At 60.4% G+C, this 108,315-nt stretch carries 122 protein-coding genes, 2 tRNA genes and 6 pseudogenes; 62 read left to right on the top strand and 68 right to left on the bottom strand.

Annotated features, from left to right (window positions below; translation table 11 throughout):
- From HX898_RS20780 to HX898_RS20790, 3 genes are all read right to left on the bottom strand, one after another.
- Positions 1 to 1,299 (bottom strand): saccharopine dehydrogenase NADP-binding domain-containing protein (locus HX898_RS20780; RefSeq protein ID WP_180195599.1); only part of this gene is annotated, 1,299 nt, incomplete at its 3' end.
- Positions 1,296 to 1,754 carry a DCC1-like thiol-disulfide oxidoreductase family protein gene (locus HX898_RS20785; protein WP_180195600.1) on the bottom strand — a complete coding sequence of 153 codons (459 nt, stop codon included), beginning with the start codon at positions 1,752 to 1,754 and terminating at the stop codon, positions 1,296 to 1,298. The genes HX898_RS20785 and HX898_RS20780, both read right to left, overlap by 4 nt.
- Before the next feature lie 31 nt (positions 1,755 to 1,785).
- Positions 1,786 to 2,697 carry an MBL fold metallo-hydrolase gene (locus HX898_RS20790; protein ID WP_180195601.1) on the bottom strand — a complete coding sequence of 304 codons (912 nt, stop codon included), beginning with the start codon at positions 2,695 to 2,697 and terminating at the stop codon, positions 1,786 to 1,788.
- 163 nt (positions 2,698 to 2,860) lie between these two features.
- On the opposite strand from HX898_RS20790, the gene HX898_RS20795 reads away from it, so the two are divergent.
- A tRNA-Gln gene (locus tag HX898_RS20795) sits at positions 2,861 to 2,934 on the top strand.
- Positions 2,935 to 3,095: 161 nt separating this feature from the next.
- Here HX898_RS20795 and HX898_RS20800 read toward each other — a convergent pair.
- Together HX898_RS20800 and HX898_RS20805 are read right to left on the bottom strand one after the other, a co-directional pair.
- Positions 3,096 to 4,139 (bottom strand): macro domain-containing protein, encoded by a 1,044-nt coding sequence (locus HX898_RS20800; protein ID WP_180195602.1) that lies wholly within the window; start codon positions 4,137 to 4,139, stop codon positions 3,096 to 3,098.
- Between the two features lie 10 nt (positions 4,140 to 4,149).
- Entirely contained in the window at positions 4,150 to 4,893 is a 744-nt protein-coding gene (locus HX898_RS20805; RefSeq protein ID WP_246697964.1) for a DUF4433 domain-containing protein, read from the bottom strand.
- Here HX898_RS20805 and HX898_RS20810 point away from each other — a divergent pair.
- From HX898_RS20810 to HX898_RS20825, 4 genes are all read left to right on the top strand, one after another.
- On the top strand, positions 4,892 to 7,432 hold the full coding sequence (locus HX898_RS20810) for an N-6 DNA methylase (RefSeq protein WP_180195603.1): 2,541 nt from the start codon (positions 4,892 to 4,894) through the stop codon (positions 7,430 to 7,432). The genes HX898_RS20805 and HX898_RS20810 overlap by 2 nt on opposite strands.
- Positions 7,429 to 10,359 carry an HsdR family type I site-specific deoxyribonuclease gene (locus tag HX898_RS20815; RefSeq protein ID WP_180195604.1) on the top strand — a complete coding sequence of 977 codons (2,931 nt, stop codon included), beginning with the start codon at positions 7,429 to 7,431 and terminating at the stop codon, positions 10,357 to 10,359. Before HX898_RS20810 ends, HX898_RS20815 begins: the two co-directional genes overlap by 4 nt.
- Before the next feature lie 9 nt (positions 10,360 to 10,368).
- On the top strand, positions 10,369 to 10,698 hold the full coding sequence (locus HX898_RS20820; protein ID WP_180195605.1) for a M48 family metallopeptidase: 330 nt from the start codon (positions 10,369 to 10,371) through the stop codon (positions 10,696 to 10,698).
- Between the two features lie 258 nt (positions 10,699 to 10,956).
- Positions 10,957 to 12,096 (top strand): DUF4263 domain-containing protein, encoded by a 1,140-nt coding sequence (locus tag HX898_RS20825; protein ID WP_246697950.1) that lies wholly within the window; start codon positions 10,957 to 10,959, stop codon positions 12,094 to 12,096.
- Positions 12,097 to 12,159: 63 nt separating this feature from the next.
- Here the strand turns inward: HX898_RS20825 and HX898_RS20830 are convergent, their stop codons facing one another.
- Both HX898_RS20830 and HX898_RS20835 read right to left on the bottom strand, forming a co-directional pair.
- Positions 12,160 to 12,939 carry an SDR family NAD(P)-dependent oxidoreductase gene (locus HX898_RS20830; RefSeq protein ID WP_180195606.1) on the bottom strand — a complete coding sequence of 260 codons (780 nt, stop codon included), beginning with the start codon at positions 12,937 to 12,939 and terminating at the stop codon, positions 12,160 to 12,162.
- A 218-nt stretch (positions 12,940 to 13,157) separates the two neighbouring features.
- Entirely contained in the window at positions 13,158 to 13,775 is a 618-nt protein-coding gene (locus HX898_RS20835; protein ID WP_180195607.1) for a TetR/AcrR family transcriptional regulator, read from the bottom strand.
- A gap of 111 nt (positions 13,776 to 13,886) precedes the next feature.
- On the opposite strand from HX898_RS20835, the gene HX898_RS20840 reads away from it, so the two are divergent.
- From HX898_RS20840 to HX898_RS20850, 3 genes are all read left to right on the top strand, one after another.
- Positions 13,887 to 14,573, top strand: coding sequence for a PspA/IM30 family protein (locus tag HX898_RS20840; RefSeq protein WP_180195608.1), 687 nt, complete (start codon positions 13,887 to 13,889; stop codon positions 14,571 to 14,573).
- Between the two features lie 49 nt (positions 14,574 to 14,622).
- Positions 14,623 to 14,904 (top strand): YiaA/YiaB family inner membrane protein, encoded by a 282-nt coding sequence (locus HX898_RS20845; protein WP_003546080.1) that lies wholly within the window; start codon positions 14,623 to 14,625, stop codon positions 14,902 to 14,904.
- A 92-nt stretch (positions 14,905 to 14,996) separates the two neighbouring features.
- Positions 14,997 to 18,392, top strand: coding sequence for an acyl-[ACP]--phospholipid O-acyltransferase (locus tag HX898_RS20850; protein WP_180195609.1), 3,396 nt, complete (start codon positions 14,997 to 14,999; stop codon positions 18,390 to 18,392).
- A gap of 411 nt (positions 18,393 to 18,803) precedes the next feature.
- Here HX898_RS20850 and HX898_RS20855 read toward each other — a convergent pair whose 3' ends face one another.
- The gene (locus HX898_RS20855) at positions 18,804 to 19,211 is read right to left on the bottom strand and encodes a hypothetical protein (protein WP_018495286.1); all 408 of its coding nucleotides are present in this window, start codon (positions 19,209 to 19,211) and stop codon (positions 18,804 to 18,806) included.
- Positions 19,212 to 19,472: 261 nt separating this feature from the next.
- On the opposite strand from HX898_RS20855, the gene HX898_RS20860 reads away from it, so the two are divergent.
- Positions 19,473 to 19,549: transfer RNA gene (locus HX898_RS20860), tRNA-Pro, on the top strand.
- Between the two features lie 246 nt (positions 19,550 to 19,795).
- Here HX898_RS20860 and HX898_RS20865 read toward each other — a convergent pair.
- The 3 genes from HX898_RS20865 to HX898_RS20875 form a co-directional block, all read right to left on the bottom strand.
- Positions 19,796 to 20,395, bottom strand: a complete 600-nt coding sequence (locus HX898_RS20865; RefSeq protein WP_180195610.1) for a c-type cytochrome — start codon at positions 20,393 to 20,395, stop codon at positions 19,796 to 19,798.
- A gap of 977 nt (positions 20,396 to 21,372) precedes the next feature.
- Positions 21,373 to 21,822, bottom strand: a complete 450-nt coding sequence (locus HX898_RS20870) for a type II toxin-antitoxin system VapC family toxin (RefSeq protein WP_180195611.1) — start codon at positions 21,820 to 21,822, stop codon at positions 21,373 to 21,375.
- The gene (locus tag HX898_RS20875; protein ID WP_180195612.1) at positions 21,819 to 22,070 is read right to left on the bottom strand and encodes a type II toxin-antitoxin system Phd/YefM family antitoxin; all 252 of its coding nucleotides are present in this window, start codon (positions 22,068 to 22,070) and stop codon (positions 21,819 to 21,821) included. The genes HX898_RS20870 and HX898_RS20875 overlap by 4 nt, the downstream gene beginning before the upstream one ends.
- Before the next feature lie 291 nt (positions 22,071 to 22,361).
- Between HX898_RS20875 and HX898_RS20880 the strand changes: the two genes are divergently transcribed.
- On the top strand, positions 22,362 to 22,601 hold the full coding sequence (locus HX898_RS20880) for a DUF982 domain-containing protein (RefSeq protein WP_012756410.1): 240 nt from the start codon (positions 22,362 to 22,364) through the stop codon (positions 22,599 to 22,601).
- Between the two features lie 26 nt (positions 22,602 to 22,627).
- On the opposite strand, the gene HX898_RS20885 is transcribed toward HX898_RS20880, so the two are convergent.
- From HX898_RS20885 to HX898_RS20905, 5 genes are all read right to left on the bottom strand, one after another.
- Positions 22,628 to 22,852, bottom strand: coding sequence for a hypothetical protein (locus HX898_RS20885; RefSeq protein ID WP_138387909.1), 225 nt, complete (start codon positions 22,850 to 22,852; stop codon positions 22,628 to 22,630).
- On the bottom strand, positions 22,849 to 23,085 hold the full coding sequence (locus HX898_RS20890; RefSeq protein WP_180195613.1) for a hypothetical protein: 237 nt from the start codon (positions 23,083 to 23,085) through the stop codon (positions 22,849 to 22,851). Before HX898_RS20890 ends, HX898_RS20885 begins: the two co-directional genes overlap by 4 nt.
- Before the next feature lie 11 nt (positions 23,086 to 23,096).
- Positions 23,097 to 23,360 (bottom strand): hypothetical protein, encoded by a 264-nt coding sequence (locus tag HX898_RS20895; RefSeq protein WP_138387907.1) that lies wholly within the window; start codon positions 23,358 to 23,360, stop codon positions 23,097 to 23,099.
- A 706-nt stretch (positions 23,361 to 24,066) separates the two neighbouring features.
- Positions 24,067 to 24,534, bottom strand: coding sequence for a hypothetical protein (locus HX898_RS20900; protein ID WP_138328746.1), 468 nt, complete (start codon positions 24,532 to 24,534; stop codon positions 24,067 to 24,069).
- A gap of 116 nt (positions 24,535 to 24,650) precedes the next feature.
- On the bottom strand, positions 24,651 to 25,298 hold the full coding sequence (locus HX898_RS20905) for a S24 family peptidase (protein WP_011650846.1): 648 nt from the start codon (positions 25,296 to 25,298) through the stop codon (positions 24,651 to 24,653).
- A 142-nt stretch (positions 25,299 to 25,440) separates the two neighbouring features.
- Here HX898_RS20905 and HX898_RS20910 point away from each other — a divergent pair, with 142 nt between their 5' ends.
- The 10 genes from HX898_RS20910 (at position 25,441) to HX898_RS20955 (ending at position 30,793) form a co-directional block, all read left to right on the top strand.
- Positions 25,441 to 25,632, top strand: coding sequence for a hypothetical protein (locus HX898_RS20910; protein WP_180195614.1), 192 nt, complete (start codon positions 25,441 to 25,443; stop codon positions 25,630 to 25,632).
- Entirely contained in the window at positions 25,629 to 25,823 is a 195-nt protein-coding gene (locus HX898_RS20915) for a hypothetical protein (RefSeq protein WP_138328744.1), read from the top strand. The genes HX898_RS20910 and HX898_RS20915 overlap by 4 nt, the downstream gene beginning before the upstream one ends.
- A gap of 249 nt (positions 25,824 to 26,072) precedes the next feature.
- The gene (locus HX898_RS20920; RefSeq protein WP_180195615.1) at positions 26,073 to 26,351 is read left to right on the top strand and encodes a sigma-70 family RNA polymerase sigma factor; all 279 of its coding nucleotides are present in this window, start codon (positions 26,073 to 26,075) and stop codon (positions 26,349 to 26,351) included.
- Positions 26,352 to 26,382: 31 nt separating this feature from the next.
- Positions 26,383 to 26,748 carry a hypothetical protein gene (locus HX898_RS20925; protein ID WP_180195616.1) on the top strand — a complete coding sequence of 122 codons (366 nt, stop codon included), beginning with the start codon at positions 26,383 to 26,385 and terminating at the stop codon, positions 26,746 to 26,748.
- Positions 26,714 to 27,109, top strand: coding sequence for a hypothetical protein (locus HX898_RS20930; protein ID WP_180195798.1), 396 nt, complete (start codon positions 26,714 to 26,716; stop codon positions 27,107 to 27,109). Before HX898_RS20925 ends, HX898_RS20930 begins: the two co-directional genes overlap by 35 nt.
- Positions 27,106 to 27,405 (top strand): GcrA family cell cycle regulator, encoded by a 300-nt coding sequence (locus HX898_RS20935; protein ID WP_180195617.1) that lies wholly within the window; start codon positions 27,106 to 27,108, stop codon positions 27,403 to 27,405. The genes HX898_RS20930 and HX898_RS20935 overlap by 4 nt, the downstream gene beginning before the upstream one ends.
- On the top strand, positions 27,402 to 27,599 hold the full coding sequence (locus HX898_RS20940; RefSeq protein WP_029872773.1) for a helix-turn-helix transcriptional regulator: 198 nt from the start codon (positions 27,402 to 27,404) through the stop codon (positions 27,597 to 27,599). The genes HX898_RS20935 and HX898_RS20940 overlap by 4 nt, the downstream gene beginning before the upstream one ends.
- A 13-nt stretch (positions 27,600 to 27,612) precedes the next feature.
- Positions 27,613 to 28,206, top strand: coding sequence for a hypothetical protein (locus tag HX898_RS20945; RefSeq protein WP_180195618.1), 594 nt, complete (start codon positions 27,613 to 27,615; stop codon positions 28,204 to 28,206).
- Positions 28,207 to 28,428: 222 nt separating this feature from the next.
- Positions 28,429 to 28,755: an NIPSNAP family protein gene (locus tag HX898_RS20950; RefSeq protein WP_027685646.1), complete on the top strand. Its 327-nt coding sequence runs from the start codon at positions 28,429 to 28,431 to the stop codon at positions 28,753 to 28,755.
- A 463-nt stretch (positions 28,756 to 29,218) separates the two neighbouring features.
- Positions 29,219 to 30,793, top strand: a complete 1,575-nt coding sequence (locus tag HX898_RS20955) for a carboxylesterase family protein (RefSeq protein WP_180195619.1) — start codon at positions 29,219 to 29,221, stop codon at positions 30,791 to 30,793.
- Positions 30,794 to 31,070: 277 nt separating this feature from the next.
- Here the strand turns inward: HX898_RS20955 and HX898_RS20960 are convergent, their stop codons facing one another.
- From HX898_RS20960 to HX898_RS20980, 6 genes are all read right to left on the bottom strand, one after another.
- Positions 31,071 to 31,307, bottom strand: coding sequence for a hypothetical protein (locus tag HX898_RS20960; RefSeq protein ID WP_026158563.1), 237 nt, complete (start codon positions 31,305 to 31,307; stop codon positions 31,071 to 31,073).
- Positions 31,308 to 31,548: 241 nt separating this feature from the next.
- Complete coding sequence (locus tag HX898_RS20965; protein ID WP_348649476.1) at positions 31,549 to 32,067, bottom strand: AAA family ATPase; 519 nt, start codon at positions 32,065 to 32,067, stop codon at positions 31,549 to 31,551.
- A gap of 255 nt (positions 32,068 to 32,322) precedes the next feature.
- A complete protein-coding gene (locus tag HX898_RS33270) occupies positions 32,323 to 32,667 on the bottom strand; it encodes a hypothetical protein (RefSeq protein WP_246697951.1) in 345 nt (114 codons plus the stop codon).
- A gap of 336 nt (positions 32,668 to 33,003) precedes the next feature.
- A complete protein-coding gene (locus HX898_RS20970; RefSeq protein ID WP_180195621.1) occupies positions 33,004 to 34,530 on the bottom strand; it encodes a winged helix-turn-helix domain-containing protein in 1,527 nt (508 codons plus the stop codon).
- 433 nt (positions 34,531 to 34,963) lie between these two features.
- Complete coding sequence (locus HX898_RS20975; RefSeq protein ID WP_180195622.1) at positions 34,964 to 35,659, bottom strand: class I SAM-dependent methyltransferase; 696 nt, start codon at positions 35,657 to 35,659, stop codon at positions 34,964 to 34,966.
- A 233-nt stretch (positions 35,660 to 35,892) separates the two neighbouring features.
- Complete coding sequence (locus HX898_RS20980; protein WP_138328735.1) at positions 35,893 to 36,183, bottom strand: hypothetical protein; 291 nt, start codon at positions 36,181 to 36,183, stop codon at positions 35,893 to 35,895.
- Positions 36,184 to 36,447: 264 nt separating this feature from the next.
- Between HX898_RS20980 and HX898_RS20985 the strand changes: the two genes are divergently transcribed.
- Positions 36,448 to 36,831 carry a hypothetical protein gene (locus tag HX898_RS20985; protein WP_180195623.1) on the top strand — a complete coding sequence of 128 codons (384 nt, stop codon included), beginning with the start codon at positions 36,448 to 36,450 and terminating at the stop codon, positions 36,829 to 36,831.
- 861 nt (positions 36,832 to 37,692) lie between these two features.
- On the opposite strand, the gene HX898_RS20990 is transcribed toward HX898_RS20985, so the two are convergent.
- Both HX898_RS20990 and HX898_RS20995 read right to left on the bottom strand, forming a co-directional pair.
- Positions 37,693 to 38,457 (bottom strand): slipin family protein, encoded by a 765-nt coding sequence (locus HX898_RS20990; RefSeq protein ID WP_003550345.1) that lies wholly within the window; start codon positions 38,455 to 38,457, stop codon positions 37,693 to 37,695.
- A gap of 27 nt (positions 38,458 to 38,484) precedes the next feature.
- Positions 38,485 to 39,834 carry a nodulation protein NfeD gene (locus HX898_RS20995; protein ID WP_180195624.1) on the bottom strand — a complete coding sequence of 450 codons (1,350 nt, stop codon included), beginning with the start codon at positions 39,832 to 39,834 and terminating at the stop codon, positions 38,485 to 38,487.
- Positions 39,835 to 40,093: 259 nt separating this feature from the next.
- Between HX898_RS20995 and HX898_RS21000 the strand changes: the two genes are divergently transcribed.
- The gene (locus tag HX898_RS21000) at positions 40,094 to 40,897 is read left to right on the top strand and encodes a glycosyltransferase family 25 protein (RefSeq protein ID WP_180195625.1); all 804 of its coding nucleotides are present in this window, start codon (positions 40,094 to 40,096) and stop codon (positions 40,895 to 40,897) included.
- Here HX898_RS21000 and HX898_RS21005 read toward each other — a convergent pair.
- A complete protein-coding gene (locus HX898_RS21005) occupies positions 40,863 to 42,260 on the bottom strand; it encodes a HAMP domain-containing sensor histidine kinase (RefSeq protein WP_180195626.1) in 1,398 nt (465 codons plus the stop codon). The genes HX898_RS21000 and HX898_RS21005 overlap by 35 nt on opposite strands.
- Positions 42,247 to 42,924: a winged helix-turn-helix domain-containing protein gene (locus HX898_RS21010; RefSeq protein ID WP_180195627.1), complete on the bottom strand. Its 678-nt coding sequence runs from the start codon at positions 42,922 to 42,924 to the stop codon at positions 42,247 to 42,249. Before HX898_RS21010 ends, HX898_RS21005 begins: the two co-directional genes overlap by 14 nt.
- 199 nt (positions 42,925 to 43,123) lie before the next feature.
- On the opposite strand from HX898_RS21010, the gene HX898_RS21015 reads away from it, so the two are divergent.
- Together HX898_RS21015 and HX898_RS21020 are read left to right on the top strand one after the other, a co-directional pair.
- Positions 43,124 to 43,576 carry a hypothetical protein gene (locus HX898_RS21015; RefSeq protein ID WP_180195628.1) on the top strand — a complete coding sequence of 151 codons (453 nt, stop codon included), beginning with the start codon at positions 43,124 to 43,126 and terminating at the stop codon, positions 43,574 to 43,576.
- A gap of 232 nt (positions 43,577 to 43,808) precedes the next feature.
- Positions 43,809 to 44,159 carry an AraC family ligand binding domain-containing protein gene (locus tag HX898_RS21020; protein ID WP_138328730.1) on the top strand — a complete coding sequence of 117 codons (351 nt, stop codon included), beginning with the start codon at positions 43,809 to 43,811 and terminating at the stop codon, positions 44,157 to 44,159.
- Positions 44,160 to 44,174: 15 nt separating this feature from the next.
- On the opposite strand, the gene HX898_RS21025 is transcribed toward HX898_RS21020, so the two are convergent.
- The 4 genes and pseudogenes from HX898_RS21025 to HX898_RS21040 all read right to left on the bottom strand — a co-directional run.
- Positions 44,175 to 44,966: an aldolase gene (locus HX898_RS21025; RefSeq protein ID WP_180195629.1), complete on the bottom strand. Its 792-nt coding sequence runs from the start codon at positions 44,964 to 44,966 to the stop codon at positions 44,175 to 44,177.
- Between the two features lie 268 nt (positions 44,967 to 45,234).
- Complete coding sequence (locus HX898_RS21030) at positions 45,235 to 45,627, bottom strand: response regulator (protein WP_180195630.1); 393 nt, start codon at positions 45,625 to 45,627, stop codon at positions 45,235 to 45,237.
- A gap of 74 nt (positions 45,628 to 45,701) precedes the next feature.
- Positions 45,702 to 46,751, bottom strand: coding sequence for a PAS domain-containing sensor histidine kinase (locus tag HX898_RS21035; protein ID WP_138328727.1), 1,050 nt, complete (start codon positions 46,749 to 46,751; stop codon positions 45,702 to 45,704).
- 171 nt (positions 46,752 to 46,922) lie between these two features.
- Positions 46,923 to 47,028: pseudogene (locus HX898_RS21040) on the bottom strand (TetR family transcriptional regulator); the annotation flags it as partial.
- Between the two features lie 366 nt (positions 47,029 to 47,394).
- On the opposite strand from HX898_RS21040, the gene HX898_RS21045 reads away from it, so the two are divergent.
- Positions 47,395 to 48,117 (top strand): RNA polymerase sigma factor, encoded by a 723-nt coding sequence (locus HX898_RS21045; RefSeq protein WP_138387890.1) that lies wholly within the window; start codon positions 47,395 to 47,397, stop codon positions 48,115 to 48,117.
- 530 nt (positions 48,118 to 48,647) lie between these two features.
- Positions 48,648 to 49,409 carry a ferritin-like domain-containing protein gene (locus HX898_RS21050; RefSeq protein WP_138328995.1) on the top strand — a complete coding sequence of 254 codons (762 nt, stop codon included), beginning with the start codon at positions 48,648 to 48,650 and terminating at the stop codon, positions 49,407 to 49,409.
- A gap of 123 nt (positions 49,410 to 49,532) precedes the next feature.
- On the opposite strand, the gene HX898_RS21055 is transcribed toward HX898_RS21050, so the two are convergent.
- From HX898_RS21055 to HX898_RS21065, 3 genes are all read right to left on the bottom strand, one after another.
- Entirely contained in the window at positions 49,533 to 50,129 is a 597-nt protein-coding gene (locus HX898_RS21055; RefSeq protein ID WP_138328725.1) for a general stress protein, read from the bottom strand.
- A gap of 17 nt (positions 50,130 to 50,146) precedes the next feature.
- Positions 50,147 to 50,464 carry a PepSY domain-containing protein gene (locus HX898_RS21060; RefSeq protein ID WP_180195631.1) on the bottom strand — a complete coding sequence of 106 codons (318 nt, stop codon included), beginning with the start codon at positions 50,462 to 50,464 and terminating at the stop codon, positions 50,147 to 50,149.
- Positions 50,465 to 50,809: 345 nt separating this feature from the next.
- A complete protein-coding gene (locus HX898_RS21065) occupies positions 50,810 to 51,199 on the bottom strand; it encodes a RidA family protein (protein WP_180195632.1) in 390 nt (129 codons plus the stop codon).
- A gap of 137 nt (positions 51,200 to 51,336) precedes the next feature.
- On the opposite strand from HX898_RS21065, the gene HX898_RS21070 reads away from it, so the two are divergent.
- From HX898_RS21070 to HX898_RS21095, 6 genes are all read left to right on the top strand, one after another.
- Complete coding sequence (locus HX898_RS21070) at positions 51,337 to 51,948, top strand: TetR/AcrR family transcriptional regulator (RefSeq protein ID WP_180195633.1); 612 nt, start codon at positions 51,337 to 51,339, stop codon at positions 51,946 to 51,948.
- 128 nt (positions 51,949 to 52,076) lie between these two features.
- Entirely contained in the window at positions 52,077 to 52,391 is a 315-nt protein-coding gene (locus HX898_RS21075; protein ID WP_003557361.1) for a metalloregulator ArsR/SmtB family transcription factor, read from the top strand.
- Complete coding sequence (locus tag HX898_RS21080; RefSeq protein ID WP_180195634.1) at positions 52,388 to 52,747, top strand: hypothetical protein; 360 nt, start codon at positions 52,388 to 52,390, stop codon at positions 52,745 to 52,747. Before HX898_RS21075 ends, HX898_RS21080 begins: the two co-directional genes overlap by 4 nt.
- 46 nt (positions 52,748 to 52,793) lie before the next feature.
- The gene (locus tag HX898_RS21085) at positions 52,794 to 53,405 is read left to right on the top strand and encodes an ATP-dependent Clp protease proteolytic subunit (RefSeq protein ID WP_138328721.1); all 612 of its coding nucleotides are present in this window, start codon (positions 52,794 to 52,796) and stop codon (positions 53,403 to 53,405) included.
- A 342-nt stretch (positions 53,406 to 53,747) separates the two neighbouring features.
- Positions 53,748 to 53,966: a hypothetical protein gene (locus tag HX898_RS21090; RefSeq protein ID WP_138388037.1), complete on the top strand. Its 219-nt coding sequence runs from the start codon at positions 53,748 to 53,750 to the stop codon at positions 53,964 to 53,966.
- A gap of 161 nt (positions 53,967 to 54,127) precedes the next feature.
- Entirely contained in the window at positions 54,128 to 54,385 is a 258-nt protein-coding gene (locus HX898_RS21095; protein ID WP_138328718.1) for a GlsB/YeaQ/YmgE family stress response membrane protein, read from the top strand.
- A gap of 37 nt (positions 54,386 to 54,422) precedes the next feature.
- Here the strand turns inward: HX898_RS21095 and HX898_RS33275 are convergent.
- Positions 54,423 to 54,720, bottom strand: a pseudogene (locus tag HX898_RS33275) (hypothetical protein); the annotation flags it as partial.
- Positions 54,721 to 54,774: 54 nt separating this feature from the next.
- A pseudogene (locus HX898_RS21100) lies at positions 54,775 to 55,043 on the bottom strand (BON domain-containing protein).
- A gap of 490 nt (positions 55,044 to 55,533) precedes the next feature.
- Between HX898_RS21100 and HX898_RS21105 the strand changes: the two are divergent.
- Entirely contained in the window at positions 55,534 to 56,184 is a 651-nt protein-coding gene (locus HX898_RS21105; protein WP_180195635.1) for a pyridoxamine 5'-phosphate oxidase family protein, read from the top strand.
- Between the two features lie 97 nt (positions 56,185 to 56,281).
- Here HX898_RS21105 and HX898_RS21110 read toward each other — a convergent pair whose 3' ends face one another.
- Positions 56,282 to 56,851, bottom strand: a complete 570-nt coding sequence (locus tag HX898_RS21110; RefSeq protein WP_180195636.1) for a pyridoxamine 5'-phosphate oxidase family protein — start codon at positions 56,849 to 56,851, stop codon at positions 56,282 to 56,284.
- 88 nt (positions 56,852 to 56,939) lie between these two features.
- Positions 56,940 to 57,644, bottom strand: a complete 705-nt coding sequence (locus tag HX898_RS21115; RefSeq protein WP_180195637.1) for an SDR family oxidoreductase — start codon at positions 57,642 to 57,644, stop codon at positions 56,940 to 56,942.
- A gap of 116 nt (positions 57,645 to 57,760) precedes the next feature.
- Here HX898_RS21115 and HX898_RS21120 point away from each other — a divergent pair, with 116 nt between their 5' ends.
- The 3 genes from HX898_RS21120 to HX898_RS21130 all read left to right on the top strand — a co-directional run bounded on the left by HX898_RS21120 (position 57,761) and on the right by HX898_RS21130 (position 62,213).
- Complete coding sequence (locus tag HX898_RS21120; protein WP_180195638.1) at positions 57,761 to 58,648, top strand: LysR substrate-binding domain-containing protein; 888 nt, start codon at positions 57,761 to 57,763, stop codon at positions 58,646 to 58,648.
- Between the two features lie 240 nt (positions 58,649 to 58,888).
- Positions 58,889 to 60,778, top strand: a complete 1,890-nt coding sequence (locus tag HX898_RS21125) for an adenylate/guanylate cyclase domain-containing protein (RefSeq protein ID WP_138387879.1) — start codon at positions 58,889 to 58,891, stop codon at positions 60,776 to 60,778.
- Between the two features lie 325 nt (positions 60,779 to 61,103).
- Positions 61,104 to 62,213, top strand: a complete 1,110-nt coding sequence (locus HX898_RS21130) for a sulfite oxidase (RefSeq protein ID WP_210273195.1) — start codon at positions 61,104 to 61,106, stop codon at positions 62,211 to 62,213.
- Positions 62,214 to 62,470: 257 nt separating this feature from the next.
- Here HX898_RS21130 and HX898_RS21135 read toward each other — a convergent pair whose 3' ends face one another.
- Together HX898_RS21135 and HX898_RS21140 are read right to left on the bottom strand one after the other, a co-directional pair.
- Positions 62,471 to 63,277: a class I SAM-dependent methyltransferase gene (locus HX898_RS21135; RefSeq protein WP_138328710.1), complete on the bottom strand. Its 807-nt coding sequence runs from the start codon at positions 63,275 to 63,277 to the stop codon at positions 62,471 to 62,473.
- 266 nt (positions 63,278 to 63,543) lie between these two features.
- Entirely contained in the window at positions 63,544 to 64,527 is a 984-nt protein-coding gene (locus HX898_RS21140; RefSeq protein ID WP_180195640.1) for a phosphotransferase, read from the bottom strand.
- 151 nt (positions 64,528 to 64,678) lie between these two features.
- On the opposite strand from HX898_RS21140, the gene HX898_RS21145 reads away from it, so the two are divergent.
- From HX898_RS21145 to HX898_RS21165, 5 genes and pseudogenes are all read left to right on the top strand, one after another.
- Complete coding sequence (locus tag HX898_RS21145; protein ID WP_246697966.1) at positions 64,679 to 65,116, top strand: hypothetical protein; 438 nt, start codon at positions 64,679 to 64,681, stop codon at positions 65,114 to 65,116.
- A gap of 376 nt (positions 65,117 to 65,492) precedes the next feature.
- A complete protein-coding gene (locus HX898_RS21150; RefSeq protein ID WP_180195641.1) occupies positions 65,493 to 65,978 on the top strand; it encodes a YbjQ family protein in 486 nt (161 codons plus the stop codon).
- Positions 65,979 to 66,163: 185 nt separating this feature from the next.
- Positions 66,164 to 66,478, top strand: coding sequence for a hypothetical protein (locus tag HX898_RS21155; protein WP_180195642.1), 315 nt, complete (start codon positions 66,164 to 66,166; stop codon positions 66,476 to 66,478).
- Position 66,479: 1 nt separating this feature from the next.
- Positions 66,480 to 66,656, top strand: a pseudogene (locus tag HX898_RS21160) (transposase domain-containing protein); the annotation flags it as partial.
- Positions 66,657 to 66,735: 79 nt separating this feature from the next.
- Positions 66,736 to 67,200 (top strand): Imm26 family immunity protein, encoded by a 465-nt coding sequence (locus HX898_RS21165; protein WP_180195643.1) that lies wholly within the window; start codon positions 66,736 to 66,738, stop codon positions 67,198 to 67,200.
- 359 nt (positions 67,201 to 67,559) lie between these two features.
- Here HX898_RS21165 and HX898_RS21170 read toward each other — a convergent pair whose 3' ends face one another.
- On the bottom strand, positions 67,560 to 68,429 hold the full coding sequence (locus tag HX898_RS21170; protein WP_180195800.1) for a LysR family transcriptional regulator: 870 nt from the start codon (positions 68,427 to 68,429) through the stop codon (positions 67,560 to 67,562).
- Between the two features lie 250 nt (positions 68,430 to 68,679).
- Here HX898_RS21170 and HX898_RS21175 point away from each other — a divergent pair, with 250 nt between their 5' ends.
- Positions 68,680 to 70,485, top strand: a complete 1,806-nt coding sequence (locus tag HX898_RS21175) for an amidohydrolase (protein ID WP_180195644.1) — start codon at positions 68,680 to 68,682, stop codon at positions 70,483 to 70,485.
- Between the two features lie 135 nt (positions 70,486 to 70,620).
- Here the strand turns inward: HX898_RS21175 and HX898_RS21180 are convergent, their stop codons facing one another.
- Positions 70,621 to 70,965, bottom strand: a complete 345-nt coding sequence (locus tag HX898_RS21180; protein ID WP_180195645.1) for a helix-turn-helix domain-containing protein — start codon at positions 70,963 to 70,965, stop codon at positions 70,621 to 70,623.
- A 107-nt stretch (positions 70,966 to 71,072) separates the two neighbouring features.
- Between HX898_RS21180 and HX898_RS21185 the strand changes: the two genes are divergently transcribed.
- Both HX898_RS21185 and HX898_RS21190 read left to right on the top strand, forming a co-directional pair.
- Positions 71,073 to 71,819, top strand: coding sequence for a glucose 1-dehydrogenase (locus HX898_RS21185; protein ID WP_246697952.1), 747 nt, complete (start codon positions 71,073 to 71,075; stop codon positions 71,817 to 71,819).
- A gap of 174 nt (positions 71,820 to 71,993) precedes the next feature.
- Complete coding sequence (locus HX898_RS21190; RefSeq protein WP_246697953.1) at positions 71,994 to 72,521, top strand: glutathione S-transferase family protein; 528 nt, start codon at positions 71,994 to 71,996, stop codon at positions 72,519 to 72,521.
- Here HX898_RS21190 and HX898_RS33280 read toward each other — a convergent pair.
- Together HX898_RS33280 and HX898_RS21195 are read right to left on the bottom strand one after the other, a co-directional pair.
- Positions 72,478 to 72,765: an AraC family transcriptional regulator gene (locus HX898_RS33280; protein ID WP_246697954.1), complete on the bottom strand. Its 288-nt coding sequence runs from the start codon at positions 72,763 to 72,765 to the stop codon at positions 72,478 to 72,480. The two genes, HX898_RS21190 and HX898_RS33280, sit on opposite strands and share 44 nt — an antisense overlap.
- Positions 72,762 to 73,394, bottom strand: coding sequence for an AraC family transcriptional regulator (locus tag HX898_RS21195; protein WP_246697955.1), 633 nt, complete (start codon positions 73,392 to 73,394; stop codon positions 72,762 to 72,764). Before HX898_RS21195 ends, HX898_RS33280 begins: the two co-directional genes overlap by 4 nt.
- Positions 73,395 to 73,553: 159 nt before the next feature.
- Here HX898_RS21195 and HX898_RS21200 point away from each other — a divergent pair, with 159 nt between their 5' ends.
- A complete protein-coding gene (locus HX898_RS21200) occupies positions 73,554 to 73,940 on the top strand; it encodes a limonene-1,2-epoxide hydrolase (RefSeq protein ID WP_138387874.1) in 387 nt (128 codons plus the stop codon).
- Positions 73,941 to 74,050: 110 nt separating this feature from the next.
- On the opposite strand, the pseudogene HX898_RS21205 reads toward HX898_RS21200, so the two are convergent.
- The 8 genes and pseudogenes from HX898_RS21205 to HX898_RS21240 all read right to left on the bottom strand — a co-directional run.
- Positions 74,051 to 74,350, bottom strand: a pseudogene (locus HX898_RS21205) (transposase); the annotation flags it as partial.
- Between the two features lie 59 nt (positions 74,351 to 74,409).
- Entirely contained in the window at positions 74,410 to 74,964 is a 555-nt protein-coding gene (locus HX898_RS21210) for a BA14K family protein (RefSeq protein WP_180195647.1), read from the bottom strand.
- Between the two features lie 354 nt (positions 74,965 to 75,318).
- Positions 75,319 to 75,996: a DUF4405 domain-containing protein gene (locus HX898_RS21215; RefSeq protein WP_180195648.1), complete on the bottom strand. Its 678-nt coding sequence runs from the start codon at positions 75,994 to 75,996 to the stop codon at positions 75,319 to 75,321.
- On the bottom strand, positions 75,996 to 76,463 hold the full coding sequence (locus tag HX898_RS21220; protein WP_171599235.1) for a cytochrome P460 family protein: 468 nt from the start codon (positions 76,461 to 76,463) through the stop codon (positions 75,996 to 75,998). The genes HX898_RS21215 and HX898_RS21220 overlap by 1 nt, the downstream gene beginning before the upstream one ends.
- Before the next feature lie 89 nt (positions 76,464 to 76,552).
- Positions 76,553 to 77,539 carry an aldo/keto reductase gene (locus tag HX898_RS21225; RefSeq protein ID WP_210273207.1) on the bottom strand — a complete coding sequence of 329 codons (987 nt, stop codon included), beginning with the start codon at positions 77,537 to 77,539 and terminating at the stop codon, positions 76,553 to 76,555.
- Between the two features lie 840 nt (positions 77,540 to 78,379).
- A complete protein-coding gene (locus tag HX898_RS21230) occupies positions 78,380 to 79,099 on the bottom strand; it encodes an SDR family oxidoreductase (protein ID WP_180195650.1) in 720 nt (239 codons plus the stop codon).
- 124 nt (positions 79,100 to 79,223) lie between these two features.
- Positions 79,224 to 79,652, bottom strand: a complete 429-nt coding sequence (locus tag HX898_RS21235; protein ID WP_180195651.1) for a putative quinol monooxygenase — start codon at positions 79,650 to 79,652, stop codon at positions 79,224 to 79,226.
- 92 nt (positions 79,653 to 79,744) lie between these two features.
- On the bottom strand, positions 79,745 to 80,596 hold the full coding sequence (locus tag HX898_RS21240; protein WP_180195652.1) for a VOC family protein: 852 nt from the start codon (positions 80,594 to 80,596) through the stop codon (positions 79,745 to 79,747).
- 247 nt (positions 80,597 to 80,843) lie between these two features.
- Here HX898_RS21240 and HX898_RS21245 point away from each other — a divergent pair, with 247 nt between their 5' ends.
- Positions 80,844 to 81,986 carry an MFS transporter gene (locus HX898_RS21245; protein ID WP_138328697.1) on the top strand — a complete coding sequence of 381 codons (1,143 nt, stop codon included), beginning with the start codon at positions 80,844 to 80,846 and terminating at the stop codon, positions 81,984 to 81,986.
- Here the strand turns inward: HX898_RS21245 and HX898_RS21250 are convergent.
- Both HX898_RS21250 and HX898_RS21255 read right to left on the bottom strand, forming a co-directional pair.
- Positions 81,983 to 84,889: a winged helix-turn-helix domain-containing protein gene (locus tag HX898_RS21250; RefSeq protein WP_180195653.1), complete on the bottom strand. Its 2,907-nt coding sequence runs from the start codon at positions 84,887 to 84,889 to the stop codon at positions 81,983 to 81,985. The two genes, HX898_RS21245 and HX898_RS21250, sit on opposite strands and share 4 nt — an antisense overlap.
- 469 nt (positions 84,890 to 85,358) lie before the next feature.
- A complete protein-coding gene (locus HX898_RS21255) occupies positions 85,359 to 86,255 on the bottom strand; it encodes a LysR family transcriptional regulator (RefSeq protein ID WP_281411954.1) in 897 nt (298 codons plus the stop codon).
- Between the two features lie 139 nt (positions 86,256 to 86,394).
- On the opposite strand from HX898_RS21255, the gene HX898_RS21260 reads away from it, so the two are divergent.
- Together HX898_RS21260 and HX898_RS21265 are read left to right on the top strand one after the other, a co-directional pair.
- On the top strand, positions 86,395 to 87,387 hold the full coding sequence (locus tag HX898_RS21260) for an MBL fold metallo-hydrolase (RefSeq protein WP_180195655.1): 993 nt from the start codon (positions 86,395 to 86,397) through the stop codon (positions 87,385 to 87,387).
- 142 nt (positions 87,388 to 87,529) lie between these two features.
- The gene (locus HX898_RS21265) at positions 87,530 to 88,015 is read left to right on the top strand and encodes a pyridoxamine 5'-phosphate oxidase family protein (RefSeq protein WP_348649474.1); all 486 of its coding nucleotides are present in this window, start codon (positions 87,530 to 87,532) and stop codon (positions 88,013 to 88,015) included.
- 189 nt (positions 88,016 to 88,204) lie between these two features.
- On the opposite strand, the gene HX898_RS21270 is transcribed toward HX898_RS21265, so the two are convergent.
- Positions 88,205 to 89,095 carry a LysR family transcriptional regulator gene (locus HX898_RS21270; RefSeq protein WP_180195656.1) on the bottom strand — a complete coding sequence of 297 codons (891 nt, stop codon included), beginning with the start codon at positions 89,093 to 89,095 and terminating at the stop codon, positions 88,205 to 88,207.
- 104 nt (positions 89,096 to 89,199) lie between these two features.
- Between HX898_RS21270 and HX898_RS21275 the strand changes: the two genes are divergently transcribed.
- Positions 89,200 to 90,069: an NmrA/HSCARG family protein gene (locus HX898_RS21275; RefSeq protein WP_180195657.1), complete on the top strand. Its 870-nt coding sequence runs from the start codon at positions 89,200 to 89,202 to the stop codon at positions 90,067 to 90,069.
- A 33-nt stretch (positions 90,070 to 90,102) separates the two neighbouring features.
- On the top strand, positions 90,103 to 90,576 hold the full coding sequence (locus tag HX898_RS21280; protein ID WP_180195658.1) for an AtaL-like protein: 474 nt from the start codon (positions 90,103 to 90,105) through the stop codon (positions 90,574 to 90,576).
- Positions 90,577 to 90,641: 65 nt separating this feature from the next.
- On the opposite strand, the gene HX898_RS21285 is transcribed toward HX898_RS21280, so the two are convergent.
- The gene (locus tag HX898_RS21285; protein ID WP_180195659.1) at positions 90,642 to 91,334 is read right to left on the bottom strand and encodes a type 1 glutamine amidotransferase domain-containing protein; all 693 of its coding nucleotides are present in this window, start codon (positions 91,332 to 91,334) and stop codon (positions 90,642 to 90,644) included.
- A gap of 121 nt (positions 91,335 to 91,455) precedes the next feature.
- Here HX898_RS21285 and HX898_RS21290 point away from each other — a divergent pair, with 121 nt between their 5' ends.
- Together HX898_RS21290 and HX898_RS21295 are read left to right on the top strand one after the other, a co-directional pair.
- Entirely contained in the window at positions 91,456 to 92,388 is a 933-nt protein-coding gene (locus tag HX898_RS21290; RefSeq protein WP_180195660.1) for a LysR family transcriptional regulator, read from the top strand.
- 77 nt (positions 92,389 to 92,465) lie between these two features.
- Complete coding sequence (locus HX898_RS21295; RefSeq protein WP_180195661.1) at positions 92,466 to 92,825, top strand: VOC family protein; 360 nt, start codon at positions 92,466 to 92,468, stop codon at positions 92,823 to 92,825.
- A gap of 157 nt (positions 92,826 to 92,982) precedes the next feature.
- On the opposite strand, the gene HX898_RS21300 is transcribed toward HX898_RS21295, so the two are convergent.
- From HX898_RS21300 to HX898_RS21320, 5 genes and pseudogenes are all read right to left on the bottom strand, one after another.
- Positions 92,983 to 93,357, bottom strand: a complete 375-nt coding sequence (locus HX898_RS21300; RefSeq protein WP_130701419.1) for a VOC family protein — start codon at positions 93,355 to 93,357, stop codon at positions 92,983 to 92,985.
- Positions 93,358 to 93,467: 110 nt separating this feature from the next.
- The gene (locus HX898_RS21305) at positions 93,468 to 94,088 is read right to left on the bottom strand and encodes a glutathione S-transferase family protein (RefSeq protein WP_173883552.1); all 621 of its coding nucleotides are present in this window, start codon (positions 94,086 to 94,088) and stop codon (positions 93,468 to 93,470) included.
- On the bottom strand, positions 94,081 to 94,566 hold the full coding sequence (locus tag HX898_RS21310) for an SRPBCC domain-containing protein (RefSeq protein WP_180195662.1): 486 nt from the start codon (positions 94,564 to 94,566) through the stop codon (positions 94,081 to 94,083). Before HX898_RS21310 ends, HX898_RS21305 begins: the two co-directional genes overlap by 8 nt.
- Entirely contained in the window at positions 94,559 to 94,891 is a 333-nt protein-coding gene (locus HX898_RS21315) for a metalloregulator ArsR/SmtB family transcription factor (RefSeq protein ID WP_138387861.1), read from the bottom strand. Before HX898_RS21315 ends, HX898_RS21310 begins: the two co-directional genes overlap by 8 nt.
- Before the next feature lie 95 nt (positions 94,892 to 94,986).
- Positions 94,987 to 95,146, bottom strand: a pseudogene (locus HX898_RS21320) (SRPBCC domain-containing protein); the annotation flags it as partial.
- Between the two features lie 144 nt (positions 95,147 to 95,290).
- Here HX898_RS21320 and HX898_RS21325 point away from each other — a divergent pair.
- Both HX898_RS21325 and HX898_RS21330 read left to right on the top strand, forming a co-directional pair.
- Positions 95,291 to 95,653, top strand: coding sequence for a metalloregulator ArsR/SmtB family transcription factor (locus HX898_RS21325; RefSeq protein WP_138328684.1), 363 nt, complete (start codon positions 95,291 to 95,293; stop codon positions 95,651 to 95,653).
- Positions 95,634 to 96,128, top strand: a complete 495-nt coding sequence (locus HX898_RS21330; protein WP_180195663.1) for an SRPBCC family protein — start codon at positions 95,634 to 95,636, stop codon at positions 96,126 to 96,128. The genes HX898_RS21325 and HX898_RS21330 overlap by 20 nt, the downstream gene beginning before the upstream one ends.
- A 149-nt stretch (positions 96,129 to 96,277) precedes the next feature.
- Here the strand turns inward: HX898_RS21330 and HX898_RS21335 are convergent, their stop codons facing one another.
- From HX898_RS21335 to HX898_RS21345, 3 genes are all read right to left on the bottom strand, one after another.
- The gene (locus HX898_RS21335) at positions 96,278 to 97,012 is read right to left on the bottom strand and encodes a phosphotransferase (protein WP_180195664.1); all 735 of its coding nucleotides are present in this window, start codon (positions 97,010 to 97,012) and stop codon (positions 96,278 to 96,280) included.
- 119 nt (positions 97,013 to 97,131) lie between these two features.
- Entirely contained in the window at positions 97,132 to 99,066 is a 1,935-nt protein-coding gene (locus tag HX898_RS21340) for an adenylate/guanylate cyclase domain-containing protein (RefSeq protein WP_180195665.1), read from the bottom strand.
- Positions 99,067 to 99,404: 338 nt separating this feature from the next.
- Entirely contained in the window at positions 99,405 to 99,944 is a 540-nt protein-coding gene (locus HX898_RS21345) for a hypothetical protein (protein ID WP_348649120.1), read from the bottom strand.
- 261 nt (positions 99,945 to 100,205) lie between these two features.
- Here HX898_RS21345 and HX898_RS21350 point away from each other — a divergent pair, with 261 nt between their 5' ends.
- Entirely contained in the window at positions 100,206 to 100,676 is a 471-nt protein-coding gene (locus HX898_RS21350) for a hypothetical protein (protein WP_246697956.1), read from the top strand.
- Positions 100,677 to 100,711: 35 nt separating this feature from the next.
- Here the strand turns inward: HX898_RS21350 and HX898_RS21355 are convergent, their stop codons facing one another.
- The 3 genes from HX898_RS21355 to HX898_RS21365 form a co-directional block, all read right to left on the bottom strand.
- Entirely contained in the window at positions 100,712 to 101,290 is a 579-nt protein-coding gene (locus HX898_RS21355) for a DUF308 domain-containing protein (RefSeq protein WP_180195802.1), read from the bottom strand.
- 229 nt (positions 101,291 to 101,519) lie between these two features.
- Complete coding sequence (locus HX898_RS21360; RefSeq protein WP_180195666.1) at positions 101,520 to 102,149, bottom strand: hypothetical protein; 630 nt, start codon at positions 102,147 to 102,149, stop codon at positions 101,520 to 101,522.
- A 69-nt stretch (positions 102,150 to 102,218) separates the two neighbouring features.
- The gene (locus HX898_RS21365) at positions 102,219 to 102,809 is read right to left on the bottom strand and encodes a TetR/AcrR family transcriptional regulator (RefSeq protein ID WP_180195667.1); all 591 of its coding nucleotides are present in this window, start codon (positions 102,807 to 102,809) and stop codon (positions 102,219 to 102,221) included.
- A 197-nt stretch (positions 102,810 to 103,006) separates the two neighbouring features.
- Here HX898_RS21365 and HX898_RS21370 point away from each other — a divergent pair, with 197 nt between their 5' ends.
- The 3 genes from HX898_RS21370 to HX898_RS21380 all read left to right on the top strand — a co-directional run bounded on the left by HX898_RS21370 (position 103,007) and on the right by HX898_RS21380 (position 104,357).
- Positions 103,007 to 103,726: an SOS response-associated peptidase gene (locus HX898_RS21370; protein ID WP_138328676.1), complete on the top strand. Its 720-nt coding sequence runs from the start codon at positions 103,007 to 103,009 to the stop codon at positions 103,724 to 103,726.
- A gap of 74 nt (positions 103,727 to 103,800) precedes the next feature.
- The gene (locus HX898_RS21375) at positions 103,801 to 104,121 is read left to right on the top strand and encodes a hypothetical protein (RefSeq protein WP_138387855.1); all 321 of its coding nucleotides are present in this window, start codon (positions 103,801 to 103,803) and stop codon (positions 104,119 to 104,121) included.
- Positions 104,118 to 104,357: a hypothetical protein gene (locus HX898_RS21380; protein ID WP_171599256.1), complete on the top strand. Its 240-nt coding sequence runs from the start codon at positions 104,118 to 104,120 to the stop codon at positions 104,355 to 104,357. The genes HX898_RS21375 and HX898_RS21380 overlap by 4 nt, the downstream gene beginning before the upstream one ends.
- Before the next feature lie 25 nt (positions 104,358 to 104,382).
- Here the strand turns inward: HX898_RS21380 and HX898_RS21385 are convergent, their stop codons facing one another.
- Positions 104,383 to 105,210, bottom strand: coding sequence for an oxidoreductase (locus HX898_RS21385; protein ID WP_180195668.1), 828 nt, complete (start codon positions 105,208 to 105,210; stop codon positions 104,383 to 104,385).
- Between the two features lie 79 nt (positions 105,211 to 105,289).
- Here HX898_RS21385 and HX898_RS21390 point away from each other — a divergent pair, with 79 nt between their 5' ends.
- Complete coding sequence (locus HX898_RS21390) at positions 105,290 to 106,228, top strand: AraC family transcriptional regulator (protein ID WP_180195669.1); 939 nt, start codon at positions 105,290 to 105,292, stop codon at positions 106,226 to 106,228.
- 22 nt (positions 106,229 to 106,250) lie between these two features.
- Here HX898_RS21390 and HX898_RS21395 read toward each other — a convergent pair whose 3' ends face one another.
- Positions 106,251 to 106,853 (bottom strand): TetR/AcrR family transcriptional regulator, encoded by a 603-nt coding sequence (locus HX898_RS21395; protein WP_180195670.1) that lies wholly within the window; start codon positions 106,851 to 106,853, stop codon positions 106,251 to 106,253.
- Between the two features lie 51 nt (positions 106,854 to 106,904).
- Here HX898_RS21395 and HX898_RS21400 point away from each other — a divergent pair, with 51 nt between their 5' ends.
- Genes HX898_RS21400 through HX898_RS21410 form a run of 3 tightly spaced genes read left to right on the top strand, consistent with a single transcriptional unit; the run spans position 106,905 to position 108,258 of the window.
- Positions 106,905 to 107,354 carry a VOC family protein gene (locus HX898_RS21400; protein ID WP_138387851.1) on the top strand — a complete coding sequence of 150 codons (450 nt, stop codon included), beginning with the start codon at positions 106,905 to 106,907 and terminating at the stop codon, positions 107,352 to 107,354.
- Positions 107,351 to 107,770 (top strand): nuclear transport factor 2 family protein, encoded by a 420-nt coding sequence (locus tag HX898_RS21405; protein ID WP_138387850.1) that lies wholly within the window; start codon positions 107,351 to 107,353, stop codon positions 107,768 to 107,770. Before HX898_RS21400 ends, HX898_RS21405 begins: the two co-directional genes overlap by 4 nt.
- Positions 107,771 to 107,784: 14 nt before the next feature.
- Positions 107,785 to 108,258, top strand: a complete 474-nt coding sequence (locus HX898_RS21410; RefSeq protein WP_171599260.1) for a nucleoside deaminase — start codon at positions 107,785 to 107,787, stop codon at positions 108,256 to 108,258.
- The last annotated feature ends 57 nt before the right edge of the window (positions 108,259 to 108,315 follow it).

Raw genomic sequence — 108,315 nt, forward strand, 5'->3', positions numbered from 1 at the left:
GATCCGCGCCCGGCCGGAGGCGACGCGCGCGCCGCCGGCATGCAGGGCGGCGAGGGCCGGCGGCAGCCGCTCCCAGGCGCTGCCGAGGATCCTCTGGTAGAGAGGCAGGGGCGCCTCCGCGTTTTCCATCGTGATGCCGGATGTGATCGAAAAACGCCGGAAGGCCGCTTCGAAATCCGCAAGCTGCAATTCCCCCGCCGCCGGCCGCGCCCCATTCTCCGGCCGCACGCCGGTCAGCAGCCGGCGCACCAGCGCGTCCACGCCGATGATGGGGATGAACGGCCCATCATCACCTTCGGCAATCAGATACCAGCCGCAGGACAGCCTGCGTCCTTCGTGATCGACGCCGCCGACGCGGACGAACATGCCGCCGCGATGTTCGCCGATCGCGAAAGCGTGGCTGGCGCGCTGCAGCAGCCGCGCAAACGGCAGCAGCGACGGCAGAAGCCGGAGGCGGACAAGCCTTGCCGCAAGGCTGAGCATGCGCTGCAGCAGCTGCGGCTCGGTGCCGACGCCGGTGAAGCTGGATTTGAGATCGGCAAATCGCGCCGGCAGCAGCGCCAGATCCGGCGCATCCACCAGCAGGAATTTCCGGCTGCGCAGCGGCTTAACCCCCGGCGGCGCCACCGTCACCCGCATCGCATCGATCAGCCCGCGCCCGGAGGCCGGCCGCCCATCGCGCAGCACCGTGACTTGTCTGCCGGCATAGGTCGCGATCGCCCTGATGACATTGAGCCCGATCCGCACATGCGGCGAGGGGGCGATGCCCGCCGAAACGCTTTCGATCCGGGAGAAATGCGGCGCCATTGCATCCAGTGCTGCGAAGGAAAGCGCAGGCAGGCTGCTGAGCCCGGAGAGCGCGAAGGTGCCCTTGGCCTTGGCCACCGCATCCAGCCCACCGATGCCGGCGACGAAACCGGTGCTGTCGGCGATATCGGCATAATCGATGCTCAGATCGATGCAGGCCTCGACCACCTTATAGGCATCCTTGCCGAAGCTCTGGAACGGCCCCGAGGCATCGACGACCAGATTGGGCCTCATCCGCGTCAGCTGTTCGGTGAGATCGCCGTCACGATCGAAGCTGACGGCCTGCACCAACGCGCCGAGATTGTTGCTTCCCAGGCCCTCGGCACCATCTTTCGGCGTCCGGAGATCGGCAACGAAATCGTCAGCCTTTTCCAGCGACCGCCCCCCAACCAGCAGCCTGAGCCGCGGTTCATCGCCAAGCAGCCGGGCAAGCCGCCCGCCGAACGTGCCGTAACCGCCGATGATGAGCAGTGAAAACCGGTCCTCGCTCATGTGATGAAGCGGCTGCGCTGCTGCGGCGTCGGCACCATGCAGCTTTGCCGCCCGGCAATCTTCAGCCGGTTGCGGGCGATGAATTCATAGAGCGCATTGGCCACCCGCCGTGGCAGCAGCCGGAAGATCTTGACCAGCGAATAGGGAAAGCCGAGCCCCGCCACCATGCGGATCGAGCCGTCGGATTTGAAGAAGGCGCGGCCGTTTTCGATCAGGATATTGGTCTCGTAATCGCGCGCGTGCAGCCCGTAATGCCGATAGAGCGCGGCGCCGAGCGGCGTCTGCGCCGCCAGGAAGCGGTATCGCTGCTGCCTGTCATGTTTCAGCGCGAATTTCACCCAGCCGGAGCAGAACACGCATTCGCCATCGAAGACGATCAGCGGCCGGTCATCGGCAAAGGCGGGCACGTCGGCATCGCTGCGATAGCTGTAATCGGCTTGCGGCTTCATCGTCATGTCCCCATCCTCATGACCCCCGTCCTCATTTTCATGGCGCCGGCCGGTAGCTGGCGGCAAGCGAAGGCGGCCCATCCGCCGCAATCTCGCCGCGCTCCAGAAGATCCTCGATATGGGCGAGCACGGAAAGGGCCGCCGCCCCATGCAGCTTCGGATCGGTATCGCGATAGATCACCTTCACCATCTCGGCAATCCGCCCATCGCCCGCCTGGACACGCGCCAGCACCGCCTGCTCGCGCCTGAGGCGATGCGCCTTCAGCGCCCGGAGGAAACTGGCAGGCTGCGTGACCGGCCCGCCATGGCCGGGCAGCAACAGCCGGTCCTCACGCTTAATCAGCCGCTCGAGCGAGGCCATGTAATCCGCCATCGAACCATCCGGCGGCGCGACGATCGAGGTCGACCAGGCCATGACGTGATCGCCGGAAAAGAGGATGTCGCGGCCCGCAAGCGCGAAGGCGGCATGATTGGCCGTATGCCCCGGCGTCAGCACCGCTCTGAGCGACCAGCCATTGCCCGATAGGGTCTGACCGTCACTGAGCGTTATATCGGGCACGAAGGATAGATCCGAGCTTTCGGCAAAGGGATTGATCTCGCCCTCCCGCAGCGGCCGCGCCGGCCGATGCGGCCCTTGCCCCACCGTCACCGCCCCCGTTGCCGCCTGCAGCCGCCTGGCCAGCGGCGAGTGGTCGCGATGCGTGTGGCTGACGAAGATATGCGTCACCGCGCGCCCGCCAAGCGCTGCCATCAGTGCCTGAAAATGCGCCTCATCCTCCGGGCCGGGATCGATGACCGCGACGGAGGACGAGCCGAGGATATAGCTGTTGGTGCCGAAAAAGGTGAAAGGCCCGGGATTGTTCACTGTAACCCGCTCGACACCTGAAACAACCGGCACGGCCTGCCCATAGGCCGGCTCGAAAGCGAGGTCGAATGCGGGACTGTCCATGAAGGAATGATCTCGGGCCAATGACGTCGCCACTTCCTAGCACGACTGCCTGCACCGCGCAGCGCATAAAATCTGCGCCGGGTTAAACTTAGTCATTGTGACAGGCGAAGAGCTTTGCTAATCAGGCGTCGATTTGAGCAGGTGGTTTCCGCTCAAGCTCTGGTGGGGCGTCGCCAAGCGGTAAGGCAACGGTTTTTGGTACCGTCACCCCTGGTTCGAATCCAGGCGCCCCAGCCAATCTTATTTGAATTATCTTCGACGATTTAGATAAAGCACTGAGCTGCGTCCAAAGTGAGCCTGAGGTCGCGCACGGATACAAATTATCCCCGTCGCATGCGACGGCCGGTAGAGATGGAAACGTGCCAGAAACTGCAGTAACGCCGGTTAAAGCCGATGGGCTAGTTGAGCCAACCTTCTTTCACCAGCCGATCATAAGCAACTTTGATGTGTGAGGGTTTCATCAACTCGCGTTTACGAGCATTCCACGCATGAACCCGCCTGACGACTTCGTCGAAATCACCGACCGCGTCTGCCTCCTTGGCAACCCAGTGGACTGTTCCCAACAACTCCATGCCATAAGGCGTCTCGAAGCCCTCGATCAGCTTTGCAATCCGCTGAACGCGATCTGCGGTGGCTTGATCGCCGTTCGAGGAAAAATATGCGTCCGCTTCGCTTAGAGCGGTGTCGACGATAGAAATTTCGGATGGCTTCGTACCGTCGCCAACACCCCGTACATACGCCCCGTCCATTTTGGTCAGGACGTGCCGGAGCGCCGGAGCATAGGGACCATAGGTATATTTTTGAAATTTAAGCGATCCAAGATCTTGGCCTGCGCTCATTAAGAAGTAGGCAAGCTTTTGCACCTCGATCTGGCTCAATGGGTACATCATCTCCCGGTAGATGGAGAGCGCTTTAATGATCGCCGCTCGGCCGGCGGTCATCTTTGGTTTCGCTGCCTCGGGTACAAGTGCGCGGACACTGTCGGTCGCGTTCGGCGCGAATAGCTTCACTTCAACACTGGGTAACTCTGCAAAAGCCTTTGTGATGAGCGGCTGAACGACGCTCCATTCAAGGCCACCATTGCCGCACCCCAAAGGCGGAAGAGCAATGGACTGAATTTTAAGGATTCTTATCTGCTCTACCAGATCTTCCAGGCCGCACACAATATCCGACAGCTTTGACGGTTGGCGCCAGTGGCGTTTCGTCGGGAAGTTTATGATGAATTTCGGTTCGGCGAGCTGTCCGTTGTCGAAGACAAACATCTTGCACGGTACAACCTCATGCCGTTTGCATGCTGCTTCGTAAGCTTTGAAGTTTGCAGGCCATTTCCGCTTGAACTGAAGCGCGATACCCTTGCCCATGACGCCAACAGTATTGACGGTATTGACAATCGCATCAACGCGCTGCTCCAGCAGGTCGCCCTTCGCGATTTCAATTGTCATGTCGTTTCCATCAGTAATACCAGCCGGGAATGATCTGGATATTGGGTTGCCATGGTGAGTTGACCAGAGCAGTTTGAACCCTCTGCGCCATGGCCTGCGAACGTACCCCGATTTGGGGAATCAAGGCAAGTGGTACGGCGCTGTGTACAAGGAACTCTGCTTGCCGTGTTTCCATGCGCGTCGCGTATCGCACTTTTGAGCTCGGATTATGCCAGTACCTGCAGTAGCCAGCAGAAAGCGGGGCTTCAAAAAACAGTGGCCAATCGATATTTCCCAAGTCCTGCAGGTCTCCGTAGAACGTCGCCATTTGCATCACTGCGTGATAGTCAGTGAAAACGAAGGGTAAGGGAAAAGCCGCGACGGCTTGAGCCGTTGACACTAGATGAACGATGTCATCCTGCCGATAATCACACCCCTGTACGTTCCCTTGATTGATTGTGTTCAACATTGGTGAGCGCGGAGCGAAATGGAAAGGAACGTAGTCATGCAGGTTGCCGCCAGGGGCAATCGGGACGAGAGTCGACGCGCGCCGTTGTTGTATGTGCTCATACGCTATGCTGGCAGAGACGATTTGCTGTGCTGTCAGCAGGTTTTTGGAAAGCAGCTGACCAGATGCGGCAATCAAAGACAAATTGTCTATTGCAGTAATGTGAAAAATGGCAGTCGGGTCTGGTGCGGGCATTAAAATGAGGTCCTCATAACCGCTGCCATATGGCTTGACAAAAATGCTATATATAACAAATATAGCAAACATGACAGACAAACAAGATCCCTCGACCGTTCTCCGCGCGATCCGCGCAAATCTGAACCTTACCCAGGAACAACTGGCCGAACGGCTCGGCGTATCTTTCGCTACCGTCAACCGCTGGGAAGGTAGGTCAAATCTGCCCCAGAAAGCGGCCCGCGCTACAATCGCGGCACTCGCTGCCGAGGCTGGTGTCAACGAAGATGAAAATGGCGCAGATTCAATGGATGCTGCAGCCAAAGTTACGCGTCGCCGTGTTGGAGCACGCCCCGGTGCGCCATCGACAAAATCCATGGAGCAGATGCTCTGGGATGCTGCATGTTCGATTCGGGGGGAGAAAGACGCTGCCAAATTCAAGGATTATCTGCTGCCGCTGCTTTTCCTGAAGCGGTTATCTGATGTGTTCGACGATGAAATTGCGCGCCTAGCCGAGGATTATGGCGACCGCGATACCGCGCTTGAGATCGCCGAAGGCGACCACTCCCTGCTACGGTTCTATATTCCGCCGGAGGCGCGATGGGGTGCCATTAGCGAGCGCAAGTCCATCGAGTGGTCGGTGGACGACAAGGGCCAGAGCACGAAGCCAAAGGATATCGGCGAGCACCTGACCAAGGCGGTGCGCGCAGTGGTCAAGCAGAACCCCATGCTTTCCGGCGTGATTGATGTCGTCGATTTCGCGGCTGAGCGGAACGGCGAGCGCGATATTAACCCTGCAAAGCTGCGCCTCGTGGTCGAGACGTTTTCCGATCCGCGCTATCGGCTGGGCCTGGCCGACGTGCCGCCCGACTTTCTCGGGCGCGCCTATGAATATCTTTTGCGGAAGTTCGCGGAAGGCTCGGGCCAGAGCGCGGGCGAGTTCTTCACTCCTACGGAAGTGGGCTTCCTGATGGCGCATATCATGCGGCCGCGTCCCGGCGAGGCGTGCCATGACTATGCCTGCGGATCGGCCGGCCTTCTGGTGAAGCTGCAACTCGTGGCGCGCGAACTCGATCCGACGGCCAGGGTGCCATTGAAGCTTACTGGTCAGGAGCTTCAGGCGGAAAGCTACGCCGTCGCGCAGATGAATGGCATCATCCACGACATGGAGATCGAGATCGCCCGCGGCGATACGATGATCAATCCGAAATTTCGCACTAACGAGGGTAAAGTGCGAGGTCACGATATTGTCGTCGCCAATCCGATGTGGAACCAGCCTTTCGCGCCGGACGTGTTCGCCAACGACCCCTTTGACCGCTTCCGCACCACCGGTGGCGTCACCACCGGCAAGGGCGATTGGGCTTGGCTCCAGCACACGCTTGCCTGCCTGGGGGACGGTGGCCGCGCGGCGGTGGTGCTCGATACCGGCGCGGTAACGCGCGGCTCCGGTTCAAAGAACGAGGACAAGGAGCGCAACATCCGCAAATGGTTCGTAGATCGCGACTTGATCGACGGTGTGATCCTTCTTCCGGAAAATCTTTTCTACAATACCGGCGCGCCTGGCGTGATTGTGGTGCTGAACAAGCGGAAGCCTGCCGCACGCAAGGACAAGATCGTCCTGCTGAATGCCAGCAAGCGGCTGAAGAAGGGCAAGCCGAAAAACTATATTCCCGAGGACGCAATACGCCCCCTCGCAGCCGCCTATCTCAAGGGCGAACCTGTCAATGACGAAATTGCGGTTATCACGCGCAAACAGGCCGAGGACGCAGATTACAATCTTAGCCCTAGCCGCTGGGTCGGGCATTCATCAGAGCCGGTCAATCGCCGATTGCCCGACTTGTTGAAGCACTTGGCTGACCTTTCACAGAATGAGACCGAGCTCGACAAGACACTTTTTGCTCTTTTGTCGCCACTTAGAGCAGGCGAGAATAGTGAGCGGCGGAAACACGCGCAGAAGGAGAGTGAATTTGGGCATACCCCTGAGAATTGGTCAATCAGCCCAATCGGAAAATTTACCACAAAGACCCAGTACGGTCTGTCCGTTCGAGGAGAACTTCAAGGACAGTACCCAATTCTTAGGATGAATTGCCAACAAGATGGAAAAGTCTTGATGCGCGATCTCCAATACGTGGATTTGCAGGACGAAACTGCAAGGGCGTACAAACTCAATTCTGGTGACATACTATTCAATCGTACCAACAGCTACGAACTGGTCGGGCGCAGCGCCCTCGTCGAAGAAGATACCGAAGCTGTCTTCGCATCCTATCTCGTTCGCGTAGAGGTCGATCAATCCAAACTTGATCCGCGATATCTGAATCACTTTTTGAATTGGAATGTAGCTCAAGCCGAACTTAAGAAGGTGGCAAGTCGTGGCGTAAGTCAGGCGAACATCAGCGCTAGCAAACTTCGCGATTTTTCTATCCCGATCCCATCCACAATCGATGAACAGCATGAAATCACGGCGATACTCGACACGATCAAACGAAAGATCGATCTACACAGGCAACAGGGTGTTGTTCTCGACGAACTATTCAAGTCCGTGCTTCATAATCTGCTAACCGGCGGCATCGGTGCACAAGATCTTGATCTTTCGGCTCTGCCGCTTTCGGACGATGAGAAAGTCGCCACATGAGCGACCTCAGGATCAGCGAGGCTAGCACCGTCCAGTTCCCGATGGTGAAGCACTCCGTCGAAATCGGCTGGACGCCGCTCACCCCGGAAGTCGCCAAGCAGAAGCGCGGGGGCGAAGCGGGCATGCTGCTGCGCGACGAACTCGAAGCGAAATTGTCGGAGTTCAATCCCTGGCTTTCGGCCGACGCGCTACGCTCGATCATCGAAACGCTCGACGCCATCCCGGCAACGGTCGATGGCAACCGGGAAATGCTGATGTGGCTGCGTGGCGAACGCGGGTGGTATGACGAAGCTGAAAAGCGCCATCGCCGCGTTCAGTTGATCGATTTCGAGCATCCCAACGCCAACGAGTTTCACGTCTCGTGGGAATGGACGTTGAAGCCGCCCGCCCGCAAGGGCAACCGGGCGGACGTGATGTTTCTTGTGAATGGCGTGCCGGTCTGCATCGTCGAACACAAGAACCCGAAGGACGGTGACGCCATCGAGCGCGGCATAAAGCAGCTGCGCCGCTATGAGATCGAGACGCCGGAACTAATCGGCGCCCCGCAGATCTTCAACGTCACGCACCTGCTCGACTATTGGTATGGCGTTACCTGGAACGCCACCCGCCGCGATATGGCGCGCTGGAAGCAGACGCCCGACGAAGCCTATCGTTTCGCGGTGCAGGCATTCTTCGAGCGCACGGATTTCCTGCGCACGCTCCAGCATTGGATTTTGTTCTACGTTCAGGACAGCGAGACGCGGAAATCGATCTTGCGCCAGCACCAGCGACGCGCCATTGACGCGATCGTTGCCCGCTGTGCCGACCCCACCAAGACGCGCGGCCTTGTCTGGCACACCCAGGGCTCCGGCAAGACGTTCACGTTGCTCACTGCCGCGAAGTTGATCCTCGAGCAGAAGGAGCGCTTTCAGAACGGGACTGTGATCCTCGTCGTAGATCGCACCGAGCTTGAAGGGCAGCTAAAGGGCTGGGTCGAGCGCGTGCTCGGCGAAATGCAGAACCAGGACATCGCCATCAAGCGGGCCAACACCAAGGCCGAGCTTCAGCAGCTTCTGGACGCGGACTTTCGCGGACTGATCATCGCGATGATCCACAAGTTCGAAGCGATCCGAAAGGATTCGTCCGTCCGCGACAACATCTATGTATTCATCGATGAGGCGCACCGGTCGGTCGCGAAGGATCTCGGCACCTACCTCATGGCGTCAGTACCCAATGCCACGATCATCGGCTTCACCGGCACGCCGATCGCGAACACCGAACAGGGCACGGGCACGTTTAAGATTTTCGGGGTCGAAGACGAAACCGGCTATCTCGACAAATATTCGATCAAGGAATCGATCGCCGACGAAACCACCTTGCCGATCAAGCACGTCCTGGCTCCGAGCGAGATGACCGTGCCAGTTGACCGACTGGACAAGGAATTCTTCGAACTCGCCGCCGCTGAAGGCGTGACCGACATCGAAGAGCTGAACAAGGTTCTGGACCGGGCTGTGGGCCTGCGCACCTTCCTGAAAGCGGATGATCGCGTCGAAAAGGTAGCGGCATTCGTCGGCGAGCATTTTAAGGAAAACGTGCTGCCGCTCGGCTACAAGGCGTTTGTGGTCGCGGTCGATCGCGAGGCCTGCGCCAAATACAAGCAGGCCCTCGACAAGCTCTTGCCGCCGGAATGGATCGAGGCGGTCTATACGGAAAACGCCGCGGACGTGGTGGATCGACCGCTGGTCGCCGAGCTTCAACTCAGCGAGGAACGCGAGGAAGATGTCCGCCTGCTGTTCAAGAAAGCCAGCAAAGACCCGAAAATCCTCATCGTTACTGACAAGCTGCTCACTGGTTACGATGCGCCGTTACTCTATTGCCTCTATCTCGACAAACCGATGCGGGATCACGTCCTGCTTCAAGCAGTCGCCCGTGTGAACCGGCCGTATGTCGATAAGGAAGGCATCCGCAAGCAGGTCGGCCTTGTCATGGATTTTGTCGGCGTGCTGCGCGAACTGAAGAAGGCGCTGCAATTCGACTCGTCAGATGTCGATGGGGTGATCGAGGATCTCGATCTCCTGATGAAGGACTTTCTGGACAAAATCGCGAAGGCTTCCGTCGACTATCTCGATGCTGGCGAAGGCGGCGATGCCGACGAACGCCTCGAACGTCTCGTCTATGGCCGCTTCCTTGAACCAGACCCGCGCAAGGCGTTCTTCGAGGCTTATAAGGATATCGAAAACCTGTGGGAAATTCTGTCACCCTCAAAGGAGCTTGTCGATCACATCGGCACGTTCAAGCGCCTCGCCCAACTCTATGCCGCGGTTCGAAACGCCTATGCCGACAAGATCGGTTTTGTGGCTGATCTCGCTTACAAGACACGGCAGCTCGTCGAGCATAACGCAACGCAGGATGGCCTAGGCCGCTTGACAAAAAGTGTCACCTTCGATGTCAAAACCCTTGAAGCCTTGCGTTCGGACAAAGGGTCTGAAGAGGGCAAGGTTTTCAATCTCGTACGTGGCTTGCAAAAGGAAATCGACGACAACGCCGACGCCGCACCCGTGCTTCAGCCGCTGAAGGATCGTGCCGAACGCATTCTTAAAGATCTCGAAAACCGCAACACGACCGGGCTTGCTGCGATGGACCTTCTCGCGGCGCTGGCAGCAGAAAAGGATGCAGCTGCAAGGGCCGCGAGAGATACAGGCCTTACGCCAAAAGCATTTGCCGCCTTTTGGGCGTTGCGAGAGAACTCGGCACTAAAAACCAACGGGATCGACGCGCTTGAATTGGCTAAGGAAATTGAAAAGCTTCTGACGCGATTCCCGAACGCGAAAGTCAATCCGGACGAACAGCGGCAGCTTCGTGCCTTGCTCTACCGGCCATTGATCAGTCTTTCGAAAGATGCCCGCGCCGGGGTCGTCGATCTGATCATGGCAAATGTGTTGGGCTAGTGATTGGTCATGGGAGGACATCTTTCAAATCAGGACGCACTCAAACAGCGCGTCGCGCGTTGGGCAATCAAGCTCAAAGTGAACCCGCGTGCCGTCCGCATTCAACGGATGACGCGAAAATGGGGTTCTTGCTCAAACGGCGGAACAATTACGCTTGCGACTGATCTTTTAGATGAAACGGAGAGTTTTCAAGACTTCGTTGTAGCGCACGAGCTGCTGCACCTTCGCGTCCCCAATCACGGGCGCTTGTTCAAAGCGTTGATGACAGCCCATGTACCTGGCTGGCGATCGCTCGAAGTTTCTCGCGCGAGCAGAAGTCACCATGAGTGGGGTTCCTAATTGCACCCGATTACGAGGCCGTATGGTACGACAGTTCCCTTTTGATGCGGTCATAAGCCCGATCTTGCGGCGGCTCCTGGACAAAGCGGAAATGCAGTGGTTGGGGGCAACGAAATGGAATGCGGCGATGGGCGCCGCTTCTGTATTTGCGAAAGCAGGATGATGAGCAGGCAGCACGCGACTCCCCTCCTAGTCTCGGCCGATGGATCGAAGGCTTCTCCAGTTCGGCCGCTCGGGCTTGGGATAGATGGTCACGGATTGAGCGAGGCTGCGATCCAGGAATTCGTGCATCGCCATCCGTCTTGCTTGCCAATTGCTGAGATTGATCCGCTTTTCGTCGGCCCCGTTTCGATCTGTCGCGAACTGAACACGCCCGCAGGGCCGATCGACAACCTGCTGATCACCGCCACCGGCCTGCCTGTGCTGGTCGAATGCAAACTATGGCGTAACCCTGAGGGCCGTCGCGAAGTGATCGGGCAGATCCTGGACTATTCCAAGGAGCTCACGAAATGGTCAGCTTCCGATTTGCAGCGGGAAGCGAGCCGCCGCCTGGGGCGCAAGGGCAATGTCCTGCTGGATATGGTCAAGGAGGCTGGCCACGATGTGGATGAGATTGCCTTCAACGACGCGGTGACTTTCAATCTGCGGCGCGGTCGGTTCTTGCTGCTCATCGTCGGCGACGGAATACGAGAAGGTGTTGAGTCAATCGCCGAGTATTTGCAGGCTCATGCCGGTCTTCATTTCACCTTCGGTCTCGTGGAGATGCCGATCTATCTTATGGAAGACGGCTCGAAGATCATCGTGCCGCGGGTCCTGGCAAGGACGCTGACAATCTCCCGGAACGTTATCTCGGTGCCGGATGGCATGATCATCACTGAGCCGGATGATGGAGAGGACGACTCTCAAGGACCGCCTGACTCGCCGGAGAAACTAGCGGCACGGGCTCGTCGGCGCGACACGAGACATCAGTTCTGGTCGGAGTTTCTTGCTGGCTTGAGCCTCGATGATCCCGAACAAATGCTGCCGGCACCATCTCTCGGCGGGCATATCGTCTTCAAGTTCGGCGCTCCCGGCGGCTCCAGCTGGCTGACGGTCTATCGCGATGCCCGCTACAATGCTGTGGGGTTGGCACTTTCATCGAATGTTGGGTCGCCTGGAGAGCGAGCTTCACTCATGCTCGCGGATCAGGCCAGCGAAATAGCCGCAGAGCTTCCCGATGCGACTGTGGATTTTTCGCAACCGCGACCGGACATATCTCAAAGATATGTCGTGGGCGACCTGGATGGAGCCAATCAACGGCAGCGCGCGATAGCTTGGCTGCAAGAACGCACCAACGCATTCATTAACTGCTTGCGTCCTCGTATAAGGTCCGCCTTGGCGGAAATGAACAATGACTGAGGTTGATGCTGCTGCCAAACATAGAGCGCGAACGCGGCAAGCCCGCTAAACCCGGCCTTGACATTACGCCCGCTCCGCAAACAAACGAATGCCCGTGAGTTCCGCAAGTCTCCCCACCAGCGCATCCTGAAACCCAACATCAGTCATCTCCGCCGCCGCCTCCCGCCGCTGCCGATGGTACCAATACCCACCGCTGACCTTCGCCGCGCCATCATCGCTCGCCGCAAGCCATGTCTGGGTGAGGTGCCCCATTTCGAGGTCATCGGGCGCGCCGGCACCGCCCATCTTGGTCGGTACCCAGCCGGGGTCCACCGCGTTGCTGAAAACATCCGGCCAATGGCGGGCGACGGCGGCGGCGAGGGTGGCGATGTAGAGCTTGCTTTCCGAATAGGCCTGGCTGGCGTTCCACGGTCGCTTCTTCCAGTCGATATCGTCAAGGGCGCTGCTGCCGCTGCGATGCATGCCGCTGCTGAGATAGACCAGGCGGTCGGGGCGCGTGATCCATGCTGTGAGCAGATAGGGGGCAAGCACATTCACCGCCAGCGTCTTTGCGTGGCCTTCCGGCGTTTCGCCGCGGCTCCGCTCGAGGTAGATGCCGGCATTGTGGATGACGGCGTCCATGCGGCCGATGGCGTTGACCTGCTCGGCAATCGAGCGCGTTTCCGTGGCGCTGGCGAGATCGCCGATGACGAGGCCAAGGGCGGCAGCCGAAATCTCTGAGATGGCGGAGGCACGCTCCCGGGAGCGGGCATGCAGCACGACGTCATGGCCCTCCTTGATGAGGGTGCGGGCGGCGGCAAGGCCGAGGCCATCGGTGGAACCGGTGATGAAGATGCGGCTCATGGGGTCTCCGTTGGCGGTGGTGGGGTGGGGGAGTGAAGCAGGTTTTGACTGGTTGCTCAATGCGGGGGGTGGTTTGTGGGTTCTCGCTGGGGGTCTCGAGCTGTGTCGTTCGTGCGGGTGGCCTGCCCCTCACCCTAACCCTCTCCCCGTAAAAACGGGGCGAGGGGACGTACCTCGCGAGAGGTTAGTGGGGGACGGAGAGTTCACCAAACGCCACCTCACACGCCTGCTTCACGCCGCCGCTCCGCCCCCGCCGCGATCGTCTGCACCAGCTCATCCACCTCCCGCGCCAGTCGCTCCAGCGGCAGGCCGACGAAGCGGCCTTCGAGGCTGATGCTGACGACGCCGTGCACTGCGCCGAAGAGGGTGCGGGCGCGGATGGCGCGGTCTTCGGGGGGCATGTCGGGTTGCAGTTCGGCCAGCGGTTCGGCGATCACGTCCATCAGGAAGAGGTGCTCGTCAAGATGCCATTGCGGCGTCGGGCTCGATTCCGGCGGGGAGTGTTCGAACAGCGCCTTCCAGAGGTTTCGGTGCTCGACGGCGAAGCTTAGATATCCCTGCGCCAGGTTGCGCAACCGGTCGGTCGGCGGCCGGTCCTTGGCCTCGGGCAGCGTCAGCCTCGCCTCCAGCGCCTTCAGCGTCGCGGAGTTGACGTGGATGACGAGCTCGGCGAGGTCTGAAAAGACCGTATAGAGGCCGCCAAGCGCGCAGCCGGCATCCTGGGTGATGTCGCGGGCTCGGAGATTTGCCAGCCCGTCCCTGGCGATCCGCTCGCGCGCCGCCTCGATCAGCCGGGCCTTCAGGTCTTCGCGTTTTTCTTCTCGCCTACCGGCCATTAACCATTCCACTTCGATTTTTTGAACGTCGTTCAAAATTTATCTTGAACGACGTTCATGATTCTGGCATAACACCTCTCGTGAACAACGTTCATAAACCGGAGGAAGGAAATGTTCAAACTGATTTCCATTTTGTTGCGGGGCAGGGCGCATGATGCCGAGCAGGCTTTCGCCGACTGCCACGCCGTGCCGCTGCTTTCCCAGCAGATCCGCGATGCCGCCCAGTCGATCCAGTCGGCTCGCCGCAGTGTGGCGGTCGCCATCGCCCAGAACGAACAGGAGAAGGGGCAGCACGCAACCATCGTTGCCCGCATCGGCGATCTCGAAGTTCGCGCTTCCGCGGCACTCACCAAAGGCAATGAGGGCCTGGCCCGCGAGGCGGCCGAGGCGATCGCCTATCTCGAAGCCGAGCGCGATGCATCGGAAAAGGCGCAAGCCCAATTCACTCAAGCGATCGACAAGCTGAAGGGCATCGTGCGCGCTTCCGAGGCAAGGCTGCAGGAGCTGCAGCGTGGCGAGCGGCTGGCGCGTGCCACGCAGGAAGCGCAGAAGCTCGATGTTGTCGTTGCCGGTCCTGGCTTTGCCACGCTCGACGATGCCGAGGAGACCCTGGCGCGCCTTCGCCTGCGCCAGAGCCAGAATGAGCTGACGGCGGCCGCCCTGAAGGACATGGAAGGCGCCATCCGCCCGGCCGGCATCATCGAAAAGCTTGCCAATGCCGGCTTCGGCGCGCCGCTGCGCTCATCCGCCGATGATGTGTTGGCGCGGCTGAAGAGCCGCATCACGCCTGCCGCTTAAAATCGCATCCATCGAACCATTCATCCATCGAACCATAGGGACCACTGATATGAACGACAGTTTCCAGAAACATTCCGCAAGCTGGGTCAGCTTCTCCTACATCTCCTTCGGCTCGGCCGCCTTCATGCTGGCGCTTGGCCTCTACATGATGCCGCTCGATCTCTGGGGCAAAGGCTATCTCGCCATGGGCATTCTGATGCTGGTGCAGACCACGGTGAATATCACCAAGACGCTGCGCGACAATGCCGAATCCGAGAAGCTGATCCGCAAGGTCGAGGATGCCCGCACCGAGAAACTCCTGGTCAAGTTCAATCGTAACGATGAAGATTGATCTTGGTTAACCACAGCGCAGAGTTGTTACCGCATTCAACTTTTGCGTAACAACTCTGTGGCCTTCTCTGCCAGTCGAAAGAGGGACCCGCCGTGCAACACAATCTGATGACCTCCAGGAAATTCGCGCCGCTGTTCTGGACCCAGTTCCTGACCGCCTTCAACGACAATTTCCTCAAGAACACCCTGGTGTTCCTCATTCTCTTCAAGATGTCGGCCAGTGAAGGGGCCGCCCTGGTGACGCTTGCCGGCGTTGTCCTGATTGTGCCCTTCCTGCTGCTCTCCGCACTTGGCGGCGAACTCGCCGACAAGCATGACAAGGCGAAAATTGCCGAGCTGTTGAAACGCTGCGAGATCGCGGTCGCCGCCCTTGCCGTCGTCGGGCTCGCGTTTTCGTCCATCTTCGTGCTGATGGCGGCGCTGTTCGGCTTCGGCATCGTTTCGGCGCTGTTCGGGCCGATCAAATACGGCATCCTGCCCGATCATCTCGAACGCCGTGACCTGCCGAAGGCCAATGCCTGGATCGAGGGCGGTACCTTCATCGCCATCCTCGCCGGCACGATCATCGCCGCCTTCGCCTTCTCCGGCGGCGACAATGTGCTGATCTTCGGCACGATGATGATGGGGCTTTCGGTGCTCTGCTGGCTGGCCAGCCGGATGATCCCGCCGACCGGCTCCAAGGCGCCGGATCTTCAGATCGACCGCAATGTCATCCGCTCCAGCTACACCCTCGTCAAGGAAATCCGCGCCGATAAACGCCTGTGGCGCTCGGCGCTGATGAATTGCTGGTTCTGGCTGGTCGGCGCCTTCGTCCTCTCCATCCTGCCGACCATGGTGACCGAGCTGCTCGGCGGCTCCGAGCTTGTCGTGCCGGCCTATCTCACCGTCTTCGCCATCGCCGTCGCCGTCGGCTCGGCCATTGCCGCCTGGATGTCGTCGGGCCGCATCGTGCTGCTGCCGGCCCCTGTCGGCACGGCGCTGCTTGGCCTCTTCAGCCTCGATCTCGCCTGGAACCTCTGGGGCTTGGCTTCCACAAGCCATGCTACGACGATCGCTGGTTTCTTTGCCGGTCAGAATACCATCCGCGTCGCCATCGATCTCGCCGGCATGGCGATAGCAGGCGCCTTCATCGCCGTGCCCACTTTCGCCGCCCTGCAGACCTGGGCGCATGAGGACCGCCGCGCCCGCGTCATCGGTGCGGCCAACGTGCTGTCTGCGCTGTTCATCACCGTCGGCCTCGGCTTGGTTGCCGCCGTCCAGGCGCTCGGCGCTTCCATTCCTCAGATTCTGATCGGCCTTGGCATCATCAATTTCGCCGTCGCCTGGCTGATGCTGAAGACGCTGCCGACCAATCCCTTCCGCGATTTCATCTCGATCCTGTTCCGCGCCTTCATGCGGCTTGAGGTCGAGGGGCTGGAGAACATCAAGAAGGCCGGCCGCGCGCCTATCATCGCCCTCAACCATGTCAGCCTGCTCGACGGCGCCCTGGCGCTTGCCATCACCGAGGAAGAGCCCACCTTTGCCGTCGATTACAAGATCGCCCAGGCCTGGTGGGTGCGTCCCTTCCTGAAGATGTGCAAATTCCTGCCGCTCGACCCGACAAAGCCGATGGCGACACGTTCGCTGATCAAGGTGGTGCAGGATGGCAACCCGATCGGCATCTTCCCCGAGGGCCGTTTGACGGTGACCGGCACGCTGATGAAGGTCTATGATGGCGCCGCAATGGTCGCCGACAAGACCGGCTCGATGGTCGTGCCGGTCAAGATCGACGGGCTGGAGAAAAGCTATCTCTCCTATCTCGACAACGGCAAGATCCGCCGCCGGCTGTTCCCCAAGGTCAAGGTCACCATTCTCGAGCCGGTGAAGCTGGAAGTGCCGCCGGAGCTGAAAGGCCGCAAGCGCCGCACCGCGGCAGGTGCTGCCCTCTACCAGGTGATGTCGAACCTGCTGTTCCAGACCGCCGATACCTCCTCCACCGTGCTCGACCGCGTCATTCAGGCCGGCCATGAATTCGGCATGAAAAAGCTTGCCGTCGAAGATCCGGTCACCGGCCGGCTGACCTATGGCAAGCTCTTGACCGGAGCGGCCGTGCTCGGCGCCAAATTCCGCGCCATGTTTCCGGAAACCAACCTCGGCGTCATGCTGCCGAATGCCAATGGTGCGGCCGCCACCCTTCTCGGCGTGATGACGGCGGGCAAGGTGCCGGCGATGCTGAACTTCACCGCTGGTGCCGCCAATATCCTCTCCGCCTGCAAGGCCGCCGAGGTCAGGCATGTGCTGACCTCGCGCGCCTTCGTCACCCAGGCGAAGCTCGGTGCTGTGATCGAGGAGATGGAAAAGCAGGTGTCGATCGTCTGGCTCGATGATCTCAGGGCCGAAATCTCACTCAAGGACAAGATCCTCGGGGTTCTCAGAAAGGCGCGGCCGCTGGTGAAGCGTAAGCCGGATGATCCGGCCGTCATCCTCTTCACCTCGGGGTCCGAGGGCACGCCGAAGGGCGTGGTGCTCACCCACCGCAACATCCTGTCGAATGCCGCCCAGGCCGCCGCCCGCATCGATTTCCACAGCGGCGACAAGGTGTTCAACATCCTGCCGGTGTTCCATTCCTTCGGGCTGACGGCCGGCACCGTGCTGCCGCTGATCTCGGGCGTGCCTGTTTATTTCTATCCGTCGCCGCTGCATTACCGCATCGTGCCGGAGCTGATCTATGCCTCCAACGCCACGATCATCTTCGGCACCGATACCTTCCTCAACGGCTATTCGAGGACGGCGCATCCTTACGACTTCCGCTCGATCCGCTACATCTTCTCCGGCGCCGAGCCGGTGAAGGCCTCGACCCGCCAGACCTATATGGAAAAATTCGGCCTGCGCATCCTGGAAGGTTACGGCGTCACCGAGACCGCGCCGGTCATTTCCATCAACACGCCGATGTACAACAAGTCAGGCACGGTCGGCAAAATCCTGCCGGGCATGGAATGGAAGCTCGAACCGGTGCCCGGCATCGATGAGGGCGGCCGGCTGCATGTGCGCGGCGCCAATGTCATGGCCGGCTATCTCCGCGCCGAAAAGCCCGGCGTGCTTGAGCCGCTCGTCGACGGCTGGCACGACACCGGCGACATCGTCACCATCGACGAGGATGGTTTCGTCAAGATCCGCGGCCGCGCCAAACGCTTCGCCAAGATTGGTGGCGAAATGATCTCGCTCGCCGCCGTCGAGACGCTCGCCGCCGAACTCTGGCCGGGTGCCCTCTCGGTCGTCTCCTCGCTGCCCGACGCCAAGAAGGGCGAACGCCTGGTGCTGCTCACCGACGCCCCCACCGCCACCCGCGCCGAATTCCTCGCTTTCGCCAAATCCAAGGGCGCCATGGACATGATGGTCCCGGCCGAGGTCAATATCGGCAAGGTGCCGGTGCTCGGCTCCGGTAAGGTGGATTTCGTTGCGGCGCGCAAGCTGGCGGAAGCTGCGGTGCAGGGGGAGCAGGCGGCGTGAGGACGTAGGGTTCGCGGGTCTCGTGTGGCACCCCCCTCTGCCCTGCCGGGCATCTCCCCCACAGGTGGGGAGATCACAAGTGGCCAAACCTTCCTGCCCGTCTACCGTTTCCGCCGGGTTGTGACACCAGTTGTTTGGGGAAGCCAGTGAGCCTAGCCAATCTCCCCACCTGTGGGGGAGATGCCCGGCAGGGCAGAGGGGGGTATCCACGCACCGCCGTGGCTATTCCGGCAGCGAGAGGCAGCGGGGAACGGAGAGGTCGCGGCATGTCCCTTCGCCCCGTTTACGGGGGTCCGAAGGACGGGTCGAGACCAGTGGCTCGACCCAGGCAAAGGTGGCGGCAGCCGGATGAGGGGCTGCCCTCGGTACAAACCGGACAGCATCGGCCCCGCATCTCAACCAAACCGTCCGTTACTTCTGTTCAGGCGCCAAAAACTCTGCGCAATAGGACGGACCGTCGACGCCGGGGATGTCGGCGACGGTGCGGATGTCGCGGATCGTGTAGTCGGAGCTGGTGGTGATTTCGGCCTGGCAGCGCAGATAGGCGGTGCGGGCGGAGGAAATCTGCTTGCCGCGCTTGCCGTCGGCGCCTTCGGCATATTTCGCCGGAATGCGCACGGTCTTGTAGCCGCCGCGCCAGGTATAGACGGTGGTCGAGCCTTGCTCGCTGTCGCTGATCGGCGGCCCGTAGGCGGCAAAGAAGATGCCGGCCGATTTGCCGACCCAGCGGGCCTCGATCGGATTGCCGGCGGAAGGAATGGTCGTGCATCCGGCAAGCGCAATTGCAAGCCCGGCCGCGGTCATGGTGCGGAAATTCATCGTGTCGTCCTGATCTCTAGCGCATTGGCTGCGAAGCCGCTCCCGTGAGCGTTTTCGCCTGTCCCGTCTGCCCTTTAGCGCGGAACCCGGCAAAAGAAAATTGCTCTCAAGAGACTTCCGTTCGATTTGCGGCAGGTGTGGCTTTTTGCTGCAGCAGCCATCGCCCGAGCCGGTCACAACCCCGTCAAAATTTCCGCCGGCTTTTTGGAATTTGGTGCTTGTGCAACCAGATAGGCTGTTCTATAGAAGCGCCGCTGGTCACGGAGTGTAGCGCAGTCTGGTAGCGCACCACGTTCGGGACGTGGGGGTCGAGTGTTCGAATCACTCCACTCCGACCAGCTAGAAACCCCGCTCCGGCGGGGTTTTTCGTTTGTGTCGCTGCTATGTCGATTTTTGCCCGGCAACGATTGATCATGACCTTCAATTTCACGACAAGGTCGATGAATTGGCTCCTGGGCTGTCGCTCCACCATATCGGCGGACATACGATGCTTAGTTCGTGGGCAAAGAGGTGCCGATCGCCGTAACGCAGTGATCGCTATTTCGGCGGCCCTATTCGGTGGATCGCCGACCCCGAACTGATCGTCAGAGGCCGGCAAGATAGTGAGCCATGGCAGCGATGTCGTCGGCCGACAAATTGCGCACCAAGGCCGTCATGCGGGGCATGTTCGGCCGCTTGTTATCGTGAAAGTCAGAGAGGGTTTTGATCAGGTAGTCCAGCTTCTGATTTGCGACGCGCGGCGTGTTGGCGTATCCGACGAAACCCTCCCGGTGGCACGAGGTGCACTTCTTCCCGACGTCGAGCGCTTGGAAGCGGGTAATGCTCGCTGCGTCGGCCGGCTCGCGGTAGGCGGGCCAGGGCAGTGCGGAGAAGTAGGCCGCAAGCGCCTTCATGTCGTCTTCGGAAAGATTCTTCGCGATCCGGCCCATGAGGTCGTCGGTGCGCGCTCCATTGCGATATTCCTGCAAAGCTATCAGCAAAGAGGACTCGTGCTGGCCGGCGATGATCGGCGTGTTCTTAACAGTCGGCAGACCTTTCCTACCGTGACACATCTGGCAAAGCTTGGCCTTCTGGGAGATCGCCGGCGGCGGTGGCGCAGCATTGTTCTGCGCTCCAGCCGGCAGCGGACCGAGGGCCACGAGAGCGGCGATGACGAACGGAGCGAGCGCGCTGCTGCAGGGCATGCGAGGCCTCCAGATCGGGGCTTGTGATGCTGATCCTATCAGGAGATGCAACCATTGGCGAGCGGACCCCCGTCGCCTCCGATTATGGCTGCGTTTTATGAGTTCACGCCCTAGTTGACTTGGAGTCTTGTGGCATTTGCCGCATAAGTCCGGGCTTTTTACGGACATGACCAGCCGCAAAAGTCTGAATATATGGGAGGTCCACCAACGAAAGGCTGGACCGTGACCTTGCTCCAACTCGCCTATCTCATGATTGCCTTATCCTACGTCGTCGCCGTCATCGCGCTGGCGGGCGGGCATTGACTCGCTGCCATGGCGCCACACCCCAAATTGCGAATTTTGCGGACGTGAAAAATTTGCTGCCGCGCCGGTCTATCCGCCCGGGTCGCCGCCGGCCGGGTAGGGGCCATCGAATGGAACCAACCCCGGCCAGCGCCGTTATACGCGAGGGAGTCCCACCATGAGCAACGCCCGTCGGGCGCAAACGAGATGGTGATGGTCCTCCCAGGAGAACGCACATGGATCTCACAACCCTTCTCATCATCGTTGTGATACTTCTTTTGCTAGGCGGCGGCGGTTGGTACGGCCGGGGACGCTGGTATTAAACGACGGTCGACGTGGCACGCATCACTGGGTTGACGAGCGCTCCGGCTAACTGAGCGCTGCGTGACGGCGCCATTGGCATTGGCCGCCAGTTCAGGCTGCCGCCCTCTCAGTGTCTTCATCATCCAACTGCCGTTCCGATCTTGGTTGCGCATCCTCCAAATGCGGTTCGGTTGCGGTACGGCAATGATTGGGCGGAACAGAGCGTGTTTTGGCGTCACGTTCGAACGCGAAAAAGCCCGGCAATGCAGGGCTTTTGAGATTATTCTTGTTGTTTGGGACGTGGGGGTCGAGTGTTTCGAATCACTCCACTCCGACCAGCTGTGACCCTCGGTTTCCCGAAATTCTCAGCTGACGAAAAATGACGGCAACGATCACTCCGACCGGAACGCGGCGGGAAGATCAACAGCCACATCAAGCGGCTGGAAATGCCGCAGGTTTTCCGTAATGACGGTGAGGTCGTAGGCTCGCGCGGTCGCCGCTATGATGAGGTCGCCAAGCCCGGGATGACGGCCCTGGCTCTCGGCTTCATCTTCCAGGGCGCCGACGATGCGCGCGACAACGGTATCCATCGGCAAGATCCGATCCCCGAAACTCTCGGTGATGACGTCCAGCCATGCCGAAAGGCACTTTGCCCGCTCGATGCCGCCGCGACGGTGAAGGCTCCGCATTCCCTTCTCGATCTCCGCGACCGACAGAGCCGACAGAAACAGGCTATCGGCTTCGCCCTGCTCATGAAACCATGCCCGCACCGGATCGGACGCCGGCGCCTTGCCCGGCGCGAGCTTCGAAATGATGTTCGTGTCGAGAAGATAGGCGGTCACAGATCGATATCGCGCATTTTCGAAGGGTTCCGCTCCTGCTCGACCCCGCCGGGAAAGGTCAACAGGAAATCCCCGAAATTCGGCCGTGGCTTCTTCAAAGCCCTTTTCGCGGCCTCGGCCGCTTCGACGGACACAAGCACGGCGGCGGGCTTTCCGTGCCGCGTGATCGTCACGAATTCCCCGTTTGCCGCTTCATCGACCAGACCGGCGAAACCGGCCTTTGCCTCTGCTACGCTGATTGTTGACATTGCTGCCTCTGATTCTAAATGACCATATATGGTCAAAATAGACATTGACGTCGACGAACTCAAGAGGGCGAATTTCCAAGGGTGTATCGGCGTCGCTTAGAATCGGCCGAAAGCCCATCCTCTCTCCGGTTATAATTTTTCTGCAGAAGAGTTATAACGGAGGTGCGGCTGAACGGGAGCGGTGCATTGGCATCGCATGAATCGAGTGCGATGGCCCGCACTTTCGAATCAACCGGAACGAGTCCTGAAGTGATTCGTTGAGTCGCGTGTCCAGTGTGAGGGGGCGGCGCCATGAGCAGGCGACGAAGGTTCAAGCCGGTGAAGATCACCATCAATGGCAAGGTGAGAACGGTCTATAATGTCGTTCAGGCCGGCAACACTTTGCTGAATGACTGGCCCGAGCAGACGCCGGCGGCCAAGGTGGCGGAGCGGCTTGTGCTTGATGTGTTCAATGATGCGGCCGGGCCGGAGCAGGTGCGCCGCGCATTCATAACGGCGGCGAAGGCCAGCGACATCAAGTTCAGCTCCTGACCGGCGGTGTTGGCAAAAGCCCTGGCTCACTTCCATGACACCTGCTCCTGGTTTTGCAGATCCCGGGTTTTGAACTGCGTCTCCATCCAGGCGGCCGAGACGATCGCGGCGAGGAAGCCGAAGGCGAGGCAGGCGATGGCCTGGATCCGCCACGAGACGAAGGTGACCGGCGCCGGGGTGGCGGGCTTTTGTGCGCATTCGCCGGGCGGGCAGGCGCAGCCGGAAAAGGCTTTGATCAAGCAATCGTTCATGACGCGCCGCCTTTCACCGTGTCGATGGCGGCGAGGATTTTCCGGTGAAGTGGGCAGCCGTGATCTTTGCTGCCGTCGAAGAAGCGTTCGGCCTCCACCAGCGCCCTCAGGAGATCGGGTGCCTCGGCCGTGAAGCGGGCCTTGGCGCCGGTCTTTTCGGCTGTCCCGGCCTGTCGGGCGGCAGGAAGGGAAGGGCTGTCGGTGGAACCAGGTGTAAGGTTGGCGGCAGACATCTCCGTTCCCCTCAGGCGTAGAATTGATCGTTGTTGGCGATGCCCATGATCTCGCGGGCATAGCGGTAGTGCTCCTCGACGGAAGCCGCCGCCCCGCGCAGCCAGGACGGGCCGCGGATCGAATGTTCGGGGCGGCGCAGGAAGGCAAAGCCGAGCGCGCCCATGCGCTGGGCCTCGATCGCCATATAGGCGCGGCAGTCGCCGATCGTCTGCGCGCCATTCCAGCGGGCATCCCGCTTGCTTTCCTCGGTCTCGATTCTGCGAATGTGCTGCATCGCCCTGTCCTCTCGCGCCTCTGATCGGCTTGTGAAGGAAAGGTATATATCATACCCGATTACGTCAACCATGGAAGGTATAAAAAATACCCCAACGATTGACGAGGTACGAATCATAGGTCTATGTCTCGGGCCAGTGATTGGGCGACCGGGTGCAACTCCCGAGCTGACGAAGCCCAGCGGCGCGGGAAGCGAAAGTCCTTAAGTGCGCTGTCAGAAAATCAGGACGAGGGCGAAGCGAATGGCCCCTCTGGCACGTGTCCCATCCCGGCTCCGGCCTTCAGGACTTGGCCAATGCTCTCCCAGCTTCATGGGCTTTGCTCATGGGGTAGGGGGAAGCTTTGGCCGGAACCCTCCCTCACCAGCCTTCAGGAACCTTCTCTTCCTGAGCTGAAGAGAGAGGAATGAGAACTGAAGTTGGAGCATGATGCTACGAGAAAAAAGGAGGGCCGGCCATGCGCAACGAAATCGAAATCACCGACGAGGTGATCGAGGCGGGTCTGGATGCCATCCGGCAAGATTCAGAGCGAAATCCTAAAGACCATAGATCTCCCGCGCGGCGCTGAACGCCAGGAGAAACACCGCAAAGGTCACGATATAGAACCAGATTCTGCCTGCGCGCGATGTCGGTTTCAGCATCTTTTACCCATTGTAAGACGTTTGAATCATTGAGATATCCTTTAACGGACGACCTGACGTCGCGACGTTATCGGCAATCGCTTGCCCTCAGATCGAAACTCGACTGCCCATCCTTGAAGGCGTAGTTGTAGACGGCGAGTTCGGCCTCGCCCGAATCAAGCTTCGGCTTCCAGAAAGTGCACACGGACGAGGCAATGCCTGACTTCATAACGGCCCCATCCGTTAAAGGGAGGGAATCGCTCAGACGGTAAAAATATCGGACCGTCTTTCCCTCGACAGAGATGCGCTCAAGAGTGGTAATGGCGTCTATCTTCTGCGGCAGGTTAGCGTTCGCCTCGTCATTCTGAATTCTGGGAATGACGATCAGCTTGGTGACTTGGCTTGAACTGGCAAGAAACAGAACAACAATGATCGTTCTCGCGTTCGGAAATCGCTTGGCCGCCAGATGGCCGACAGCCGCGCCAATCGCCCCGAATATCCCCCCAACCAGGCCGTAAACAACCGGCGCCGGCCATGTTCCCATAAAAGCAAGCATTTCCCCTCCAATGTTATCTTCTGCTGATCTGCCCGGCAGCTTGGTGATGTGCGCACACGGGTGCCGGTAGTACACCCAAAAACGGTGAGATCGTCGAGCGCGCCCGGCATGGATCCTCACATCTCGATGATCGATCGGCGGACGCGGCCGACGATGGTGACGGCGCCCTGGAATTCCGGTGGCGGCACGTCCTCATAAGAAGCCGGCTGGAAGGGCGGGTCGTCGTTCGGGCGATAGCGCTTGTAGGTTGCGGCACCCGTTTCGTCGGCGACGACATAAAGCGCGTTCGGCGCCAGGCGCTTGTCGCGTAGATTGACGAAAATGATCGAGCCGGGCGGCGAGATCTTGTTCATCGAATTGCCTTCGACCTCGAGCGCGATCCATTCGCCATCCGGCAGGTCGAGTGCGGCGACCGTCGGGAATTCCGAAAAATCGGTGATCGGCGCCTGCTCGCTCAGCTGGCCGGCGCTGACCCAGGAGATTTTTGGCACATCGGCGACGGAGGCGGGCAGCTCATCCGGATCGAGCGCGTTGCCGGTGCCGAACTGCAGCCAGTTGAGATTGACCTTGAAAGCGCGGGCATACTTCTTCGCGTCAGCAATGCCGAAGCCGTTGCGGCCGGATTCATGCGCCTTGTAGACATTGGCATTCCAGCCGAACCGATCGACGATCGCCTTCGGTCCGGCAAAGCCGGCATTCTTTCGGGCCATGACGAGGCGCTTTGCGCGTTCTTCGCGCTCAAATTGTTCCTGATCTTTCAACATGATATAAAAAATACCCTAAAATAAGGTACATGTCATGCCCTAATGTGCTTGACATATAGGGTATTAATTGTACCCTAGTCGCCATGACAAGCACCGACATCATCAACAACGGTCCAGCGTTGCCGACTGGGGAGACCATGGCATGAGGTTCACCATCTCAAGCGAAGAGAAGCTCGCCATGGAGGTCATGCCGACCGGCGTCGTCATTCACCGGCCGCAAGGGCCAAGGGGAGGGCGCATGTCTGTGATATCAGTTCGCAATGAGGATATTCCCTTCCTCGCCAAGGCCCTGCAGCAGGTGCTGAACGCCAACCGGGAGGTGGAATCGCTATGACCATCTCCGCCCTGATTGCCGCCCATTACACCGGCTGCCCGATCTGCGCGAAGGCGCTGTCGATTGCCGAGGTGATCGAGCGCCACTGCGAAAATTGCGACCGGCCGACGCGACCGGAAGAGATCAGCGAGACGATGATCCCGCCCGGCGCTCTGCCGATCACCAACCCCGATAGCCCAGCCCCTCCCTGACGGCTATCGGTGGCTGGCGTCGTCGCCCTCCCTCGGCGACGCCAGCATCCCTGGGCGCGACATCGTCGCGCCCAGTGGGCGCGGCGATGCCGTGCCCACCCAGGCGGCGGCCTGGCAGACGACCGGAGCCTTTGCTCGCGCAAGAGCCGGCTCCGGTCGTCATCGATGATTTTGAAAATAAGGATGTGCCAGCCACCCGCTTCGGCGGGAACGGTGAGCTGCGTTCGAAATCGAAAGAAAGATTAGACGATGAGCAATGAGCTCAAGGCCGCCCCGGCGCAGCAAGGCGCCCACATGAACGCGCTCGAACTCTTCCGCAGCGGCCGGGACTATATCGAAATCGCCACGCTCCTCGGCACGTCGGTGCCGTCGGTGGAAACCGAGATCCACCGGCTTCGAAGCGCCGAGAAGGGCGACACCGCCCAGCAGGATCATGCCGGCTCAGAGAACAGGCGGTTTCCCCGCCGCACCGCCAGGCCCGGCGCCCCGGTCAATTTTGCCGGCGGGCGACGGCGGCTGCGGGTTTGAAGAGGCCATCTCAACCGGAAAGGGACATCGCATGGGTAAGGACACAACGAACCAGGAGATCATGGAGATCCTCAGCCCGGTGCTGGGGGAGGACCTGGCGGTAGCGATCATCGAGCATCGCAAGCGCACGCTGAAAAAGCCGCTGACGGCTTATGCCGCCAGGATGCAGGCGAGGGAATATCTCATGACCGGCGATCCGGTCGGCGCCGCCGAGATGCAGATCTTCCGCGGCTGGCAGGCGATCAAATGCGACTGGTACCTCAAGGAGAAGGCGAGGGAAGCCGGGTCGATCAACAGCAGTACGAGAAGGACGACAGTCGATGCCGCAAGAGATTTCCTCTCCGGTGAAGATCATAGCTGGGATGCTTTCGGGTTTCCCGGCATCCGGAGGCACTGATCCCGACATGCAGATCCGCGCCTATCTCGTCGCGATCGAGGGCATTCCGCTGGAGGCTGTCTGGCAGGCCGCCAAACTCTTCATCTCCGGAAAGGTCAGGGATCATAACCGCGCCTTCGCCCCGAGCTCAGCCAGTTTTGCCGAGCAATGCCGCAATCAGCAGGCGGCGATCGAGGCGGAGAGCCGCCCGCGCATGGAAGCCGAGCCCGAGACGCCGCAGCCGAAAGTCCCGGCCTACAAGATGCAGCTGCTGCGGGACGCCGCCAATGGCAGCCGCAGCGCCAAGCGGGAGCTCGCCAGGATGTTTCCCGACAATCCGATCATTGCAAGGGCCGCACGATACGAGGAGGCAGTGAGATGACCATCACCTTTTGGACGGAAGACAAGATCGTCAAGGCGGAAAAGCTCTGGAAGGAAGGGCTGTCGGCGAGAGAGATCGCCAACCTGTTCGGCTCGAAAAAGAACACCGTCATCAACATGGCGCACCGCAACCGCGACAGGTTCCCCTCCAGGCAGGATACCTGGCATCCGCAGCCGAAGGCAGGCCCGCCCGTCGATCCGATCCGCCACCCCGACCGCGTGACGCGAGTGACCCTGTCGGGCGCGCATGTGACGATGCCGCGCGTGCCGTGCATCGATGGGTATGCAGAGCCATGAGCAACGTCACCCCACGCGAAACCGAAGTGATCCGCTGGATGGCGGAGGGCAAGACGGCAGCCGAGATTGGCACCATTCTCGGCATCTCCCACATCACGGTGAATACGCACATTGCCAACGCCAAGATGAAGCTCGGCGTCTTCAAGGAAACGGCGCTGGTCGCCGCGGCACTCAGAAACGGCATCATTCGATAGAAGGACCATCAGCATGGGCGGCAAAGCCACCAAAATGAAGACAGGACGGGCAAACAAGGGCGCCGGCCGGCCGCGCAAGGAAAATGTCGAGCGTTTTCCCTGCGGCAAGATCAAGCCCTTCGAAACCGAGAAGGACAATATCAGCGTGGCAATATCAGCCCGCCGGCGCATCCACGGCTTCGGCCGGACGGTTGATGACGAGACGGTCAAGAGCCCCTTTGCCGGCTACACCCTCGGCCGCATGTTCCTCGACGGCCTGATCACCGCCGAGCAGCGCCAGGCCGGCGACGACTATGCGGAGGCGATCGCCCGCTACCACAAGACGACAGGCATCCCGGCCCCGAGCCCGAGAGCGCAATCGCTCTTTACCGTCAAAGGCCATGAAGGCGAAGTCACCGAAACCTTCGCCGACCGCGCCCGCAAGGCCAGCAACCGCATGATGGCGCTGCAGGGCATCCTTCTGCGCTGCCCTGATGGGCCGCAGGTGAGGAGCATGGTCTATAACGTCACGGTGATGGATTACGAACATTTGCGCCAGATGCCGCCGCAGCAGTTGTTGTGGCTGCGCAGGGGATTGACGGCGTTGCGCGGGGCGAGGGGTGGTTGATGGAGTGGCTCAAGCCGGGGGTCAAAATTGCCACGCCTAAACACAGGCGATCGGATTGACAGAAGATTAGCGGTTCGCACATACCTGCAGGGCCTGTTCTAATAGGGATATTGACGGATCCACCGTGAAATTGACGTTGCTGCAAGTTTTGAGGACATTGTGGGCGCAGGGGAGCAAGTGCCAAACACATGTCGTTCTCAAGGGACATAAGGAAGCAAGACTGTGATCTACGAGCTCAGAATTTACGACTGCCTGCCCGGCCGATTGCCCGCGCTGCTCAACCGCTTTGCCGAACATACGCTGGCAATATGGGACAAGCACGGCATCAAGCAGGCGGGTTTCTTCACCACAATCGTGGGCGAAAGCAGCCAGCGTCTCACCTATCTCATCGCCTGGGAATCGCTAGCCGATCGCGAGGTGAAATGGAAAGCTTTCACCACTGATCCTGCATGGCTTAAGGCCCGCGACGAGTCAGAGCGCGACGGGCAAATCCTCTCCAATATATCTAGCCAGCTGTTGTCACCGACCGCCTTTTCGGCAGTAAAGTAAGACACCACCGATCCCCGCTTGCCGCCAGTCGGAATTCCACCCGATCTGGTCATCCGCGGAAGCGATGAAGAACGGCAGCTCCTAGAACAGGATGATTTTAGGCCCGGTCGGCCTAAAATCTGAATCCTGTTCTAAATTAAATAGTTGGAGCATGATGTCGCCCGAAAACCGACCACACTTTTCGGCATCATGCTCTAGGATATCGCCAACGCTGCCCGAACGGCCGGAATGGGCGCTTCGCCGACGGCTCTTCATCACCGTCGGCAAAATCGCTTAGGTCAGATCTCAGTGGCTTCGGAGAGCGAAAGCGCGCCCGCACCAGATGCCGCCGCCGCTGTTCTCGTGGGCGAGCAGGGGGCTTGCGGCGGGACGAGGGCCGGGTGACGTCGGATGAACCCATTTCGTTGCCGCTCCATGGGAGTAGTTTGTTCCCAACTGTCTCGGCTTAGCGGTGGAGAGTGCAGTGTTTGTGGACGGCAGTCGCACGTTTCTGCTCTTTTTGGCCGTCGCATCGTGTCAGCTGACGTTGGCGCCACGGTTAGGTGCGGCAGACGACACCGTTACGATCGACAGCGGAATGCTGAAGGGTGAGAGGTCGGGCACGGTCGTCAGCTTCAAAGGCATACCCTATGCGGCACCGCCGGTTGGTGATCTGAGATGGCGTAATCCGAGACCAGCGGAGAGATGGAGCGGTATCAAGGATGCCCGCGATTTCGGTCCGTCCTGCATGCAGACCGACGACTTGCCGAAGTCAGAGGATTGTTTGACCCTCAATGTCTGGACACCCGCCAAGCGTTCCAGAACACCCCTGCCGGTGATGGTTTGGATTTATGGCGGCGCTCTTGCCCAGGGAAACACCCCTCAATATCCCGGTGGCCAGCTGGCCGCCCGGAGAGTTTTGTTCGTCAGCATGAACTACCGTGTAGGCCGATTGGGCTACTTTGCCCATCCGGCGCTGATGAAGGAATCCCCTGACGAGCCCGTCGGCAACTATGGTTACATGGACCAGCTTGCAGCCTTGAAATGGGTCCAGCAAAATATCGAAGCCTTCGGCGGCGATCCGAAGAAAGTGACGATATTCGGAGAGTCGGCAGGTGGCGGCTCGGTGATGGCGCACATGATATCGCCACTGTCACGGGGGCTTTTCCGCGGCGCCATTCTACAGTCACCGGGCCTCCCTACCGCGCGTGCTGAGAGCACGCCTTTGTCACCTTTGAAAGAAGCAGAGAAAACTGCGTTGGACTATGCGGCTTCGCTGGGGATCAACGGGAGCGATGCCGACGCTCTCATCGCCCTTCGGGCGCTGCCTGCAGAAAAGCTGACCGAAGGTGCATCGGCGCAAGACGTGCTGGCGGGAATGTCGACAGGTAAGCCCGTCATCGGCGTCTCAGGCGCGATTATTGACGGACGGTTTTTGCTCGAAACGCCGGAAGCGGCTTTTGCGGCAGGCCGTCAAGCGCCGGTTCCCGTCATCGTCGGGGCAAATAATCGAGATCTCGGTCTCGGTCAGGCAGCGACGAAGGACGATCTGTTCGCGCTGTTCGGGAAGCATGCCGCCGAAGCCCGCACCCTCTACGACCCGACCGGCCAACAGTCTGTCGATGAGCTGAAGCAGCAGGTTCTGGCCGACAAAATGCTTGTCGAACCATCCCGCCATCTCGCTGACGAGATGATCCGCGCTGGTCAGCCGACGTGGTGGTATCGTTTCTCCTATGTCGCCGAGGCTCTCCGCAACGATCCGGCATGGAAAGGCACTCCGCACGGCTTCGAAATTCCGTATATGCTCAACATTCCAAGCGCACTGGTGAAAGACAAGGTGACACCTGCCGACTGGGCCATGGCGACATTGGCGAGTGCTTACTGGGTCGAGTTTGCAACGAGCGGTGACCCCAATGGCGGCTCACTGCCAAAATGGCCTCACCACGACCCATTCGCCGACAGGGTCATCGACTTCACCAATCACGGCGTGACGTTCGGAGCCGATCCGCTGAAACCCAGGCTCGACCTCTGGCAAAGATATTGGCAGGAAAAGAAATGACGGATGCCTGTCGCTTAGCTCCCGGCCCCATGCCATGAGCGACAGCGCCATCGCAGCCCAGGTAACGTGGATCGGCCATCCGTCCGGCACCGAGCCCACATTCGGTCAACTCTCATGGTCCACCCGCTCGCCGAGCGTCGGGAAAGGGCAAGCAACCCCCTCTCGGCCACTAAGGGCAACACGAGCCAGGTTACTTCGACGCGAGCTCTTCATTCGCGTCCGACGCCAATGCGTAGTGTCAGCCCCACTGAGGGTGATGACAGCCGTCTGGAAGGCTTCACGAGGCTGAGAATTTCACCGTGACACCGCGCTGCCGAAAGTAGGCCTCCATCCGCTTCCTGCCAGAACGGTTATTCTGCACGAGCCTGGCCGGGTCGAATACGGCCTCTTTCACACCCGCCCGCGTCAACGCTGCCTTCAGGGCCGCGATATGCACGTCGATGTCGGCGTTGTCCGCCTGGAGCGACTCATAAATGCGGTTTGTTGCATCTGCTACGGTCGGTTCGCTCACGATTACACTCCTGTTGTCGTCTGGCTGGCCTGACCGTATTGGGGTGAAACCTGTTCACGTCAATGGGTGACAATGGATTGGAACATTTCGTCCACTTTCGAAGATGAGCCACTCAACGGCAGGAACAGCTCCGCCACCGTCCCGTGCTCCGGCCCCCGGGGAAGAAGGCGAGGTGTCCTCACCAGCGAGCTGGCCCGGGCCCGCCTGCTACGCAGACTGAGAATACCCCCAGCGCTGTGGCGTTTCATCTAAGGGCGGTGATGGCTGGATGGGTTTGCCGATCGTAAAGCGCCATCTCCTCGGCGGTTGGCGGCTCGAACAGCTTCGACCACCTAAGCAGGTCCGCCCGCGAGATGTCGAACGTGCCGGTTGGAAGCTCGGCGTTTCGTCGGGAAACCCGGTCCCAAAGCGCATCAAAGGGAACGTCGAGGAAGCAGAGGACGACGCGGGCACCAGCTGCGCGAGCTTCCTCCCGGCAGGTGTCGCGTTCTGCCCGTGACCACACTCCCCAATCCACGACAACGTTACACTGAAGCCTGATGGCACGCAGGGCGATCTGCCATTGCAGGCTCTCGACTCTGCCTCGGCACGGACCAGTTTCGGCTTCCGGAGTAGAGATGTCGGGGTAAAGCTTGTGCATCCAATCGTCTCCGGTCAGACGGAGGGCGGATGCTTCATGTTCGATTATCTTGGCGAGCGACGTCTTACCCGAGCCGGGAAGACCGCAAGTGAGGTAGAGCGTGGGCATTGGAAAATCTCTGATTTTGGCTTGGCAAGTGGAAGTGGCCCCGCGGTGTCGTGCAGGACTGCGCTTCGCTCAAGGCCGCAAGGCGCGGCCAATCAGAGGTGTGTTGCCATGGTCTGTCTTGTAGGACCGCCCTGCTCGGGGGTCAAGACGGAGCGCATGGGTGAGCTCACCGGTGAGGTCGTCCGACCCACTGGCTGCTTTGTGGTGCCTCCAACAATAAGCTGACTGTCAGCATCCCGCCCGCAGGCGGCGCCTCCGATGCCTCGCAAATCAAAATCCGTAAGGAGGGGCAAAGAAGCAGTTCGCGTGGTCTTCGGTTGGGTGCAAGCAAATGTGAAAATGACTGTCTCCGGACGGAATGGTGTCACCATACGGAATTCGGAAGAAGTGTTGCTTTGTGACGAGGTGATGGTCGCCCGGATTGAGCTGCACTCTGAAACCGTCAGGACCGGTGCTCACGCTGGTACTCGGAATTTCGTGGCAATCGCCTCGTTCTTTGTCCCCTCGGCAGCAAGCGGGTGGATAGATCCATCCCGACTCGGTGTCGTGGGCGGTAGCGCCATTCCAGCAAGACAGCGTCGATAGAATAGCTGAGAAATACAAAGCGCGATTCATCTTGAGTGTTCCGGGGGCGGCAGGTCGCAAATCCGCCGGCAATTGTGAGCGAGGTCCTGCCGCATGTAACGAACGGACTCCGATCAAATGACGATATTTCCCCGATCGGCATCTTTGCCCGACCCTGTTTCGAATTGGAAAAGCATTTGCTGATATGGTCGTCCGCGAATTCGTCGACGCCGACCAAGGCAGGAGATGCGTCATGGACGTTTCATGACGCAGATGTTGTTCGCATCGCGGCTCGACTGGTCTATCCGTCCAACGGATATGATCTGGGGACCGGCGGCTTGTGACAGCGCCGCATCTGACGCGCGGTTTGGTCCGCGCCGGCCGGCCTCATTCGGGAAGCCCTGCCGTTCGCAAGGCCGCTGCCAGCGCGTCCATCAAGTACGGCTGAAACAGGTTCGTTCGCACGTAGCCGCCGACCGAGAAATTCGGCGCCACCTCGATCAGTCGTCGTGCCGCAGAGTGCGCGGCTTCGACATTGCCAAGGCCGACGTGGCTGGCCGCCAGATAGGCGTACGGGATGCTGAAGCCGGGATTTGCCCGGACCGCCAGAGCGGCGTATCTGGCTGCGTCGGCGAAGGCGCCGGCAAAGAGGTGGGTCAGGGCGAGTGCGCAGTAGGGATGGTAGCTCAGCGGATCGTCGAGCGGGCTCAGCCGCAGCGCCTTGTGCGCATGTTCCACCGCCCGCTGGTGTCGCTCGCTGTGGGCACTGACCAAAGCGCTGAAGCCAAAGGCCAGGGCCGAATTGTTGTTCAATGCGAGAGCCCGGTCGAGCACCTCGACGGCGGCGTCGTAGTCCCGGGTGAGGTTGGCGCGGACGAACGCGCCGATGCTCATCGCCTGCGGGTCGTCGCTGTTGATGCCTAACGCAATATCGGCGTGGCTGAGTGCGGCCGCCTTGTCTGCGGGATCCAACCCGTTGCGCAGGTAGCGCTGCTCGTAACACCATGCGGCATAGCCATGCGCAGCGACATAGTCGGGCTGAAGCTCGATCGAGCGCGCCAGCAATTGCAGGGCCTTGTCCGTCTCGACGGGCGTGTTCGCGTGGGCGTGCGGCAGCGCCCGAAGGTAGAGATCGTACGCGTCCAGACTTTCGGGCCGCTTGCGGTGCGCACGCTCGATCTCCGCACGGCGAACACTCGGTTCGATCGAGCCCACGATCTGCTCAGTCAACCGATCCTGGAGATCGAACACGTCCGTTGCCGCGCCCTCGAACCTGTCGGCCCAGACATGAGTGGCCGATGCGCCGTCGACAAGCTGGGCATTGATCCTCAGCCTCCCCCCGGACTGCCGCAAGCTGCCCTGCAGCAGGTAGCGAACGCGTAGTTCGGCGGCAATTGTGCGCAGATCAGCTTTCTCGCCCCTGAAGCCGAAGGAGGAATTGCGTGCGATGACGAACAGACCCGGGATCTTCGAGAGGTTGGTGATGATGTCCTCGACCAGGCCATCGGCGAAGTAGTCATTGGGCTCGTCGCCGCGCATGGTGGCGAACGGCAGCACGGCGATGGAAGGGCCGCCGAGCGCACTCTCGTCGCTACGCTCCAGCGACAGGCGGTAGCCCCGCCGCGAGACGGTGGCCAAGACCGCATACCGCTCGTCGCCGAGCGCTCGCCGGATCTCGTGGATGCATTGAACGAGACTGTCGTCGGTAACGGCGGCGCCTCCCCAGACGGCTTCAAGCAGCTCGGCCTTGCTGACCAGCCTGTTCGCGTTCTGGACGAGGTGGCGAAGGACCGCAAAGGCCTGCGGCCTGAGGGCGATTGCATCGCCGTTCTCAAGACGGAGCGTCTCGCCTTCCAGGTCGACGACAACCTTGCCGTTGAGGATAAGGGTGGCAGTTGCTGGTGAACCGACCATGACGATCCTCACGTGTGACGGATCCCGTCGCCTAGCATACACCAGGTCTTCGCCGACGGCTCTTCATTCTTTCATGGGTCTGGCCGGCGCAATTTTGGCAAACGACCGGAACTCGCTCGTTACTTGGACGCGGCGTGGTGTGTGGTCGCAATGAAGCACGACCGCGCAGGAGGCGAAAAACGATGTCTACCGCCCGATCTTGTCCGGTCGCTCCGTGACCCTCCTGGGGCGCAAAGCAGCCTTATCCTTCGATGACGAAAAACCTTCACCGGGGTGGACAACGGCTTGTCCGCTTCTGGCGACCAGATGGGACAAGCTGCCGTCCGGCTGTGCTATTTCAACGGCAGGAACAGCTCCGCGACCGTCTCATTCTCCGGCACCTCGGAACACCACGCCCGATAGAGTCAAGAGACCCCAACGCCAGCACCTGTCGTCACGCTTTCACCACCGAGAAGAACAGGAACCGCGGCTTGGTCGTCAGGCTCTGATAGGCCTGCGGAAAAAGCGTGCGGGCTTGCGGATCCGGCTGGGGCTCGCTGACGGTGTCGATCTGAAATCCGGCCGACTTGAGTGCTGCGAACATGGCATGCAGCGGCCGATGCCAGAAGCGCATGGCGATATCCTTTCCGCCGCGCTGCCAGGTCTCATCGAAGCTGTAGGTCTCGAAATAATTGTCGCGGCCGGTCGAGGCGTGATCCATGAAGGGATGGTGGGTGGAAAGAACCAGACGGCCGCCTTCGGGCAGCAGCCGGTTGAATTCCGCAAGAGGCCTCGACCAGTCCGGCAGATAATGCATGACCAGCGAGGCGAGGATCAGATCGAAAGCTTTGTCCGCAAACGGCAATGGTTTGTTGAGATCCGCCGATAGCAGCCGCGCGCGCCCTTCCAGGCGACGCTGCGCGATTTCAAGCATGCCGGCACTGGCGTCGATCCCGGTCACGACAGCCCCGCGCTCGATCAGCGCTGCCGCATGCGCCCCACCGCCGCATCCCGCATCGAGCACGGAAAGCCCGGCGACGTCGCCAAACAGGGCAAGAATAGCCGGCCGCTCGTAATAGGCATTCCAGGCATTGACCTCGTTATCGGCGTCATAAGCCGCCGCGAACGCATCATAATCATTCTCGGCCAAGTTTTTCCCCTTTACGAAGACTGTTCGAAGCGGTTGTGACCCGCTCCCTGGGAGCCAGACTTACACGGCGCAACGTCACGGTGATGGGTTACGAACATCTGCGCCAGATGCAGCCACAGCAACGGCTGTGGAGGGGTTGACGGCGTTGCGCAGGCCCAGGTCCTGGGGACGAAGTGACTCAAGCCTGGGTGTTTGTTTGATCCGTCAGGACGAAATGCCCAAGCTGAGGCGAACTAGAGGAAGACCTGCTCCACATTATCACCAGGGTCGGCTTCCCACGCCTTCGCCAGGTTCAGGACATCGTCGAGCGGCTCGTCGGGATGCGACGTGGTGCAGAGAAATCGCTTCGGATCTGAGCCGTCGCCGACAACGATCCAATCGACCCTTTCTTCCAGATCGTTGGCGCCCGCCCCGACGATCGCGAGCAATGATACGCCTTCGGCAAGGCATTGCTCCACAAAACCCGTCAGAAGCGCTTCATCGGAAAGGGGTGAGTGAAGGACGATTTTTCGAGCGAGAGGCATTTGCGGATTCTAGGCTATCGTCAAGACGCCCGCAATCGATCCCCTGCAAACCGCGGTGACAAGGCCAAAGATTCGTCGTTAGAGTTCCAGCACCTTCGCCAACGGGCCATCCTTGGCGGCGAGGCGTGACCATCCCGACGCTATCCCCTGTTGCAGTATTGCGAATAGTTGTCCTCGCACCGATAGGTACGCCTCAATCGGCTGATCCCCCGATCAACGCCTGCCGTTAATTGGGCTTCGATCGCCGATATGTTTCAAAAGCGTATGACCGATGATATCTCTCTGCGCCTGCTGGATCAGCGCATTCGAAACCGCTTCATTGAGCTTTTCGACGTCCTGTCAGAGGGCGACGAGGCTGTCAGGCATCTTGGATGGGCGGAATACTTCAACTGGTTCTTCGACTGGTTCCCCGATGAGGGGCCTATGCAGCATCTCTCTGCGATGACCGATCGAGAAACCGAGGCTGCAGAAAGCGTTCTCGCGGCAATGCGTGACGCTTACAACGCTACTCCGCGTTTCATGACCGACGATGGCCTGATTTCGACCGGATGGCCGAAGCGGATTCAGCCGATCGCCAAACAGGCAGCCGATGTTTTCCTCGTGCGCGGTCGCTTTGATGAGGACATCGCCGAGCCTGACAACGCCTAGAACAGCCGGCGCAAAGCCGGACGATTGGATCACGCCGAGGACTGCCCCTCACCCTAACCTACCGGGGTCGAGCCACTGGTCTCAACCCGTCCTGCGGACCCCCGTAAAGACGGGGAGAGGGGACGTGCCACGCGAGACGTGGCGGGGAACGGAGAGGTCGCCGCATTTTCCCTTCTCCCCGCGAGCGGGGAGAAGGTGGCGGCAGCCGGATGAGGGGCAGGCGGCGATCTCTGAGCGGGGATTGTCGCATGTCGCAACTTTTCTTGAAAAACGATGCCGACACAACTGGGCGGAACACGATCGATGATGATAGTTATCAGGCAGGGATCGGTGATGCCGACCTTGAAGCGCGATCCAGACGATCCGGCTGTCCATCAATTTAACGATCGCGTCGGCAGAGAAGTTCTCAACCGTCGATCATGCCCGGATGCGTCGCTGTCCTTGCTCCAAAGCTCACCCCCCGCTCCGTCCTCCTCGGGCTTGACCCGAGGATCCACTCTCGCCTCCGTCAGCCGTGGGCATGGATTCCAGGCTCAAGGCCTGGAATGACGGAGGTTGGGGCCGTCTTAGCCGGATCCCCAGGACTCCGTTGCCAAGGATCATCCGGTGCGGCACGCAGTGGGGCGCTGTCGTCATCGAAGGCGCGGTGGTTGTCGGTTTCGATCGCGGGAAGGGAGGCGTCCACTGCGTGCCGCACGAGAGCTGGTAGCGCGGCATTCTTGCGCCCACTTTGCCGGGATCATACCAATCCGTAAGAATGCAGCCCCGGCCGTAACAGAAAGGCTCTCGTCCTCCACGTACCCATGCTTTCAACCGCAGGACCATCGCTCCATCGGCAAAAACCACGCATTCAAGGCGTCGTCATCGGTCCGGTTTGGGCGGCATCAAATTGCCGAACTCCATCGGAAAAGGAAATATGATCGTCGAGGTCTTTTCGCCGGCGATGACGTTCAATGTACTCAAATAACGAAGTTGCATGGCCTCGGGTTGCCTGGCGAGGATTTCGGCTGCTTCAAGCAGTTTGGCTGCAGCCTGCTGCTCGCCTTCGGCATTGATGATCTTGGCGCGCCGCTCGCGCTCGGCTTCCGCCTGACGGGCAATTGCGCGGATCATCGATTCGTTGATGTCGACATGTTTGATCTCCACATTGGCGACCTTGATGCCCCAGGCATCGGTCTGGGCGTCGAGGATTTCCTGAATGTCGATGTTGAGTTTGTCGCGTTCCGCCAGCATCTCGTCGAGGTCATGCTTGCCGAGCACCGAGCGCAGTGTCGTCTGGGCGAGCTGGCTCGTCGCCATCATGAAGTCCTCGACCTGGATCGTCGACCTCTCGGGATCGACGACCCTGAAATAGATCACCGCGCTGACGCGGACCGAGACATTGTCATGCGAAATGACATCCTGGCCGGGCACGTCGAGCACCCGCGTGCGCAGGTCGACCCGCATCATCTGCTGGACATAGGGGATGAGCAGGATCAAGCCGGGCCCCTTGACACCGGTGAAACGGCCAAGCGTGAAAACCACGCCGCGTTCGTATTCCCGCAGGATCTTGATCGCAGATGCGACGACGACGAGCAGAATAAAGATGATCACAAGATAGAAGGCGAGATCTGCAAACATGCCCATGGCTTTTCCTCCTGCATCTGAAGGCCGCTAGGCCTCCTGCGAACTGCGGGCCACTTCGAGCGTCAACCCATCCCGACCGGTCACTTTCACGCGGTCACCGGCGGCAAGCGGCTCAGTTGAAACGGCCTTCCAGCGCTCGCCATGAGCGATGACGTAGCCCGAGATGCCCGTCCAGCTATCGACCTTGCCTGAAATTCCGATCATCTGCTCGCCGCCGGTGACGACATCGTGCCCGCGCGAGATGAAGGCGAGACGGGCAATGATAAGGCTAAGACCGAGGCAGGCGACGGCGATTGCGCCAAGCACCGGCCAGGAAACCTTAAGCCCGGGTATATCCGTGTCGAACAAGATGGTAGCGCCGAGCACCAGTGCGATGCCGCCGCCGACGCCGAGTGCGCCGAAGGACGGCGAATGCGCCTCGACCACCGTCAGACCCACGCCGAGAACGATCAGCCCCAGGCCCGCAAAACTCACCGGCAGCAAGGCCAGAGCATAGAGACCAAGCAGCAGGCAGATGCCGCCGATCGTTCCCGGCACCAGCGTCCCGGGCGTCAGAAATTCAAAGATCAGGCCGTAGATACCGACCATCATCAAGATCAGCGCGATGTTCGGATCGGTGATCACCGAAAGCAGGCGGGTTCGCCAGTCCGGTTCAAGTTCCTGGACGATGAGACCCGATGTTTCGAGCCGGACATCCGTTTGACCGACCCGCACGACCCGGCCCTGCGCCTGTGCCAGGAGATCGTTTATATCGGCCGCCGTGAAATCTATGACCTTCTCACGCAGAGCTGCGGCGGAGGAAAGGCTCGCGGCCTCGCGCACGGCGCGCTCCGCCCAGTCGGCGTTGCGATTGCGCAGTTCCGCAAGCCCGCGGATATAGGCCACCGCATCGTTGATCGCCTTCGCCTCGCCGGCATCGCGCGGCACTTGCCGCTGCTTGCCGGTCGTATCAGGGCTGTCGTTTCGGTCACCATCGGATGGTCGGCCGCCAAGTGCGATCGGCGTCGCCGCACCCAGATTGGTGCCCGGTGCCATTGCCGCGATATGGCTTGCGTAAAGAATATAGGTGCCGGCGCTGGCGGCTCGTGCTCCGCTGGGTGCAACGAAACTCGCAACCGGTATCGACGAGCCAAGAACCGCCCGAATGATGTCGCGCATCGACGTGTCGAGACCGCCGGGCGTATCGATCTGCAGGACGACTAGGCTGGCGCCACGTTCATTGGCCCGTTGAAGGCCGCGTCTTACATAGTCGGTCGTCGCCGGGCCAATCGCCCCGTTCATCTTCAGGACTATAGCGACACGCTCAGCTTCGGATGCGGGCGTCGCCAGGCCCAAAGCCGAGAACAACGTCAGCAGCAAAGCAAGGATTGACGGCATCCACCGCCAAAGCTCCAAACGCCACACAATCGTCCGCCGGACTCTCATATTTTGAAATATATGGCAGAACTGCGAAACGGTAAGAGACAAGTCCTTTCTCTGCGCCGCGTCGAGCGCGGCTGGAAACATTCGCGGCTTTAATGCAGCCCCGGCCGTTCGACCCTCGCACTTTACCAAAATGTATAGTTCCAGCGAGGTCCCCGTGAGGTTTGGAGCGCAGGCTTGGCGCCATCATTGCCAAGTCGAGGTCAGCTTTCTCATGAACATGCGCGCTACACCTGCCGCCCTAATGCCCGCCCTTCATCCGGTCAGCCTGCGGGTGAACACCTACCTGATCAATCTCGACCGTGCGCCATTGCGCCGGTTTCGAATGGAGCGCCTGCTGGCAAGCCTCGGCCTTGCCTTCGAGCGCGTGGCGGCGGTCGATGGGGCAGGGCTGAGCCTGCCGCATCCGGGCTTTGACGAAGCAGCCTATCTCAGCCGGCACGGCCGCCGGCCGAACCCTTTCGAGATCGGCTGCTATCTCAGCCATGTCGCATGCGCAAGGCGCTTCCTCGGCAGCCATGCCGAGTTCGCGCTCGTTCTGGAAGACGATCTCGATTTTGATGACGATCTGGCCGAGCTGCTCGATGCGGCCCTCGAGCACCAGGCGCGCTGGGACATCCTGCGGCTGTCGACCGTCAATTCCGGGCGAAAGCACAAGGTGGAGCCGCTGACAGCGTCGCGCTCGCTCGCTATCGCGCTCACCCGCGAGAAGGGGTCCGGCGCCTACCTCATCAATCGCAAGGCGGCGGGCTGGATTGCCGGTGTGCTTGTCCCCATGCGCCTGCCTTATGATCTCGCCTTCGATCTGGAGTTCGATGATGGGCTGAGCGCCTGCTTCGTCGATCCACTGCCGGTCAGCCAAAGGGCCGATCCCTGTTCCCAGATCCAGGCAGGGCTTTCGGCCTATCGGCTTGGCCGCCGCCGGCCGTGGAGCGTCCTGCCGTATCGCGCCGCCGCTGAAGTGCGCCGCTTTGCTGCCCGCTTCAGCCGGCTCGCGGCATGGCGGATGAGAGGTTAATACCTCCCGCAGAAGCGAGAGGGAAGGCGATCGAAACGATGAGGCCGGGATGATTATTCGCCATGGTGATCTCAGCCGAATGCAGGTCGGCGATCGCCTTGACGAGGCTGAGCCCGAGGCCGCTTCCCGGCGTCGTGCGGCTCTTGTCGAGCCGGTAGAGACGCCGGAAGACCTTGTCCCTTTCGCCGGCGGGAATGCCGGGGCCGGTATCGGCGACCGAGACGATAGCGCGGCCGCCCTGGCAGCGCAGCGAAATGGTGATGCCAGTTCCGGCCGGGCAATGGTTGATCGCGTTCTCCACCAGGTTGGCGATCATCTGCGTCAAGAGATCACGGTCGCCCCGGATGAGGGCGGGACAGCGCTCCGCGATATCAAGCGCCATCAGCGCGTCTTCGGCGACATCGACATAGACCTCGGAAATCACGGCAAGCACGGCGTCGATATCGGTTGCCTGGAAACGCTCCTTGCGGGCGCCGGCCTCGATCTGGGAAATGCGCAGCAGCGCCTCGAAGGTGGCGTTGATCCGGTCGCTCTCGTGTCTCGCTTCGTCAAGCAGCGCCGAAACATCCGCCTGCCGGTCATTCCCAGCCACCGCGGCATCCAGCGTCAGGCGCAGCCTGTTCAGCGGCGTCTTCAGATCGTGGGCGATATCGGCGCTCACCTGCCGCATGCTCTCGACCAATCTCTGCAGCCGCTCCAGCGCCGCGTTGATCTGGATCGCCACCGTATCGAGATCGTCGCCGTTGCCGGTGATGGCAATGCGGGCGTCGAGCGCGCCGTGGGAGACGTCGTTCATGGTGAGGGCGACCCTGTCCAGCCGCGCCTGGGCGCGAACGGCGAGAAAGACGCCGCCGCCGATCGCAGTCGCGACGACGATCGTGGCGGCCCATTCGAAGCTCACCAGCACGATCCGCAGCATCTCGTCGACGTCGTTGAAGTTTTCCGCCACCACCAGGCTGTAGGGGCCGATAGTCGAGACCTGCATCCGGTAGCGTTCATGCCCCTTCAGCCCGACATCCCTGGAGGTGACGGTATAGACGCCGTTCGGGATGCGGGGTGCGGCGAAGTTGCCGGCAAGTTTGCGCCCGCCTGCATCCGTCAGCGAATAAAGCCCGTCGGAGGTCGACTGGAAGCTCGCATAATTGTTCAGCGTATTGACCAGATCCTCGGTATCATTGGGTTTGTAGGTCGAGACAATAAGCGAATTCATCTCGCCCAGCGACTGTTCGAGATCCCGCTCAAGGCCGAGGCGCAGCATGTGATAGATGATCGCGCCGCTCAGGATGAAGGTGACGACGAAGAGCACGCCGAAGGTGACGGCAAGGCGGAAGGGCGTGCTCCGGCGCAAGCTAGCGAGGCGCATGCAGGCTGTATCCGGTGTTGCGGACAGTATGCAGAAGCTGGACCTGGAACGGCTTGTCGACTTTGGCCCTGAGGCGGCTGATATGGGTCTCGACGACGCTGGTCTTCGGATCGAAGTGGAAATCCCAGACCCGCTCCAGCAGCATCGTCTTGGTGATGACCCGGCCTTCGCCGCGCATCAGCACCTCGAGCAGGGTGAATTCGCGCGGCTGCAGCTCGATCACCTGGCCGGCGCGGCGGGCCTCCCGCCGGATCAGATCGAGCTCGAGATCGGCCACCTTCAGCACCGTCCTCTGCTCCTGCACCGGAGGGCGCCGGCCAAGCGCATTGACGCGCGCCAGAAGTTCGGAGAAGGCAAAGGGCTTGACCAGATAATCGTCGCCGCCCGCCTCCAGCCCCTCGACCCGATCGTCGACGCCGCCGATCGATGTCAGGAACAGCGCCGATGTGCCGACCTTGGCGGCCCTCAGTGAACGCACGATCGCCAGCCCATCGAGACCCGGCAGCATGCGATCGACGACGATGACGTCATAGGCCTCGCGCTGCGCCTGAAACAGCCCGTCGCGGCCGTCGCCAACCACGTTACAGACATGCCCGGCCTCGGAAAAGCCCTTGGCGATATAATCGGACGTCTTGGTATCGTCCTCGATAAGCAGGATTCGCATCAGCCCGATCTTCCCGGCATGCCTGGGGGCGAGATCTAGCCGAGAGGACGGCTTGGCCACAACTTACGGATTCGTAAGGTGACGGGCGGGGGTGGCTTCAGGCGCAACCGGACGCTAGGAGTTTCCGGCCGTTCCTTGGAAAGAAGTGATGCGTTAGGCTTCTCTCGTCTCGGCAAGCTTAGATGACAAGGAGGGGACGGTGACGAACATTCCTAATAGTATGAAAACAGAACTCGCAGCCTGGAATGATGGTCGAGGGATCAGCCTCCGGGACTGGACCGCCAACAGCGGGAATTTCTCACTCGCCGTAGGCTATTCAGAGATATTCTGGCCGCGCTTCGTAGCGTTTGAAAAATACGTTCTCGTTGATGGTTTCAATATTGAGGGTTTGCGATCGTTCGAACAAAATCCTGAGGCAACGCGCCAGTCTATCGAATGGGTAATGAACCATTTTCACATCGCCGACATTCAGCACTCGGCATGCACGGATATGGCGGGCGACAAGCTGGCGATCCTGGGCGAACGGCTGCGCGAAATCTACATGGTCAAGCTTGGGTGGCAATTTCCTGATCGGACATTCGTCGTAGAGTTTGTTCAGCCGGAACGGGCAGATGACTTCCCAGATTATCAGATGAGCTTTTGCCAAACATGATTTCTGCTGTTGAAGTTGGCTTGCCCTAGATCCAACCATTGGCAACGGGCATGGATCCCAGGCTCAAGGCCTGGGATGACGGAGGGTGGGGGGAAGGGGTTGCCATGCTCCACCCGCCGTTCTCTGTGGCGAGGAGACCAAGAGGCCGGGAACCTCCTCCTCGTGCGTCTGCCATCCGTCTTGGCGTGTGAAATTTCCGCGCTACCTCTGCACACGGCAATGGAGGAAGATGATGAAGATGCGTAAGTTCACGATCGCCGATGTGTCGTTGGAGCGTTCCCCCGGTCAGGAGGCAGACATCTCCGTCGGCAATCTGGTCGACGAGCGGCACGGAGGGCCGATCACCATCGGCTATGGACGTTACGCGCCCGGCCAGAGCCTTACCGAGACGATGGCGGTTGATGACGTGATGATCGTTCTGGAAGGGCGGCTTTCGGTCTCGACAGATGCCGGAACAGTCACCGCCGGGCCAGGCGAAATCATCTACATGCCCAAGGGTGAAACGGTGACCATCCGCTCGCACGAGGAAGGCGCGCTCACCGCCTATGTCACCTATCCGCATTGGCGGCCGGCACACGCCTAGACCGCCAGCTGCGGCTCAGCGCTGGTATTCGGGCTCGCTGCGATCAAGCGCGCGTTTCACGGACTCCAGATGGAGCCGGGCCGACTCCGGGTCGCCTTCGCGCATTTGCCGGTAAGCCGCTTCGGCGATCTCAGGCGCGACGGCAAGGACTTCGCGTCCGGTCGACAAGGCGAGCGTCTGCACTTCGCAGGCGCGCTCGAGGTAATAGAGGTCGTCCCAGGCCTCGGCGATATTGGGTGCGCAGACCATCACGCCGTGGTGCTTCATGAAGACGATGTCGGCATCGCCGATTGCCGCCGCGATCCGATCGCCCTCGCGCGCGTCGAGCGCCAGGCCGTTGTAGCTGCGGTCGACGGCCGTGCGTCCATAGAATTTCAATGCTGTCTGCCCGGCAAAGATCAGCGGATCGCCCTCCGTCATCGAAAGGGCGGTGGCATAGGGCATGTGGGTGTGGAACGCCGCCTTGGCGCGCGGAATGTTCTTGTGAATCCTGGCGTGGATGTAAAAAGCGGTGGCCTCGGGCTGCCCGTTGCCCGACACGACGTTGCCGTGAAAATCGCAGATCAACAGCATCGAGGCCGTCAGTTCGGCGAAAGCGTAGCCGTACGGGTTGACGATGAACAGGTCGTCATAGCCGGGAACGACGGCCGAGAAATGGTTGCAGATCCCTTCCTCCATGCCGAGCCTTGCCGCCATCCGGAAGCAGGCGGCAAGATCGACGCGGGCCCGCCAAATGTCGTCCGTATCGAGTTTCGGCTGGTTGGGACCGCCGGCAGGTGATGGGGCTGTATTGAGGGAGTGCGCCATGGTTTCGTTTCTGATCGTTGTCGAAGGAGAGGGTGGCTATGTTCTGAACTACGCCCGGATCAGCTTCGCATCAAGCCGGCTGGAGACAAACATGGTTCGGTTCATTTGCATATTTTTACCCACGCCGGTCTCCCATCAGCAGTGGGCATGGATCCCAGGCTCGAGGCCTCGGATGACGGAGGGTGGGGAGGCGCTTTCCGCCAAACTCCCCGTCGGCGCAGCGGATGGCTCGCCCCGCGGCTCGACCCGAGGGGGTGTCGAAAAACACCTAACTTGCCAGCCCAGTCTTATTCCGGATCGACAGAAGATGAGCCATTGCATCGATAATCGCGTGGTCGTCGTAGGGTTTCGAGAAGAACCTGCTTCCGGTGGGGAGGTTGCTCTCTTCGAGGATTGCTGCGCCGGAGGCAACAATCAACCTGACAGGCGGCCACCGATCGTTTATGTAATGGGAGAGCTTGATGCCGTCCATCGTGCCCGGCATCTGAACATCGGTGAACACCAGATCGACATCGTCTCGCGATTCAAGGATGCCGATTGCCTCGTCCGCATCGCAGGCCTCCAGCGCTTCGTATCCCGCAGATACCACCAGATCGACCGCACCCATCCGAATGATCGTGCTGTCTTCGACGACCAGGACGACCGCCTTGCCATTTTTCATCACTCACTCAGTTGAATTAGAGTTCGGAGTCTCGCAGGCTCCGATGGGATAGCGCGTAGGAAGCCATTCGGTTCCTACGCGGCCGTAGAAATGTCGCGGGAACCGGCGCTTTCCCGGTGGCTGATGGTGACGGCGGTGCCGGGACCCGTATCGCTCAGCTGAATTTCGCCATTCAGGGTCTTTACCAGCGCCTCCACAATGCCGGTCCCGAGGCCCGCCTTTGGTGCTTCGCTGCCCGCAGGCATGCCGATGCCGTTGTCGGTCACTGAGAGGGTCCAGTCGTCGCTGGATGATCGATAGTCGATGATGATTGTGCCCGGTCGTTCATCGGGAAAAGCATGCTTGAGGGCGTTGATGACAAGCTCGGTCACAATTAGCCCCAAGCGAACGGAAACGTCCGCGTCCACGGCGCTGTCGTCGACCGTCACTTGAATCGAAAGCCTGTCTGGGTCAGCGATCATCGACGCACCGAGGCTTTGGCAAAGCTGAGTGAAATAGGTATGGAGTTCAACCTTGCCGCCGTTAGACGTCGAGAGTTGCCGCTGCAGGGCCGCAATCGACATGACCCGGTGATGGGCATTGTGGAGGTGCCCGCGCGCTTCCTCCGACTGGACCCTGCGGGCGCTCTGCATGAGAACGCTGGCAATGATCTGGAGGCTGTTTGCCACCCTGTGCTGGACCTCCTGCAGCAGGATCGCATTATCGCGAACGAGATCATCTTTCAGCCGAGCCTCGGCGCGCATATCGGTCACGTCGGTGATGGCAAGAAGCAGGCGAATATGATCGATGTCGCCGTCATCGAGCGTCCGTGCATTGACGACCAGGTGCCGTGTTTTCTGGTTTGGCCGTTGAAAGTCGATTTCGTAAGCCTCGATAGTGGCACTTCCTGAGGCGGTGGCCGTCAGCAGTGACGCAAGCTTGGGCATTGCCCATTCGCCGTTTCCAATTTCGCTGAGGCGTTGGCCGCAAACTGTCCGGGGGTCGATGTCGAAGGCCCGGCAGAAGGATGCGCTCGCCGCGATAACCTTCAGGTCGTCGGATAGGAAAAGCAGCGGTTCATTGGACGATACCACCACGGCAAGAGTGCTCGCCGCTTCAAAATGCGCTGGCGCTGTCTTTTGCATGGAGAGGCCCTCAAGGGCCGGAGACTCACGAAGCAAGTCATCACTCGGCGACAATGCCAACCGGCCAGAAGGCTCAGTCCGACAAAGAGACTGTAACACGCCGAGAGGTAATCTCTTCATACTAAATATCGCGGCCGCCATGGTGACGCGATGAGCGATGATGAGGAATATTCATTGCTTGGGAGCGAGGCCATCGAGCAGGAAGTCGAGGCCTTTCCGGAAAGCGCCGTCCCACCAACAGCAGATGGGAGCGTGCGATTGTCGGTTGGTGTTGGCTGCGTGAAGCTCGCCATGCACGTTCGCTCCCCCGGTAACCTCTGAAGGGGTTTCCCTGGAGAATGGCCTGCGCCCCGGAGGCGAAAACTGTCGGTCCGCCTTCAGCCCTAAGAGCGGACCTTTTTGGTTATCGAAGGATAAGGCTACTTTGCGCCCTCATGTCGGCCGTAGAAAGCAGGCATCGCCGGCGACCACGCTGGAAGGTCTCAGTTGCGGCAAAACCGGAAGATAGAACTGCTTCGCAACAAGTCCGATTTACTTGGTCAGCAGACCTCTGGTCCGGTAGAGTCCCAAGTCTCCACCTGGCCGCAGACCGAAAAGCCGGAAAACGCCTATCTCATAGTAAGCTGATGCATCTGGAGCGCCCATGATGAAGTCGAGCGGATCCACCGAGGCAGTGAGGATCGAGGACCTTGACGACGCGGGGTTGGTTGAACACGCGCGACAGCTTGACCCCGCCGCATTCTGGCTAATCATCAAGCGTCACAATCAGCGGCTTCACCGGGTCGCCCGCGCCGTCCTGAATGACGACACCGAGGCGGAGGACGTACTTCAGGAAACCTACATCCACGCCTTCACCCATCTGGCCGAATTCCGCGCGGAGGCGCGGCTGTCGACCTGGCTCACCCGGATCGCGCTGAACGAGGCGCTGGGACGCCGCCGGAAAAGACGACCCACCGTAGACGCGAAAGCCATCGAAGGCATGGTCGCTCCGTTCAGCGCACACAAGCCTGATCCCGAAGAGGCGGCCGCTCTCGCTGAAATCCGCGGCCTGCTGGAGCGAGCCGTCAGTGACTTGCCAGAGCCCTTTCGCATCGTCTTTGTCTTGCGGGACGTCGAGGAAATGAGCATTGAGGAAACGGCTTTTCTTTTGGCATTGCGACCTCAGACAGTGAGCACCCGTCTTTATCGCGCACGCCGGCTGCTCCGCGAAACGCTGCGGGACAAGCTCGCCACCGTGTTCACGGATACGTTTCTCTTCGCTGGCGCTCGTTGTGACCGCCTCGCGCAATCAGTCCTCGATCGGCTCGCAATTCGCCTGGTTCGAAAGGCTACTCATCTGTTGAACGCGGCGACTGAGCGCGCCTAGAGCCTTTCCGGGTTAGATTGAAACATTCTGCCGGAGCAGGTTTTCGTCAGGGCAAAGGCGATTGGCGATGGGCATACCTCTTGGTACGTCCGAGCCGATCGCCTTTGCCCTGGCGGAAAGATGCCCGGCCCTTCGGGTTGGCTGAAACGGGCCGGCTGATCGACCGGCCGGCTTGGCCGTAGAGCCGGGCTACGACACGCGCCGGCCGGTCGACCATCCGACTCCGTTTGAGCTAACAGAATGCTTCAATCTAACCCGGAAAGGCTCTAGACGCCGTCCACGCCGAGATTACGCCGGCTCCTTTCGCAGGGCCTTTGTAGCGGGACACGGGAATATTTTGGCGGCCCGGACCATCTAATCGTCAGGCAAATGCATTCGGTGCCGCGGTGCTGACAGCGGTGTTGAATCAACAAACATAGGAGACCGCCATGCAGGGCGCACTTCACCTATCCCGGCGTCAGTCGCTTCAGGGACTTATCGTACTCGGTGCCGGAGTGGCACTCAGCGGAATTACGCGGCCTTCGCCGGTATTGGCACAGGACATATCGGACGAGGACATTTTCCGCTTTGCGCTCAACCTCGAATATATGGAGGCTGAATACTACCTCCGCGGCACCACCGGAATGGGCATCGACGCAGCCGATGCCGGTTCGAAACCCGGCGACGTCGTTGGTGGAAAGCAAGTCTCGTTCGAGACGCCGGCCATCGGCGAATTCATGCAGGAAGTCGCGGAAAACGAACTCGCGCACGTCCGCTTCTACCGCAAGACGCTTGGAACCAACGCGGTTGACAGGCCGGCCATCGATTTCGATGCGGGCTTCAAAGCCGTCGCGGAAGCAGCGGGCCTCGGGCCGGACTTCGACCCGTTCAGCAACGAGACGAACTTCGTTCTCGGCGGGATGTTGTTCGAGGATGTCGGCGTCACCGCCTATGCCGGTGCGGCGACAGTTCTGAAAAACAAGGACTTCCTCGCCGCAGCCGCAGGCATCCTGGCGGTCGAGGCCTATCACATGGGAATGGCGCGATCTACGCTGTACCGAAAGGGAGAGGAAGCCTGGAAGGCCGCCAACGCGGTCTCCAATGCCCGAGACAAAATCGACGGATCAGACGATAAGGACCAGGGGATCCAGGAGGACGGAAAAGCCAACATCGTTCCCTCGACGCCCGATGCGATCGCGTTCACCAGAACGCCGCAGGAGGTGCTCCGGATCGTCTACCTCACTGACAAGGACGGAGTGAGCAAGGGCGGCTTTTATCCGGAAGGGATGAACGGCACGCTCAAGACCACCTGAGCCAGTTGCGACGAGTGACGATTGGCCACCGGAAACTGAGCGGATTGGTATCCGCTGCTCTGTGTGAGATCAACGCTTCAACCCTCCTTGCGACGTGCAAGGAGGGTTGAAATCAAGGCCGGTTTAGATCGTCCGGCGATACCGGTCGCGCTCCTGCGCGATCTGCTCAGGGGCGTATGGATCGAGCGTGTCGTCGAAGCGGGTCCAGCCCTGCTCGTTATAGGCACGCCGGCGTTCGACCGGGTCGACCCAGTTTGAGCCCTGGAGAATAGCCTGCGCCTCGGAGGCGCGTGCGTCGTCGACCTTGGCCGTGACCAGGCTGCCGCCGCGGCGGACACCTTCGGCATAGAGGTGAGCATCATCTTCCGGGACGCCGGAGTCGGTGAGGGCACCGATCAGGCCGCCAGCGGCACCGCCGGCGACGGCGCCGGCGACAGCCCCGGCCGCAGTCGCGGCAAGCCAGCCTGCGGCAACCACAGGCCCGACACCGGGAATGGCCATCAGGCCCAGTCCGGTGAGCAGGCCGCCAGCGCCACCGACGGCAGCGCCGATGCCGGCCCCCGTTGCTGCATCCTCGCCAACGTCATTGTCGCGATCGATGCGGCCAGCCTTGTTGGAGACGATACTGATGTCGTTGGAGGGAACGCCTGCCGCTTCCAATTTGCTGACGGCGGAGCGAGCGTCCGAGTAGTCGTCGAAAAGTCCGGTTACAGTTCTCATCATGCTTCTCCTAGGGGTTACTTGGCGACGATGTTGCCTTGATAATCGAGGGCGATGGAGACGGCTTTGCCGTCCTTCATGCCGGCGGCCATCCAGATCCCCTTGTCATCGAGCTTGAGATCCTTGACGTCGGTGTAGCCCGCTTCCGCAATGCGATCCTTCGCCTGAGCTTCGGTAAAGCTGTTGGCGCCCTCAACGGGCGCGGTCGGATTTTTGGTGTCCGGGGTTGCAACCGCAGGTGTGTTTCCATCCGGAGATGGAGCCGGTGTTGTCTGGGCAAAGGCTGCAAAGGCAGACGCGCAGAGAATTGTCGCCGCAAAGACGATCTTCTTCATAGGTGTTTTCTCCATTTTGCGGATCAGATGACGATCCATGCGGTCAAAACACGCAGAGGAGATCTTTGTTCCCCAAGATTATGCGGTTGATTTTTCTAAATATATGGCAATGCGGCGCGCTGCGGGGTTATTTTCTGCGGCGCCGGGGCAATGTAAGCAGACAATAACAGAGCAGTAACCGGTGATCCACGCGCGGGCTTCAAGGAAGCCTCTCGGAGTGAGGGCTAGCCCTTTAACTCCTAAGGTTGTGCTGCTGTCAAATGTCCCAGGGGGTGGCAGCGCGGGGCCGCTCTCCTGCCGGCACTTCGTGCAGTGACGGATGCGGCCCCGGCAATGTCAGTGACTTCACGGAATACGGGCGATGACCTTGATCTCGAAGTCGAAGCCGGCGAGCCAGTTAACGCCGAGCGCAGTCCAGTTCGGGTAGGGTGGCTTGCTGAAAATCTCCTGCTTGACGGCCATGATCGTTGCGAACTGGTTTTCAGGGTCGGTGTGGAAGCTGGTGAGATCGACAATATCATCCCAAGTGCAGCCGGCGGCGCTCAGCGTGGCCTTCAGGTTTTCAAAGGCGAGCCGGACCTGCTGTTCAAAATCGGGTTCGGGTGTTCCGTCCGGACGGCTGCCGACCTGTCCGGATACAAACAACAGATCGCCGGACCGGATAGCGGCGGAATAGCCATGCTCTTCGTAAAGAGCGTGCCTGTCGGCGGGAAAGATTGCTTCGCGTTGGGTCATTCTGATCTCTCTTCATTGTTGACAACGACCGATGAGCGCGAGGGAAAGCTTCACATATCGCACCCAATTTGATATACGGTTCGTATGTGAAATATGAGGCATGCGGAGCGCATGTCAAGTCCATATACGCCTCGTATATGAAATTGAGAGATGGAATGGCGAAGAAACGCAGCGAAACCATGCAGGAAAACCGCGTCAAGCTGATCGCCGCGGCGCGAAAGGCTTTTGCGGAAAAGGGGTATTCCGCAGCATCGATGGACGAGCTGACGGCCGACGTCGGTCTGACGCGGGGCGCGCTTTACCACAACTTCCAAGACAAGCGCGGACTGCTGGCGGCGGTTGTCGATCAGATCGACACGGAAATGGCGGTGCGCGCTCAAGAGATTGGCGCGCGCGCAGGCAATGATTGGCAGGGACTGCTCGCCGAGGGGGCGGCCTATATCGAGATGGCGCTCAATCCGGAAGTGCAGCGCATCGTCCTGCTCGACGGACCTGCGGTGCTGGGCGATCCCTCGCAGTGGCCGAGCCAGAACAATTGTCTGCAGGTGACCAAGAGCACGGTGGAGCGCCTGATCGCCCAAGGCATCCTCAAGCCGCTTGACCCGGAGGCGGCGGCCCGGTTGCTGAGCGGCGCGGCTCTCAATGCGGCTCTCTGGATCGCCGCCAGCGAAGATCCGCAGAGCGTGCTGCCGAAAGCGGTCGAGGCTTTTCATGCCTTGGCGGCAGGTCTGCTTGTGGAGCGTTTGTGATCGACCAAGGGCCAAGTCGAGCGAAGGGACGTTCACCCGCAGTAACGGCGAAAGTGGCTCCTTCTACAACGGAAAAGCCATCGCGAAATAGACTTGCGAATCGCATAAGTGTGTGCTTATGTGTGGGCATGATCGAGAATGACATTTTCCGAGCCTTGGCTGACCCGACCCGCCGCGCGATCTTTGAGAAGCTGGCGGCGGGCGGCATGAACGCCAGTGCCCTGCGTGAGGGCATGGAGATTAGCCAGCCGGCAATGTCGCAACATCTCTCGGTTTTGCGGAGCGCAAAGCTCGTGAGGGAAGAACGGCAGGGGCGTTTCGTGAATTACGAAGTCGATCCGGACGGGCTGGCTCTCATCGCACAATGGTTGGCGAAATATCGCGCCTACTGGCCTGCCCGCATCGAAGCTCTCAAGGTCTTGCTGAAGGATATGGACCAATGAACGATGGAAAGGCCAAGGAGCAGAAAAACGGCATCGAAATGGAATTCGATCTGGATGAACCGCCGCAAAAGGTCTGGCGTGCAATCAGCATTCCGGAATTTCGGGAAAACTGGTTGCCGAAAGACGCTTTAGCCGATCCCACCCCGGCCACGATCACACCTGGCGAGGAAGTCCGTTATAGCCTGCGCGACGACGCTCCACCTTTCCTTGAAAGCACGGTGACGTTCACGATCGTCCCGAACGCGACCGGCGGCACCCGCCTGCGCATCATCCACGAGCTAACCGACGCGAGGCTTGACCGGATGGCGAAAACGCCCGCGAACGGCAACAGTCCGCCCCTCATGCTCGCCGCCTGACGCGGCAAGCTCTCCCCTTTGATTTCTGCAAGATTGGAGTTCGCCGATGCGCGAAGCGATGCAACTCGTCCCTATGGTCATAGAACAATCCAGCAGAGGGGAGCGGTCTTTTGACATTTACTCCCGCCTTCTGCGCGAACGCATCATCTTTCTCAACGGCGAGGTCAACGATACCGTTTCCGCTCTGGTCTGCGCGCAGTTGCTGTTTCTTGAGGCCGAGAATCCAAAGAAGCCGATCAATCTTTACATCAATTCTCCGGGCGGCGTCGTGACCAGCGGCCTCGCCATGTACGACACCATGCGCTTTATCCGCGCGCCGGTTCATACGCTTTGCATGGGGACAGCCCGTTCTATGGGATCGTTCCTGCTGATGGCCGGCGAGGCCGGCGGAAGAGCTGCTTTGCCCAATGCCAGTATCCTCATTCACCAGCCATCCGGTGGCTTCCAAGGGCAGGCTTCCGACATGATGATTCATGCCGAAGAAATTCTGAAGACCAAGCAGCGCATGACGCGGCTCTACGCGGAGCATTGCGGACGCTCCTATGAAGACTTTGAGCGCGGAATGGATCGCGACCGCTTCATGACGGCGGAAGAAGCATTGGAATGGGGTCTTATCGACCGTATTCTGAAGGTTCGGGAAGACGAAATTCCCGATTGAAGCGACACTTGTTTTCCTGACTTTTGCAACGTCGCAGAATAGACGGTTTTGCGATGCCGGCAAAAGAGTCCAAGCCGGGCGGAACCGTTGCGGCGGCTATCGGTTAATCCGCCGAGGTCGCGGCGTGCCAATCGGACGTGACGGAGATGGTGAACGCACCGGTTTTTCCGATTTCTCGGTGCGGGCAACGAAACGCCAGGCGAGCACCTTTACCCGTTCGCCGCGACCTCATCCCGCACAACAGGATCTCGCGATGATCGAACCGCCAACCAGCACTTCTCCTGAACGTAGAAGCCGCCTATCAACGGCGGTGGGAACTGTCAGAACGAGGAGGAGAAGGTTATGAGCAAAAATAATTGGAAGGTCGGGCTTCGCGCGAAGCTGGAGCATCTCGTCGACGACTGCGTTGTCGCCGGGGCCCGGCAGCAGGATGTCTTCGATGCGATCATCAAGGAGATCGGCGATCTGCGCGCAGCCCTTGAGCGCGATCCCGACCCCGCGGACGACGACACTGCCGTCATAGAGGAGCCTGCGAACGACTGGCCGGCGGCCGACAGATGACCTGAAGCCGATCGGGGAGGGGCCGCGACCTCTTGGGGCGGGGGTTATGGAACCAACTGGCGCGGCGAAGATTATAGTCTTGTCGCTTGGCAATCGGTTTAGCCGGATCTGCGAGACGTGATTGCCCGCGCGGCCGCTCATAATTCACAAGGGGAATTGTTATGGAAAATGCAGGTATCGGCTGGATCGCCGCAATCGTCATCGGCGGCATTGCCGGCTGGCTCGCTGAATTGCTGATGAAGAGCAACATGGGCGTGCTGATGAACGTCCTTCTCGGTATTGTCGGCGCCATCGTCGCCAACTTTGTCCTGTCGCTCTTCGGCGTCGCCCTTGGCGGATGGCTGGGTTATCTGATCGCGGGCTTCATCGGAGCCTGTATCCTCATCGCTGTTGCGAGAATGGTCAGACGTACGGCCTGATCAAACAGGAGGCGGCCTAGCAAACCGGCCGCCTTCATCACGTTTTCGGGTTAGTCACGCGTGGTCGTCCGCTCGGCGCGCCCAGTTTGTCGTAGGCGAAGACCGCGCGTCGATTGTCGGCGTGGCGCAGCTGGAACCAGTCCAGCGTTTCGGCTCGGAATATCAATACCCCGAAGAAGGCCCGTCCATCGGTTGTCTGCGATCCTACCCTCGCTCGCCGGCAGCTCGCCGATTTCGTCGCCCGGCGGCCCGCCCATATAGGTCCTGCGCGTCGATCGCGGCAGCAGGCTCCAGGCCTCGGCCGCGCGTTCGCTTGCCGGGCCATTGAGTTCGGCCAATCGGGCGACATCATGCTCTAACTATAAAATGTAGAACAGGATTTGGCCTGCCTACTGCGTGGGAAAACGGCTCAGCATCCGGTCCTGGACGTTCTCCCAGCCAACGATCATCGCAGCAAGCGAGATGGCTTTGTCGCGGTCTGCGGCCTTGGTTATAAAGCCTTCGAGCAGGACGACAGGGCCGAGCATCCTGATCTCGATGGCACTGCTGTCGATATCCGGATCGGCGGAAAGGGCCGCTTCGATTGTGGCGATGGTGGATGCCGATGGCCTTGCGAGCAGCGCTCTTCGTGATTGTAGTTATCGGGGCCGAACTTCATATTCTCCTCCTGTCCCGCCCCTCCACGGACGTACACGTTACCTCGCATTTAGATATGAGCAGCGTGTCCTGACATCACCACCTGGACTTAAGTCCACCTTTCCCTCGGCACCAAGATTTCTCCCTGATCCTTGTTGAAAGGACATCAGGGAGGTTTTAGCAATGTTTGCTGAACTCCAGTCAGAACCTCCCTGATGACGCGCCAGGTTATCGACCACTGTCGAGGTCCGAGGTCCGCAACGGAATGCTTCGCGTGCGGTTAGAGGTGGTGACCAGGATTTATCCGATAAAGTGGAAACACTCGCTTGGTGGCTTTGGCTATCTCGGTGATGGCGGCATCGACGGAAACCTTCATTGATCCCGGGTAGCAACTCATGTATATCTTCTGAGGTACGTACATCATATCCATGGCTTGCGGACGGAGACGAGCGAGGTCAGGGTTCCGGACCGACCGTTCGGCCATGCGATAAGAGGGATTTCGGGAGGGGATCATGACGGCCTTACAACTCAATCCAGATTTTGCCATCGCGGATGAGCAGTCGCTTCGGGCGCTGTTCGAGCCGACCCACGCTCTGGCAATCGTGAAGTGTCAGAATTCGCTTGGCGCGCACGCGCAGGAATTCATTCGGCGCTCGCCATTCTTCTGCATCGGCACGCAGAGTTCGGAGGGAAAGGCCGACGTCAGTCCTCGCGGCGACCCTCCGGGCTTCGTCAAGGTTCTTGACGAGCGCACCCTGGCGATCCCGGATCGACCTGGCAACAATCGTCTTGATACCCTAAGCAACATCATCGCCAACCCGAATGTCGGGCTATTGTTTCTTATCCCCGGTTTCGACGACACATTGCGCGTCAACGGGCGGGCAAGTCTGACCCATGATCCTCAATTGTTGACGAGCATGAGCGTCGCTGATCGTCTCCCGAAACTCGCGATCATCGTGACAGTAAGCGAAGTCTTCATGCATTGCGCCAAGGCCTTCAGACGGTCCCACCTGTGGAGCCCGGACCATTTCCAGGACCGCACCGAGATGCCCTCGCTGATAAAGATCATTCTGGATGAGACGACAGGGGCGCCGAGGGACGGGGATGAAATGCGAAAGATGGACGAAGACCTGGAGCAAGCCTACCGAAAGACACTTTATTAGGGACTGACGACAAAGGCCTGTTCAGCGTCCTCCTGTGCAGGGTGGCGCGGTGGGCGGACGATACAAACCGATCGGCGGTTTCGATGTCGTCTGGCGTTCAGGGATTGACCCAGCGGGAAGAGGTCAGCGCGCCCAGATGGTCGTAAGCAAAGACTGCGCGCCGGTTGTCGGCGTGGCGCAGCTGGAACCAGTCCAGCGTCTCGGCCCGGAATATCAGCACCCCGAAGAAGGCCCCTCCATCGGCGTCTGCGATCCTACCCTCGCTTGCCGGCCGCTCGCCGATGTCGTCGCCCGGCGGCCCGCCCATATAGGTGCTGCGCGTCGATCGCGGCAGCAGGCTCCAGGCCTCGGCCGCGCACTCGCTTGCCGGTCCATTGAGTTCGGCCGATCCCTGCAGGCGAAGCTGCACTTTCGGCTGCGGGCCAAAGCCGAGGAGGGTGACCCGAGGATTGGCCGATATTTCCTGCCATTTCGGGCTTCTGACATCCGTATGGATTTCCAGGATGCGTCGCGCCACATCCGCGCGCCTCAGCACGACCATGCGGGCTTGCGGCCGGCCGCCGGCGTCGACCGAACACAGGTTCAGGTAGCGGAAGGCCGACTGCGGATCGGCGGCAGCGCCTTCCAGCTCGGCCCAGGCCGATGCATCGACCTCGGCGAGGGTCACTCCGTCGCCTCCGCGTTCCTTATCTCGCCGGCCTTGACGCTCCAGTTGAAGTACATCGCTGTTCTCCTTGGCGTTGAGAGCGATCCTATCAGACGGACCGGGTAAGACCGCCGTCGATCCTGAGGCTCTGGCCGGTGATATAGCCCGCCCCTTCGGAAACGAGGAAGGAAATCGTTGCGGCCACTTCGGCGCTGGTGCCGTAGCGCTTCATCGGCACGCTGTCGCGGCGCTCCTCCGTCGCCGGCAGGCTGTCGATCCAGCCCGGCAGCACGTTGTTGATGCGGATGCCGTCGCCCGCATAGGTATCGGCGTAAATCTTGGTGTAGGCGGCGAGCCCGGCGCGGAAGACGGCCGAGGTCGGGAACATCGCCGACGGTTCGGACACCCAGGCGGTCGAGATGTTGACGATTGCGCCCGACTTCTGCGCCTGCATGATCGGCGTGACGAGCCGCACGGGACGGACCACGTTCATGAAATAGATGTCCATGCCCGCGTGCCACTGTTCGTCGGTGATCTCGGTGATCGGCGCGCGGGGGCCGTGGCCGGCGCTGTTGACGAGGACGTCGACACGGCCCCATTTCTCCATCGTGGCGTCGACCAGGCGCTTGAGGTCGTCGTTCGACTGGTTCGAGCCGGTGACGCCGATGCCGCCCAGTTCGGCGGCAAGCGCCTCGCCCTTGCCTGACGAGGACAGGATAGCGACCTTGAAGCCATCGGCCGCCAGCCGCTTCGCGGCCTGCGCACCCATGCCGCTGCCGCCAGCCGTGATGATCGCTACCTTTTCTACTGTCATCGTCGCTCTCCCTACTCGATTTGCACCCATTGCCGGGCGTTGATCTCTCGAGTACCATGGGCTCCAAGCGGGAGCGAACCAGTTTTCGTGAAATATCCCAGTAGAAAAACTATCGAATGTCCACGCTGATCGGCAATCTTCCCTCCCTCAACGGCCTCAAGGCCTTCGACGTGGCGGCGCGTCATCTGAACTTCCGGCTCGCGGCCGAAGAGCTCGGCGTCACCCAAGGGGCTGTCGCCCAGCACGTGCGAGGGCTTGAGGCGGAACTCGGGGTGACATTGTTCGAGCGCCTGCCGAAGTCGTTGGCGCTGACCGGCGAGGGGCGAAGCTACGTCGCCGACGTCAGGCGCGCCTTCGAACTGCTCGCAAACGCGACGGCGAACCTGAAGCCTCAGCCGGTCAAACTGGTGGTCAGCACGACACCGACCTTCGCCTCGAGATGGCTGATCCCGCGTCTTCCTGATTTCACCTCGAGGCATCCCGATCTCGATCTCCACATCCTGGCGACGGACCGCATTTCCAGCTTCCAGGTCGACGGCGTCGATCTCGCCGTCCGATATGGCAGCCCTCCCTTCGGTCCCGGCCTCGCCGCCGAACTGCTGTTCGAGCAGGAGATCATTGCCATCTGTAATCCGAGCCTTGTCGCCGAGGGAGCCGAGCCGGAGAATGCGGAAGAACTCTCGAACTACACGCTCCTTCACGATGCCCATAATTCCTGGCCCGAATATATCGATCGCTTCCTCGGCGGCGGTGATCCCACACTGTTTCGAGGCATCAGCTTCTCACAGACATCGCACGCGATCGAAGCTGCAATCGCCGGACAGGGCATCGCTGTGGCGACCCGCGCTTTCGTCTCGACCGACATCGAGGCGGGCAGGTTGAGGCAAGTCTTCGACGGCGCCCTCAAAGCGCGCTCGCACTTCTATCTGGTGAAGCCGCGATACCGGAAGTCCGAAGCGGTGGACAAGCTTCAGGACTGGCTGCGCTCGCAGGTGCAGAACTGATGGTTAGGTCATGCGCCGCTTCGCCGCCCCCACCGGACAGTGGGGCTGCGTTCGACGCCGGTCCTCACTTTGCTGCGGTAGGCACACGAACAATCGGGCTCACATTCCACACCGAGGGACTGCCTGCGGCATTCAGTGGAAGTGTTGGATGAAACGCGGGTTCCCCTGAAGCGCTGTTGAGGTCGGTCGTTTCATTTAAGTGCGACCAGTCCTATAATAGGGCGGGGTGAGGCCGAACCAATGGACCGCAAGCTTTCCGCCATCCTCGCTGCTGATGTCGTGGGCTATTCCGCGCTGATGGAGCGCGACGAGGCTGGTACATTCGAGCGCCTACGTGCGGGACGCAAGGAACTGTTTGAGCCGGATATTGCTCGCCATCACGGCCAGATTTTCAAGCTGATGGGCGACGGGATGCTCGCCGAATTTGGCAGCGTGGTGGACGCGGTGGAATGCGCCGTCTCGCTGCAGCGCGGGCTGGCGGAACGGAACGCCGCCGTTCCCGAGGACCAGCGGATCAGGGTCAGGATCGGGATCAATCTCGGCGAGGTGATCGTTGAGGGCGAGGACCGGTATGGCGAGGGCGTCAACGTCGCGGCCAGGCTTCAGCAGTTGGCAGATCCTGGCGGCATCTGTGTTTCGGGAAAGGTCGCAAGGGAGGTTGAGAAGAAGCTGGCTTTCGGTTTCGAGCCGATGGGCGAGCAGAAGGTGAAGAATATCGCCGAACCGGTACAGGCCTTCCGCGTCATCCTCGAGGGACAAGCCCCACGCCAACCAGCGCGGTCATCGCCTCCGCGCTGGGTTTGGGCAGCAGCAGCCGTGCCAGTCCTTATTCTGGTCTTGGCCGGGACGGTCTGGCAATTCTGGCCGACCGCGACAGTAAGCGGCAAGCCGTCGGTAGCGGTGCTGCCGTTCGACAACTATGGCGGCGACGAGGCGACCGGACGCCTCGCCAATGGCCTCACTGAGGACATCATCACCGATCTGGCGGGGTTCCCTGAATTCCACGTGATCGCCCGTAACTCGACTGAACAATACCGGGACAAACCAGCCGCGCCGAGTGAAGTGGGTAAGGCGCTTGGCGCGGGATTTGTGGTCGAGGGTTCCATCCAGCGTCAGTCTGACCGCGTAAGAATTACGACGCAACTCAGCGACGCCAAGACGGGCAAACATCTTTGGTCGCAGCGCTGGGACCGGCCGGACGAGGACTTGTTCGCAATCCAGATCGAAATATCCGAGCAGATTTCGAACCGCCTCGGCGGCGGCGCGGGTTTGGTCCAGGAGGCGGGCCGCATCACTGCCCACCGAAAGCCGCCCGGGAATCTCAACGCCTACGAACTTTATCTGCTCGGCACCGAAAAACTCGAGCAAGTCAATCAGGCGGATGTCGAGGAGGCCGTCAGGCTGCTCACCCGCGCGGTCGAACTGGACCCCGGTCTTGCCCGCGCCTGGGTCGAACTTAGCCATTCCCATGGTGTCTTGACCGGTTTTGGGGTTGAACCCGACAAGAACCGGGTTCTCTCTGCCGAGGCTGCCGAGCGCGCCGTCCAGCTCGACCCGAGCGATGCCGAGGCGCATGCTGTTTATGCCATAGTTTTAGGCGACAGAGGCGAATTTGGACGCGCCAAGGTAGAGTTCGATACCGCGCTGCGCCTCGCTCCCGGTCAGTTCGAAGTTCTGACTTTCTATATCGATTGGGCCTCGACCTTCGGCGAGCCTGAGCGCACCGCGGAACTGGTCGACAAGGCGGTCAGTCTCAACCCCGGTTTCCCGATGTGGAGTGCCAGGATTTTCACTCATGCCTACTTCATGGCTGGCCGGTATGAGGATGCCCTGCGGATGCTGGACCGCTTGACGGCGGAAAACTATGGAAGGAAACACTGGGTGATGCGTTCTGGCGCGCTTGCGGCTCTTGGCCGAACTGAAGAGGCGAAGGTCTCAGTAACGGACGCACTCAGGCGGTTTCCCAATTTGACCGTTGAGGGATTTGCCAATATTCCCGGATTCAATGAAGCGGAGCGCCAGCGGTTGATCGAAACTATGCGGCTCGTCGGCTTTCCTGATTGCGCCAAAGCGGAAGAGCTCACGAAGCTAAAGAAGCCGTTGCGCCTGCCGGAGTGTGCTTCGCCCTAATCGCGTTGACGAGCAGCCACAGATGACAAACGCTTCGAAGGGTCCGAGACGCGACCTTCGTTTCACTGACCGCAAAAGCCCAGATGCGGCGCTCGTCGCTCGTTCCGGTCGGGGAGACGTATGTCGGGAAATGGGCGCAAAGCGGTCAAGACCGCCGTCGGCCCCTTTGCTGCCGTTCGAGGTCGATCCGAGGAACGTGCGGTATGTGCTAGAATGCGGCCCGAAGTCGGAATGCGACCGACACACTGCGAGGGGCGGTGTGATCGTACCGGAATTCGCGCGACCGATAGCCGACGTTGTGCTGTTGAAAGGGGAGACGAGGACGATGCCGACACCACAGCAACCCAGTCTAATAGTTCGACAGAAATCCCCACCGAACATCGAGTTTCCGTTTGCGTCGCTCTCCGATTGGCTGATCCCAACCGAGCAGTTCTTCGTGCGAAACCATTTCCCGTCGCCGGAACTCGATGCGCGAGACTGGAGATTGCGCGTTGACGGTGCGGTGGAGCGGCCGATCGAACTTGACCTCGACAGCATCAAGGCGATGCGGAGCACGACTTTCACCGCTGTCGTCGAGTGCGCAGGGAACGGGCGCGTCTACTATGTGCCGCCGAGGGAGGGGTTGCAGTGGCAGAACGGGGCCGTCGGCAATGCCGCGTGGACAGGTGTTCTTCTGCGCGAGATTTTGGAAATGGCGGGCGTAAAGCGAACCGCATGTGAGGTTCTGCTCGCAGGCGCCGACAGCGGCGTCGTCGACACGAACAAGAAAACGGCTTCTCCCGGCCCCATCGCTTTTGCGCGCAGTTTACCGCTTGAGAAGGCCATGGCTGACAGCACGATCCTTGCCTATTCGATGAACGAGGAGCCGTTGACGCGCGATCACGGCTACCCGCTACGCGCGGTCGTGGGTGGCTGGTTCGGCATGGCTTGGGTCAAGTGGATCACGCATATCACGGTTGTGGAGCAACCGTTCCTTGGCTACTGGCAGGCGCGCGACTATTTCCGTTGGGAGCGCAGCCTCGGGGAACCCAGGCTGGTCCCTCTTGCGGAGATGGAGGTCAAAGCGCAGATCGCGCGTCCCGTACAGGGGGCGCGTCTCTTTGCCGGCCAACCGTACCGGATTTTCGGAGCCGCCTGGAGCGGAGAGGCTGCTATCCGGCAGGTGCAGGTCTGCACCGGAGATGGCAGGGGCTGGCGCGAGGGAAGGCTCCTCGAAACAGAACGTCCCTTTGCATGGCGCTTGTGGGAGTACATTTGGACCCCTGAAGAAGTGGGGCGATATATGCTGCGATGTCGCGCGGTCGATGCGGCGGGGTGCGTGCAGCCCGACCTTCAGCATTCCGACTGCGAGAGCTACGCGGCCAATTGGATCGTTCCGGTGGAGGTTACGGTCGTTCCCGAGCCACAGACGTACGAGGAGGAATTCGTGATCTAATTGCCCGCATGTGGCGGAATGGCGGCTTTTGGCGCAACTGCGACCCGCGTTGTCACTGCGTCATGTCCGCTTTGCAGCTACAGCGACGGGGTGCTCGATGACCTTTAAGAGGCGCATTGCTGATCGGCATTTGGAGCCGTTAGCGGCCTGGCAGCTTTTGGCTGCCGAGGAACGATAGCTGACGATCAACCCGCGGGGATTATGGTCTCAGAATGGCCACACCGGGCCCTCGCAGGCCCATTGCATGCTCTCCAGAATCAGGCTGGGACCAAGCCACGCACCGCACGGAACATCATGGGAAATGACCGGGGTCCATCGGGCAAGCCAACCAGATACCCGGCACGAACATGCTGTTCGATCGAACCGCGGGCGTCGTCCGAAAGTGCCATCAATATGCTTGTGATGCTGCCTGGCCCGTCGGTGAACGTAGCCCAATAATCCGCGAAGGACGCATACTCGCAATCCACGACAACGGGAATCTCCGTCACGTCGACGAGGCCGATCTTCCGCCACAACGTCGCCTGACCATTAGGCCAGAAGAGCTGGCGCCCCGCCCGCATGGATCTCAGCCTGGCGAAGTCGGTCTCAAGCACGGCGCCGGTGTTAATGACGAGATCGAAGGCGGGCATGCCGCCCAAGAACTGAGTAACGGCGGACGCGACCACGCCGCCTGGACGGGTAACGCGCATCATCTCAGCAACTACCTGTTCAATTTCCGGGATAACGTCCAGGGCCAGCGTGGAAACGGCCGCATCGAAAAAGTTAGTGTCGAACCGCATGTGCCGGACATCGCCGTGTTCATATGCGATATTGGGGTGGGATCGTCGACGGCGGGCTCCTTCCAGGTATCCCTCCGATGCGTCAACACCGATCACATGCGCTCCCGCCTCGGCCAGCGCTTTCGACAACACACCTGTCCCACATGCTACATCGAGCACGCGACTGCCCGGAGCAATATTGGCACGTGTGAGAAATGGGCTTGCCAGATGTTCGCTCCAGCGCCCTATGAATGTCTCGTAGACGTCGGGATCAGCCCAATTATATCGTAGTTCTGCGGCTTCCATGGCTTACCATCCTCTCCCGATCAAGAATGGACCGTAACACGGCCATTCGGGTCGCGCGTACCGCCGTCACACCGGGCAATCCAGCGGAACCATGTTAACGCTTCTCAAGAAAATATGACACAGCGGGAGTGCTGATATCCCGCCAAGTCCCATATATCGACCTTCACGGGCGTTCCTTTATCGGCACCAGGAGTGGGCGAAGGTCGAAGCGATCGCCGACTGCGCCGGCGCACCGCCGATCCTCCGGCTGCCGAGCAGAGCTGAACTCAGAATAGCCGGTCGACACATCGCTCGGTCTCCCACGCCTTGAGGAAATTCGCCTGCCTGGCAATCCAGCCGACAGTCTCGTTTCCCCATTCCTGGGCCCGGCTGGCATACTCACCCATTAGCCAGATGTGGCGGACGATCACAAAGCGATGGGCGGCTTCGAAGTCATCAGGCGTGATCGGCCGGACGGCCCGATAGCCATCGACGAAGGCGTCCCACATGGCGGTCGACCTCCGACCGAAGGATGTTTGCGCCCACAAGAACACCGACAAGTCGTAAGCGAGGTATCCCGGACCGCCGTCATCGAAGTCGAAAAATACCGCTTCGCCGGCATCGTTGATCCGCGCATTGAAGCCGTGACAGTCGCCATGGCAATAAGTCCAGCTCAGATTGACGAAGGCTTCTATCGCCTTTGCGGTCCGCGCAGCGATGTCTTCAAGATCGCTGCGGACCTCGGGGTCTTCCACGACGCCGCTATCGCATATGCGGGCAAGCGGCCGATGCAGCAAGTGTTCGAGGTCGAGCCGATAGAGCGCTCCGTCCGGCTGGAATGTCTCGGCGGCGTCGTGCATCAAAGCAAGGGTCTTGCCGTTGGCCCGCGCATCGCCGGCATCCGTCCCATCCGGCTTGCGGCCGTCGATCGCCCGGAAGAGCACTGCCTGACGCGGGCCCTCCGGCGCCTGTCCCTCAACGAACAAGCTGCCCTCGCGTGTCGGGATGGGGCCGGCGACGGGAACGCCCGATTGAGCAAGATGCGTCAGGAAAGCCGTTTCGGTCTTGACGTCGGCCGGGCCACGGGCGCGGCGGTGGGAAAGCCGGAACACATACCGCTCGCCGTTGCTTCCGATGGCAAGATACACATCATTCAAGCCGCGTTGGAGCATCCGGCAGGAAACCGGCCCTGCGAGCGGATAATGCTGATGGATGAACTGTTCGATGGCCGCAACCTGCGGGGTCGAATAGAGCGGATTAAAATCGAGCATGGGCGCTGTACCATCGGCTTTGCTGGCAGGCTGCTTCCGCAGTGAGAAGGCCATGAAGGCGGTTGCGGCCGCAGGCACCTACGATTGCAATAGGCTGCTGTTTGGATAAGGTGAATGGCGCTATTGATAAAACCAAGAGATGAAAAACAAAATGCAGGCTTCGCGATTTTTGAAAGAAAACTCTATTTCGATTTCTGTGCTTTCCATCATTTTCGGTCTGTCTGGATGTGTCACCACTCAAAACGGTGTCGCTATTTCTGCGGATCACAGTCGGGCTCTGAGTGGAGAGCGGACAAAGATGGGCCAGTCCTACAATTTGAATGAAGACTGCACGGCTGCAACAATGGCCAATATAGAATTGGTACAAGCCCCGGCGCATGGCTCGGTTGAATTCGTCAAAGAGAATATTTATTCAAATTACAAGGATGGCATCCGCATTAAATGCAATTCCAGGAAATCTCCCGGCGTGTCGGAATACTATACTTCCAAGAGCGGCTATTCTGGACCCGACATGTATAAGGTGAGGGTGTCCTACGGCGAGGGGACCATCAAGGACGTCACGGTCAACATCAATGTGATCAAGAACTAGGGTGAAGCCAGCGATATCGATCCCGTCGATCATCGGCAAAGCCTGGGCCAGCTCCGCCGTTCGGGCTTGACCCGGGGATCCACTCTCGTCTCAATCAGCAGCGGGCATGGATCCCAGGCTCAAGGCCTGGGATGACGGAGGGTGGGGCGGGCTTTCGCCGGTTATCCGCCAGCGCAGCGGATGGTGCATCGCTATGGGATGCCGACTGGTGGTGAGCAAGGCAAGGGTATCAAAGAGCTGATCATCACGGGATGGCTGCATTCTCACCTCGCCACTGCAGATAGAAGCTGCTGGTGGGTTCGCTTGTTCTGTGATTGAAACCTGGAGCAGGAAGAGGCTCTGGTCAGTAGATTGGGGCCGGTCAACGGGGAAGCGAATGCAGACGCTTTGCAATGAGTGCAGCAAATATAAGCCTGAAGCGGAGGTGAAGTTCGGCGTCTGTGATGACTGCTATAAGTTCGGCGCTACGAGGATAGCGCCACCAGATCACGGTCAACGCGTCGTCGAACCCGTTCCCAATATTATCCTTACGACATCGATCGATGTACCTGGACGTCAGATTGAGAGCGTGATCTCCATCGTCGCGGTGGAGGTGGCGCTTACCTTGCATGTATTCAAGGACATCGCGAGCGCATTTCGAGACATGTTCGGCGGGCGGTCGAAGACCTCTCAAGCAGCCCTGAAGGAAGCTAGGCTAGCAGCGCTTGACCAGCTCAAGCGTGAGGCCAAGGAAGTGGGCGCGGACGCCGTAATCGCGGTTGACCTGGATTACAACGAATTATCAACGATCGGCTCAGGCGGCGGCGGCATCCTCCTTGTGGTTGCGAACGGCACAGCAGTGAAGCTCGCTCCGGCTTTATAAGCGTCCGCCTATCTGGTGAAACGAGCTGTACCTTAAACATTCAGCTGATCCTCGCGTCGTCGAAGCCATGACTTTACGATTTGATCCGAACGTTTTCTTTGGCCGCCCCGGTCCAGTGGCCGACTTTGAAAGCTTCGTCGAAAATACGGTGGGTAGGCAACCGAGGCAAACTTCGAGATGAAGCCATGAATGTCGATATTCTGCACGAAGAAAAAATCATTGGGCGCGCCGATCTTGGTCCCATCGATCCGTCGATGGGCGTTGCAGGGGGACGTTTTGTTCCCACTCGAGATTATGATCCACGACTCCACGCGTTCGTAATTGATGGCGAATATAATGACTTAGAAGGCAAGGCCCAGCTCTATGCATGTTCAGCAGAGTTCGGGGTGCTTCGATGCGAAGGCGTCGCGATTGAGGATTTCAATGAAACCGTTCAGGAAATAAATATTGTCATATTGGGCATGGCCTATCCTGAATATGAAACCGCCTTTGCATCTTAGTGCCGGGCATGATGCCGGAGCGGAGAACTGGGCAACCATCGCCTCGCTCATCGAGACGTGCAAGCTCAACGCCGTCGATCCGTTTGCATATTTGACCAACACGCTCACCGCCATTGTCAACGGCCATAAGCAGAGCCAGATCGAGGGTATCCTACCGTGGAATCACCCGGCTGGGTAATATGTGCCAACTGCTTCCGTCGGCCCTTTGCGGACTTCTCGGGACCCGCTAAACGTGCCGCTCGAACAGCGAGGGCGCGATGGTCAGAGGCAGAAAGCAGAAACGAGGCGATATCGTTAGGATCGACATTGGAAACGGAAAGCAATTTTACGCCGTCGCCCTAACACATCCGCTGTTCGCTTTTCTCGACGGTGTTTTCGAACGTGAAGAATCAGTTCAAGACGTGCGAGATCCAGCGGTTCTCTTCAAGCTATGGGTGATGGACAGCGCCGCGAAGTCCGGGCGATGGCCCATCGTTGGAAAGGTTGATCCACCCACGGTGTCCGCGTTGGACGGCGCGGTGTTTTTCAAGCAAGACCGGATTTCAGGCAAAATATCAGCGTATGATGCCATCGCGAATGCCGAGTCTCCGCTCAGCTTTGAAGAGGCAGACCGCCTAGAATGCGCTGCTGTTTGGAGTCCCGAGCATGTCGAAGACAGGCTTCGTGATCATCTGAACGGCATCTCGAACAAGTGGTGGGCATCAATGCGGCCCCGAAAATAGCGATGATCTACTTGTCGGAACGCCCGGTGTTGGCGCGAAGCGCCGACCGCCTCATGGCGGCAGTCTTCGAAACGGCAAAACGTCGTGGTCAAGGTGCGAGCGAGATAGCGCTTACATTGAACCCGGATACTATGAAGTCATGCGCGGCTGCATGGTGCAGGGAATACAAAGAGCTCGTGATGGGGATCATAGCCAGAAGCGCTCGTTGATCTGCTGCCGTCCGCTGTTGGTGCTTCCGCATTGGGTAGGCTGCTGAGATCGCGGATGCCGCATTTTTCAACATTCGCGGCGCAGTGCTGACTAGGCCAGCTTTTCTCCGTGGCGCGGAGACCATAAGGCGGGCGCGGCGCACGCTGTGATTAACGAGTTCCAAATCGTTCGATAAGCATCTCGGTGAGGGTTCGCACTTTTCGAGAGGGATACTGGCCGGGCGGCCTCACGACGAAGATGCCGGCTGGCGGAATCGGATGACGCGTCATGATTGGCACCAGTGCACCCGAACAAATATGGTCCGCGACAAGCGGTTCTGGCAGATAGGCGACCCCGATCCCATCCAGAGCGGCCGCTACGAGGGACATTGCGTTATCAGCTATGAAGCGTCCCTGGGGACGCACCGTGACAATCTCGTCGCCATTCATGAATTGCCACTTCTCGGCGTCCCGCATAACGACTTGGTGATTCACAATCTCGTCCGGTGTTTCAGGGGCACCGTGAGCCTCGATGTAGGCAGGACTCGCAACCAGCTTGCCAAAGATCGGTCCGATACGTCTTGCGACGAGGTTCGAGTCCGGCAGATGCCCCAGCCGAATTGCGCAATCAAAACCCTCTCCCACGAGATCTACGAAGCGATCAGTATAGGAGGAAAGGATTTGCAGTTGCGGGTGTCGGCTAGCCATCTGGGAGAGGACGGGAGCAAAATAGGTCGGACCAAATGACAGGGGCGCGGCTACGCGCATGCGGCCTCGAAGCTCGCCGGCAGGCAGGATCGCTTCGCGCACCACATCGAAGTCTGCAGAAACCCGTGCTGCGTAATCTCTGAATGTAAAACCTGCTTCCGTGAGCGCTATACCGCGGGTCGTCCTTGCAAATAGCTGTGCGCCGAGTTCCGCCTCAAGCCTGGTGATCCGCCGGCTGACCATCGACTTGGAGATGCCCAGTCGCAGCGCTGCAGACGATACTCCGCCCGCATCAGCAACTTCGACAAATATTCTGAGATCCTCAAGTTCCACAAAGCGTTCCTTATTTTGCAACACGGCTTCACACGACCGAGGACTACCGAGGCAAAGAGGAGAATGACAACTTCGCTGCGGCTGTCTCTCCAGTGGGGGCATCCGCAACCTGCCTCACGAACCGCCAATATAGGATTTATTCCATAGGCTATCTAACGGCTTCAACTCACTTCTTCGTCCATCGCACGCATCCGCACGGAGCCGGCTTGCGCATGACCGCAATTCGGAAAATCATTCGAACGAGGGTAAAATGCTCAGAAAAATATTCATCGCGTTTGTGGCGAGTTTTTCTTTCTCTGCGGTTCAGGCACAAATGACGCAGGAGCAGCCCGGCGCTGATCTGATCGTTTTCAACGCAAAGATCTTCACCGGCAACCGTGCTCAGCCCGAAGCTTCAGCTTTGGCCATCAAGGACGGCCGCATTTATTTCGTCGGCTCTGATGTGGATATTCTCGGTCTGAAAAATTTGGAGACCAGGGTGATTGATGCGCGCAGCCGCCGGCTCATCCCCGGCATCATCGATGCTCATACGCACGTCCTCAACGACATGGCTTACAACTACAACGTAAGATGGGATGGCGTGCCGACGTTGCGTCGGGCGTTGACCATGCTCAGCGAGCAGGCCCAACGCACGCCTGAGGATCAGTGGGTCAAGGTGATCGGAGGCTGGTCCCCCTACCAATTCGAGGAGAACCGCTTTCCCACGCTGGCCGAACTGCGCGAGGCCGTGCCCGATCATCCCATGATCGTGCAATATGCCTATAACCGCGCTTTCTTGAACGAGCAGGCGATGGAGGCACTTGGCGTGGGCACCGATCGGTTCCCGCAGTTGCCGGACGTCGAATTCGAAAAGGACAGCCGCGGCAATCCGACCGGTGTGGTCCACGGCTATACTTGGTTGTTTCTCGCCCTCGAGACCATGGTGCCGCAGCCCACGTTAGACGAACAAGTGAGTTCGATAGTCTATAGCATTCACGGTCTGAACCGGGCCGGCGTGACCTCGATCATCGATAATGGCGGCAGGTGGCCATACCCCGAGGCCCAGGCGAGGGTGGACGTGCTTGCACGAGACAACCGCCTCAACGTGCGCATGCCCTTTGTGGACTTGCAACTCGGCGATGGCGGGCCGGTAAACATGGTGGATCTGGAACTCGAGGCGATCACGAAAACGGCGCCGATAAGCCCAGGACAAAACCTGCACCCCACTCTGGCACATGGCCATGTATATCGAGGGGCCGGGGAGGTTCTGAGCGCGGAAGTGCACGATCATGAGAACTTTGATCGTCCGGCGGTTGTCATCGAGCCCGAGACGATGCGGCGCTTCGTCGAGCACGATGTAATGAAGCTGATCCAGCGGCGTATCCCGTTTCGTATGCACGCCAGCTACGACGAGAACATCTCCCCCTTTCTCGACGCCCTTGAGAAGGTGAACGAAACGACCCCGCTTGATGGCCTGAAATGGAGTCTCGAGCACGCTGAGACCATTAGTCCGGAGAACATCGATCGGGTGAAAAAGCTGGGGGGCGGCATCGCCCTGGACGCCAAAATGGCGCTGCACGCCGATGGCTTCATCAAGACATATAGTCGCGAGAAGGCGTTGGAGACACCGCGCCTGCGTACACTCGTGGATAGTGGCATCCCTCTGGCCATGACCACCGATGCATTCCGGGCAGCCACGTTCAACCCGTGGGTTGGTATAAGCTGGATGGTGTCCGGCAAGTCTGTGTCCGGATCGGAGGTTCTCGCCGAGAACAACCGGCTCTCCCGCGCTGAGGCGCTGAAACTGTTCACCAGTGGGGCAGCCTGGTTCATGAATGCAGAAGCCGAGCTAGGCGTAATCGCCCCCGGAAATCTGGCAGACTTCGCCGTTCTCGACAGGGACTACTTCGCCGTGCCGGAAGATCAAATCAGCTCTATATCTTCTGTACTGACTATTATGGACGGAAAGGTCGTGTTTGGTGCGCAGGACTATAGCGCTCTATCGCCAAAACTGCCCGAGGCTTTTCCGGCTTGGTCACCCGTAAAATACTTCGGCAGCTATCATGGGGAAAAATGAACCCAGCGGAAAGGTTCTCCCGCTTTCACGCCAGAGAGCCAGTTTCCGTCATCTTCTGGCTGTGATCACCGAGTCCTGACCCTAGGCGAACCTCCGCCGGCAGCGGCCATTGGGGCTATGCTGCTCTAGGGGCGATCAGTCCGTCTTCGGCTGCCCGGGAAGCTGGCCGTAAGCCGTCAGGATGGCCTTGATCAGGCCCGGGAAGCGTTCGTCCAACTCGGTGCAGCGCGTTTGATTGCGCATCTCCACACCCTGGCGCTCGCTCAGGACCAGCCCGGACTCGCGCAGCACCTTGAAATGGTTGGACAGCGATGACTTTGGAATGACGCGGTCGCCGAGATCGGCAAGCGCGGAGCACGTCCCGCCACCGCTGGCGCCGGCAAGCTTTGCATAAATGGCAACGCGCTCCGGATCGGACAGCGCATAGAGGATCGCCTCGGGCTTGATGTCCTCCAGGGCTGGGTGAAAGAGCGGTCTCATGAATTTTATATAGCGTCCCTTGACATCGAGATCAACAGTTCCGAATTTCTGAACTATGGAACAAGCCTGCCAATCCCGGCGGCTGTCCAGATATGAAGGAACGAGAAATGGCTAAGCTCGCAGGAAAGGTCGCTGTCGTAACGGGCGCCTCCAAAGGCATTGGCGCTGCGATTGCCAAGGCGTTCGCAGCGGAGGGTGCGCAAGTGGTGGTCAACTACGCTTCGAGCAAGGCGGGAGCGGACGCCGTGGTTGAGGCGATCGGCGCGGCCGGTGGCAAAGCCATCGCGGTGCAGGGCGATGTTTCGAAGGCCGGTGAGGCACAGGGACTGGTCGATGCTGCGGTCAAGGAGTTCGGCAAGCTCGACGTGCTGGTCAACAATTCCGGCGTCTATGAATTCGCGCCGATCGGTGAGGTGACCGAGGAACAGTATCGTCGCATGTTCGACGTGAATGTTCTCGGTGTTCTCTTGACCACCCAGGCAGCGGTGAAGCATCTCGGCGAGGGCGGCAGCATCATCAACATCTCCTCGGTGGTCACCAGTCTGGCGCCGCCAGACTCCGCCGTCTATACCGGGACGAAGGGAGCCGTCGAGGGCATCAACAGCGTGCTTGCCAAGGAACTCGGCCCGCGCAAGATCCGCGTCAACGCCATCCTGCCAGGGATGGTCGAAACCGAGGGCACGCACACGGCGGGCGTCATCGGCTCGGATTTCCAACAGACCATCGTCGCCCAGACGCCGCTCGGCCGCATCGGCCAGCCGGATGATATCGCCGGTGTCGCTGTCTTCCTCGCTTCCGACGATGCGCGCTGGCTGAGCGGCGAACGATTGTCCGCCAGCGGCGGTTTTCGCTAAAGCATGATGATGTGATACCGGGTCGGCCTCAAACCTGAATGCTGTTCTGAATTAAACGGCTAAAGCGCGTCGCGATCTTTCAGATTCGCTTGTCGCGCTTTAGCTCTTTGTTTTTACGCATGTCGTTATCGCAAAACCGCTGCACACTTTTACGCGACATGTTTTAGTAGGGTGATGTCGTCCAAGGTGCCCTTGCCGAAGATGGAGCGAGCGGATGACTGGGACGCAACTCTGTTCGAAAGCATGGTGATCTGCGAATATCTCGAGGAGACGCAGGGCGGCGCAAGGCTCTACTCTGAGGACGCGCTGTCTCGCGCTCAACAGCGCGCGTGGATCGAATATGGTACGGCGGCTCTAGCCGAAGCCTGGCAATTCCTAAACGCCAAGGATCGTGCAACCGCAGACGCCAAGCGGGCGGCGTTCCGAAACCGGCTAGAGAGGCTCGAAGATGTGCGTGACCAAGGGCCCTACTTCTCTGGATCGACGTTCAGCATGGTTGATGCGGTGTTCGCGCCTCTGTTCCGGTATTTCGACCTCATCAACCCGACCGTGACGCAGATGATATTTCAGGGTCTCCCACGCGTATCCATATGGCGTGAGGCTTTGGCACTACGAGCGAGCGTCGTCGCGGCCGTGGGGCGGGACTACGGTCGCCGTTTCAAGCAACATCTGGTCGAGCACCAGGCGATCTTGGCCGATTGATTCCCCCCAAGCCCGCTTTCGCTCTCTCGGTGTCTTGACCTGGCGGCGCTCCGAAGAGACGCTTGTACTCACGGCTGAACTGCGAGGCGCTTTCATAGCCGACCGCAAACCCCACCTCGGCTGCACTCACCTGGTTCGCGATCATGCGACGGCGGGCCTCGTGGAGCCGGATATATTTCTGATACTGAAGCGGGCTGACGGCGGCAACGGCTTTAAAGCGATCGTAAAACACGGATACGCTCATACCCGCGAGCGCAGCGACCGCCTTGAATTGAGGCGCTCGGTGTAGTGATCGCGGATCCAAGCCATGGCCTTTCGGATGTGCATCAGGCGCGAGTCAGATCCGGCAATCTGACGGAGCAGGCCGCCGTGCGGTCCCATCAGCAGCCGAAACATGAGCTCGTGCTCCAGAGACTGAGCCATGACCGGGATTTCGGTTGGGCGATCGAGTAGTTCCAGTAGTCTTCCCCAAGCGCCCAGAAGCGACGCGCTCGCGGTGCTAACGCCGTATCCCGATTCAATCGGCAACTCTGGTATCGCTGCCATTTCAAGTACGAGATCCGACAGCAGGGCTGGATCCAAAAACAGACCGACTGCGAGAAACGGTTGATCCTCTGACGCCTCACAGATCTGACCCAACGCAGCGATCTCAGCCGCGACGATCATGCTTTGGCCAGGGCCGTACTCAAACATCTTGTCGCCGATAAACATGCGCTGAGTTCCCTGGATCACCAGGGACGCCGCAGGATCGTAGATCAGCGGGTCGATCTCGGTTGTATGGTCGAGGGTGTAAGCGAACAGTCTCGGCAGTTGAGGACTCTGACGGCCAGCGTGGCGCACCGCCATGGCGCGGATTTTGTCGAGTTCGCTCATCAAGGCAGCTTAACTCGATTGCCCAGAATTATCAATCATTCCGGAAAATCAGGCAATGATAGCGGAAGATCTGGCATCGTGGCGTCGCGATTCAAAGCCTATCTTCAGGCTGAACACAGAGGCCGTTGAGGCTTCTAAATCATCCTGAAAGGAACTGCCATGCCCACCCCAACGGAAACTGTTTCGGCTTTTTGCGCCACATTCTTGGAAGACGGCGGAAGGCCAGCCGTCCGTCGCTGGTTCACACCCAACACGCGCTGGGTCAACGAAGGCGTTTCAGTCACGAACGGCGTCGAAGAGGCTATCGCCATGATCGACGGACTGGAGACGTCGATGGGCATCTCGACGGTCCATATCGACATGCTCGCGATTGCCGCCGACGGATCTCGCGTACTCACCGAAAGGCTCGACAGGTTCGAGCGTGCCGACGGCAGCGAAATCGGACGCGTGATGATCATGGGCATTTTCGAGATCGAAGGTGACAAGATTGTCGAGTGGCGGGATTATTTCGACGTTACCGCCGTCCAGAAGTTCTCTGCCGACTGAGACGCCGGCTTGCGAACGATGGGGCTGGACGCGGAGATTATTGTCTCCGCGATCAGCACAACGCGTCCAATTGGGAACATCCCCTTTTAAGCAGGCTCGCAGCCGTGCGGGTGGGCTTTCAGATGAGTCGCGTCGATCATGATGCGCCCAGACCTAGACCGTCCGCCGGTGAGCCCAGCGAAGATGCGGTCGAAGACGCCGAGCCGGCTCCAGCGGATGAAGCGATTGTAGAGCGTTTTGTGCGGCCCATAACCTGCCGGCGCGTCCTTCCACTGCAGGCCATTGCGGATCACGTAGACGATCCCACTCACCACCCGCCGGTCATCGACCCGCGGAACCCCGCGCGACTGCGGGAAGAACGGCGATATCCGCGCCATCTGGCGCTCGCTCAGCAGAAACAGATCACCCATCACAGACCTCCTGTTGGAAGCCTGAATCACATCTCAAACCAAATTAATAAGTCCTGAGCCTAGTAGGGCGAGACGCACGCCCGTCGCGGACCGTAATAGGGCTGGAACGTGTTGTCGTAAGCCCTGTAAGACCGGTAGCGCGAGTAGCACCAGCTCGTATGTCCGTTGCCGCCACTATAGACTTGGCGGTACGAGCGCGGCGCGTAGTAGCGCGGACGGTAAATGGTCGAGCCGTAGTAGCGCGGCGGACCGTAATAGGGCGATCCGTAGTAGCCCCGGTCGTAGTAGCCCTGATCGTAGTAGCCCCGACCGTAATAGCTTCGGCCATAATACGGCTGCGCTAGCATTCCGCCGATGATTGCGCCGGTCGCGAGCCCGCCGAGACCCCAAGCCCAATTGTCGTTGCGATAGCCACCCCCGCGGTAGCCTCGATAGCCGCCTCGATAGCCGCCTCGGTATCCACCGCGGTAGCCGCCGCGATAATTTCTGTACTGGACCGGCTGCGCCTCTGCGGCTTCGATTTTCGGCACGGCAATGGTGGGAAACGCCATGGCCGGCGGGACGCTCGTCAGCGCCGTCACCAGCGACAGGATAACGATTGCTAACCTTTTCATTGGCTCATCTTTCCTTCGTAAGCGCTGCGCGACGCATGCGGCGCGCAAGGACGTTTCAGCCCTCTCAATGCACTGGTTAATTTTACCCTAAAATCGACTTTGATTCGAGGAGTTTCGCAGGAAGGATTTTCTTCGACGGCGGGGCTCCCGGCGAAAGCACGCGCCCCACTCTCCGTCATCCCGTATAAGCCGCTGCGCGCTCCACGAAACATGCGACGCGGAGCTCATCCATGACGCCGGCAAAGGCGGTCATCACCTGCGACGCGACTTTGTCAGCGGTATCCGCCAGAAGCGGCCATATCGGGTCTTGATGGGAATCGAAATCGCGACCTGTCATTTGTGACGGAATGCCACTCAGCGTGAGCCTTTCCTGCGCAATTGCATTAGGCTGGTTGCGTAGTGCCCGAGGCAGACGAACAGCGCAACAATGGCGCCCTGGTGCAAAAAGAACCGCAATGCCGCTTGTTCGAAATTCCAGAGATTAAGAGTCATTTCGGCCATAAGGCGCGACCCGGTACCCATGACCATCCAGCTGTGGACGCCGTAGGCGGCTACGGCCAGCGCCAGGGCGCGGAGGATCCAAGTCCTACCGACGCTGGGGGTGCCAAGTCGCAGCCAGGCGCGCATCGAGGCCATGATCATGGCCCAGCGCATGCCGACGTGGACCGCGACGATCACCAGCGCCCAATAGGCGGCCTGGGCGTGCAGTTGACGTGCCCCGAACGAGCTGGCAATCGGCAAGAGGCTGAATAGAGAGCGCGAAATGATCAAGCTGGTGACCAGCAGGCTTAGCATTGCGGCCGCGAGTGCGCCGATGGTGACGATGTTGAGCCAGCCGCGCAGATCCCGGCTACCCTTGCGGGCGGTCGAACCGTACCAGCGGCGATTGAAGGCGTTGTGGAAGATCAGCAGCCCGAACATGGCCGTGCCGATCAGTTCATGGGCAAGGTTGCCCAGCCAATCATAGGCCAGGGCAGCCACTAGCAGACCACCCGCCACGGCGTTCATCAGCAGGCGAACCTGAAGCGGCATCAGGGCAGATACGCTTCCATGCGGTCGCGGGTGAACATGAAATCATTGCTTTCCTGCCCTTGGTGGCAGGCCTCGCAACGTTCCGCGATCGAGGTGCGGTTGACCTGGCCGTTGGTGTCGAACTGCTGGAAATGCCAGTCACCGGTGCGCTTCTCCTCCTCGACTTCGAGGCCCCAATCCACGCCTTTTTCCATCACGAAGTAGCCGGTTAGGGCACCGTCGTCATAAATCTCCAGTACAAGCCTGGTGCCCGGGGGTAACGGCTGGCCAGCCTTCGCGATGTCGATCGTTTCCTTCAGGGCATAAGCCAGCTCGCCACCTGAGCCGCGCCTGTAATCTCCATACATAACCATCTGCTTGAAATCTTTCGGGAAGGTCGCGCGGTTGGCGGCTGCGGCGGCAAGGCCGGATGCTAGGAGCAGAGCGGCCCCGCCGAGGGCTAGAAGGACAGAACGGAACGATGGCATGAGGATCCTTTCTGGATATGGGAAATGTGACCTGTGGCGGCTTCGGAAATGCCAGCGGGCGCCGCTTGAGCGCCCGCCGTTCCGGAAGATCAGGCTTCGACGTCGACCGATTCCGTAAACATCGGGCTCATGCGCCCGCCATGCACGGTTATGGTGGAGAGCACGGCATTGATCTCGGCGAGATCTTCAGGCGTCAGTTCGACACGAAGCGCCCCGAGATTTTCAACCAGGTGGTCGATGTTGCGGGTGCCAGGGATCGGCACGATAAAGGGCTTCTGTGCTCGCAGCCATGCCAGCGCGACAGCAGAAGGTGTTACTCCCTTTTTCGCCGCGAACTGCCTCAGGAAGGTAACGATCGGCATATTCGCCGCCATGTTTTCCGCGCTAAAGCGTTCAAAGTTCGCGCGAAGGTCCGTTTTCGGATCGAACTTGGTGTTGCTATCGATCCTGCCTGTCAGATACCCCATCCCGAGCGGTCCCCATGGCACGAAGCCGATCCCGAGTTCCTCACATGTCGCCAGGACACCGTTCGTTTCGGGACTGCGCTCAATCACCGAGTATTCCGTCTGCACAGCCGTGACCGCCTGCACGGCATGGGCTCGCCGAATGGTTTTTGCGCTCGCTTCAGACAAGCCGAAATGCAGCACCTTGCCTTCCTGGATCAGGTCCTTGACGGCGCCTGCCACGTCCTCGATCGGCACGTTCCTGTCGACGCGATGCTGATAGAACAGATCGATGCGATCTGTCCTGAGGCGCTTCAGCGATTCTTCGGCAACTCGCTTGATGCGTTCCGGCCGGCTGTCCCGCGCGGTCGTGCCGTCGAGGGCGAAGCCGAATTTGGTGGCGATCTTCACCTTGTCGCGGATGGGTGCCAAGGCTTCACCCACCAACTCTTCGTTTGTATGGGGCCCGTAGACTTCGGCGGTGTCGAAGAAGGTCACGCCGTTGTCATGTGCGGTGCGCAAAGTTTGGATGCCTTGGGCAATATCGGCCGGTGGGCCGTAGGTGCCACTGATGCTCATGGCGCCGGCGCCGATTTCCGACACCTCCAGAGTTCCCAGTCTACGTGTTTCCATAATCGATCCTGTCTGCGTGGTTGACGTATCCGAGGTCGCGGCCCCAGCCATTGATCCGAGCGGCAGGGTTGCTCCAGTGAGGGCCGCCCCCACCACAAAATCTCGTCGTCCGATGCTGAGCTCGATCCGTCTTTGCTTATTCATGATCAGTCTCCTGATTGACCGCGACCAAACGGGCGTCGCTTCGCGAAACGTTCTTTTGACGTCGAAAGCGATGACCCCGCTCTTTGCGGCTCATGTTGGCGGTTAGTGATATAAGCCCCACGAGATCATCCGATTAGGCGGGAATATCTGCATGGGTTTAGAAATGGAGCTTCTGAATTCGGACGATTGCTCAGCGCTCGACAAATGCCGGTAGGAGTATTGTCGATCGGTCCTAGGCCAGACCCGCCACACCGGCAGGGCGGTCATCACCTGCCGATATTAGGCGGCCAGCTCCTCCGGCGTGCCGTTGGGGAAGGCCGGTTATTTTCGGCCATTTACCTGACGGAGCCGATATCGATGACCTCAGGAGGCAATATGCAACGTGGCCCAAATATCTGCCGCCCGGACCAGGGGAAAGATACTAGGCTTTCAAAAACATCCGCCAAAGCGGACCATGAAGGTTGCGGCGCTGAGCGGCGGTCTGCGCCCCCAATCCAGTCATTGGCGTTTGCGCTAACGGAATCGAAAGCAGACATTCACTGCTGACGCGCACGACTGCGCGGATGGATTCGTTCCCGACTCTTGCCCAAGACGGTCCCGAAAAATGGAGAACAAGGTCCGGATCAAGTTGTCTGACTGATCGCGTCTGCGGCTCGTAAGAGAGAGCCGCCCGCGATGACCCGCATGTCTATTGCGCTACTGGGCAAGATAACCGCCGTCGATGTTCAACTCGACGCCGGTCACGTAGCTTGCCTCCTCGGAAGCTAGATACAGGCAGCCATAGGCGATCTCGATCGACCTACCACCGCGCTTCATCGGTGTTGCCGCGATGACAGCTTCATTGAGCTCTGGCGCCTGTGCATCCGTCAGTGGCGTGTGTACGAAGCCCGGATGCACGGAGTTGACCCGGATCCCGTCGGATACGTACGTCATCGCCGCGTTTTTCGACATGTTGCGGACTGCACCTTTTGCGGCATGGTAGGAATGCGCACCCGCAACCGCTGCACTGCCCCAGATCGAGGAGATGTTGACGATCGCACCCGCTTGCTGCTTGCGCATGACGCGAATTGCTTCCCGCATGCCGAGGAAGACACCAGTCTGGTCGACGGCGATCATCTTCAGCCAGTCCTTCATCTCCAGCTTGTCGAGCGGCTCGTAGGCGATAATGCCGGCATTGTTTACAAGCACGTCAAGTCGGCCATGTTTCCTGACGATCGCGGCAACGACCGTTGCCCATTGCTCTTCGCTGGTCACATCAAGCGTCATTGCTTCGACGGCGTCGGGATATGGTTTTTCGGACGGCTTGATGTCGCCGGCGATGACAATGGCGCCCTCGCTATTGAACAGATCCGCGACTGCGAAACCGATACCACCTGCGGCTCCTGTGACCAATGCAACCTTGCCCTTGAGTCTCATCTTGCAGCTCCTTCTTGGCTTGATGGTGTCGTGTGCAAAAGCGGCGCCTGCGGCGCGGCGTGCTCTTCCCCGAGCAATCCGCGATGGCCCTCGTTCGCCGACGTCCAGTTTCGTGGGAAGCGTGCTAGTCGCCAGCCGGCGCGAGGATCTGCATTCGCATCACCTTCACTCCGCCATCGGCGAGTTCGGGCAGCTTGGCAAACCACTCCTTCACATACGGCATGGCGTTATGGGCCTCAAAGTCGGCTTCGTTGGCGAATATCTCGTAGAAGATGAAGTGTCCGGGGGTCTCACGGTTCTCCTGAAGAAAATAGACGAGGTTTGCGGGATCGCTGCGGACAAGGTCAATAAGAGGAAGCGTGACGGCCCGTAGTTCGGCCTCCTTGCCCGGTTTGGCACGGACCTCGGCAACAACCGAATAGGCCCCACTTGCAATTTTGGCATAGCCCTGGCCCGGGCCTTCCTGAGCGAGCGCGTCCGCTTGGAGAACGGGTCCCGCGAGCAGGCCCCCGAGCAGAATAGCCGAAGCTTGCAGCCGCAACGTAGTGATCATGTCGTTTCTCCTTATCTTGCCAAGCGCGGTAAGATGGCCCGCTGGCCAAATCCGGGTGCCGGCCTGCAAAGTGATGCTGATGCCTTTTGCGCTTACTTCGCGCTCGCAAGTTGCAGATGCGCCGCCAATGCATCGGCAAACCGTTTTTTCACGGATCCAAGCGCCTTCACGAACTCCAGTTGTTCCCCCTCCGGGCCCTTGCAATAGATCAGTTCCCAGCCGTCTGATGGCGCAACGGTCACTTTGTTGGTGTTGGCGCTCTGGGGGGCCGCCTTTCGTTCGTCTTCTGTCGAAACACGTATGATGCGATTTGCCCGCACCTGCGTCATGCCACGCCGCTCGGACTCCGCCTCGAGATCGGCGATAAACTGGTTGAAGTCGACATCATCCCGGACGTAGAAGCAGATGTGCATCATTCGCGGAAAAGCCGGGCTCATGTGCTCCACAGGTTCCGCGAACGCCTTGGGACCACCCATCGGTTGGTCCGCATCGCGATACTGCAAGAGCTCAATAACGACGTTGTCGAACTGGATGAATCGCACATCGAGGCGTTGGGCGCCGTCCCTGAGGTCAGGCACGCCGATCGTCCGCGGATTGACGCCGAGCTGATTGGCCAGGATTTCCTGGTCGGCAAGCAGTGTGTTCTGCACGGCGTCGCCTTGAAAGTCACCATGGCGGAAGACTTCGGTCCCACCGAGTACGGCTGTGTAGAACTCGTACGCGCGTTCCATGTTCTGCACGGTCAGGCCGAAATGCTGTACGCCCTGAAGCCGGGCACCCAGCGAACCTGGATCGCCGGTTGCGACTGGCGTATGTGCGGACGCAGTTGCATCGCCTGCTAGGGCAGCGGCAATTCCGCCGATTGCAACGCCTCCGGCGGCGCGAAGGATGGCTCGGCGCTCCGGGTCGTCCGGTTGGGTAGCTGGCTTTTGATCGCGAGACATCGTTGCCTCCTGTGTTCGCGGGGTGACTGCGCAAATTCTAGCGCGTCCGCGCTTGCGAGGCTGGTTAAGATCTGGGAAATTTGGTGAACCGAGCAGCCATCCGGTCAGTACGATAACGGCGACCTGGTATCTTCCTGCGCGCGGAGCGCGGCCCCCGGACCGGGGCCAACAAAGGCTCATAAGGGATATGGACACAACGGCGGGGCGGACCAGACGGATTGCAATCGTGCTGGGTGCAGGCGCGGGAATGTATTTTAGCATCGGGATCGTGCTGATCTATGGCTTCAGCGTTTTCATCGTGCCGATCACCGAGGATACTGGGTGGGATCGGACCGTGGTGGCCGCCGTCGTCGCACCGATAGCCGTCGTAAACGGTCTTATGTCGCCTGTAGTAGGGGCGTTGACGGATCGGTTCGGCCCGCGCCGGGTGCTTGCCGTATCGTCCATGTCGATGGCGATCGGCCTGATCGGGGTCGGCATTGCGTCGCAGAATTTGACTACATTCATCGTGGCCGTCGCCGTGGCAAGCCTTATGGGTGCCGCGCAGACCGGCGTGCCCTACACCTATGTGGTGGTCGGATGGTTCTCCGCGCGACGCGGTCTCGCACTGGGTGTCATGCTTTCCTTCGTGGGGCTTGGGATCGCGACGCTTCCTCCGTTCCTTGCATTCCTGATTTCCGAGTGGGGCTGGCGCTTTGCCTTCATGGCAGCCGGTCTGATATCAATTGCGGTCACGCTTCCCGTCGCGCTTTTCGTTATTCGTGATCCACCCGTGCTTCAGCGACCCGACCGCACAGGGGGCGAGGGCCACACTGTTCGCCGGGCGGTGGAGACGGCAAGCTTCTGGTTGATGCTGGGCGCATTTTTTCTCAACTACTTCGCCGCTGCAGCCGGGTCTATTTCGCTCCCTGTCGTGCTGGCGGATCGCGGAGCGGATCCGGCAATGGCGGCCTTGGTCATGAGCCTTGTGGGGTTGTCCTTCATTGTCATGCGTCTTGGCTTCGGGGCACTGCTCGATCGATTTCCCCCGGTCCCGTTGACCAGCCTGGCTTTTCTGTCACCCGTTGTCGGTCATTTCATTCTGTTGAATTCCGAAGCTCTGATCCCCGTCTATGTCAGCGCCGTCTTCTTCGGCCTCGCCACCGGAGCGGAGGGCGACGCGATCGGTTACCTGCTGTCGAAACGGTTCGGAATGCGAAGCTTCGGCAAGCTCTTCGGCATCAACTACATGGCTTTGACCATGGGCGCTGGACTTGGCCCGGCATCGCTGCACATCATGGCCGCCGAGGGTACGCGCTACGTCGAGGCCTTTTCAATCTTCGCGGGCATTGCCGCGATCGCTCCGATCCTTCTCATGTTGGATCGCCGTACGCGAGCGCTAACGCGCTAGGAATTCGGACTTGTATGCCCATCGCGACGAGCCTGACGAGCAGCGCTTTTGCTCCCCTTGCCAGCATCCCCCAGGCTATCGAGGAGTGCGCGCGCCTTCACCAGATCGCGGGTGGTGAGCCCTTCGCCGAAGCGTCGATAAATCGGTGCCAGAAGCCCGCCAACCCTTTCGCTTTGTCCCGACTGAGCCCAATGCTCGGCGAGAGCCGTTGCGGCGCGCAACTCCCATGACAGTGCACCTTGGTGGCGCGCGAGGTCGAGCGACTGAAAATAAAGGGCTTCTGCGGCTTTTACCGTCCGGTTGGCGCTTTCCTTGCCCAACAAAACCGCCTTTATGCGCAGCAGTTCCGGCATGCACCAGATTTCGCCGGTCGATGCCGAAAGCGCGACTGCCTCGCCGATCGCGGTCTGCCCCGCATCAACGTCCCCATGATCCCCCAGACCCGCAGCGTAAACGCCGATATAGAAAGGGCAACGCATGCGGAAACCTACCACAAGAAGCTCATCGAGCGCGCTTCTCAACATCGCCAGTCCAGACGGATCACCGCTTTGCAGCAACCACTCTGCGCGCAGGCAGCGGCTCATGGCACTCCAAATCGACATCGCGTGCTCCGCGACATGGGCTTCGATGCCAACAAGCAGTCGCTCCGCGGCAGCAAGGTCTCCCGTCCACAGTGCAATGGGGCAGGTCGTGTGGACGATGGCATTGCAGAGCGCGAGGGCGTGCTGCGAGGCCCGTGCCTCTTCCAATTGACGCTGCGCCATGGCAACCGCCCTGTCGGGATGCCCCTGCAGCCAGGTGACGTTCGCAAGGGTGCCCCTTGCCGCAGATCGTGGGTCCAACTGGAAACGCGCAATGTCGGAACGGGTCACGGGAGGGACATATCGGGAGATCATGCGTTCGAGGTGACGCCGTGCTTCGCCAAGCTCTCCCAAGTAGCGCAGAGCGGTTCCAGTCTGCCTATCGACATTGTTGCGTGCATCCAGATCGCCGCGGCCGGTTGCCAGCTTTCTTATCCGATCCGCCATCCCCAAGGCCGATTGGTGATCGCCCGTCCAGGTGAAATAGTCGCACAATCCCCACAGGCACCTGAGCATGTATTCGGTGTCGTTGAGCACTTCGGCGGAGCCGAGGGCTGTGGTCCAGGCGGTCTTGACTTCGGGCAGCGGGCCGCGGGTGTGAAGCAGCGCCGTGCCATAGGCAAGCTGCAGCTTCATGTCGTCGCTCGCACTACGGAAATCGGCAAAACAACGACTGAGAGCGAGTTCTACCCCGGTGCGGCACTCCTCCAGGAGCGAAAGATGTTCCCAAAACGGGAGAGCAGCAACCGTGAGCGCTACGCCGGTGGCAACGCTGCGGTTCCCGGAGAACGCCCAGCCCAAAGCACCGCGGATATCGTCCATCTTTCGCCCGTACTCGGCGAGCCATTGGGCCGTCGGCCGGATTTTCCATTCCGCCTCGGCGCGTTTGGCGAGTTCGAGGAGATGTTCGGCGTGGCGCTGGCGCAGGCTGTTGCTTTCGCCGCTCTCGGCAAGTTTCTGCAGCGCATATTTGCGGGTTGTATCGAGCAATCTGTAGTGCGTCCCGAGCTCTCCTCTCTCCGTCGATATAAGCGACTTCGCAACGAGGTTCGCGACACCGTGAATGCATCCGGAGCGGGCACGACCCTTGTCGACTGCAACGGCGCAGGCCGATTCGAGACTGAAGGCGCCTGCAAAGACCGAGAGGCGTCGCAGCAGGACGCGCTCAGGCTCGGCGAGCAGGCCATAGCTCCAGTCCAGCGTTGCAGCCAAGGTGTGGTGGCGAGGGTCGCCACACCGCCTATCGCTCAACACATGAGATTGATCGGCGAGAAGGTCGAGGAGTTCGCGTGTACTGAACGCATCCAGTCGCGGCGCAGCGAGTTCGATCGCGAGTGCCAGCCCATCGAGCCTGCGGCAGATCTCAGCAGCGACTGGTGCGTTCCCGTCGTTAAGCTTGAACTCGCCGCGACTTCCGGCCGCGCGCTCGACGAAGAGCTCCACCGCTGGGAACGCCAAAGCCTGGGCTGCGGAAAGTTCGGACACTTCGGGTGGTGTTTCGAGAGGCGGCAGGCGATAGACCTGTTCTCCGACAACCCGCATGGGTTCACGGCTCGTGGCGAGAATCCGTACCCTCGCGGCGGCGGCCAGGAGCGTTTCTGCGCAGGAGGCCACCGCTTCGATGACGTGCTCACAATTGTCGAGCACAAGCATGAATTCCCGGTCGGTTGCGAAGGCCGCGACCGCAGCTTTGATCTTCGCCGAGTGGACCCTCAATCCCATCGCCGTGGCGATCGCCGTCGGTACGAGAGTTGCATCGTTCACGGTCGCCAGATCAACGAACCAGATGCCATCGTGATACGCAGCAGTAAGTTGATCAGCTATTGCGAGAGCCAACCTCGTCTTGCCGACGCCACCCGGGCCAACGATCGTCAAGAGGCGCGATACCTCAAGTGCGCACCGGATTGCATCAACAGCATCGCCTCTTCCCACCAAACGGGTTGTTGAAACAGGCAGATTGTGCGTGCGGGCACCTTGAGACTTCGCCGTGACGGAGGTGTCATTCTGCCCCGAAATACGCACGGGAAAGACGAACCGATAGCCCCGGCCGCTCACCGTCGCTATGTATTGCATGTCGCCCGGAGCATCGCCAAGCGCGCGACGAAGAGCTGCAACGTTTACCTTGAGATTGCTTTCCTCGACGAAGGTATCCGGCCAGACGCGCGACACAAGCTCAGCCTTGCCCACCAGTTCGCCGGGACGCTCGATCAGCGCCGCCAAAATTTCCAGTGCGCGGCTACCGACACGAACGGCCGTCTGATCCCGCATCAGCGACTGCCGCTCTGGTACAAGTACGTACGGGCCAAAGAAGTAGGAAAGCACGATCGAAGCTCCGGACGCAAACGTACAAACCCCTTGAATACGTGAACGATCGCTTAATGAAACCGCTCACAGCCCCAGGACAATAACCAATATCACATGTGAAATACATCGCAGATCGATCGACAGGAGCAGCCGACCTACAGGCTGCGGGGTCCGCTCTGGGGCTGTGACAGCAATGCTGAATGTCTTCTTGAAGCACCGAAGGTACAAGTCCCCATGCCATCGGGCCAGAGCTCAGAACCTGGGACCATTGCGCCTTGACGGAAATTATTTCCGCTGCCGGTCCGAAGATTATCGTCCCACTTCCAATCAACGGCAGTTCTGCGCCGTCGTTGCAGTCCTGGAGATGTTTGGCTCTTTCTGGAAAGCCCGACATGTCAGGAGCTTGGCGAAGGTGCGCTGCACCTTGCAGCATTCTCACAGTGTGCCTAACCGCCATTAACGGAGGCGCGCCTGGATAGCGGGGACGCTAGCGAGCCATCTGCGCGCGTAGGCGGGGCCCGATCCAGTCGAGGAAGCAACGCACCTTCAGCGGCAGGGGATCGGCTGGTCCATGGACAACGTTCACCGGAAGCGGTTCCGGTGCGAACTCCGTCAGCAATTCCTGCAGCGCGCCGGAGCGCAATTGATCGGAGATCTGGTAAGACAGCACGCGGATAATGCCGATACCGGCCAGTGCTGCCTGAATGGCGGCCTCCGTCGTGTTGACCGCGAGTTTGTAGCGCGGCTCGACGGCAAAGGCCGCGCCATCCCGGCGGTAGCGCCATTCCGGCGCGGTTGCGAAGCCCTGGAAGCTTATGCCGTCATGCTGGGCGAGGTCATCCGGCCGACGCGGCACTCCTCGGCGGGCGAGATAGTCGGGGCTCGCGCAGATCACCCGGCGGACTGTGCCCACGCGCGTTGCGATAAGCGCGCTGTCCGCCAGATGCCCGATCCGCAGGGCCACATCGACGTGCTCATCCGCCAGACTTAGCTGCCGATCGACCAGGCTCAGGCGCAGGTTGATATCGGGTTGCTCCTTCAGGAATTCCAGCGCAATTGGCAGCAGATGGCGCTCGCCGAAGGCAATCGGTGCGGTCACGTGCAGCCCGCCACGCAGCGCGCTGTAATCGCCGTTGGCCTGCCGCTCCGCCGCGTCCAGTTCCTCCAGAATGCGACGTGACGCGGCGACGAAGGCGCGCCCCTCCTCCGTCACGGCGAGGCCGCGGCGGGTGCGCAGGACCAAGCGCACGCCAAGGTGCTTTTCGAGATCTGCGACCTTGCGGCTGACCGTGGCGAGCGGTGTATGCAGTCGCCGCGCCCCGGCCGAGAGGCTGCCTGCCTCGACCACCGCCAGCAGCACCGACATTGCTTCGAACCGATCCATCGAAACCTTCCGGAATTTGAGAGGTAAGTTCTCTAAATGGCAGGATACCCTATCAATTGTGGATATCATAGCTTTCATGTCGTCCAGGGGACGCCGGCCGGCTGGCTCCCGTATTGCCAAAGATCCGGAGGAAGACGCCATGCCTCAACTTTCACGTCGCGCCTTTGCCAGCGCGCTTCCTCTGGGCCTCATCGGGGGGAGCCTCCTCGGGGGAGACATAATCGGTGGCGCTCCCGCGCCCGCCCTTGCCGCGACGCCGGATACCGCTAAGACGCCGGTCAGCGTTACGCCGCTGGCGCAGATCCGCATTGGCCGCTTCACGGTGACAGCCCTGACGGACGGGTATGCCGATATGCCCTACGACTATTTTCCGGGACGCGCCGCGGCCGAGGTCGAACAGGCGGCAATCGCGCAGTTCACCGCCCGGCCGAGCGGCGTGCGGTTTCTCTTCAACCAGTATCTGGTCGAGGATGGCGAGCGCCGGATCCTAATCGATGCCGGTCCAGCGGGCTCGATCGGGCAGACCGGCGACCTGCCGCAGGCGCTCGGCGCGCTCGGCCTGCAGCGCGACCAGATCGACGCGGTGATCGTGACGCATATGCATCAGGACCACATGGGCGGTCTGATCGTCGGGGGCAAGAACAACTACCCCAAGGCGGAACTCTACATCGATCGTCGCGACGTCACCCATTGGACCGACCCGGCCAAGCGCAGCGGCGCGCCCGATTATCTGCAGACCAGCTTCCAAATGGCGGGGGAGGTCGTGCGCCTCTACCCGAAACTCCAGGCGATTGACGGCGAGCGTGAGATTGTGCGGGGCGTCTCCATTGTCGACCTTGCCGGCCATACACCCGGCCATATCGGCGTGCGGGTCGAAGATGGCGGGCAGAGCCTCATCATGGTTTCGGATATGATCTTTCCGGTCGTGCATCCTGGGGCCACCGATGTGTTCTTCCTGTTCGAGCAGGACCCTGCAGCGGCCAAAGCGATGCGCGACCGCTTTTTTCCTCGCGCCGCTTCGGAGGGCGCGCTCATCGCCGCCACGCACATGCCCTTCCCAGGGCTCGGCCGTGTCGTCGCCGACCGCGGGCAGATGCGCTGGCAGGTAGCGGACTGGGCCTTGCAGAACTGAGGTCCGCTACGGCGGGCCCCGCTACGGCAGTCGCGAGGGTAGAAACGGCATGAGCACCAGATATCTCGGTATCGCCACGACGGCCTCCGTCGCGGCCGCGCAGGAACACTATGGCAGCGCGGCGTAGTGGGAGCGGATAGGCGTGCGCGGCCACGCAGACGATACCGGGCAGAGCCAGCGCCTGGGTCCGTCGGAAAGGACCTTCATCAGGGCGCGCGATGGTTTCTATCTCGGCAGTGTCCCGGACACCGGATGGCCCTATGTCCAGTACCGTGGCGGCCCCGCGGGCTTTCTCACCACCGTCGATGCATCGACGCAGGGCTTCGCGGATTTTCGCGGTAACGGGCAATACATCACTACGGGCAATGTGCGCACGAATGACCGCGTCTCATTGTTCCTGATGGACTATGCGCACCGGCAGCGTCTGAAGATCTTTGGTCACATGTGCATCATCGATGCGACAGACGATCCGGTGCTGGCGAAGAAGCTGACCGTGCCTGACTACCCCGCTCGCGTGGAACGTCTCGTCCTCATCGCGGTGGAGGCGTTCGACTGGAACTGCCCGCAGCACATCACGCCGCGCTTCACGCAGGCTGAGCTCGAGCGTTGGCGAACTCAACCAAAATAATCATTGGGGATGGAATTGACATCATAAACAGCATCAAGACGAATGACGGCGCGCAGAGCGGGCGCATCGGCTTCGGCTCCGCCCCGCAATACCTCTCCGCAAGCAATAACGAAACACGCTGCTCTCCTCTGGATGTCGATCTCGTCGGTTATGGGCCAGATTCTCTGCGTCCGAAAGCGGGTTCGGTCATCACCTGCCAATATAGGCGGCTAACTCGTCCGCCGTGCCGTTGGGGAAGGCCTGTTTCAGAAAGTCCAGGAACGCCGAGACGCGCGCGCTGAGCAGCCGCCTGGAGGGGTAGAGCGTCCAGAGAGCGATCTCGGGGCCGTCGATATCCCCCCAATTGACCAACGTGCCGTCAGCCAGGTCGTGGCTCACCAGCGAAATGGGAAGACGTCCTGCGCCGACGCCGGCGCGCACCGCATCCCGGATCGTGATGAGCGTTGACAAGGTGAGGACGGGCTCGACTTTGATCGTCGACCGGCCGCCGGGTGTCTTCACGTGCCATGTTTGCGCTTCGCCTGTCCCGCGCGCAACGCCTGGAGCGGCGTGTCCGCCGGTCGGGCGGGGGAGATCGGGGCTTGCCACCACCACCAGCCGGTCGCGCAGAAACGCTCGTCCGACCAGGCTTTCGTCGGGATCGGGATTGACCCGGATGACCAGATCGTAGCCTTCCTCGATCATATCGACGGGTCGGTCCTCACTCGTCACCTCAAGCCTCACCTCCGGATATTTAAGGGCAAAGCCGGCGGCGATCCTTCCCATTGCGGTCTGGGAGAAATGCAAGGGTGCGCTGATCCGCAATCTGCCCTTGGGTTTTTGACCGCCGGAGGCAATCGCCGACGCTGTCTCGTCCAGTTCGGCGAGCAGCGCGCCGGTTCGCTCGAACAGCGCCCGTCCTTCCTCGGTAAGCTTCAGGTTACGCGCGCCCCGTTCAAACAGCCGCAGAGCGAGGCTGCTTTCCAACTCGGCGACACGCCGCGACAGGGTTGCCTTCGGGCGGCCGGTGGCCCGTGCCGCTTTGCCGAAGCCACCATGGCGGGCAACGAGATTGAAATCGGCAAGCGCAAGAAGATCCATGAGTGTTCCACTAGTGAGACGGCGTGTCCAAAAATGCCGTCTATCGGACTACCAGTGAACCACACATATTCGACGTGTCAAGCAACCCAACACGGAGAAAGACCATGACCATTCTCGTCACCGGCGCCACAGGCAATGTTGGCCGCCAAGTCGTCGAACACCTCGTCAAGCGCGGCGCCGATGTCCGTGCTCTTGTCCGCGACCCGTCGAAAGCCGAATTCCCGGCTGGCGTCAGCGTCGTGCAGGGCGACTTCCTCGACGTCGACTCCCTGCGCAACGCCATGTCAGGCGTATCGACCCTGTTCCTCCTCAACGCCGTGGTGCCGGACGAATTCACCCAGGCGTTGGTCGCGCTGAATGTTGCCCGGGCGGCGGGCATCGAGCGGATCGTCTATCTCTCGGTGATCCACGCCGACGTCTACGTCAACGTGCCGCATTTCGCCGGCAAGTTCGGCGTCGAGCGGATGATCGAGCAGATGGGTTTCAAGGCGACGATCCTCCGCCCGGCCTACTTCATCCAGAACGATCTGACGGTCAAAGACGTCATCACCGGCTACGGCGCCTACCCGATGCCGATCGGGCCCAAGGGTCTCGCCATGATCGACGTGCGTGATATCGCCGAGATCGCCGCCCTAGAACTGCTGCGCCGCGAACAGGCTGCAGAGCCGCTGGCGCTCGAGCGGATCAACCTCGTCGGTCCGGAGACACTCACCGGAATCGATATCGCCGCCATCTGGTCGGACGTGCTCGCCCGTCCGATCCACTATGGCGGCGACAATACCGAGGGCTTCGAGCAGAATCTCAGGCAGTTCATGCCTGCCTGGATGGCCTACGACATGCGGCTGATGGGCGAGCGTTTCCTGACCGACGGGATGCTGCCTGAGGCCGGCGACGTCGAGCGTCTGACAAGGCTGCTCGGACGCCCGCTGCGCTCCTATTCCGCCTTCGCCGCGGAAACCGTTGCCTCCGCCTGAGGCAGCAACAGCGATCTCAAAAGGACGATCACCATGATCTATTCGACCGCCACAGTTCCGGTGAACCCGGAAGGCGAAACCCCATTGACGCGCGCTGAGGCCTGGCAAGGTCTCGAACGCAAGGCGCGCGACGCCCGGCTCTTTCTTCCCGCCGGTCTCTGCACCCGTTGCGATGTCGTAGAGGAAAGCCCGACCCATTTCGTGCGCGAGGCGACGATTGCCGGGCAGGATCTGCGCGAGATCATCACCCTGGACCAGCAAAGCAAGGTCACCTTCTTTCAGGCGACGGGGCCACGCGAGGGAGCGATCGTCAACGAGCTTTTCGAGGATGAAGACGGTCGGCTGCAGCTGCGCTTCTACTGCTATCTCGGGCTGCGTGGCAAACAGCCGAACGGCCCGGAAGAGCAGGCCGAGCAGGCTCAATTCGACGGCGAAACGGGCTACAAGGCCGCCCTGCTATCGACACTGAAGCGGACCCGCGAACTGCTGGCAGAGGGAAAGCTCTGAGTATCGCCGCAACACAAATAACAGAGCGGCTGGTCTTGGGTTTATCCCCGACCAGCCGCCGTGTGTCAGGCGGCCTTTGCCGCCGTCACGGCGGCGAGCAGAATGCCGGCGGTCTCCACCGATGAACCGGGGTTCTGCCCGGTGATGAGCAGGCCGTCCTTGATAGGATAGGACGACCAGTCGTCGCCGCTGGAATAGATGCCGCCATTCTCCTTCAACATGTCCTCGACCAGGAACGGCACCACCTGGGTGAGACCGACGCCGTCTTCTTCGGAGTTCTTGAAGCCGGTGACCTGTCTGCCCTGAACCAGCGGTGCGCCGTCCAAAGCCTTGACGTGGCGCAGCACACCCGGGGCGTGGCAGACAAAGGCGACGGGCTTGCCGGCCTGATAGAGCGATTGGATGAGGGCGATCGAATTCCTGTCTTCCGCCAGATCCCACAGCGGGCCATGGCCGCCCGGATAAAACACGGCGTCGTAATCGTCATGGGAGACCGAAGCGAGCTTTGCGGTCGAGGCGAGTACCGCCTGGGCATCCGGATCGGCATGGAAGCGGCGGGTCTGATCGGTCTGGAAGCCGGGTTCGTCGCTCTTCGGGTCGAGAGGCGGCTGTCCGCCCTTGGGCGATGCGACGGTGATATCGGCGCCGGCTTCGAGGAAGGCATAATAGGGGGCGGCGAACTCTTCGAGCCAGAAGCCAGTCTTCCGGCCGGTATTGCCCAGTTCGTCGTGCGAGGTAAGAACCATGAGGATTTTCATCTGGAGATCCTTTCGAGACAGATGTGATCGGTTGCTTTCGATGAGGGGATCATGCCTCGGCGGCTCTCATTCCGGAAATTTATTTCTTTGATTTCAGTTATTCGTTCGGCAATATATCTGGATGAAGTATGACCTCAACCTCCTGCCTGTCTTCGTGACGCTCATGGAAGAGCGCAATGTCACGCGCGCCGCCGAACAACTGGGCATGACGCAGCCGGCCGTCTCCAACGCCTTGAACCGCCTTCGCGAGACATTGCGCGATCCGCTGTTCATCCGCGAGCGCTACGGCATGAAGCCGACTGAGATGGCAGAGGCGCTTGCTCCGGTGATCCGTAACGCATTGGCGAGCCTCGACGACGTCATTCTCGGTCAGCAGGCGTTCGATCCGGCGCGAGCGACACGGCAGTTCACCATCGCCCCCAACAGCTACGTCGAGTTCGTGCTGATGCCGGTGATCGTGGCGCGGCTGCGCGAATGCGCGCCCGGGATCAGGCTTCGCCTGACGCCCTTCGGCAATGATCTGGCCGAGACCGGCGCGATATCAGGGGCGACGGAAATGGTGCTCGGCAGGATCGTCGAGCCGCCAGATAACATGGTCGTGCAGCATCTCATGGATGATGGACTGGCCTGTGTCGTCCGCAAAGATCATCCCGAGATCGCCGAAAGCATCTCCGAAGAGCAGTATCAGCGGATGCGGCATGTGAACGTGCTTCCGCCCGGCCGGTTGCGCGTCGGCCTGTTCCAGATGCTGCAGCAGGCCGGTCTCAGGCGCGACGTCTCGGTCTCCGTCACCCATTTCCTGGCGGTCCCGGAAATGGTGGCTGTCACGGACTACTGCGCGACGCTGCCCCGGCTGATCTGCCATCGCCTTGCCCGCGACCCACGTCTCAAAGTCCTGCCCGCACCGGTCGATCTCGGCAGCTTCCCGGTCGAGCTGGCATGGCATGTCCGCTACCGAAACGATCCCGCCCACCGGTGGCTGCGGTCATTGATCGCCGAGGTGGCAAAGGAAGTCTCCGACGCTGCGGTGGCAGAAGCGATGGCTGGAAATTGAGAGCGCGTGTTTGCCCTCGGCGGTTGCACGCGTGCCCGATCGATTGCATTGTTGTGTTTCAAGATGAGGAGAATCCTATGCCGAAGGCGGTTGGAATCGGCGGTGTGTTTTTCAGGGCGGCGAACCCGGTCGACCTGGCTGAATGGTATCAAAAGCATCTCGGTATAGACGACCTGCACAAGTCGGTATGGCAGCAGGAGGCCGGGATGACGATATTCGGGCCTTTCTCAAAGGACACCGACTATTTCGGTCGTGCGGAACAACAATGGATGGTCAATTTCCGCGTAGACGATCTCGACGGGCTGATCGCCAGCCTGACGGCAAGTGGGATCGCGGTCGAAACCCGGGACGAGTGGAACTCGGAAGTAGGCCGCTTTGCCCGGATTCATGATCCCGAAGGTAACCCAGTCGAGCTGTGGGAGCCGGCGCAGGGTTGAGGGCGAATGGGTCGCTCCTGCATGTGAGCGAACGAAAGTTCGCCCTCGACTCCGCCGCAGTGGCGCATCAGTGTCATGGCTGCATTCGAACCGAGGTTGCCATTTTCACATCTTGCGCATTTACGACGCTGTCCAGTAGGCGCTGCTGAAGGCTAACTCATTTCGTCGGCTGCGACCGTACGGTCAGTTTATTTCCGTCAGGATCGCGAAGATAGGCGACGAATGACCCGTTCGGACGTTCCCGTGGCGGGCTTTCGATCGCTGTGCCACCATGCGCAGTACCGGCGGCATGCCACGCTAGAACATGGTCGGGGCTCGCGGCGGCGATACCGATAGTCCCACCGTTGGCTGCGGTCGCCGGCTTGCCATCAATCGGTTTCGTGATCATCAGCCGACCACCCTCGTGGGCATAGATCAGCCTGCCTCTTGCATCCATCTCGCCGGGCTTGCCTCCCAAAGCAGCGAACGTGGCGTCGTAGAAGTTTCTGGCCCGCTCCAAGTCGTTGCTTCCAATCATCACGTGGGTGAACATGCTTCATCTCCAGAAAGGTAGCCAATAGATCGGTAGCCGATCTCGATAAATTCACGTGCCTTTGCCAACGCCTTTCACCCTGGCAAAAGAGGTCCTTCGCTCGTGCCCTCTTAGGCTGGGAAAGGGTTTCGCCACGCATCCAGTTGTTCAAGCCGTTCGTACCACGCCTGTATATGCGTAAACTCGGAAACTGGAATCTCAGCAGAAGTCGCATAAGGAAGTGCGGCGGCCAATGCGAAGTCTGCCACAGTCAGTGTCTCCCCGACGGCGACGCTGTTGTTGGCCAAATGATCGTCGAGCACGCGAGCGTGGAGCCGAAAACTCGTCTTCGCATCGTCGATCACGGCGACGTCAGGCTCCCCGCCGAACAACGGCTTGATCAAGGTTTCAAACCACAGCGTTGCTCCGTGCCGGGTGAAGTGACTGGCATCCCAACTCAACCAGCGCAGCACGTCGATTTGCCGGTGGTCATGCGGCCAAAAATCCGATGCGACGCTGTCAGACAGCCTGCACATGATGGCGTTCGCTTCCCATAAAGTTCCCGCATCATCCTGCAGCACCGGCACTTTCCCGTTCGGGTTAAGCGCCAGGAATTTTGGACTGCGCTGTTCTCCGCTTGCCAGGTCAACCCTGACGAACTCGACGTCGGCTTTGAGATAACGAGCGGCGGCGCAGGCCTTCCGGGGATTGAGCGTCTCACAGTAATAGAGCTTCATCGCCGCCTTAAGCATGATCCGGCCCTTCGGATTCAGTTCCGAGAAACAAGCTCAACCGCTCGAGACTTTGCGACCAGCCGGCTTCATGACCCGCAAGTGACGATGCGCTATCAAATCCACTCTGCCGAAAAGTCATTTCCGTACCTCCGTCGCTTTCCCTGAACGTGATGGTGACGATCGTTTCCGGGCTATTTTCGCCGGTTGCGAGTTCCCAGGCATGTGTGAAGACAAGCCTGTGCGGCGGCTCGACCTCCAGATATTTTCCGCCGACCCAATGCTCTTCTCCATCTGGCGCGATCAGACAGGCGCGGTGTCTACCGCCGGGCCAAGCTTCAAGCTGGTCGCCCACCGCCTTGAAACCGTGAGGACCGCACCACTGTGCTAACGCTTTCGGGTCGGTCCATGCCCTGAAAACCAGATCGCATGGAGCATCAAACCTTCGGACGAGAACCAGGTCGCGGGTATTGGCGGTGTCGGTCTCTTGATTAGTCATTGTCGTATCCTTGTACTTTGGACAGATAGTCATCGAGACGATCAAAGCTTTGATCCCAGAAGCCTCTGTAATCGGCGATCCAATCAGCAACCGTCTTCAACGCGGTCGGCTCGAGGACGCGGGGACGCGAATTCGCTTCACGGCCGGAGCGGATCAATCCGGCCTGTTCCAGGACCTTGAGATGCTTTGATATGGCAGGCTGAGACAACTCGAAGGGATCAGCGAGTTCAGCCACCGTCGCCTTGCCGTTCGCAAGCCGCCCAAGAATTGCTCGCCTTGTGGGATCGGCGAGTGCGGAGAAAATCGCATCGAGCTTGTCGTCCATATATCACCATTTAGCTATATAGCCATATGGATATATTCTGTTCAGCGAAATGTCAAAGGCAATTTTGCGTGGGCGAAATCACGGGGCAAAAATCGCTGGCGCAGGGTCAGAAACGTCTTGCCGTCAGCCTGCTCATCGAAGGTCACCGTGGCGCGGAAATGCTCGGGGTCGCCGGGATTGGGCGTGCCATAGTCCATCACGATCCGCTCGTTTCGGCACGAACTTCAGAAAGTGCATGAGGTTCGGGAAGCGCTGCGCGGCCTGGAAGCCGGCTGCACCGTCAAGGCGGAAACCTCATCGAGCGGCACCAGCCACCTCACTTTCCAACGCTAGCCGATCGCCTGAGGCGGATCTCGGTCCCTTGCATGACGCCGATCTGCGTGCTAGACACTGAACTATATGGTTCAGTTTTCGACAGCTCGCCTTGATGTCTCCTTTGCCGCGCTCTCGGACGCCACGCGACGCGGCGTTCTGGAACAGCTCGGGAGTGCGGATGCTTCGATCACGGAGCTCGCAGAGACGTTCCACATGACCCTCACGGGCATGAAGAAGCACATCGGCGTCCTGGAGCAGGCGGGGCTGGTGACGACGGAGAAGGTCGGGCGTGTGCGGACCTGCAGGCTGGGCTCACGCGGGCTCGAGGAAGAGGCGGCCTGGATCGATGCGCGCCGCCAGATCTGGAACGCACGCTTCGACGCGCTTGATGATGTCATCGAGGCCCTGAAACGGAAGGAGAAAGTCGATGGGGGACAGAGCGAGTAACGGCCGCACGGTGGTCGAACGGAAATCGGAGCTTGAACTCGTGGTGAAGCGCACCTTCAACGGCCCGGTTCGCCTCGTATTCGACGCGTGGACCAAGCCCGAATTGTTCAAGCTGTGGTGGGCGCCGAAGTCGATGGGCGTGCCCATTCTTTCCTGCGAGATGGATGTTCGCACCGGGGGCAGCTATCGCATCACGTTCGGACACGACGCCGCCGACGCCATGGCCTTCTTCGGCAAATATCTCGACGTGTCGCCGCCATCGCGCCTCGTCTGGAGCAATGACGAAGGCGGGGAGGAGGGCGCCGTCACCACGGTGACCTTCGAGGAAGAGGACGGCAGGACGCTGCTGGTGCTGCGGGAACTCTATCCCTCGAAGGAAGCGCTCGACCAGTCTTTCGTCGGTATGGAAGACACGTTGCCCGAGCAGTTCGAGCAGTTGGATGAACTTCTCATCACGCTCAGTGCGAGCGTGTGACAGCTCGACTCATTCGGCCATGCCTCGAACAGGACGAAACAGGGAATTGGCGCAGCGTGACTGCTTCCTGAAGTCCGCCGCCAACCCATGTTCCGCTGGCGATGGCGCAATTCACGGGTGGATGCCGCCTGTCGATCCGGCGAAACTACTCAGACCGCCCGAACCTCGGCAAGCCGCTTGACTGCGTATTCGTCCTGCCAGCAGACGGCGGCTTCCCATGCGGCTGAGGCTTGCGCGGCGATGTCATGTGCGCCGTCGTCGAGATCGGCAGCATTGTCGGGCAGCACCAGGTCAAGGTCGGGGACGTCGACATGTGACTCATCCCAGTCGATCAACGCGACCCGATCTGCAGTCATGCGGACGTTGCCGGGGCTGTTGGGGTTGCCGTGGACAACGCATGTCTGACGCCCGATGAGCCGTGCCCACGCCGCTCGACATCGAGTAACGCCCTCAGGCGGCATCGCGGTAAGGTTGATCCTCGTTCCGGTTTCGGTATGCAGGAGGTCGCTCGACGACCGCCAGCCCGGGCGCTGCGGCCAGCCCTGCGTCAGCCGATGCAGCTCGCGCAGCGTGTCGGCGACGCGACGCCAGTCGGACTTCGTCTCGGGCGGTCCGCCCTCCATGTATTTCATCACCACCAGCCCGTCCACGAACAGCCGGCCGTCAGTCGTCGGCATCGGCACCGGAACGGTCATGCCTTCACGGTCGAGGTATTGGAGCAGCTCGGCTTCCCATGCAAGATCAGCGTCGCTCCTGGAGCCGAGACGAGCGACCGCGATCTGCCCGTTTAAGCGAACGCTCCACACGTCGTTGGCAACTCCACCGGTGAGCGGTTCGATGCGAACCGCGTCTTCACCCCATTGCCCGAGTGCTTCCCATCCCATTGGCGATACCCTTGGCGGCCATGATTAAATTGACGGAAGAAATAGAGAAAGTTTGCGACGCCACAAGGCCGCTGGCGGCGGGCGCGAAGCTGCCGTTGGTAGCAACCCGAACGCCTCATTCATTCCTGCGGCCTCCGGCCTTCCTCGACAAGTTCCCATAAATCGACCTTCTCGCCGCGCCCCTTGAGCTGCACCAGGCCAAGCGGGCGAAGGGCGAAGCGATCGGCGACGGCCTCGTATATGGCGGCGCTCACCAGGATCGAGGTGTTGAATTCCTTGTTCAGTCCTTCCAGCCGTGAGGCGACATTGATCGTATCGCCCATGGCTGTGTACTGCTGTCGCGAAATCGCGCCGAAACTGCCGACGACCGCCGGGCCGGTGTGCAATCCAAATCGCGTGATGAGCGCGGGACGGCCATTCCGGCGGTTGGCTTCATTCAAGCCGTCGACCGCGGCTTTCATGGCCAGCGCGCACCGGCAGCCGTTTTCGGCATGTCTGGCATCTGGAACAGGGGCGTTCCACATAACGAAAATGGAATCGCCGAGATATTGCACGACAGTCCCGCCATTACGCTCGGCGATGGTGTTCAACAGTTCGAAATAGGCCGACAGCGTATCGACCACGTCCTCGGGCGAATGCTGCTCGGATATGGTGGTGAAGTCTCTGATGTCGGTAAACAGCACCGTCACATCCTGCCGCTGCGCCTTGACGGCGGTTCTTGCCTTGGGATCGATGATCCGTCTGACGACTTCACGCGGAACATAGAGGGCAAACTGGCTGATCGCATGGCGGCTTGCCGCCAGCGCGCTCGCCAGTGTGTTGATCTCGGATATCCACGAGTGGGAGACGCCTTTTTCGCCGACGTCGAGATCGCCGATCCTGCGCGCCTCGTCCGCCAGCCGGTAGAGGGAGCGGCTGACCATGCGCGACAGCATCACTGAGGCAGCGACGCCCGCGATCAAGAAGGCGGCCGCAATCAGGAGATTGTGCAGGAGCAGCCGATTGGCCTCAGCCACCAGATCTTCGAGCGGCACGACGATTGCGGCAACGCTTCCCTTGAATAGACCGGACACGCCGACGGGGGCGATCTGCAGGATCTGGCGTTCGCCATCGAGATCGATCCGCACCACGCCGCCATTTGCAAAGGCCGGATCCCGCCTGAGCCTCGCCACCGTTTTGAGGCTCGTGTCGTAACTGTCCGTCGTCGTATCGACGGCAACGGCGCCGTCATCGGCACTTTTCGACCATATGCCGAGAAGCCTGTTCATGATCGCCGGGTCGGAATGGGCGATCAGATCATCGGCATCATCGATGATGTAGGCGCGCGCCCGCGGCGAAATTTCCTGCGCATCCAGCAGGCGGCTGACAGTCATCAGGTGGATGTTGATGCCGACGACAACCTGATCGTCGTCTCTCATCGGTGCTGCGATCGTCAGCGTCGGAAGCTGCAGCGTTCCGGCAACATAGGGTCCGACGGATACTTCCTCGCCGTGCTGGATGACGGATTGGTACCAGGGGCGTTGCCGCGGATCGAATGATGCAAAGTCGACGTCACGCTCGGCGATCGGTCTTGCCTGGCGGTCGAGGAAGCGAAACGTCGATATGACGTCCGGGCCCTGACTGCGTGCTATCGTGCGGATGGCGAAAGCCGTGCCATCGGGTGCTGCGAGGATCCGGCGGACATCCTGCCTTTGCGTGTTGATGACCTGCAGATACGAGCCGTCAGGATAGCCGGTGTAGACGCTCGTCGCGTTGGGGACGTTTCTGAGAACCTCCAGAAAGAATTGCTGTTTCGCCGTGATATCCTGGGGCGGCGGCGAGGTGAGCTGCGGCAGGGTCGATGCCAGTGCCACCGCCTCGGTGCCGCCCTGCAGCGTATTGCGGTACCCCTCGATGAGCCGCAGGCTCATCTCGCGCATCTGCTGCACGCCCGCACTGACCGCAGCATCGCTTCCTTGCCTGAACGCCAGCCAGATGATCGGCGTCGACGTGCAAAGCAACGATGCGACGACCAGGACGCCTAGATGCAGTCTTAGGGGTTTCGACCAGTGCACGAGATTTCCCTCGAAATGCGGACACGTCTCAGCACACGAAATATAGTCAACGATGGCAGCTAACCGCTTTTTGAAAACTTACACAAGGCGGTGAGTGTGGCCACACCGCCGCTGCGCGTTTCGGCAGAACAAGATCGGCGACCGTGCGAGCTGTCGCCGATCATGTCCGCATGCGCCGCTGTCCTTGCTCCGGACGCCACCGCACGCTCTGTCTTCCTCCTCCGGCTTGACCCAAGGATCCACTCTTGCCTCGATCAGCAGCGGCATGGATCCCAGGCTCAAGGCCTGGGATGACGGAAGGTGGGGCGGGTTTCCACAACCAAATGGGCGGCAAACTATCAATCGACACCGTGGCAACGAACCAGGTCCTCAATGACCTGTTCGTACTGCTGGCGTTCGAACTCAAACGGGCCAAAGCTCTCATAATTCCGCCTTGGCCGATGCGGCTGGCTGAACCCGTCCCATGTCACCTTGTTCTGGTGCAGGCGAACATAGGCGACAAGGGGCCAGCATCCGACCTCGCCACATTCACACGACAAGACATAGATTTCGCCCTGTCCACCGCCTTGTACGGGCTCCTCCCGTCCAAGGAAGTAGCTCGATAGCGGACCGAAGCGGTAGAATGAGGGTATGAGGCCGCCATATCCGCCGGCAGGATCGCTATACCCGGCGGCGCGTTCGAAGTCCGCCACGAGTTGGTCCAAGCCCACTCCATCCACGCACGGAACGATGGCGACTGTCTCTTCGTCCTTATTTTCGAACTTGAAGCTGAGAAGGTTTTTCATCTGCTCTGGATAGAACCGGTCAGCGCTCGCAGTCAACTTCCCCCGGCCGGCGTCGCCCAATGGCGTGTTTGAGACCTCGGTGAGGCCTTTCACGGGTAGAATTGCGGTGTTGATGGCAGCCGATCATGTCGGGATACGTCGCTGTCCTTGCTCTAGACGCCACCCCACGCTCCGTCTTCTTCGGGCTTGACCCGAGGATCCACATTCTCGCCGCCATCAGCCGCGGGCATGGATTCCAGGCTCAAGGCCTGGAATGACGGAGGGAGGGGCCGTCTTGGCCGGATCCCGGGATTTCGTTTCAGCCTCGCGCAATCGAGGCGAAATAGACATGCCTATGCATAAGGAAAGACACCGATGCCGAAGGCACTCCTGAACCCGCATATGCGACTGAGCTTCACAGCAATTCTTGCTTTATTGGCTATGGGTCTAAGGCCAGCCGCCGGATTGCCTCAATGCCCTCCTCAGGAGGAACTGCTGGCGAAAGCGGAGATCGTGGTTGAGGCGCGCGTGAAATCGCTGTCGATCGGCGAATCCGGTTTCCTAGGGACAAAAGACTCTCCGACGCGGTGGATAAGGGCAGATCTGGAGATCAAGAGGGTTATCAAAGGCAAATTCCCGGGAAAGGAGGCGACGGTGTACGGTGCCGTCTATCCCCCAGGGCCTTTCGGGGAACTGACCGCGATGGCGTTATCTTACGGTTTCGATGGCCATGACACCTTCGAATGGGAGCTTTCGCGCCGCGAAATCGGTGATGATGTGGCGTTGTTTTCAATGAACGCCTGCAACTATCACAAATTCCCCGACGGGGCAGTTGCTCCCCGCTGATCGACGGTGTCACATCGCGATTGGCGCATGTCGGCTCAGGCCCGCTTCCGCCGCATCTGCGTGACGCTCCGCCAGACGGCCGACACCAGGAAATAGAAGGCGCCGAGGCCGGCATAGCCGGCGATGTTGGCGATGGACGGCGCTTCCGGCATTTGTGCCTGGGCGATGAAGAAGGCACCTGCCACCGCGGATTGGCCGCCGCTGAGGATCATCGCCCACTGGCCGCCATGGGTCTTCCAGCGCCGGACAGCGGTTCCAAGCTGCAGCAGGCCGGAAAAGATGGCCCAGAGGCCGAAGACGCCGAGAACCCAGTTCATGCTCATTGTCAGCGCGACGATCACGGCCGCTGTTGTCACCGCGCTGACGGCGACGTTGATTGCCTGGCTGCGGTTGTTTGCCAGGCCGCCACTGCGCCCTGCGTCGACCAGATTGGCGGCGGCATCCCAGGCCGGGTAGAGGATCAGCAAGGCAGCCGCGACGGCAAGAGACTGCTGGCCGGCCGTCAAGGCGGCTGCGACCCAGATTGCGGAAAAGGCTGCGCGGGTGAAGTAATAGCGCGTCAGCCACTGTTCCCTGTCGCCAGATGCGACGGTGGTTGAATAATCGGTCATCATGATCTCTTTCCTGAATGTGATGGTGTTGGTCTGATAGGGGCGGCTCACCGTCATCTGCGGTGTCGTCCGTCATCGAGACTGGTTTCCTGGGCTTGCCGGAACTGCCCGAGCCCCGACGGGCGGCTGTCGGGCCGACGTTCTCCGTCGTTCGGGGCTGCCGGTCAGGTGGCATTCCCTGGTAAATCGCCGGTCGAACCGGGGGCGGCCCGGCCGACCGGCGACGACGTGGTCACATGGGCGGGACCACGCCATTTTTTCCGACAAGCACCTGATGGGCGAGGGCCCCCGAGGCAGCCTTCTCGGCGGGGATGAAGACGACGGCGCCGGGCACGAGATCGTCATTGGTGGCCGGAGCGATGGTCACGACGGGCGTGCCGTCCGGAATGGCGATCTTCTTTTCCTTGCCGTGATAGGAGACGGTGACGGTGCGGCCATCGACGCCCTTGACGGCGTCGGCCACGGTTGCGTTGGTCATGCTGCTGTTGGGCTTGAGGTCCCAGCCGTAGCTGCCTTCACCGGCACCCTTCATCGCCGGCGGGAAGATCAGCACCTCAAGCGCACCGTCGCCGCCGCCTGCACTCGGCAGCGATGCGATGCCGACGAAGTCACCCGGCTTGATGTCGGTGACCGCAGCATTTGCGACGCTCGCCAGTTTCCAGCCGTCGGCGAGGGTGACATCGACGGTTTGTCCTTCGCGGGTCTTCACCTTGAGAGCGGAGCCACTGTAGCTGACGATGCTGCCCCTGATATGGACCTGCTCGGGTTTCTGGTCTTCGGCATGGACCGGCGCCGCTGGAAGGGCCGCCGACGCGATAACGGTAAGGCCCAGCACGAGGGCGGGGAGAATGGTCTTGATCATGTCGTTCTTCCTACTAGTTGGTAGTTTTGTTGAACGTGGTTATAGATCCGGGCTTTATTCCGCCCGGAACTATCGAGCGATGGTCGGAGACAGCCGCTCCAAGGTGGGGGCCAGAATGGTGGCGAAGACCTCCGGGGTCCCGTAGGCACGGGCTGAAAGCATGGCGCCATGGACGGAGGCCATGAAGGCTTCAGCCTCGACGCGCGGTTCGCTCGACAGTTTCAAACTGCCGTCCTTAAAGCCTCGTTCCATCACCGAGGTCAGCCATGTCGATGCAAAGCGGAAGAAAGCCTTGACCTCGGCCGCGACCTCCGGCGGCAGCGCCGGCAGTTCGCTCGCCAGCAGGGCGCAGACGCAAAAAGGCCGGCTGGCGTCCTCGATGCACTGGGCCCAATGGCCCGCATAGGTTTTGAGGAGTGCCAGGGGATCCTTCACATGCTGCTCCAGGCCCGCGATACCCGCCTCGGCATCTTCGCGATATCGCACGACAAGCATGCGCACCAGGTCGGTTTTGCTCGGAAAGTGGTGATGGATGCTGGCCTTGCGGATGCCGACGACGGCAGCAATATCGGCATAACTGAAGCCATTATAGCCTCCGGTCATGATCAGTGCGCGGGCGGAGGCCAGGATCTCGTCTGACGTCGTCAAAAGATTGCTCATAAGGCTATCTACCTTCCAGTAGGAAGGCTGTCAAGCCGAAAGCAGATTTTCCACCGTCAGCGGTCGTCGAGGCGGTCACCGGCTTCACCTTGATGCGGGCGAAAGTGATGATGGCATCGGTTGTAGCGACTGGCCTTGACTCGCCTCGGACACCCAGAACATAATCAGAACACCTAATATACGGAATGGAGTTCTGGATGTGCGGCCGCGTCTATATCAAGACCTCGCTTGAGGAACTGGTGCGCAATTTCGCCTTCGCAGAGCGAGGCGCGATCGATGCGCTCGGGAACCGATTTCCGCGCTACAACGGCGCGCCGACGCTGGATTATCCGATCATCATTCGCGACATGGTCCGCGAGCCTGATATCATGGGGCCGGTGTTCGCCTCGGCGCGCTGGGGTCTGATGCCGGCATGGATGAAGCCGGGTGGGCGGCCGCCGCCGATCAATGCCCGCTGCGAGGGCATCAGTACCAACGGCCTGTTCCGCTCGGCCTACAGATCGCGCCGTTGCCTGGTGCCGATCAACGGCTTCTTCGAGTGGAAGGATATCTTCGGCACGGGCAAGAACAAGCAGCCTTATGCGATCGCCATGGCTGACGGCTCGCCCTTTGCGCTCGCCGGCATCTGGGAGATTTGGCGCAGCCCGGAAGGCATAGACGTCCGAAACTTCGCAATCGTCACCTGTGAGCCGAATGAGATGATGGCGCAGATCCATGACCGGATGCCGGTCATCCTGCATCGAGAGGATTATGAACGCTGGCTATCGCCGGAACCCGATCCGAACGACCTGATGAAGCCGTTCCCGGCGGAGCTGATGACCATGTGGCCGATCGGCCGCAATGTGGGTTCGCCCAAGAATGACACGGCTGACATTATCGATCCGATCGACCCCGATCCGGAACCGACGCTGATCTGAATTCACCGGCTCGGGCGGGAGCCATCCATCAACCATGCGGTCAAAGAGAACCTCGCGAGAGGACAGGACGACGCATGCCAGAACAAATCACATGGAAATCGTGGGAACATGTCAGCGGCCGAGAAATCAAATACAAATGGCGGCACGCCTGGAAGGAGAAACCCGGTGACGACTACGTCGCTTTTGACGGCGATACCCAGATCGGAAGGATATTCCGCTCACAGGCCGGCGAAGGGATCGATAATCGATGGTTCTGGATCGTGGCGACAGATGGCAACCCTCGACTGGATTGGCCGTCAGCCGGATACGAGGAAAGTGCCTATGTCGCCTCGAGGCGGCTGGAAATGATCTACGAGAGCATCAAAGGCGGGAAACCAAGGACGGCGCACCGATGAGCAACGAAGGCCATTCGAGTGCGCCGGGCGCCAATATGATCGTTGAACATTATTGCGAGCACCGGCATGCCGACGGCACAGGCTGCAAGGAATGGGGAGGCTGGGGCCACAGCCCATCCCCGGCCGTGCCAACGCGCTGGTGGTGCTTTGAGCATTTCCCGCATAAATCATACGAACAGGAGCAGGCACTCAGGCGGAAGCTGGAGGCGGCCGAGGGTGGGAAAATCATCCAATGAGGGCTGGCTGATTGATGTTCCGCCGTCAGCCGTCGGTCGAGACGGTGACGGATTTCCAAGCCTCGATCTCCTGCTGCAGGCGACCGATCCTCTCCGAAACATGCTTGAGGGCGTCGCTGCCGAGCAGCAGCTGCGGCGGCGGATTATCGGATTCGATGAGCGCCAGAACCGCCGCTGCCAGTTTGGCGGGATCGCCGCGCTGCTTGCCGCTGACGGCTTGTCGCGCCTCGCGGATCGGGTCGAACAGGCCATCATAATCGGCGATCGACCGCTCTGTGCGGACCATCGATCGTCCGGCCCAGTCTGTCCGGAAGGAGCCGGGGCAAAGGGTCGTCACATGGACCCCGAACGGAGCCATTTCCGCGCGCATCACCTCCGATATGCCTTGCAGCGCAAATTTGCTGCCGCAGTAATAGGCGATGCCGGGCATGGTGATCATGCCGCCCATCGAGGTGACGTTGACAATGAAGCCGCGGCGTCGGGCGCGAAACCCAGGCAGAAATGCCTTGGCAACGGCAACGGCGCCGAAGACGTTGACGTCGAACTGCCGCCGCATCTCTTCGATCGGCGACTCCTCGAGCACGCCCTCGTGGCCGTAACCGGCATTGTTGATCAGCACGTCGACGGGCCCATGCTCGTCCTCCACCTGCCGGACGACATCATCGATCCGGTCGAACTCGGTGACGTCGCAGACGACCGGTCGCAGGCCAGGCAGGGTTTTGGCAAGCGCTGTGCGCGCGGCTTGCGAGCGGACGGTGCCGATCACCTTGTGGCCCGCCTGAAGCGCCGCAGACGCGATGGCTAGCCCGAAGCCGGAATTCGATCCGGTGATGAAGAAGGTCTTTCCCGACATCAGCATTATTCCTTGATTGAGGATGAGATTTGACAAATAGTATGGAGAAACTGGCGCATCGATTGCGGATTCTCTCAAAATGTTGCCAAATCCTCTGCAAGGCGATCGCGGCCTATCCAGGCGAGGGGAGATGGTCGCGTTGGCCGGACGTCTCGCCCCCCGTCACGGATACAATCCGACCGGGCTTGCTTCCGTCCGCATCTTGCGCACCGAAGCTGTGCTCCACGACATCCCGGTCCTCTATAAGCCGGGCGCGGTTTTCGTCTTGCAGGGCAGCAAGCAAGGCATCCTCGAAGGCGAAGTCTTCCTCTATGATGAGGAGCATTATCTGGCGGTGTCGCTGCCCGTCCCATTCCGGATGACGTCGACGGCCAGTCCCGAGCGGCCATTGCTTGCGGTCTATGTCGAGTTCGACATGCAGATGGCAGCCGAGATCGCACTGCAAGTGGAAAAGCATGCCGAACTGCCAGGCGACGAGGCGAGAACTCTCGTGTCGAGCAGGATGTCTGCTGATATCGAGGATGTCCTGCTGCGCCTGCTGACGGCGCTACGCCGCACCGTTGAGACGGATGTGCTTGGCGCCGGCATTTTGCGCGAACTGCACTACCGCGTCCTGGTCGGTCCGCAAGGCGGCGCGATGATCGCCGCCCTCCAGCAGAAAGGCAGATCCGGAAAGATCATCCAGAGCCTGGCCTGGTTGCGAGAAAACTATGGCCTGGAGGTCGCGGTCACCGATCTGGCAAGAGACGTCGGCATGAGCGTTCCGTCCTACCATGTCCATTTCAAGGGTCTGACCGGCAGCAGTCCGATGCAATACGTCAAGGCGATGCGCCTTCACGAAGCAAGATTGATGATCGCCCGCCAGACGAGAACGATCGCCGAGATCGCGGCTTCCGTCGGCTACGCAAGCCCTGCGCAGTTCAGCCGCGATTTCAAACGGCATTTCGGGCGCACCGCGTCGGAAGAGATCAAGTGGGTCCAGCGCCACCTTGGCGAACTGGGTGACGATCACGGCTAGGTCGCCTGGTCGGCCGCCTGCGTCACGCGCCCGACGGTGCAACGGCCCGCAACGCAGTCCTGACGATCGCATCGCCGAACTCCGGCGAGACCGGGCGATGGCCGACCAGCAGCCGGAAGAAGACCGGTCCGTAGATCATGTCGAGCAGCGCCTCCATATCAGGCGGCGCAACGATCTCTCCTCGAGCCAGAGCCTCCTCCAGGATGACACGACCCGCGTTGCGGCTCGACAGGATCACCTGATTGCGGAAGGCCTTGGTAAATTCGCTTTCCGGGTCGGCGGCCGCAAGTGCCATCGTGATCTGCCGCCCGCGCGTGCTCGCAAAAGCAGTCACCAGTCCGCTCATCTGCGCGCCGAGAGCCGCCTGCGCTGTGCCCCCTCCAACCTCCGCTTCCGGTAGCCGGTTGACCAGAAGAGCGGCCATCGCCAGTTCCTGCGCGTTGGCCCAGGAGCGGTAGATCGTCGGCTTGCCGACACCGGATCGCGCCGCCACGGCTTCGATCGTCATGCGGCCAAAACCTTCGGCCATCAGGATCTCATGGGCGGCCTCCAAGGCACGCCTCTGCGCGGCAGCGCTTGGCGGCCGCCCTCGTTTCTTCGGTGTTGCGTTATTCTCTTGACTCATATCTTTACGATACGTAACGTTAATAAAGGACCCAGTCAAGGAGGATCATCCATGCCGAGTTTTGCCCGAAAAGTGAGCGCCTACTTCATCGTCAAGGATGCGGCACGGGCCATCGATTTCTACAAGGAGGCTTTCGGCGCCACGGAAGTCTTCCGCATGACCGATCCTTCGGACGGGCGGATCGGCCATGCCGAGCTGCGTTTCGGAGAGACGCTGATGATGCTGGCAGACGAATATCCGGACTTCGGCGCCTTGTCTCCCGATACCATCGGAGGCTCACCGGTAACTTTCCACATGGACACGGTGTCGACCGATGAAGCACTGGCGCAGGCGCTGTCGGCTGGGGCGACGATGTTGCGCCCGGCGACCGACCAGAGTTTTGGCGAGCGGGTGGCGCAGGTGCTTGATCCCTTCGGTCATCGCTGGATGTTGTCGCAAACCATCGAGCAGGTCACGGCTGAGGAGATGCAACGCCGCTGGAACGAGGATATGTCGGCGTGAGTGCCGCAGCCCTTGAAGCGCTCGAGGCGGCTGAGCGCGCCTTCAACGCGGCGATGGTTTCCAACGATCCCGCCCAGATCGCCGCCTGTATCACGGACGATTGGGTGCTGGTGACGCCTGAGCGTGGCCCAATCCCTGCGCAGGCTATTCTTTCGGCGATCGGATCCGGTGTCCTGAGCCACGACACGATGACCAAGACGACGCATCACGTCCATCTGCTCGGCAATGTCGCCACGGTTACCGGTCGCGGGCAGAACACGGGGATGTTCCGTGGCGAACCGATATCAGCCGACGAATGGATCACCGACGTCTATCACCGGGAGGGTAACAGGTGGTGGTGCGTACTGACCCACCTCACCCCTGTTTGCAGCCCCTTGGAAATCGCTCCGATTCAAGACAAGATCATCCCGCTCTAGCTGAGGGGACTCTGATGGAAAACCACGAGCCGTTTTTACGCGAGGCGATTGCACTCTCGAAATCCGCGGTCGAAAACGGCGACGAACCGTTTGGCTCGGTGCTGGTGAAGGACGGCGAAGTCATCCTGCGCGCCGAAAACAGCGTCTTCACCGGCCACGATATGACCAACCACGCCGAGATGAACCTGGTCAAACTGGCGGCGCAGCACTACGACACTGCTTTTCTCGCCGGCTGCACGCTTTACACCAGCACGGAGCCGTGCGCGATGTGCTCTGGGGCGATTTACTGGTCGGGCATCGGGCGCATGGTGTTTGCCTGCTCCGAAACGCGGCTTGGCGAGATCGCCGGGATCGGGTTGAACGTGCCGAGCCGGGCGGTGTTGCAAACCGGCGCGCGCATCGTCACTGTGGTTGGCCCGACGAACCTCGAAGAAGAAGCCGCCAAAGTTCATCAGGAATTCTGGCCGAAGCATCTGGGCAAGGCTTAGAGCGCCGCGCGTCCTTTCGGACGCACAAAGGACGCTCTAACACTTTCAATCCTCGCA

Source organism: Rhizobium sp. WYCCWR 11128 (genome assembly GCF_013416305.1).
Classification (GTDB): Bacteria; Pseudomonadota; Alphaproteobacteria; order Rhizobiales; family Rhizobiaceae; genus Rhizobium; species Rhizobium indicum.

Excerpts from the sequence above, each read along its gene's own strand:
- HX898_RS20785 (WP_180195600.1), bottom strand. The coding sequence starts at position 1,754 with ATGACGATGAAGCCGCAAGCCGATTACAGCTATCGCAGCGATGCCGAC.
- HX898_RS20790 (WP_180195601.1), bottom strand. The coding sequence starts at position 2,697 with ATGGACAGTCCCGCATTCGACCTCGCTTTCGAGCCGGCCTATGGGCAG.
- HX898_RS20800 (WP_180195602.1), bottom strand. The coding sequence starts at position 4,139 with ATGACAATTGAAATCGCGAAGGGCGACCTGCTGGAGCAGCGCGTTGAT.
- HX898_RS20810 (WP_180195603.1), top strand. The coding sequence starts at position 4,892 with ATGACAGACAAACAAGATCCCTCGACCGTTCTCCGCGCGATCCGCGCA.
- HX898_RS20805 (WP_246697964.1), bottom strand. The coding sequence starts at position 4,893 with ATGTTTGCTATATTTGTTATATATAGCATTTTTGTCAAGCCATATGGC.
- HX898_RS20815 (WP_180195604.1), top strand. The coding sequence starts at position 7,429 with ATGAGCGACCTCAGGATCAGCGAGGCTAGCACCGTCCAGTTCCCGATG.
- HX898_RS20820 (WP_180195605.1), top strand. The coding sequence starts at position 10,369 with ATGGGAGGACATCTTTCAAATCAGGACGCACTCAAACAGCGCGTCGCG.
- HX898_RS20830 (WP_180195606.1), bottom strand. The coding sequence starts at position 12,939 with ATGAGCCGCATCTTCATCACCGGTTCCACCGATGGCCTCGGCCTTGCC.
- HX898_RS20835 (WP_180195607.1), bottom strand. The coding sequence starts at position 13,775 with ATGGCCGGTAGGCGAGAAGAAAAACGCGAAGACCTGAAGGCCCGGCTG.
- HX898_RS20840 (WP_180195608.1), top strand. The coding sequence starts at position 13,887 with ATGTTCAAACTGATTTCCATTTTGTTGCGGGGCAGGGCGCATGATGCC.
- HX898_RS20845 (WP_003546080.1), top strand. The coding sequence starts at position 14,623 with ATGAACGACAGTTTCCAGAAACATTCCGCAAGCTGGGTCAGCTTCTCC.
- HX898_RS20855 (WP_018495286.1), bottom strand. The coding sequence starts at position 19,211 with ATGAATTTCCGCACCATGACCGCGGCCGGGCTTGCAATTGCGCTTGCC.
- HX898_RS20865 (WP_180195610.1), bottom strand. The coding sequence starts at position 20,395 with ATGCCCTGCAGCAGCGCGCTCGCTCCGTTCGTCATCGCCGCTCTCGTG.
- HX898_RS20875 (WP_180195612.1), bottom strand. The coding sequence starts at position 22,070 with ATGTCAACAATCAGCGTAGCAGAGGCAAAGGCCGGTTTCGCCGGTCTG.
- HX898_RS20880 (WP_012756410.1), top strand. The coding sequence starts at position 22,362 with ATGAGCAGGCGACGAAGGTTCAAGCCGGTGAAGATCACCATCAATGGC.
- HX898_RS20885 (WP_138387909.1), bottom strand. The coding sequence starts at position 22,852 with ATGAACGATTGCTTGATCAAAGCCTTTTCCGGCTGCGCCTGCCCGCCC.
- HX898_RS20890 (WP_180195613.1), bottom strand. The coding sequence starts at position 23,085 with ATGTCTGCCGCCAACCTTACACCTGGTTCCACCGACAGCCCTTCCCTT.
- HX898_RS20895 (WP_138387907.1), bottom strand. The coding sequence starts at position 23,360 with ATGCAGCACATTCGCAGAATCGAGACCGAGGAAAGCAAGCGGGATGCC.
- HX898_RS20900 (WP_138328746.1), bottom strand. The coding sequence starts at position 24,534 with ATGCTTGCTTTTATGGGAACATGGCCGGCGCCGGTTGTTTACGGCCTG.
- HX898_RS20905 (WP_011650846.1), bottom strand. The coding sequence starts at position 25,298 with ATGTTGAAAGATCAGGAACAATTTGAGCGCGAAGAACGCGCAAAGCGC.
- HX898_RS20910 (WP_180195614.1), top strand. The coding sequence starts at position 25,441 with ATGAGGTTCACCATCTCAAGCGAAGAGAAGCTCGCCATGGAGGTCATG.
- HX898_RS20915 (WP_138328744.1), top strand. The coding sequence starts at position 25,629 with ATGACCATCTCCGCCCTGATTGCCGCCCATTACACCGGCTGCCCGATC.
- HX898_RS20920 (WP_180195615.1), top strand. The coding sequence starts at position 26,073 with ATGAGCAATGAGCTCAAGGCCGCCCCGGCGCAGCAAGGCGCCCACATG.
- HX898_RS20925 (WP_180195616.1), top strand. The coding sequence starts at position 26,383 with ATGGGTAAGGACACAACGAACCAGGAGATCATGGAGATCCTCAGCCCG.
- HX898_RS20930 (WP_180195798.1), top strand. The coding sequence starts at position 26,714 with ATGCTTTCGGGTTTCCCGGCATCCGGAGGCACTGATCCCGACATGCAG.
- HX898_RS20935 (WP_180195617.1), top strand. The coding sequence starts at position 27,106 with ATGACCATCACCTTTTGGACGGAAGACAAGATCGTCAAGGCGGAAAAG.
- HX898_RS20940 (WP_029872773.1), top strand. The coding sequence starts at position 27,402 with ATGAGCAACGTCACCCCACGCGAAACCGAAGTGATCCGCTGGATGGCG.
- HX898_RS20945 (WP_180195618.1), top strand. The coding sequence starts at position 27,613 with ATGGGCGGCAAAGCCACCAAAATGAAGACAGGACGGGCAAACAAGGGC.
- HX898_RS33270 (WP_246697951.1), bottom strand. The coding sequence starts at position 32,667 with ATGAATCGCGCTTTGTATTTCTCAGCTATTCTATCGACGCTGTCTTGC.
- HX898_RS20970 (WP_180195621.1), bottom strand. The coding sequence starts at position 34,530 with ATGGTCGGTTCACCAGCAACTGCCACCCTTATCCTCAACGGCAAGGTT.
- HX898_RS20980 (WP_138328735.1), bottom strand. The coding sequence starts at position 36,183 with ATGCCTCTCGCTCGAAAAATCGTCCTTCACTCACCCCTTTCCGATGAA.
- HX898_RS20985 (WP_180195623.1), top strand. The coding sequence starts at position 36,448 with ATGACCGATGATATCTCTCTGCGCCTGCTGGATCAGCGCATTCGAAAC.
- HX898_RS20990 (WP_003550345.1), bottom strand. The coding sequence starts at position 38,457 with ATGGGCATGTTTGCAGATCTCGCCTTCTATCTTGTGATCATCTTTATT.
- HX898_RS20995 (WP_180195624.1), bottom strand. The coding sequence starts at position 39,834 with ATGCCGTCAATCCTTGCTTTGCTGCTGACGTTGTTCTCGGCTTTGGGC.
- HX898_RS21000 (WP_180195625.1), top strand. The coding sequence starts at position 40,094 with ATGAACATGCGCGCTACACCTGCCGCCCTAATGCCCGCCCTTCATCCG.
- HX898_RS21005 (WP_180195626.1), bottom strand. The coding sequence starts at position 42,260 with ATGCGCCTCGCTAGCTTGCGCCGGAGCACGCCCTTCCGCCTTGCCGTC.
- HX898_RS21010 (WP_180195627.1), bottom strand. The coding sequence starts at position 42,924 with ATGCGAATCCTGCTTATCGAGGACGATACCAAGACGTCCGATTATATC.
- HX898_RS21020 (WP_138328730.1), top strand. The coding sequence starts at position 43,809 with ATGAAGATGCGTAAGTTCACGATCGCCGATGTGTCGTTGGAGCGTTCC.
- HX898_RS21025 (WP_180195629.1), bottom strand. The coding sequence starts at position 44,966 with ATGGCGCACTCCCTCAATACAGCCCCATCACCTGCCGGCGGTCCCAAC.
- HX898_RS21030 (WP_180195630.1), bottom strand. The coding sequence starts at position 45,627 with ATGAAAAATGGCAAGGCGGTCGTCCTGGTCGTCGAAGACAGCACGATC.
- HX898_RS21035 (WP_138328727.1), bottom strand. The coding sequence starts at position 46,751 with ATGCAAAAGACAGCGCCAGCGCATTTTGAAGCGGCGAGCACTCTTGCC.
- HX898_RS21045 (WP_138387890.1), top strand. The coding sequence starts at position 47,395 with ATGATGAAGTCGAGCGGATCCACCGAGGCAGTGAGGATCGAGGACCTT.
- HX898_RS21055 (WP_138328725.1), bottom strand. The coding sequence starts at position 50,129 with ATGAGAACTGTAACCGGACTTTTCGACGACTACTCGGACGCTCGCTCC.
- HX898_RS21060 (WP_180195631.1), bottom strand. The coding sequence starts at position 50,464 with ATGAAGAAGATCGTCTTTGCGGCGACAATTCTCTGCGCGTCTGCCTTT.
- HX898_RS21065 (WP_180195632.1), bottom strand. The coding sequence starts at position 51,199 with ATGACCCAACGCGAAGCAATCTTTCCCGCCGACAGGCACGCTCTTTAC.
- HX898_RS21070 (WP_180195633.1), top strand. The coding sequence starts at position 51,337 with ATGAAATTGAGAGATGGAATGGCGAAGAAACGCAGCGAAACCATGCAG.
- HX898_RS21075 (WP_003557361.1), top strand. The coding sequence starts at position 52,077 with ATGATCGAGAATGACATTTTCCGAGCCTTGGCTGACCCGACCCGCCGC.
- HX898_RS21080 (WP_180195634.1), top strand. The coding sequence starts at position 52,388 with ATGAACGATGGAAAGGCCAAGGAGCAGAAAAACGGCATCGAAATGGAA.
- HX898_RS21085 (WP_138328721.1), top strand. The coding sequence starts at position 52,794 with ATGCGCGAAGCGATGCAACTCGTCCCTATGGTCATAGAACAATCCAGC.
- HX898_RS21090 (WP_138388037.1), top strand. The coding sequence starts at position 53,748 with ATGAGCAAAAATAATTGGAAGGTCGGGCTTCGCGCGAAGCTGGAGCAT.
- HX898_RS21095 (WP_138328718.1), top strand. The coding sequence starts at position 54,128 with ATGGAAAATGCAGGTATCGGCTGGATCGCCGCAATCGTCATCGGCGGC.
- HX898_RS21105 (WP_180195635.1), top strand. The coding sequence starts at position 55,534 with ATGACGGCCTTACAACTCAATCCAGATTTTGCCATCGCGGATGAGCAG.
- HX898_RS21115 (WP_180195637.1), bottom strand. The coding sequence starts at position 57,644 with ATGACAGTAGAAAAGGTAGCGATCATCACGGCTGGCGGCAGCGGCATG.
- HX898_RS21120 (WP_180195638.1), top strand. The coding sequence starts at position 57,761 with ATGTCCACGCTGATCGGCAATCTTCCCTCCCTCAACGGCCTCAAGGCC.
- HX898_RS21125 (WP_138387879.1), top strand. The coding sequence starts at position 58,889 with ATGGACCGCAAGCTTTCCGCCATCCTCGCTGCTGATGTCGTGGGCTAT.
- HX898_RS21130 (WP_210273195.1), top strand. The coding sequence starts at position 61,104 with ATGCCGACACCACAGCAACCCAGTCTAATAGTTCGACAGAAATCCCCA.
- HX898_RS21135 (WP_138328710.1), bottom strand. The coding sequence starts at position 63,277 with ATGGAAGCCGCAGAACTACGATATAATTGGGCTGATCCCGACGTCTAC.
- HX898_RS21140 (WP_180195640.1), bottom strand. The coding sequence starts at position 64,527 with ATGCTCGATTTTAATCCGCTCTATTCGACCCCGCAGGTTGCGGCCATC.
- HX898_RS21145 (WP_246697966.1), top strand. The coding sequence starts at position 64,679 with ATGCAGGCTTCGCGATTTTTGAAAGAAAACTCTATTTCGATTTCTGTG.
- HX898_RS21150 (WP_180195641.1), top strand. The coding sequence starts at position 65,493 with ATGCAGACGCTTTGCAATGAGTGCAGCAAATATAAGCCTGAAGCGGAG.
- HX898_RS21155 (WP_180195642.1), top strand. The coding sequence starts at position 66,164 with ATGAATGTCGATATTCTGCACGAAGAAAAAATCATTGGGCGCGCCGAT.
- HX898_RS21165 (WP_180195643.1), top strand. The coding sequence starts at position 66,736 with ATGGTCAGAGGCAGAAAGCAGAAACGAGGCGATATCGTTAGGATCGAC.
- HX898_RS21175 (WP_180195644.1), top strand. The coding sequence starts at position 68,680 with ATGCTCAGAAAAATATTCATCGCGTTTGTGGCGAGTTTTTCTTTCTCT.
- HX898_RS21180 (WP_180195645.1), bottom strand. The coding sequence starts at position 70,965 with ATGAGACCGCTCTTTCACCCAGCCCTGGAGGACATCAAGCCCGAGGCG.
- HX898_RS21185 (WP_246697952.1), top strand. The coding sequence starts at position 71,073 with ATGGCTAAGCTCGCAGGAAAGGTCGCTGTCGTAACGGGCGCCTCCAAA.
- HX898_RS21190 (WP_246697953.1), top strand. The coding sequence starts at position 71,994 with ATGTCGTCCAAGGTGCCCTTGCCGAAGATGGAGCGAGCGGATGACTGG.
- HX898_RS33280 (WP_246697954.1), bottom strand. The coding sequence starts at position 72,765 with ATGAGCGTATCCGTGTTTTACGATCGCTTTAAAGCCGTTGCCGCCGTC.
- HX898_RS21195 (WP_246697955.1), bottom strand. The coding sequence starts at position 73,394 with ATGAGCGAACTCGACAAAATCCGCGCCATGGCGGTGCGCCACGCTGGC.
- HX898_RS21200 (WP_138387874.1), top strand. The coding sequence starts at position 73,554 with ATGCCCACCCCAACGGAAACTGTTTCGGCTTTTTGCGCCACATTCTTG.
- HX898_RS21210 (WP_180195647.1), bottom strand. The coding sequence starts at position 74,964 with ATGAAAAGGTTAGCAATCGTTATCCTGTCGCTGGTGACGGCGCTGACG.
- HX898_RS21215 (WP_180195648.1), bottom strand. The coding sequence starts at position 75,996 with ATGCCGCTTCAGGTTCGCCTGCTGATGAACGCCGTGGCGGGTGGTCTG.
- HX898_RS21220 (WP_171599235.1), bottom strand. The coding sequence starts at position 76,463 with ATGCCATCGTTCCGTTCTGTCCTTCTAGCCCTCGGCGGGGCCGCTCTG.
- HX898_RS21225 (WP_210273207.1), bottom strand. The coding sequence starts at position 77,539 with ATGGAAACACGTAGACTGGGAACTCTGGAGGTGTCGGAAATCGGCGCC.
- HX898_RS21230 (WP_180195650.1), bottom strand. The coding sequence starts at position 79,099 with ATGAGACTCAAGGGCAAGGTTGCATTGGTCACAGGAGCCGCAGGTGGT.
- HX898_RS21235 (WP_180195651.1), bottom strand. The coding sequence starts at position 79,652 with ATGATCACTACGTTGCGGCTGCAAGCTTCGGCTATTCTGCTCGGGGGC.
- HX898_RS21240 (WP_180195652.1), bottom strand. The coding sequence starts at position 80,596 with ATGTCTCGCGATCAAAAGCCAGCTACCCAACCGGACGACCCGGAGCGC.
- HX898_RS21245 (WP_138328697.1), top strand. The coding sequence starts at position 80,844 with ATGTATTTTAGCATCGGGATCGTGCTGATCTATGGCTTCAGCGTTTTC.
- HX898_RS21255 (WP_281411954.1), bottom strand. The coding sequence starts at position 86,255 with ATGGATCGGTTCGAAGCAATGTCGGTGCTGCTGGCGGTGGTCGAGGCA.
- HX898_RS21260 (WP_180195655.1), top strand. The coding sequence starts at position 86,395 with ATGCCTCAACTTTCACGTCGCGCCTTTGCCAGCGCGCTTCCTCTGGGC.
- HX898_RS21270 (WP_180195656.1), bottom strand. The coding sequence starts at position 89,095 with ATGGATCTTCTTGCGCTTGCCGATTTCAATCTCGTTGCCCGCCATGGT.
- HX898_RS21275 (WP_180195657.1), top strand. The coding sequence starts at position 89,200 with ATGACCATTCTCGTCACCGGCGCCACAGGCAATGTTGGCCGCCAAGTC.
- HX898_RS21280 (WP_180195658.1), top strand. The coding sequence starts at position 90,103 with ATGATCTATTCGACCGCCACAGTTCCGGTGAACCCGGAAGGCGAAACC.
- HX898_RS21285 (WP_180195659.1), bottom strand. The coding sequence starts at position 91,334 with ATGAAAATCCTCATGGTTCTTACCTCGCACGACGAACTGGGCAATACC.
- HX898_RS21290 (WP_180195660.1), top strand. The coding sequence starts at position 91,456 with ATGAAGTATGACCTCAACCTCCTGCCTGTCTTCGTGACGCTCATGGAA.
- HX898_RS21295 (WP_180195661.1), top strand. The coding sequence starts at position 92,466 with ATGCCGAAGGCGGTTGGAATCGGCGGTGTGTTTTTCAGGGCGGCGAAC.
- HX898_RS21300 (WP_130701419.1), bottom strand. The coding sequence starts at position 93,357 with ATGTTCACCCACGTGATGATTGGAAGCAACGACTTGGAGCGGGCCAGA.
- HX898_RS21305 (WP_173883552.1), bottom strand. The coding sequence starts at position 94,088 with ATGCTTAAGGCGGCGATGAAGCTCTATTACTGTGAGACGCTCAATCCC.
- HX898_RS21310 (WP_180195662.1), bottom strand. The coding sequence starts at position 94,566 with ATGACTAATCAAGAGACCGACACCGCCAATACCCGCGACCTGGTTCTC.
- HX898_RS21315 (WP_138387861.1), bottom strand. The coding sequence starts at position 94,891 with ATGGACGACAAGCTCGATGCGATTTTCTCCGCACTCGCCGATCCCACA.
- HX898_RS21325 (WP_138328684.1), top strand. The coding sequence starts at position 95,291 with ATGGTTCAGTTTTCGACAGCTCGCCTTGATGTCTCCTTTGCCGCGCTC.
- HX898_RS21330 (WP_180195663.1), top strand. The coding sequence starts at position 95,634 with ATGGGGGACAGAGCGAGTAACGGCCGCACGGTGGTCGAACGGAAATCG.
- HX898_RS21335 (WP_180195664.1), bottom strand. The coding sequence starts at position 97,012 with ATGGGATGGGAAGCACTCGGGCAATGGGGTGAAGACGCGGTTCGCATC.
- HX898_RS21350 (WP_246697956.1), top strand. The coding sequence starts at position 100,206 with ATGCCGAAGGCACTCCTGAACCCGCATATGCGACTGAGCTTCACAGCA.
- HX898_RS21355 (WP_180195802.1), bottom strand. The coding sequence starts at position 101,290 with ATGATGACCGATTATTCAACCACCGTCGCATCTGGCGACAGGGAACAG.
- HX898_RS21360 (WP_180195666.1), bottom strand. The coding sequence starts at position 102,149 with ATGATCAAGACCATTCTCCCCGCCCTCGTGCTGGGCCTTACCGTTATC.
- HX898_RS21365 (WP_180195667.1), bottom strand. The coding sequence starts at position 102,809 with ATGAGCAATCTTTTGACGACGTCAGACGAGATCCTGGCCTCCGCCCGC.
- HX898_RS21370 (WP_138328676.1), top strand. The coding sequence starts at position 103,007 with ATGTGCGGCCGCGTCTATATCAAGACCTCGCTTGAGGAACTGGTGCGC.
- HX898_RS21375 (WP_138387855.1), top strand. The coding sequence starts at position 103,801 with ATGCCAGAACAAATCACATGGAAATCGTGGGAACATGTCAGCGGCCGA.
- HX898_RS21380 (WP_171599256.1), top strand. The coding sequence starts at position 104,118 with ATGAGCAACGAAGGCCATTCGAGTGCGCCGGGCGCCAATATGATCGTT.
- HX898_RS21385 (WP_180195668.1), bottom strand. The coding sequence starts at position 105,210 with ATGTCGGGAAAGACCTTCTTCATCACCGGATCGAATTCCGGCTTCGGG.
- HX898_RS21390 (WP_180195669.1), top strand. The coding sequence starts at position 105,290 with ATGTTGCCAAATCCTCTGCAAGGCGATCGCGGCCTATCCAGGCGAGGG.
- HX898_RS21395 (WP_180195670.1), bottom strand. The coding sequence starts at position 106,853 with ATGAGTCAAGAGAATAACGCAACACCGAAGAAACGAGGGCGGCCGCCA.
- HX898_RS21400 (WP_138387851.1), top strand. The coding sequence starts at position 106,905 with ATGCCGAGTTTTGCCCGAAAAGTGAGCGCCTACTTCATCGTCAAGGAT.
- HX898_RS21410 (WP_171599260.1), top strand. The coding sequence starts at position 107,785 with ATGGAAAACCACGAGCCGTTTTTACGCGAGGCGATTGCACTCTCGAAA.